Annotated in this window: 117 protein-coding genes, 2 tRNA genes and 1 pseudogene (1 of these 120 running past the window's edge); 100 read left to right on the top strand and 20 right to left on the bottom strand. The window is 35.7% G+C overall.

Annotated elements, in window-relative coordinates:
• The 7 genes from EDD71_RS05475 to EDD71_RS15245 all read left to right on the top strand — a co-directional run.
• A protein-coding gene (locus EDD71_RS05475) for a Stp1/IreP family PP2C-type Ser/Thr phosphatase (protein WP_166636355.1) crosses the window boundary here: on the top strand, positions 1–659 show its 3' portion. Its footprint begins 70 nt before the window's first position; only the last 659 of its 729 coding nucleotides appear in the window; its start codon lies off the left edge, out of view; the stop codon is at positions 657–659.
• Positions 646–2,394: a Stk1 family PASTA domain-containing Ser/Thr kinase gene (gene pknB / locus EDD71_RS05470; RefSeq protein ID WP_133627742.1), complete on the top strand. Its 1,749-nt coding sequence runs from the start codon at positions 646–648 to the stop codon at positions 2,392–2,394. Before EDD71_RS05475 ends, pknB begins: the two co-directional genes overlap by 14 nt.
• A gap of 36 nt (positions 2,395–2,430) precedes the next feature.
• Positions 2,431–3,315 carry a ribosome small subunit-dependent GTPase A gene (rsgA, locus tag EDD71_RS05465; RefSeq protein ID WP_133627741.1) on the top strand — a complete coding sequence of 295 codons (885 nt, stop codon included), beginning with the start codon at positions 2,431–2,433 and terminating at the stop codon, positions 3,313–3,315.
• Entirely contained in the window at positions 3,309–3,962 is a 654-nt protein-coding gene (gene rpe / locus EDD71_RS05460) for a ribulose-phosphate 3-epimerase (RefSeq protein WP_133627740.1), read from the top strand. Before rsgA ends, rpe begins: the two co-directional genes overlap by 7 nt.
• A complete protein-coding gene (locus EDD71_RS05455; protein WP_133627739.1) occupies positions 3,963–4,601 on the top strand; it encodes a thiamine diphosphokinase in 639 nt (212 codons plus the stop codon). It begins immediately after the preceding gene.
• A 72-nt stretch (positions 4,602–4,673) separates the two neighbouring features.
• Entirely contained in the window at positions 4,674–4,829 is a 156-nt protein-coding gene (locus EDD71_RS15250; protein ID WP_166636354.1) for a Sec-independent protein translocase family protein, read from the top strand.
• Between the two features lie 21 nt (positions 4,830–4,850).
• A complete protein-coding gene (locus tag EDD71_RS15245) occupies positions 4,851–5,027 on the top strand; it encodes a hypothetical protein (protein WP_166636353.1) in 177 nt (58 codons plus the stop codon).
• Between the two features lie 30 nt (positions 5,028–5,057).
• On the opposite strand, the gene rpmB is transcribed toward EDD71_RS15245, so the two are convergent.
• Entirely contained in the window at positions 5,058–5,249 is a 192-nt protein-coding gene (gene rpmB, locus EDD71_RS05450; protein WP_133627738.1) for a 50S ribosomal protein L28, read from the bottom strand.
• Between the two features lie 279 nt (positions 5,250–5,528).
• Between rpmB and EDD71_RS05445 the strand changes: the two genes are divergently transcribed.
• From EDD71_RS05445 to coaD, 6 genes are all read left to right on the top strand, one after another.
• Complete coding sequence (locus tag EDD71_RS05445; RefSeq protein WP_133627737.1) at positions 5,529–5,879, top strand: Asp23/Gls24 family envelope stress response protein; 351 nt, start codon at positions 5,529–5,531, stop codon at positions 5,877–5,879.
• Positions 5,880–5,897: 18 nt separating this feature from the next.
• Complete coding sequence (locus EDD71_RS05440) at positions 5,898–7,541, top strand: DAK2 domain-containing protein (protein ID WP_133627736.1); 1,644 nt, start codon at positions 5,898–5,900, stop codon at positions 7,539–7,541.
• A gap of 48 nt (positions 7,542–7,589) precedes the next feature.
• Positions 7,590–9,629: an ATP-dependent DNA helicase RecG gene (gene recG, locus EDD71_RS05435; RefSeq protein WP_133627735.1), complete on the top strand. Its 2,040-nt coding sequence runs from the start codon at positions 7,590–7,592 to the stop codon at positions 9,627–9,629.
• A gap of 120 nt (positions 9,630–9,749) precedes the next feature.
• Positions 9,750–9,965 (top strand): alpha/beta-type small acid-soluble spore protein, encoded by a 216-nt coding sequence (locus EDD71_RS05430; protein WP_133627734.1) that lies wholly within the window; start codon positions 9,750–9,752, stop codon positions 9,963–9,965.
• A gap of 177 nt (positions 9,966–10,142) precedes the next feature.
• Positions 10,143–10,706, top strand: coding sequence for a 16S rRNA (guanine(966)-N(2))-methyltransferase RsmD (gene rsmD / locus EDD71_RS05425; RefSeq protein WP_133627733.1), 564 nt, complete (start codon positions 10,143–10,145; stop codon positions 10,704–10,706).
• Positions 10,699–11,199 carry a pantetheine-phosphate adenylyltransferase gene (gene coaD, locus EDD71_RS05420; RefSeq protein WP_133627732.1) on the top strand — a complete coding sequence of 167 codons (501 nt, stop codon included), beginning with the start codon at positions 10,699–10,701 and terminating at the stop codon, positions 11,197–11,199. Before rsmD ends, coaD begins: the two co-directional genes overlap by 8 nt.
• Positions 11,200–11,213: 14 nt before the next feature.
• Here the strand turns inward: coaD and EDD71_RS05415 are convergent, their stop codons facing one another.
• Positions 11,214–12,362, bottom strand: a complete 1,149-nt coding sequence (locus EDD71_RS05415; RefSeq protein WP_133627731.1) for a hypothetical protein — start codon at positions 12,360–12,362, stop codon at positions 11,214–11,216.
• Positions 12,363–12,444: 82 nt separating this feature from the next.
• Here EDD71_RS05415 and EDD71_RS05410 point away from each other — a divergent pair, with 82 nt between their 5' ends.
• Positions 12,445–13,236, top strand: coding sequence for a patatin-like phospholipase family protein (locus EDD71_RS05410; protein WP_166636352.1), 792 nt, complete (start codon positions 12,445–12,447; stop codon positions 13,234–13,236).
• A gap of 1 nt (position 13,237) precedes the next feature.
• On the opposite strand, the gene EDD71_RS05405 is transcribed toward EDD71_RS05410, so the two are convergent.
• Positions 13,238–14,473 carry a nucleotidyltransferase gene (locus EDD71_RS05405; protein ID WP_133627729.1) on the bottom strand — a complete coding sequence of 412 codons (1,236 nt, stop codon included), beginning with the start codon at positions 14,471–14,473 and terminating at the stop codon, positions 13,238–13,240.
• Between the two features lie 180 nt (positions 14,474–14,653).
• On the opposite strand from EDD71_RS05405, the gene pta reads away from it, so the two are divergent.
• The 28 genes from pta to EDD71_RS05265 all read left to right on the top strand — a co-directional run bounded on the left by pta (position 14,654) and on the right by EDD71_RS05265 (position 38,653).
• Positions 14,654–15,658 (top strand): phosphate acetyltransferase, encoded by a 1,005-nt coding sequence (gene pta / locus EDD71_RS05400; RefSeq protein WP_133627728.1) that lies wholly within the window; start codon positions 14,654–14,656, stop codon positions 15,656–15,658.
• A 54-nt stretch (positions 15,659–15,712) separates the two neighbouring features.
• A complete protein-coding gene (locus EDD71_RS05395; protein ID WP_133627727.1) occupies positions 15,713–16,909 on the top strand; it encodes an acetate/propionate family kinase in 1,197 nt (398 codons plus the stop codon).
• Between the two features lie 116 nt (positions 16,910–17,025).
• Complete coding sequence (locus tag EDD71_RS05390) at positions 17,026–17,517, top strand: YceD family protein (protein ID WP_133627726.1); 492 nt, start codon at positions 17,026–17,028, stop codon at positions 17,515–17,517.
• A 12-nt stretch (positions 17,518–17,529) separates the two neighbouring features.
• Positions 17,530–17,706: a 50S ribosomal protein L32 gene (rpmF, locus tag EDD71_RS05385; protein ID WP_133627725.1), complete on the top strand. Its 177-nt coding sequence runs from the start codon at positions 17,530–17,532 to the stop codon at positions 17,704–17,706.
• 176 nt (positions 17,707–17,882) lie between these two features.
• Positions 17,883–18,461 (top strand): transcription factor FapR, encoded by a 579-nt coding sequence (gene fapR / locus EDD71_RS05380; RefSeq protein ID WP_133627724.1) that lies wholly within the window; start codon positions 17,883–17,885, stop codon positions 18,459–18,461.
• Positions 18,458–19,462 (top strand): phosphate acyltransferase PlsX, encoded by a 1,005-nt coding sequence (plsX, locus tag EDD71_RS05375; protein ID WP_133627723.1) that lies wholly within the window; start codon positions 18,458–18,460, stop codon positions 19,460–19,462. The genes fapR and plsX overlap by 4 nt, the downstream gene beginning before the upstream one ends.
• An 11-nt stretch (positions 19,463–19,473) precedes the next feature.
• Complete coding sequence (locus EDD71_RS05370) at positions 19,474–20,460, top strand: beta-ketoacyl-ACP synthase III (RefSeq protein WP_133627722.1); 987 nt, start codon at positions 19,474–19,476, stop codon at positions 20,458–20,460.
• 7 nt (positions 20,461–20,467) lie between these two features.
• The gene (gene fabK, locus EDD71_RS05365) at positions 20,468–21,403 is read left to right on the top strand and encodes an enoyl-[acyl-carrier-protein] reductase FabK (RefSeq protein WP_133627721.1); all 936 of its coding nucleotides are present in this window, start codon (positions 20,468–20,470) and stop codon (positions 21,401–21,403) included.
• Between the two features lie 5 nt (positions 21,404–21,408).
• Entirely contained in the window at positions 21,409–22,347 is a 939-nt protein-coding gene (fabD, locus tag EDD71_RS05360) for an ACP S-malonyltransferase (protein ID WP_133627720.1), read from the top strand.
• 12 nt (positions 22,348–22,359) lie between these two features.
• Positions 22,360–23,103 carry a 3-oxoacyl-[acyl-carrier-protein] reductase gene (fabG, locus tag EDD71_RS05355; RefSeq protein WP_133627719.1) on the top strand — a complete coding sequence of 248 codons (744 nt, stop codon included), beginning with the start codon at positions 22,360–22,362 and terminating at the stop codon, positions 23,101–23,103.
• Between the two features lie 38 nt (positions 23,104–23,141).
• Positions 23,142–23,375, top strand: a complete 234-nt coding sequence (gene acpP / locus EDD71_RS05350; protein ID WP_133627718.1) for an acyl carrier protein — start codon at positions 23,142–23,144, stop codon at positions 23,373–23,375.
• Positions 23,376–23,460: 85 nt separating this feature from the next.
• Positions 23,461–24,699, top strand: coding sequence for a beta-ketoacyl-ACP synthase II (gene fabF / locus EDD71_RS05345; protein WP_133627717.1), 1,239 nt, complete (start codon positions 23,461–23,463; stop codon positions 24,697–24,699).
• Positions 24,700–24,854: 155 nt separating this feature from the next.
• Positions 24,855–25,571 (top strand): ribonuclease III, encoded by a 717-nt coding sequence (gene rnc, locus EDD71_RS05340; RefSeq protein ID WP_133627716.1) that lies wholly within the window; start codon positions 24,855–24,857, stop codon positions 25,569–25,571.
• Positions 25,564–26,634, top strand: coding sequence for an elongator complex protein 3 (locus tag EDD71_RS05335; protein WP_133627715.1), 1,071 nt, complete (start codon positions 25,564–25,566; stop codon positions 26,632–26,634). The genes rnc and EDD71_RS05335 overlap by 8 nt, the downstream gene beginning before the upstream one ends.
• An 84-nt stretch (positions 26,635–26,718) precedes the next feature.
• Positions 26,719–26,979 (top strand): stage V sporulation protein S, encoded by a 261-nt coding sequence (locus EDD71_RS05330; protein ID WP_133627714.1) that lies wholly within the window; start codon positions 26,719–26,721, stop codon positions 26,977–26,979.
• Between the two features lie 174 nt (positions 26,980–27,153).
• Entirely contained in the window at positions 27,154–30,705 is a 3,552-nt protein-coding gene (gene smc, locus EDD71_RS05325; RefSeq protein WP_166636351.1) for a chromosome segregation protein SMC, read from the top strand.
• Entirely contained in the window at positions 30,705–31,610 is a 906-nt protein-coding gene (gene ftsY, locus EDD71_RS05320; protein WP_133627712.1) for a signal recognition particle-docking protein FtsY, read from the top strand. The genes smc and ftsY overlap by 1 nt, the downstream gene beginning before the upstream one ends.
• Before the next feature lie 81 nt (positions 31,611–31,691).
• Positions 31,692–32,027: a YlxM family DNA-binding protein gene (ylxM, locus tag EDD71_RS05315; RefSeq protein ID WP_133627711.1), complete on the top strand. Its 336-nt coding sequence runs from the start codon at positions 31,692–31,694 to the stop codon at positions 32,025–32,027.
• Positions 32,028–32,041: 14 nt separating this feature from the next.
• Positions 32,042–33,382: a signal recognition particle protein gene (ffh, locus tag EDD71_RS05310; protein ID WP_133627710.1), complete on the top strand. Its 1,341-nt coding sequence runs from the start codon at positions 32,042–32,044 to the stop codon at positions 33,380–33,382.
• Positions 33,383–33,414: 32 nt separating this feature from the next.
• Complete coding sequence (rpsP, locus tag EDD71_RS05305) at positions 33,415–33,660, top strand: 30S ribosomal protein S16 (RefSeq protein ID WP_133627709.1); 246 nt, start codon at positions 33,415–33,417, stop codon at positions 33,658–33,660.
• A 14-nt stretch (positions 33,661–33,674) separates the two neighbouring features.
• Positions 33,675–33,902, top strand: coding sequence for a KH domain-containing protein (locus tag EDD71_RS05300; protein ID WP_133627708.1), 228 nt, complete (start codon positions 33,675–33,677; stop codon positions 33,900–33,902).
• 66 nt (positions 33,903–33,968) lie between these two features.
• Positions 33,969–34,475, top strand: a complete 507-nt coding sequence (gene rimM / locus EDD71_RS05295; RefSeq protein ID WP_133627707.1) for a ribosome maturation factor RimM — start codon at positions 33,969–33,971, stop codon at positions 34,473–34,475.
• Complete coding sequence (trmD, locus tag EDD71_RS05290; protein WP_133627706.1) at positions 34,472–35,212, top strand: tRNA (guanosine(37)-N1)-methyltransferase TrmD; 741 nt, start codon at positions 34,472–34,474, stop codon at positions 35,210–35,212. Before rimM ends, trmD begins: the two co-directional genes overlap by 4 nt.
• A 94-nt stretch (positions 35,213–35,306) precedes the next feature.
• On the top strand, positions 35,307–35,654 hold the full coding sequence (gene rplS, locus EDD71_RS05285; protein WP_133627705.1) for a 50S ribosomal protein L19: 348 nt from the start codon (positions 35,307–35,309) through the stop codon (positions 35,652–35,654).
• Positions 35,655–35,852: 198 nt separating this feature from the next.
• Positions 35,853–36,719 (top strand): ribosome biogenesis GTPase YlqF, encoded by an 867-nt coding sequence (gene ylqF / locus EDD71_RS05280; protein ID WP_479724193.1) that lies wholly within the window; start codon positions 35,853–35,855, stop codon positions 36,717–36,719.
• A 10-nt stretch (positions 36,720–36,729) separates the two neighbouring features.
• Positions 36,730–37,497: a ribonuclease HII gene (locus EDD71_RS05275; protein ID WP_133627704.1), complete on the top strand. Its 768-nt coding sequence runs from the start codon at positions 36,730–36,732 to the stop codon at positions 37,495–37,497.
• A gap of 20 nt (positions 37,498–37,517) precedes the next feature.
• The gene (locus tag EDD71_RS05270; RefSeq protein WP_133627703.1) at positions 37,518–37,880 is read left to right on the top strand and encodes a YraN family protein; all 363 of its coding nucleotides are present in this window, start codon (positions 37,518–37,520) and stop codon (positions 37,878–37,880) included.
• Between the two features lie 35 nt (positions 37,881–37,915).
• A complete protein-coding gene (locus tag EDD71_RS05265; RefSeq protein WP_133627702.1) occupies positions 37,916–38,653 on the top strand; it encodes an MBL fold metallo-hydrolase in 738 nt (245 codons plus the stop codon).
• Between the two features lie 36 nt (positions 38,654–38,689).
• Here EDD71_RS05265 and EDD71_RS05260 read toward each other — a convergent pair whose 3' ends face one another.
• Complete coding sequence (locus EDD71_RS05260) at positions 38,690–39,538, bottom strand: DegV family protein (RefSeq protein WP_133627701.1); 849 nt, start codon at positions 39,536–39,538, stop codon at positions 38,690–38,692.
• 297 nt (positions 39,539–39,835) lie between these two features.
• Positions 39,836–40,075: a YkoF family thiamine/hydroxymethylpyrimidine-binding protein gene (locus tag EDD71_RS05255; protein WP_133627700.1), complete on the bottom strand. Its 240-nt coding sequence runs from the start codon at positions 40,073–40,075 to the stop codon at positions 39,836–39,838.
• Between the two features lie 196 nt (positions 40,076–40,271).
• Here EDD71_RS05255 and dusA point away from each other — a divergent pair, with 196 nt between their 5' ends.
• Positions 40,272–41,321, top strand: coding sequence for a tRNA dihydrouridine(20/20a) synthase DusA (dusA, locus tag EDD71_RS05250; protein ID WP_133627699.1), 1,050 nt, complete (start codon positions 40,272–40,274; stop codon positions 41,319–41,321).
• A 120-nt stretch (positions 41,322–41,441) separates the two neighbouring features.
• Here the strand turns inward: dusA and EDD71_RS05245 are convergent, their stop codons facing one another.
• On the bottom strand, positions 41,442–42,977 hold the full coding sequence (locus EDD71_RS05245; protein ID WP_133627698.1) for a YifB family Mg chelatase-like AAA ATPase: 1,536 nt from the start codon (positions 42,975–42,977) through the stop codon (positions 41,442–41,444).
• 272 nt (positions 42,978–43,249) lie between these two features.
• On the bottom strand, positions 43,250–44,707 hold the full coding sequence (locus EDD71_RS05240; protein WP_133627697.1) for an aminoacyl-histidine dipeptidase: 1,458 nt from the start codon (positions 44,705–44,707) through the stop codon (positions 43,250–43,252).
• A gap of 296 nt (positions 44,708–45,003) precedes the next feature.
• Here EDD71_RS05240 and dprA point away from each other — a divergent pair, with 296 nt between their 5' ends.
• From dprA to pgsA, 36 genes are all read left to right on the top strand, one after another.
• The gene (gene dprA / locus EDD71_RS05235; RefSeq protein WP_133627696.1) at positions 45,004–46,059 is read left to right on the top strand and encodes a DNA-processing protein DprA; all 1,056 of its coding nucleotides are present in this window, start codon (positions 45,004–45,006) and stop codon (positions 46,057–46,059) included.
• Positions 46,060–46,133: 74 nt separating this feature from the next.
• On the top strand, positions 46,134–48,206 hold the full coding sequence (gene topA, locus EDD71_RS05230) for a type I DNA topoisomerase (RefSeq protein WP_133627695.1): 2,073 nt from the start codon (positions 46,134–46,136) through the stop codon (positions 48,204–48,206).
• A gap of 413 nt (positions 48,207–48,619) precedes the next feature.
• Positions 48,620–49,399, top strand: a complete 780-nt coding sequence (codY, locus tag EDD71_RS05225; RefSeq protein WP_133627694.1) for a GTP-sensing pleiotropic transcriptional regulator CodY — start codon at positions 48,620–48,622, stop codon at positions 49,397–49,399.
• A gap of 225 nt (positions 49,400–49,624) precedes the next feature.
• A complete protein-coding gene (rpsB, locus tag EDD71_RS05220; RefSeq protein WP_133627693.1) occupies positions 49,625–50,323 on the top strand; it encodes a 30S ribosomal protein S2 in 699 nt (232 codons plus the stop codon).
• Between the two features lie 65 nt (positions 50,324–50,388).
• Complete coding sequence (gene tsf / locus EDD71_RS05215) at positions 50,389–51,306, top strand: translation elongation factor Ts (protein WP_133627692.1); 918 nt, start codon at positions 50,389–50,391, stop codon at positions 51,304–51,306.
• An 87-nt stretch (positions 51,307–51,393) separates the two neighbouring features.
• Positions 51,394–52,107, top strand: coding sequence for a UMP kinase (pyrH, locus tag EDD71_RS05210; RefSeq protein WP_133627691.1), 714 nt, complete (start codon positions 51,394–51,396; stop codon positions 52,105–52,107).
• 12 nt (positions 52,108–52,119) lie between these two features.
• Positions 52,120–52,677: a ribosome recycling factor gene (gene frr / locus EDD71_RS05205; RefSeq protein WP_133627690.1), complete on the top strand. Its 558-nt coding sequence runs from the start codon at positions 52,120–52,122 to the stop codon at positions 52,675–52,677.
• A 1-nt stretch (position 52,678) separates the two neighbouring features.
• Positions 52,679–52,861 carry a hypothetical protein gene (locus tag EDD71_RS05200; protein ID WP_133627689.1) on the top strand — a complete coding sequence of 61 codons (183 nt, stop codon included), beginning with the start codon at positions 52,679–52,681 and terminating at the stop codon, positions 52,859–52,861.
• A gap of 43 nt (positions 52,862–52,904) precedes the next feature.
• The gene (locus EDD71_RS05195; RefSeq protein WP_133627688.1) at positions 52,905–53,666 is read left to right on the top strand and encodes an isoprenyl transferase; all 762 of its coding nucleotides are present in this window, start codon (positions 52,905–52,907) and stop codon (positions 53,664–53,666) included.
• A 16-nt stretch (positions 53,667–53,682) separates the two neighbouring features.
• Entirely contained in the window at positions 53,683–54,474 is a 792-nt protein-coding gene (locus EDD71_RS05190) for a phosphatidate cytidylyltransferase (protein WP_133627687.1), read from the top strand.
• 7 nt (positions 54,475–54,481) lie between these two features.
• Complete coding sequence (locus EDD71_RS05185; protein WP_166636350.1) at positions 54,482–55,462, top strand: AI-2E family transporter; 981 nt, start codon at positions 54,482–54,484, stop codon at positions 55,460–55,462.
• 2 nt (positions 55,463–55,464) lie between these two features.
• A complete protein-coding gene (locus EDD71_RS05180; protein WP_133627685.1) occupies positions 55,465–56,613 on the top strand; it encodes a 1-deoxy-D-xylulose-5-phosphate reductoisomerase in 1,149 nt (382 codons plus the stop codon).
• 4 nt (positions 56,614–56,617) lie between these two features.
• On the top strand, positions 56,618–57,634 hold the full coding sequence (gene rseP / locus EDD71_RS05175) for an RIP metalloprotease RseP (protein WP_133627684.1): 1,017 nt from the start codon (positions 56,618–56,620) through the stop codon (positions 57,632–57,634).
• Between the two features lie 16 nt (positions 57,635–57,650).
• Positions 57,651–58,697, top strand: coding sequence for a flavodoxin-dependent (E)-4-hydroxy-3-methylbut-2-enyl-diphosphate synthase (ispG, locus tag EDD71_RS05170; RefSeq protein ID WP_133627683.1), 1,047 nt, complete (start codon positions 57,651–57,653; stop codon positions 58,695–58,697).
• 25 nt (positions 58,698–58,722) lie between these two features.
• Positions 58,723–59,358, top strand: coding sequence for a glycosyltransferase family 2 protein (locus EDD71_RS05165; RefSeq protein WP_133627682.1), 636 nt, complete (start codon positions 58,723–58,725; stop codon positions 59,356–59,358).
• A 13-nt stretch (positions 59,359–59,371) separates the two neighbouring features.
• Complete coding sequence (locus EDD71_RS05160; protein WP_133627681.1) at positions 59,372–63,682, top strand: PolC-type DNA polymerase III; 4,311 nt, start codon at positions 59,372–59,374, stop codon at positions 63,680–63,682.
• A 156-nt stretch (positions 63,683–63,838) separates the two neighbouring features.
• A complete protein-coding gene (locus EDD71_RS05155; RefSeq protein WP_133627680.1) occupies positions 63,839–64,297 on the top strand; it encodes a ribosome maturation factor RimP in 459 nt (152 codons plus the stop codon).
• 12 nt (positions 64,298–64,309) lie between these two features.
• Entirely contained in the window at positions 64,310–65,368 is a 1,059-nt protein-coding gene (nusA, locus tag EDD71_RS05150; protein ID WP_133627679.1) for a transcription termination factor NusA, read from the top strand.
• 15 nt (positions 65,369–65,383) lie between these two features.
• Entirely contained in the window at positions 65,384–65,653 is a 270-nt protein-coding gene (rnpM, locus tag EDD71_RS05145; protein ID WP_133627678.1) for an RNase P modulator RnpM, read from the top strand.
• Positions 65,643–65,972: a L7Ae/L30e/S12e/Gadd45 family ribosomal protein gene (locus EDD71_RS05140; protein ID WP_133627677.1), complete on the top strand. Its 330-nt coding sequence runs from the start codon at positions 65,643–65,645 to the stop codon at positions 65,970–65,972. The genes rnpM and EDD71_RS05140 overlap by 11 nt, the downstream gene beginning before the upstream one ends.
• Positions 65,959–68,088, top strand: a complete 2,130-nt coding sequence (infB, locus tag EDD71_RS05135) for a translation initiation factor IF-2 (RefSeq protein WP_133627676.1) — start codon at positions 65,959–65,961, stop codon at positions 68,086–68,088. The genes EDD71_RS05140 and infB overlap by 14 nt, the downstream gene beginning before the upstream one ends.
• 13 nt (positions 68,089–68,101) lie before the next feature.
• On the top strand, positions 68,102–68,452 hold the full coding sequence (gene rbfA / locus EDD71_RS05130) for a 30S ribosome-binding factor RbfA (RefSeq protein WP_133627675.1): 351 nt from the start codon (positions 68,102–68,104) through the stop codon (positions 68,450–68,452).
• A complete protein-coding gene (locus EDD71_RS05125; RefSeq protein ID WP_133627674.1) occupies positions 68,449–69,417 on the top strand; it encodes a DHH family phosphoesterase in 969 nt (322 codons plus the stop codon). The genes rbfA and EDD71_RS05125 overlap by 4 nt, the downstream gene beginning before the upstream one ends.
• Positions 69,417–70,289 carry a tRNA pseudouridine(55) synthase TruB gene (gene truB, locus EDD71_RS05120; RefSeq protein WP_133627673.1) on the top strand — a complete coding sequence of 291 codons (873 nt, stop codon included), beginning with the start codon at positions 69,417–69,419 and terminating at the stop codon, positions 70,287–70,289. The genes EDD71_RS05125 and truB overlap by 1 nt, the downstream gene beginning before the upstream one ends.
• Positions 70,290–70,300: 11 nt before the next feature.
• Positions 70,301–71,242 carry a bifunctional riboflavin kinase/FAD synthetase gene (locus EDD71_RS05115; RefSeq protein WP_133627672.1) on the top strand — a complete coding sequence of 314 codons (942 nt, stop codon included), beginning with the start codon at positions 70,301–70,303 and terminating at the stop codon, positions 71,240–71,242.
• A 94-nt stretch (positions 71,243–71,336) separates the two neighbouring features.
• On the top strand, positions 71,337–71,612 hold the full coding sequence (rpsO, locus tag EDD71_RS05110; RefSeq protein WP_133627671.1) for a 30S ribosomal protein S15: 276 nt from the start codon (positions 71,337–71,339) through the stop codon (positions 71,610–71,612).
• 178 nt (positions 71,613–71,790) lie between these two features.
• Entirely contained in the window at positions 71,791–73,896 is a 2,106-nt protein-coding gene (locus EDD71_RS05105; protein ID WP_133627670.1) for a polyribonucleotide nucleotidyltransferase, read from the top strand.
• An 87-nt stretch (positions 73,897–73,983) separates the two neighbouring features.
• Positions 73,984–74,685, top strand: coding sequence for a polysaccharide deacetylase family protein (locus EDD71_RS05100; RefSeq protein WP_133627669.1), 702 nt, complete (start codon positions 73,984–73,986; stop codon positions 74,683–74,685).
• Between the two features lie 76 nt (positions 74,686–74,761).
• On the top strand, positions 74,762–76,021 hold the full coding sequence (locus EDD71_RS05095; RefSeq protein ID WP_133627668.1) for a M16 family metallopeptidase: 1,260 nt from the start codon (positions 74,762–74,764) through the stop codon (positions 76,019–76,021).
• Between the two features lie 2 nt (positions 76,022–76,023).
• The gene (gene dut / locus EDD71_RS05090) at positions 76,024–76,464 is read left to right on the top strand and encodes a dUTP diphosphatase (RefSeq protein WP_133627667.1); all 441 of its coding nucleotides are present in this window, start codon (positions 76,024–76,026) and stop codon (positions 76,462–76,464) included.
• A 57-nt stretch (positions 76,465–76,521) separates the two neighbouring features.
• Positions 76,522–76,776, top strand: coding sequence for a YlmC/YmxH family sporulation protein (locus EDD71_RS05085; protein ID WP_133627666.1), 255 nt, complete (start codon positions 76,522–76,524; stop codon positions 76,774–76,776).
• 82 nt (positions 76,777–76,858) lie between these two features.
• A complete protein-coding gene (gene dapG / locus EDD71_RS05080) occupies positions 76,859–78,043 on the top strand; it encodes an aspartate kinase (protein WP_133627665.1) in 1,185 nt (394 codons plus the stop codon).
• Positions 78,044–78,213: 170 nt separating this feature from the next.
• Positions 78,214–78,945 carry a ClpP family protease gene (locus EDD71_RS05075; protein ID WP_133627664.1) on the top strand — a complete coding sequence of 244 codons (732 nt, stop codon included), beginning with the start codon at positions 78,214–78,216 and terminating at the stop codon, positions 78,943–78,945.
• A 97-nt stretch (positions 78,946–79,042) separates the two neighbouring features.
• Positions 79,043–81,301 carry an FtsK/SpoIIIE family DNA translocase gene (locus EDD71_RS05070; RefSeq protein WP_133627663.1) on the top strand — a complete coding sequence of 753 codons (2,259 nt, stop codon included), beginning with the start codon at positions 79,043–79,045 and terminating at the stop codon, positions 81,299–81,301.
• Positions 81,302–81,514: 213 nt separating this feature from the next.
• A complete protein-coding gene (rimO, locus tag EDD71_RS05065; RefSeq protein ID WP_133627662.1) occupies positions 81,515–82,858 on the top strand; it encodes a 30S ribosomal protein S12 methylthiotransferase RimO in 1,344 nt (447 codons plus the stop codon).
• On the top strand, positions 82,842–83,360 hold the full coding sequence (pgsA, locus tag EDD71_RS05060; RefSeq protein WP_133627661.1) for a CDP-diacylglycerol--glycerol-3-phosphate 3-phosphatidyltransferase: 519 nt from the start codon (positions 82,842–82,844) through the stop codon (positions 83,358–83,360). Before rimO ends, pgsA begins: the two co-directional genes overlap by 17 nt.
• Positions 83,361–83,492: 132 nt before the next feature.
• Here the strand turns inward: pgsA and EDD71_RS05055 are convergent.
• Positions 83,493–84,193 (bottom strand): annotated as a pseudogene (locus tag EDD71_RS05055) (IS30 family transposase); the annotation flags it as partial.
• Between the two features lie 202 nt (positions 84,194–84,395).
• Between EDD71_RS05055 and recA the strand changes: the two are divergent.
• From recA to EDD71_RS04985, 15 genes are all read left to right on the top strand, one after another.
• Positions 84,396–85,421 carry a recombinase RecA gene (gene recA, locus EDD71_RS05050; protein WP_133627660.1) on the top strand — a complete coding sequence of 342 codons (1,026 nt, stop codon included), beginning with the start codon at positions 84,396–84,398 and terminating at the stop codon, positions 85,419–85,421.
• 48 nt (positions 85,422–85,469) lie between these two features.
• Positions 85,470–86,099, top strand: a complete 630-nt coding sequence (locus EDD71_RS05045; RefSeq protein WP_207669284.1) for a regulatory protein RecX — start codon at positions 85,470–85,472, stop codon at positions 86,097–86,099.
• On the top strand, positions 86,096–87,088 hold the full coding sequence (locus EDD71_RS05040) for a metallophosphoesterase (RefSeq protein WP_243116407.1): 993 nt from the start codon (positions 86,096–86,098) through the stop codon (positions 87,086–87,088). The genes EDD71_RS05045 and EDD71_RS05040 overlap by 4 nt, the downstream gene beginning before the upstream one ends.
• Positions 87,085–88,551 carry an AAA family ATPase gene (locus tag EDD71_RS05035; protein WP_133627658.1) on the top strand — a complete coding sequence of 489 codons (1,467 nt, stop codon included), beginning with the start codon at positions 87,085–87,087 and terminating at the stop codon, positions 88,549–88,551. Before EDD71_RS05040 ends, EDD71_RS05035 begins: the two co-directional genes overlap by 4 nt.
• Entirely contained in the window at positions 88,538–88,777 is a 240-nt protein-coding gene (locus EDD71_RS05030) for a hypothetical protein (protein ID WP_133627657.1), read from the top strand. The genes EDD71_RS05035 and EDD71_RS05030 overlap by 14 nt, the downstream gene beginning before the upstream one ends.
• Before the next feature lie 13 nt (positions 88,778–88,790).
• Positions 88,791–89,450 (top strand): ATPase, encoded by a 660-nt coding sequence (locus EDD71_RS05025; protein ID WP_243116406.1) that lies wholly within the window; start codon positions 88,791–88,793, stop codon positions 89,448–89,450.
• Between the two features lie 230 nt (positions 89,451–89,680).
• On the top strand, positions 89,681–91,222 hold the full coding sequence (rny, locus tag EDD71_RS05020) for a ribonuclease Y (protein ID WP_133627758.1): 1,542 nt from the start codon (positions 89,681–89,683) through the stop codon (positions 91,220–91,222).
• A 148-nt stretch (positions 91,223–91,370) separates the two neighbouring features.
• A complete protein-coding gene (locus tag EDD71_RS05015; protein WP_133627656.1) occupies positions 91,371–91,631 on the top strand; it encodes a stage V sporulation protein S in 261 nt (86 codons plus the stop codon).
• 175 nt (positions 91,632–91,806) lie between these two features.
• Positions 91,807–92,649, top strand: coding sequence for a PHP domain-containing protein (locus EDD71_RS05010; protein ID WP_133627655.1), 843 nt, complete (start codon positions 91,807–91,809; stop codon positions 92,647–92,649).
• Between the two features lie 4 nt (positions 92,650–92,653).
• Entirely contained in the window at positions 92,654–93,022 is a 369-nt protein-coding gene (locus EDD71_RS05005) for a PadR family transcriptional regulator (RefSeq protein WP_133627654.1), read from the top strand.
• Positions 93,023–93,038: 16 nt separating this feature from the next.
• On the top strand, positions 93,039–94,223 hold the full coding sequence (locus tag EDD71_RS05000) for a pyridoxal phosphate-dependent aminotransferase (protein ID WP_133627653.1): 1,185 nt from the start codon (positions 93,039–93,041) through the stop codon (positions 94,221–94,223).
• Between the two features lie 129 nt (positions 94,224–94,352).
• A complete protein-coding gene (gene purB / locus EDD71_RS04995; RefSeq protein WP_133627652.1) occupies positions 94,353–95,783 on the top strand; it encodes an adenylosuccinate lyase in 1,431 nt (476 codons plus the stop codon).
• 315 nt (positions 95,784–96,098) lie between these two features.
• Positions 96,099–96,893: a pyrroline-5-carboxylate reductase gene (gene proC, locus EDD71_RS04990; protein ID WP_133627651.1), complete on the top strand. Its 795-nt coding sequence runs from the start codon at positions 96,099–96,101 to the stop codon at positions 96,891–96,893.
• 18 nt (positions 96,894–96,911) lie between these two features.
• Positions 96,912–97,055, top strand: coding sequence for a hypothetical protein (locus EDD71_RS15240; RefSeq protein ID WP_166636349.1), 144 nt, complete (start codon positions 96,912–96,914; stop codon positions 97,053–97,055).
• A gap of 233 nt (positions 97,056–97,288) precedes the next feature.
• Complete coding sequence (locus EDD71_RS04985; protein ID WP_133627650.1) at positions 97,289–98,257, top strand: tyrosine recombinase XerC; 969 nt, start codon at positions 97,289–97,291, stop codon at positions 98,255–98,257.
• Between the two features lie 64 nt (positions 98,258–98,321).
• Here EDD71_RS04985 and EDD71_RS04980 read toward each other — a convergent pair whose 3' ends face one another.
• On the bottom strand, positions 98,322–98,675 hold the full coding sequence (locus tag EDD71_RS04980; RefSeq protein ID WP_133627649.1) for a hypothetical protein: 354 nt from the start codon (positions 98,673–98,675) through the stop codon (positions 98,322–98,324).
• A gap of 64 nt (positions 98,676–98,739) precedes the next feature.
• The gene (yneA, locus tag EDD71_RS04975) at positions 98,740–99,012 is read right to left on the bottom strand and encodes a cell division suppressor protein YneA (RefSeq protein WP_133627648.1); all 273 of its coding nucleotides are present in this window, start codon (positions 99,010–99,012) and stop codon (positions 98,740–98,742) included.
• 147 nt (positions 99,013–99,159) lie between these two features.
• On the opposite strand from yneA, the gene lexA reads away from it, so the two are divergent.
• Positions 99,160–99,774 carry a transcriptional repressor LexA gene (gene lexA, locus EDD71_RS04970; protein WP_133627647.1) on the top strand — a complete coding sequence of 205 codons (615 nt, stop codon included), beginning with the start codon at positions 99,160–99,162 and terminating at the stop codon, positions 99,772–99,774.
• A 26-nt stretch (positions 99,775–99,800) separates the two neighbouring features.
• On the opposite strand, the gene EDD71_RS04965 is transcribed toward lexA, so the two are convergent.
• From EDD71_RS04965 to EDD71_RS04935, 7 genes are all read right to left on the bottom strand, one after another.
• Positions 99,801–101,090, bottom strand: coding sequence for a methionine gamma-lyase family protein (locus EDD71_RS04965; protein ID WP_133627646.1), 1,290 nt, complete (start codon positions 101,088–101,090; stop codon positions 99,801–99,803).
• Between the two features lie 95 nt (positions 101,091–101,185).
• On the bottom strand, positions 101,186–101,440 hold the full coding sequence (gene hfq / locus EDD71_RS04960; RefSeq protein WP_133627645.1) for an RNA chaperone Hfq: 255 nt from the start codon (positions 101,438–101,440) through the stop codon (positions 101,186–101,188).
• A 39-nt stretch (positions 101,441–101,479) separates the two neighbouring features.
• Positions 101,480–102,424 (bottom strand): tRNA (adenosine(37)-N6)-dimethylallyltransferase MiaA, encoded by a 945-nt coding sequence (gene miaA, locus EDD71_RS04955; protein ID WP_133627644.1) that lies wholly within the window; start codon positions 102,422–102,424, stop codon positions 101,480–101,482.
• 11 nt (positions 102,425–102,435) lie between these two features.
• Positions 102,436–104,316, bottom strand: a complete 1,881-nt coding sequence (mutL, locus tag EDD71_RS04950; RefSeq protein WP_133627643.1) for a DNA mismatch repair endonuclease MutL — start codon at positions 104,314–104,316, stop codon at positions 102,436–102,438.
• Positions 104,317–104,327: 11 nt separating this feature from the next.
• Entirely contained in the window at positions 104,328–106,922 is a 2,595-nt protein-coding gene (mutS, locus tag EDD71_RS04945) for a DNA mismatch repair protein MutS (protein WP_479724192.1), read from the bottom strand.
• 228 nt (positions 106,923–107,150) lie between these two features.
• Positions 107,151–108,491, bottom strand: coding sequence for a tRNA (N6-isopentenyl adenosine(37)-C2)-methylthiotransferase MiaB (gene miaB / locus EDD71_RS04940; protein ID WP_133627641.1), 1,341 nt, complete (start codon positions 108,489–108,491; stop codon positions 107,151–107,153).
• Positions 108,492–108,677: 186 nt separating this feature from the next.
• On the bottom strand, positions 108,678–109,334 hold the full coding sequence (locus tag EDD71_RS04935) for a PrsW family intramembrane metalloprotease (RefSeq protein ID WP_243116409.1): 657 nt from the start codon (positions 109,332–109,334) through the stop codon (positions 108,678–108,680).
• 199 nt (positions 109,335–109,533) lie between these two features.
• Here EDD71_RS04935 and EDD71_RS04930 point away from each other — a divergent pair, with 199 nt between their 5' ends.
• The 3 genes from EDD71_RS04930 (at position 109,534) to EDD71_RS04925 (ending at position 112,225) form a co-directional block, all read left to right on the top strand.
• Entirely contained in the window at positions 109,534–110,718 is a 1,185-nt protein-coding gene (locus tag EDD71_RS04930; RefSeq protein ID WP_133627640.1) for an aminotransferase-like domain-containing protein, read from the top strand.
• Between the two features lie 86 nt (positions 110,719–110,804).
• Complete coding sequence (locus EDD71_RS15235) at positions 110,805–110,966, top strand: hypothetical protein (protein WP_166636348.1); 162 nt, start codon at positions 110,805–110,807, stop codon at positions 110,964–110,966.
• Positions 110,967–111,025: 59 nt separating this feature from the next.
• Positions 111,026–112,225 (top strand): pyridoxal phosphate-dependent aminotransferase, encoded by a 1,200-nt coding sequence (locus EDD71_RS04925; RefSeq protein ID WP_133627639.1) that lies wholly within the window; start codon positions 111,026–111,028, stop codon positions 112,223–112,225.
• 19 nt (positions 112,226–112,244) lie between these two features.
• On the opposite strand, the gene EDD71_RS04920 is transcribed toward EDD71_RS04925, so the two are convergent.
• Both EDD71_RS04920 and EDD71_RS04915 read right to left on the bottom strand, forming a co-directional pair.
• On the bottom strand, positions 112,245–112,955 hold the full coding sequence (locus EDD71_RS04920; RefSeq protein ID WP_166636347.1) for a GNAT family N-acetyltransferase: 711 nt from the start codon (positions 112,953–112,955) through the stop codon (positions 112,245–112,247).
• A 163-nt stretch (positions 112,956–113,118) separates the two neighbouring features.
• Complete coding sequence (locus EDD71_RS04915; protein ID WP_133627637.1) at positions 113,119–113,637, bottom strand: MerR family transcriptional regulator; 519 nt, start codon at positions 113,635–113,637, stop codon at positions 113,119–113,121.
• A gap of 234 nt (positions 113,638–113,871) precedes the next feature.
• Between EDD71_RS04915 and EDD71_RS04910 the strand changes: the two genes are divergently transcribed.
• A tRNA-Ile gene (locus tag EDD71_RS04910) sits at positions 113,872–113,948 on the top strand.
• A gap of 58 nt (positions 113,949–114,006) precedes the next feature.
• A tRNA-Phe gene (locus tag EDD71_RS04905) sits at positions 114,007–114,082 on the top strand.
• Positions 114,083–114,105: 23 nt separating this feature from the next.
• On the opposite strand, the gene EDD71_RS04900 is transcribed toward EDD71_RS04905, so the two are convergent.
• Positions 114,106–115,158 carry a CotS family spore coat protein gene (locus tag EDD71_RS04900; RefSeq protein WP_133627636.1) on the bottom strand — a complete coding sequence of 351 codons (1,053 nt, stop codon included), beginning with the start codon at positions 115,156–115,158 and terminating at the stop codon, positions 114,106–114,108.
• Positions 115,159–115,343: the final 185 nt, after the last annotated feature.

Below are 115,343 nucleotides of genomic sequence, written 5' to 3'. Positions count from 1 at the left end.
AAGGCAGCAAATATACGCTTCTTATAGTAGCTGATGGGATGGGAGGACATAATGCAGGAGAAACTGCAAGCAGGATAGCAGCTACGACTTTAAGGGAGTTTATAATTGAAAACATTAATAGTTATCATGAAAAGGACGAACTTATAAGAGATGGTATTCTTGAAGCAAATCGTAAAGTGTTTGAGGAATCATTGAAGGATGAAAAATATAAGGGAATGGGCACTACCGTAACCTGCTGCCTTATCTTACAAAATAAACTTTATCTGGGACACGTGGGAGACAGCAGGGCTTACATAATAAATGTAAGAGAGATAAGAAAAATAAGCGAAGACCATTCCTATGTTCAGGAGCTTATCAATAAAGGAAGTATAACTGAAGCAGAAGCCCAAATGCATCCTCAGAGGAATTTGATAACACGTGCAATTGGGATTGATAAATATGTCGTTGTCGATACTAAGATTGAAAATTTGGAGGATAAGGACTGTGTACTTTTATGTAGTGATGGATTGACGTCCTACGTAAGCAGCGAAGAAATGTGGAAGATGATATTGGATAAAAGGGAAGATGCTGTGGATGATTTGATCAACCTGGCTAATGAAAGGGGAGGAAGTGATAACATATCCATTATCATAGCCAGAAAGGGTGATGAAGATGAATAACCTTGCAGGCAAAATACTTGGAAACAGATACCTTCTGCTTGAGAAAATCGGAGATGGAGGTATGGCCCTGGTTTATAAAGCTAAATGTCAGCTTTTAAATAGATATGTTGCTGTTAAAATATTGAGGCCGGAGTTTACAACGGATGAAGAATTTATAAAGAAGTTTAAGAGGGAGTCAATGGCTGCAGCAAGCTTATCTCATCCAAATATTGTGGGGATTTATGATGTTGGAGAAGAGGATGGAATATACTACATAGTTATGGAATATGTTCATGGCAAAACCCTTAAAGAATATATTAGAGATAAAGGTAGGCTTGATTATAAGGAAACGCTTGAAATTTCTTATAAAATAGCTCTGGCACTTGAACATGCACATAAAAATGGTGTTGTCCATAGAGATATAAAACCACATAACATACTTATAACCGAGGATAAGCTTGTCAAAGTAACTGACTTCGGTATAGCCAGGGCATCGACATCCTCCACAATGACCAATACTGGCAAGATAATGGGATCCGTTCATTACTTTTCACCGGAGCAGGCCAGAGGGGGATTTAGCGATCACAGGACTGATTTATATTCTCTGGGAGTTGTAATGTACGAAATGCTGACAGGCAAACTTCCCTATGAGGCAGATAGCCCGATATCCATAGCTATAAAACATATACAGGATACGCTTGTTGAGCCATCACGGATGAATAGTGATATTCCTGATGCTGTAAATGATATAGTCGTTAAAGCCATGGAAAAGGATATGACAAAAAGATATCAGAGTGCGAGGGATATTATAAACGATATCCTTGCCGCACAGAGGAATCCAAATCAGACCCTGACAACCGCTGCAAATGATGATGATGGATACACTAAAATAATACCTGTAGAGGATATAGGAAGGGTACTGGAGAATAAGGATAGAAAATCGTACAAAAGAAAGAGAATTTGGAAGTTTTTAATACTTCTTGTTTCACTTTTTATTCTTGGGACACTCCTTTATTTTGCATATAAGACTTATTTTGTAGTAAATGAAACTCAGGTGCCTAAAATAGTCGGATTGAAGCAGGAGGAGGCACAAAAAATTCTTCGAGATTATAAACTTGCCATGCAGGTTATCGATAGCCAGCCAAGTGAGATGGAAGAAGGGCGTGTATTAAGGGTAATTCCTGATGAAGGTTCAAGTATAAAGGAAAATGAAACTGTAAAGGTTATACTAAGTTCAGGTCCTAAGAAAGTTACTGTGCCAAATCTTGTAAAGTCAGATATCATTGAGGCTGAATACAGACTTCAATCGGCAGGGCTTAAATTAGGTTCCGTTGAAAGAAGGAAGAGCAATGATGTTGCGAAGGGACTAATTATAGACCAGGAGCCTAAACCGGATACCCAAGTTATTGAAGGAAGCGAGGTCAATATAATCGTGAGCGATGGACCTGAAATAAAATACGTTAGGGTTCCACTGCTGATTGGAAAGACGCTTGAACAGGCAAAAAAGGAGCTTGAAAACAGCAATCTGGTGCTTGGCAATATTGAATACGGGCAGGATACAAAGTATATCGACGGAGTGATCATAGACCAAAGTATAATGGCAAATAAAGAAGTTTCGGAAGGTACGAGGGTAGATGTCAAGGTAAATTCCAACAAGGTGCAGCAGAATGAAGAAAACAATAAGGAAAACAATAATGAAAGTAATAAGGAAAACATTGAGGACCAACTACCAAACCAGTCCCCAAATAAACCTTGATATAATTCAAACAAGCAGTAATGTATGGAGGGCAATATGGCAAAGGGTATACTGTTGAAGGGAATTGCGGGCTTTTATTATGTGGAACTTGAGGATGGCAAACTCATTGAATGCAAGGCAAGAGGTAAATTCAGGAAGGATAAGTTAAGCCCTATAGTTGGCGACAGGGTGGAAGTGGAGCTTATAGATGAATCCCATGGGGTTATAACTGGAATCTCAGAAAGAAAAAATCAACTTATAAGGCCACAGGTTGCCAATGTGGATCAGTCAATTATCGTATTTGCTTTAAAAAACCCAGACATCAGCTTCATATTGCTGGATAAGCTTCTTATACTATCTGAGCATAACGATTTGACATCTATTATCTGTCTGAACAAAAGCGACCTCGATGGGGATAATACCTTTGAAGAGGTGAAAAACATTTACGAGAATATAGGATACAAGGTTATAAAGACAAACGGAAAAACAGGGGAGGGTATAGACAGTTTAAAAAATGTGATTAAGAACAAGGTATCGGTGTTTGCCGGCCCTTCAGGAGTTGGTAAATCAACTCTGTTTAACAGCTTACAGGATAAAGTGAAAATGGAAACAGGGGAGATAAGTTCAAAAATAAACAGAGGAAAGCATACTACCAGGCATGCGGAGCTGATTGAGGTAGAAAAGAATACTTATCTGGTTGATACTCCGGGATTTTCTTCTATAGATTTGAGTTTTATGGAACCAGAATACCTTCAGTATTCTTTTAGAGAGTTTAAGGATTATATAGGTAGATGTAAGTTTTCATCATGTTTGCACATAAAGGAGTACGGATGTTCTGTAAAGGAAGCCGTGGAAGAGGGGAAAATACAACAGAAAAGGTATGATAATTATAGAGATATACTATTAGAGCTTATGGAAAACAGGAGGATGAAAAAATGGTAAAAATAGCACCATCTATTTTATCTGCAGATTTTGGAAATCTTTATGAAGATATTGCCAAGGTTGAAAAGGCTGGTGCCGACTATCTACATATAGACGTAATGGATGGACATTTCGTACCCAACATAACGATAGGTCCCCTTGTAGTAGAAGCGCTGAGATCAAAATCATCTCTGGTATTTGATATTCATCTTATGATAGAAAATCCGGACATATATATTCCTGCCTTTGCAAATGCCGGGGCTGATATCATAACTGTGCATGCAGAGGCGTGCATACATCTTCACAGGACCATACAGAATATAAAAAGCCATGGGGTAAAGGCTGCAGTTGCCTTAAATCCTGCTACTTCCCTTGATATATTGGAATATGTATTGAATGATGTTGATATGGTACTTTTAATGACGGTAAATCCAGGATTTGGGGGACAGAAGTTTATAGATGGTTCTTTAAATAAAATACAAAAGCTTAGAGATATTGTCAATTCAAGAGGTATTGATGTTGAAATTGAAGTTGACGGGGGAATTAATTTGAATAACGTTAAAGAGGTTGTGGATGCCGGTGCTAATGTTATAGTAGCTGGTTCAGCTATCTTTGGAAGCACAGATGTGGAAAAAACTATAAGAAACTTTAAGGAATTGGTGATATAATTGAAATCCGTCATAATAGCTCATGGAAAACTTGGCAAGGAAGACATAGTGGAAAAGGAATGCTCCACCGCAGACATAATTATATGTGCCGATGGAGGAGCTGAGTATGTATATAAAAGGAATATTATTCCTGATTATCTGGTCGGTGATTTCGACTCGATTGACAAAGGCATTTTGGAACATTTCGAAAGTCGTAAAGTAAATATTATTCGATTTCCAAAGGAAAAGGACTATACCGATACGGAGATTTGCGTTTTAAAGGCGATTGAATTTGGCAGCACTGAAATTTGCATACTTGCAGGGGTAGGGAGCAGAATAGACCACAGCCTTGGGAACATATTTTTGCTTTCAAGCCTGTATGACAGGGGAATAAGAGGATATATTGCATCGAGTGATTCATATATATATCTGTGCAGGGATGAAATAACCATAGAGGGGAATAGAGGGGATATTATATCGATTATACCGCTTAAGGGAGATGCTCAAGGTATATATACTTCGGGCTTAAAGTACAGCCTTAACAATGGCACCATTAGCTTTGGAAGGGCCTATGGGGTTTCCAATGAGATGACTGGGAGCGTCTGCAGCATAAAAATTACATCGGGTGAAGTACTTGTTATTAAAACTCATGATATATAAAAAAGGAACCTCCAGAGTACATATTTATATTTAAGAGCATATAATATAATGTGTAACTTTGGGGGGATTTTTATGCCTAAAAAAAGACGAAGCAGCAGAAACATTTATTCTTTTATAATGATATTGCTTGGAATAATACTTATAATTTTTTGGATGCCTCTATGGATTTGGTTGGTTATACTTGGAATAGTCCTTATCATTTTTGGAATCAATTTATATTACAGGTAGTATTCTAAGGAGTGGTACAGATTGGGCCATGGTAGAAGAAAACATCCACTTATAAAACATATTAGAAGATACTTTCCTGTGGCGGTGGCTTTTTTAGGGCTAGGAATACTTCTTGCAGTTATTCTGCCCGTCTGGATATGGGTTTTAACTGCATCCATTGTAATTATCGTAATAGGATTTAATAATTTATATAAATAAAAAAATGTGCCTTATTAGCACATTTTTTTATTAAAGAGCGCGCTGTACTTTTCCTGAACGTAAACATCTTGTGCAAACATAAATACGCTTTGTAGTTCCATCAACTAAAGCCTTAACTCTTTTTAAGTTTGGTGCCCATGTTCTGTTTGATTTACGATGTGAGTGGCTGTATTGAATTCCAAATACTAAACCTTTATTGCATATTTCGCATCTTCTTGACATATTGTAACACCTCCTTATATTGCAGTAAAACAAAAAAACCGCTCTCAAACACATTATATTCTAGCAGAATTATAATATATTTGCAATAAAATTGTTGAGGCGGTATAAAGAAAAGAACTTTAACCAAATATTATTATATATGCTCTTTGTTAGTTTGTAAAGTGATTTTACTTTACACCTAAATTAATATAAATGTCTTGAAGAAAATTTATCTTTAATATAAAATTAAAGCAAAGAATAAAATCCCTCTGTGTATCAAAATATTTGGGAGGTTTAAAAATGGCTGTTAGAACAAACAACGAATATGGTTTTGTTGAATACTCAGATGAAGTGCTGGCTAACATAGCTGGAACCGCAACAATGGAATGCTATGGAGTAGTTGGAATGGCATCAAAGAGAGCAACAGATGGTCTATGGGAACTTTTGAGAAGGGAAAATTTGAGCAAAGGTGTAAAAATTACGTCCAGTGGAGATGAAATATCTGTTGATTTGTATATAATTGTTGAGTATGGAACGAAAATATCCGTAATTGCAAACAATATAATTCAGAAGGTTAAATATACTCTTGAAGGGTTAACAGGACTAAAAGTAAATAAAATTACAGTATATGTGCAGGATATCAGAGTATAATGCAGGGAGGTACATACATTGAAATATACTACGGTTGATGGACAACTTTTAAAAGAAATGCTGTTGAGCGGAGCCTATGAACTTGAAAACAATAAGGAAGCAGTAAACGCCCTAAATGTATTTCCTGTACCTGACGGAGATACCGGGACTAATATGTCAGCGACAATGATGTCAGCTGTAGCTGAAATTCAAAATACCAGGGAAATTACAGTGCAGTCTATTGCTGATGCTGCTGCAATGGGTTCGCTTATGGGGGCAAGGGGGAATTCAGGTGTTATACTTTCTCAGCTTTTAAGAGGGATCTCGAAACACTTAAAGAACAAAAAGGATATAAACACCAAGGATTTTGCCCTGGCAATTAAGGAAGGTGTTAACACCGCCTATAGAGCTGTGATGAAGCCTACGGAAGGAACAATACTTACTGTCGCCAGAGAGTCAGCGGATAAGGCAGTAGAAATTTCAAAAACGGTGGATGATTTTTTAACCTTTATGGAAAAAATATGTAAGCATGCTGAATTAACTTTGAACAGGACGCCTGAGATGCTTCCGGTTTTAAAACAGGCTGGGGTTGTCGATGCAGGAGGAAGGGGACTTGTACTTATATACCTCGGAATGCTTAAAAGGCTTCAGGGCAATGCAGCAATGCCGGAAGCTAATAAAAATCTGGAAGCTAAAGAGCATTATGGAGCGCATCTTCAGCTGAACCCTGAAGAAGATATAAAGTTCGGATATTGTACAGAATTTATTATAAAAACTAAAAATGCAGACCCTGATGAGTTTAAAAACAAGATAATGCATTATGGAGATTCAATGGTTGTAGTTGGTACTGAAAGCCTTATTAAGGTGCACATTCATACAAATGAACCCGGTACAGTACTTAATGAGGCTATGAAATTAGGTGAGCTTTCTAAAATCAAAATCGACAATATGAGGGAACAGCACAGACACATACTGGAAGATAGTGATCATGAGGTCAAGGAAGAGATAGAATCCCATCAGGAAGAAAAGGAATATGGAATCGTTACAGTTGCCATGGGCGATGGTATAATGGGAATATTCAAGGATTTAGGCGTTGACTCTGTTATTGAAGGCGGCCAGACAATGAATCCAAGTACACAGGATATATTGGATGCAATAAATTCCATTAATGCAAAAAACATTTTTGTACTGCCAAATAATAAAAACATAATAATGGCAGCGGAGCAGGCGAGGGATATTAGCAGCAAAAATGTAATAGTTATTCCAACAAGAAGCATCCCTCAGGGAATAACAGCTGTTATAACCTTTAATCCTGATATAACGCCCTCTGAAAATGAATTGGAAATGAATGCGGCTATTGCAGGTGTAAAAACGGGACAGGTAACCTATGCAGTTAGAAATACTACTTTTAACGATGTTGATATAAAAGAAGGAAACATACTTGGTATACTGGATGGCAAGCTTATAAAGGCCGGAGAAAACATACAGAATGTTACACTTGAGCTTATAGATAGTATGATAACTGAGGAAAGTGAGCTTATTAGCCTTTTCTACGGTAAAGATATAAGTAAGGAAGAAGCCGAGAAAGTACAAAGTTTTATAGAAGAAAAATATCCAAACTGTGACATAAGCTTAAATTACGGTGGACAGCCGCTATATTACTATATTATATCAGTTGAATAAGATGGGCTTGCGTATGCAAGCTCATTTTGCATTGAGGAGGTGATTTATATGGAAATACAGTATATCAAAGGTGTAGGACCCAAGCTTTCAAAGTATTTAAATCTACTCGGCATATATACTGTTAAAGATGCAATATATTATTTCCCAAGGGATTATGAGGACAGAAACAACATAAAACCAGTATACGACATGGTTGATGGTGAAATGGTCTCGATTATCGCCGAGGTTTCCCTCATATATCCATCGAAAAAGACTTCAACGGGAAAGTATTTAAACAGAATTATTTTCAAAAATAGTTCAGGTTACATCGTGGGAGTTTGGTTTAATCAACCATACATAAAAAACACTTTCAAAGTGGGAGAAAGGGTGCTTCTTTATGGTAAAGTTTCAAAAAGGATGGGAGAGGTTCAACTAATTGAGCCTCAGTATGAAAAAAATCCCGGAGAAGCAGTAGGAGGTATAAATCCAATTTATCCTATTAATAAATATGTTTCCCAAAAGGTTATTAGAAAAATAATTTATCAATCACTTTTAAACGTAGAAAAGGAAGTCAGCGAATTCCTTCCCGAGAATCTGAGAAAAATATATAACATACCAGACATAGTTACGGCACTCAAAAATGTACATTTTCCGGCGGACAAATTTGTTTTAAAACTCAGCATTGACAGGATTAAATTTGAAGAACTATTAGTGCTCCAACTGGGATTGATAATGGCTAAAAACCAACTTTCAGTTAAGGAGAATGCTTATCCCATTCCTGTATGCAAAGAAATGAAGGAATTTAAGGATGCCCTGCCTTTTAACTTGACAGGTGCTCAATCCAAGTGTATTAGGGAGATATTGACAGATATGAAAAAAACAAAGCCTATGAACAGGCTTGTTCAGGGAGACGTTGGATCGGGAAAAACCATAGTTGCAATCATAGCTATGTTTAATTGTGCGATGAATGGATTTCAGTCGGCTATGATGGCGCCAACTGAAATACTTGCAGAGCAGCACTATCATTCAATTACGGGACTCCTTAATAGATGGGGAATAACGGCTGCGCTGCTTACGGGAAGTATGACTAAAAGGGAAAAGGATGAGGTTTTAAAAAGAATAGCATCCGGTGAAATTGACATTGTAGTGGGCACCCATGCACTTATACAGGAAAATGTGGAATTTAAGAAACTAGCGCTGGTAATTACTGATGAACAGCACAGGTTTGGAGTAAGGCAGAGGGCGGAGCTTATTAGCAAGGGTCATAATCCTCATGTTCTTGTTATGACTGCAACTCCAATACCGAGAACTCTTGCGCTTTTCATGTATGGGGACATGGATATTTCAATAATAAACGAGCTTCCTCCCGGGAGGCAGAAGGTGGATACCTATTTTATAAGGCCTGCGATGAAGAATAGGGCATACGATTTTGTTAAAACAGAAATAGAAAAGGGAAGACAGGCATATGTGGTCTGTTCACTTGTGGAGGAGTCTGAAAAGCTCGAAGCTGAATCGGCCGTTGAAACTGCAGAATTTTTAAGTAAAAACTATTTTAAAGATTACAACGTAGGATTGTTGCATGGAAAAATGAATCCAAAAGAAAAGGATGAAGTGATGAATAAGTTTAAAAATGGAGAAATACATGTGCTCGTATCAACCACTGTAGTTGAGGTGGGTGTGAATGTACCAAATGCTACGGTAATGGTGATCGAAAACGCTGACAGGTTTGGGCTAGCCCAGCTTCATCAACTTAGAGGGAGGGTTGGCAGAGGACAGTATAAATCCTACTGTATTTTGATCGCAGAGGCAAAAACCAATGAAGCTGTCCAGAGAATGGACATTATGACAAAAACAAACGATGGATTTGTTATAGCTGAAAAGGATATGGAACTTAGAGGAACTGGAGAGTTTTTTGGTACAAAACAGCATGGCCTTCCGGAACTAAAAATGGCAGATCTAGTAAGAGACATTGAAATAGTTAAGAAAACTAGGGATATAGCAAGGGAACTGGTGGAAACTGGGAAAATATTCGAAAGTGAATATGAACTGCTGAGAAGAGAAGTTAATAATAAATTTGGGGATAGTTTTGATTATACCATGTTTAATTAGGTTGATTCTGTTAGTTTAAAAATTAAAAAATCCATTAGGCACCATAGTAGAAATTACCTGAATATAAGCGATGTAAGTGGTTAAATTAATAATACAGAAACAAAACAGGAGGTGCTTAAAATGGCAAACAACAATACAGGAAGGAACAGAGTATTAATACCAGAAGCTCAGAAGGGGCTCGATCAGTTTAAATACGAGGTTGCAAGCGAATTAGGACTTGCAAATTATGCAACTATTGATAAAGGAAACCTTACTTCAAGGGAAAATGGCTATGTAGGCGGAATAATGGTTAAGAGAATGGTAGAAGCCTACGAAAGAGGCCTCGCTGGAAGATAATCAATATAAAAAGAAAAGGGGTGATTAACTTCATCCCTTTTCTTTTTTATTTAAACTGTGGTATTATTGATGCCAAATATGTTAAAATATAAAATTGTCGGTTAACAATAAAATGTGATATACTTAATCCTTGGATTGCTTTGCCATAAATAATAGTTTTTTATGGAGGATTAAATAATGAGGATCATAACTGGAATTGCAAAAGGAAGAAGAATACTTGCTCCCGAAGGGATTGAAACACGTCCAACATCAGACAGGGTTAAAGAGGCATTGTTTAATATCATTCAGTATAAAATTGACGGTTCAATTATACTTGATTTGTTTGCAGGAACAGGTAATTTGGGACTTGAGGCTGTGAGCCGTGGAGCTCAGAGATGTGTATTCATAGAACATAATAGAAACACCTATAAAATACTTCTTAGAAACATAGAATATCTTGGTTTTAACGGTAAAAGCGAGGCATATAATCAGGATGCTTTTACAGCTTTAAAAATACTGGCAAGAAGGGAAGAAAAATACGATATCATTTTTCTTGATCCCCCATATGGCAAAGGTTATATTGAAAAGGCGATTGAATTGATCAGCCATTTTGATCTTCTAAGTGACGAGGGCATTATAGCAAGCGAGCATGATAAAACCGATGAACTTCCAGAAAAAATAGGACTTCTGAAAGTATATCGAAGTGAGAGGTACGGTAGAACTAAAATAACGTTCTGGAATAAGGAGGAATATAATGGATAAGGTGGCAGTATATCCAGGCAGTTTCGATCCAATTACTAATGGGCACCTGGATATCATAGAAAGATCAGCAAAGATATTTGATAGAGTGATAGTGGGGGTTCTTGAAAACCCTGAAAAGAAAAACCCTCTATTCTCCATAGAAGAGAGGGTAGGGTTAATAACGAAGGTTACTTCACATTTGAAAAATGTGGAGGTAGAAAGCTTCAGAGGTTTATTGATTCACTATATGCATTCTAAAGGTGCAAAGGTTATTATAAAGGGACTCAGGGCTGTATCGGATTTTGAATATGAGTTTCAAATGGCCCTGATGAACAGCAAGCTGGATGATAACATAGAAACGCTTTTTATGATGACCAACAGCAAGTATTCATATCTGAGTTCAAGCGCTGTAAAACAGGTTGCAATGTATGGCGGATGCATTAGGGAGCTTGTACCTGAGGAGATTATTCCTGACATAATAGCTAAGTTTAAAAGAAATCATCTAAAAAAATAAAGTACGCAGGTGCTTTATTTTTTTAGATGGATGTTATCTATAAATGTACCCATTATGTTTAAAAGCAGCAGCACTATAAGAAGAAGCTCAACGATCAAAACAGGCTGGAATGCAATAGAATTTAGCATTTTATCTCCAGAATTTACGCTTAATAGATTGGTCCTCAAAATCAGATAGCACACGATTGATGAAAGTATACCATGGTTTATTTTGCTTAAAAAATATTTCCTAAGACTGATTTTAGTTTTATATATCAGGCTTGCAGCCTGCCCGATAATTGAAAAGCCGCTAAATGCAATGATAAAGCTTGAAAGTATAAGCTTCATTTCAAAACTAACAGAAAGGTCTGAGATAATCATACAGCCATTTGAAATTTCGATGGAGGTTTCTAAAAGAGAAGATATAATATCTGATGTCTCTGACGGAAGCATTAAAAATACTGTTAAAAATGTATGTATTGTTTTGAAAAACTCTATCTGGTTAAGCAGAGCAATAATAACAGAAAACAAAACTATATATCCTCCAATGAAGCCGCATGTTATAAGGGTATTCAATATTCCCTTTGAAAGCATGTTTCCAAGGGATATAGTGCCGCAGGAATTATTTACTTTTTCATCTTTTATGTTTATATCTCCCGGGAAAAAGAATCTTAAAACGATTCCATTAAGAACGGCACCAAGTATATGAGATATAAACAATATGTATCCTCCAATCGTGCTTTTCAGCATACCTGATCCTACAGCCCCGATTATAAATAATGGACCAGATGTGCTGCTGAAGGTCAATATTTTAAGGCCTTCCTTGGAGGTTATTTTTTTATTTTCTACGAGCTGGGATGTTATCCTTGCTCCAGCAGGGTATCCTGAAAAAATGCTCATAATAAATACATAGGCACCATATCCTGATGTATTAAATAAAAACTTTGCAACAGGTGAAAAAAGCCTTGCTATATTATCAGGGACTCTTAAAGATATAAGCATATCGTTGATTATAAAAAAAGGTATGAGCGAAGGTATTACAACAAAGAGCCATAAATTCATGCCCTCCTTCGCAGCACTAAATGATGCCCCCGGATATGCGATCATCATTGCAACAACTGTTAAAAGAAGAGTTACAAGAAGATATTTTTTATTTTTATAAAACGGAAGGAGCAAAAAACTCATAATTATTACTGTAGAAAATATATATTTCATAAGAACCTCAAAGAAGTACTTTGTACATTTTATGATAATTGGGGGGTGTCTTATGAAAAGGAATTATAAAATAGGTTTGGCCCTTGGATCCGGTTCGGCAAGAGGACTGGCTCATATAGGGGTAATAGAAGCACTAAAAAGCCACGGAATTGAATTTGATATTCTATCGGGAAGCAGCATAGGTGCGTTAATTGGAGCCTTATACTGCTGTGGGATTGATTTTAAATATGTTAAGGCTCTGTGTAAAGAGCTTCCTCAAAAGGTATATCTGGATGTATCTATACCAAGAATTGGATTTGTTAAGGGAGAAAAGATACAGGAATTTATAAAACTAATAACCAGAAATTGTGACTTTAAAGATTTAAAAATCCCCCTTATGGTTACTGCAACGGATTTAAAGAACAAATGTTTAAAAATCATTACCGAGGGAAAAGTGCATGAAGCCGTAAGGGCCAGCATTTCAGTTCCTGGCGTGTTCGTTCCTTATATAAAGGACGATATGATATTCGTAGATGGTGGCGTTCTCGAAAGGGTTCCTGCCAGAGCTCTTAAGGATGCGGGTACTGAATTTGTAATAGGTGTTGATGTTGGATTTAACCTGACAACAAGCAGCTGTAAAAGTATTTTCCATGTTTTATATGAGTCCATTGATTTAATGGAAAGAGAACTTTTTGCCTTAAAAAAACAGGATTGCGATTATTTAATAAGGGTTGATCTGAATGATATGGATCCTACAAGGTTTGACAACGTTGAGATCTGTGTGAAGAGGGGAATAGAGGCAGCCGAGAAGGCGTTACCAGAAATATTGCCTCATTTAGAAAAGATAAATAAAACCCGCTTCTAAATTATATGGAAGCGGGTTTTATAACAGGAGGAACCTTAAGATCCTGTCTGGCCTTTCTGAATGCATTGTTTTTATAAGCAAGTACGTATATATCTGTTGCAAGCATATCGTATACAAGTATGTCAGTGTCCTTCTTTGAAGGGTTGATAATTAAGGGCATCTTACACCTGGATTTGATTAATTTAATCAAATCCTTTCCTTTCTCATTGAAGCCTAAAATTCTTATATAATCCGGTGACATTTTAATTTGATTTTGTATATCTTTAGTCATGTTGAGCAGTGCATAAATGAGTATCCTCTGTAAACGTGTTGTAGTGTAGCGCTTATTTTTTAACATTGATATAAGCTCTTCGATGTTTGATGCCTCTTCGGCAGCAAACTTTATTTTATTTTCAAGGCCTTCTCCAACATCAATCAAACTTTTTATAAAATCCCTGCTGCTTTCCCGTAGTTTATATAAAATCATTTGCGAAAAATCGTTGAGACAAACTGGTCCACGCCCACAGGAAATCTCATTCTGAATTATTTTATATGTGAAGTCAGGCATCGATTCCTTTACAGCATTGAGGTCATGAAAGTTTTTTCTTATGGCTGTGGCGCTGGATATATATCCTGTAAGATGTATATCGTTGTACTTACTTTTAACTCTTTTTATTGTATATGGTTTTATTGTGCTTGAAAGCTTATGTAACGCTTTAAGATACTCAATGGCAAGTATATTGTTTGAACTTTGAAGTATAGTGTTCAAATGGTTTTTCCCAAGGCTTAGAATGTTTTTATCTGAAATATAGTCTGTCAGGGCGTGAAGCCTTGCGGCAGGATATGATAGTCCATGTTTTAAATAATACTTCAGTAAGCCCTGGTATGAAGGGGGTTCTTCAGCAAGTATTTTGCCAATTATATTCAACTCATAAATGCTTCCCAGTTCGCTTCCAAAGCATATGGAATCTACTATTTCCAGGCTGTTTAGAATTGATATCGCACCGAATGCAAATCCTTCGGCGCTGCTTACGGAATATATAGTCGGAAGTTCTATCACAAGGTCTATTCCGGCTTCAAGAGCCATTTTGGTTCTTGCCCATTTGTTTATAAAAGCTGGTTCACCCCTCTGTACGAAGTTGCCGCTCATCACAGCTATAACATAATCATTCTGTGTTATTTTTTTAGTCTTATTTAAATGAAATATATGGCCGTTATGAAGAGGGTTATATTCGACAACTATACCAGTAACGTTCATAATACTACCTCCTAGACTATTAATTCTACATTTTAAAAATCAAAATGTAAATAATTTCATACATTTGTCTGAAAAATAAATAAATTATTAATTTATAAACATTATATGTAATAGGAGGAATTTATAATTTTATATAGAAGATATAACTTTAGGAAATTTGTAGAAGAAAGGAGTTTTATAATGAGATTAATGGAACAAATCTGGGAAAAAGCCAGATCAAACAAAAAAGTTATTGTTCTTCCAGAAGGAAGTGAACCAAGAACTGTTAAAGCAGCAGAAATTATTAAAAAAGAAGGCCTGGCAGAGGTTATCTTGATTGGTGATGAAAATAGGATTAAAGAAGTTGCTGTAAGCGAAGGGGTAAATGTAGATGGCATAAGGATAATCAATCCAAGAACATATGAAAAAACCGCTGACTACGCTGAAAAATTTTATGAACTAAGAAAAAATAAGGGAGTAACGCTTGAACAGGCAAAAGAAATAGTGCTTGATGAAATTTATTTTGGTACTATGATGGTTAAAATGGGAGACGCAGATGGAATGGTGTCCGGTGCAATTCACTCAACAGGAGATCTTTTAAGGCCTGCACTTCAGATAATAAAGACAGCACCTGGTATGTCAATAGTTTCGAGTACTTTTATAATGGAAGTTCCAAACAGCACATATGGAGAAAAGGGATTATTTTTATTTGCTGACTGTGCAGTAAATCCAAATCCAAATGCACAGGAGCTTGCAGCAATAGCAGTTGCGACAGCAAGGACTGCAAAGGCACTTGCTGGAATTGAACCAAGGGTTGCAATGCTTTCATTCTCAACCAAAGGCAGTGCAAAGCATGAAAATGTTGCAAAGGTTGTTGAAGCAACAAGATTGGCAAAGGAGATGGCCCCTGATATAATGATAGATGGCGAACTTCAACTTGATGCAGCTATAGTTCCAAAGGTTGCTGAGTTAAAGGCACCCGGAAGCAACGTTGCAGGAAAGGCAAACGTACTTGTTTTCCCAGACCTTCAGGCAGGAAACATAGGATATAAGCTTGTACAAAGGCTTGCTGGTGCTGAGGCTATAGGGCCAATATGCCAGGGTTTTGCAGCACCGGTAAATGACCTTTCAAGGGGATGCAGCTCAGAGGATATAGTAAACGTAGTTGCTATAACAGCGGTTCAGGCACAGGGACTTGATATATAATTTCAAGCAATTTTAGTGAACATTAAATTCCTGTATGGAAAGGAGTATGTACATATGAAAATATTGGTTATAAATTGTGGTAGTTCCTCATTGAAGTACCAATTGATCGATATGAGCGATGAATCAGTAATGGCCAAGGGGCTTGTTGAAAGAATTGGAATTGAAGGCTCTGTTTTAACCCACAGACCTGAAGGGATGGATAAGGTTGTGATTGAAAGCCCTATGAATGATCACAAGGATGCTATTAAGCTTGTACTCGATGCATTGGTTGATGAAAAGCATGGAGTTATAAAGGATATGTCAGAAATCTCTGCCGTTGGACACAGGGTAGTACACGGGGGAGAAAAGTACTCAGAATCAGTTTTAATCAATGATGACGTTATGAAAACCCTCGAAGAATGTACTCACCTTGCACCACTTCATAACCCCCCAAACCTAATAGGTATAAATGCATGTAAGGCCTTAATGCCTGATACTCCAATGGTGGCTGTATTCGACACAGCATTTCATCAAACGATGCCGAAGCATGCATACATGTATGCCCTTCCGTATGAATTATATGAGAAATATGGAATAAGAAGATATGGTTTTCATGGAACATCCCATAGATATGTTTCACTGATAGCTTCTGAAATGCTTGGTAAAGATATAAGCGAATGCAGGATAATAACATGCCATTTAGGTAATGGTGCAAGCCTTGCTGCGGTAAACAAGGGAAAATCGGTTGATACAAGTATGGGATTTACTCCTCTTGAGGGGCTTGTAATGGGAACAAGATGTGGGGATATAGATCCTGCAATTGTAACATTCCTTCAAAAGGAAGAGGGAATGGATTCAGAGGAAGTTAACAACATAATGAATAAGAAGTCTGGTGTGCTTGGTTTATCTGGAGTAAGTAGTGATTTTAGGGATATCGAAGGAGCTGCTGAAAATGGAAACGAAAGGGCAAAGCTGGCTCTTGATGCATTCCATTACAGAGTAAGAAAATACATTGGAGCATATGCTGCAGCAATGGGTGGAGTAGATGCAGTTGTATTTACTGCAGGCCTTGGAGAAAACTCACCTAAAACAAGGCTTGAAGTATGTAAGGGTCTTGAATTCCTTGGAATTGAAATTGATGAAGCTAAGAACAATGTTAGAGGCAAAAAGGTTGATGTTTCAACTGAAAATGCCAGGGTTAAAGTGTTTGTTATACCTACAAACGAAGAACTTATGATTGCAAGGGATACAATGGAAATAGTTTCGAGATAATATATAATGGGAATAATATTCTATGGTAGTCTGCCATAGAATATTATTCTAGTTTTTCTTGACTTTTATATGCCAAATTTATATAATTAATTTTGGCATTTATTTGAGGTGAGCTTATGAAGCTTAATATTTCAGATTTATTAAAACACAGAAAAAATGTTCTCCCCTTTGAGATGTCCCTGGAAAGTGATATGGTGGAAAGGGATGATTTCAAATTAAAACTGCGTGAGCCCCTGCTTGTAAAGGGCGAGGCTGAGTATGATGGTGAGGTTATTAAAGTTAGAGGGAGAATACATGCACTGATTGAAGCTCAATGCTCAAGATGTTTAACCAGTTTGATTAAGTCTTTGGACATTGATTTCGATGAGAAATTTTCGAAATCACCCGATGATGACGTCTATCCTATTTATGAGGATTTCATCAACTTAGAGGAAATGGTTGTTGATAATCTTATATTATCAGTTCCTCTAAAGTTCCTTTGTAGCGAGGAATGCAAAGGGTTATGTCCGAAATGCGGTAAGAATTTGAACTTTGAGTCCTGCAATTGTGAAAAGGATGATATCGATCCAAGATTTGCAGCACTTAAAGACCTTTTTAAAGGTGATTGAGGAGGTGTAACAATGGGAAATCCAGCCAGAAGACATTCAAGGGCAAGAAGGGATAAGAGAAGAGCACAGACCTGGAGACTTGAAATGCCAGGAATGGTTGAATGCCCACAGTGCCATGAGATGAAGCTTGCTCATAGAGTTTGTGGAAACTGTGGATATTACAAAAACAGAGCAGTAGTTGAAAAATAATTTAAGTAAGAAAGTCTCATGCAGACTTTCTTTTTATTTTATGCAAATATATTAGCATTTATAAAAATAAAAGCCATAAATAAAAATATAGATAAAAAATGTTGATTTATTCAAAAATGTCCTATATACTTAATATTAGTAGTAGGTCATAAAATTAGATATAAGGAGTGGGACCTATGAATTCTAAGTTGAAGAAAAGCGAGAGGCAGGCAAAGCTACAGGAATTGCTTAAGGAAGACCCGTTTATAACAGACGAAGAACTTGCAGAAAGGTTTAATATATCCATTCAAACAATAAGGCTCGATAGAATGGAACTGGGTATTCCTGAACTCAGAGAGAGAATAAAAAGCGTTGCAGAAAACAAATTTACAAAGGTTAGAGCCATAGCAGGAAAAGAGTTTGTCGGTGAGCTCATCGATATCGTTCCAGGAAAAAATGCCATTTCTATACTGGATACGAATAAAAGCATGGTTTTTGAGAAAACAAAGGTTGTTAAAGGACAGTATATATATTCCATGGCAGAAACTCTCGCTCTTGCTATAGTCGATGCAAAGGCTGCGCTGACAGGTGTAGCTAATATAAAGTATAAAAGGCCTGTTTTTTCAGGCGAAAGGCTTGTGGCGAAGGGAGAAGTTATAAGAACCAGAGGTAATAAGTTTTTTGTATGGGTTTTTATATACATAAATCAGCAGGAAGTCTTCAGAGGCAAGTTTATTCTTGTTGCTATAGATGAGTCGAAGGAGGAAACAAAATGAGAATTGTTATAGATGCCATGGGAGGGGATCATGCTCCTGAGGAAATTGTAAAGGGAGCTATTCAGGCCAGAAATGAATTTGATATTGATATCACACTTGTTGGAGATAGAGAACGGATATTGAAGGTTTTAACAGCTGAAAAAGCTGATGAATCAAAATTTCAAATAATACATACAACCGAAATTATATCAAACAATGAATCTCCGACTCTTGCAATAAGGAGAAAGAAGGATTCATCAATGGTTGTAGGTATGAGGCTTCTTAAGGAAGGAAAGGGAGACGCATTTATATCCGCCGGAAGTACTGGAGCTATACTTGCAGGAGGACTGTTTATTGTGGGCAGGATTAAGGGTATCGACAGACCAGCCCTTGCCCCTGTGCTTCCAGGAAAAAATGGACCCTTTATGTTGATGGATGCAGGCGCAAATGCCGAATGTAAAACACAAAATATACTGCAGTTTGGAATAATGGGAAACATTTATTCAAAAAAAGTTCTGAGTAAAGCTAATCCAAAGGTAGGGCTTGTAAATATTGGCTCTGAGGAAGAAAAGGGTACTGAGTTTACGAAAGAGTGCTTTAAAATGCTCAAAGAGTCCAGGTTAAATTTTGTGGGTAATGTAGAAGGCAGAGAAATACCCGATGGAAATATAGATGTGGTTGTATGTGATGGCTTTACAGGAAATGTAATACTGAAGGTGTTTGAAGGTGTTGCACAGACGATATTTGATATATTGAAAGAAGAGATAATGTCTTCCGCGAGAACTAAGATTGGCGGATTGCTATTAAAACCTGTATTTAGAAAATTCAAAAAGAAGTTTGATTATACAGAGCATGGAGGTGCAATACTTCTTGGAGTAGACGGCACTGTCATAAAGGCGCATGGCAGCTCAAACGCCAAGGCAATTAAAAATGCTATAAAACAGGCGGTGCTGTGCGTGAGAGGAGGTGTTGTTGAAAGTATCAAGGAGGAGATAGAGGGATATAATGAAATCAATGGTTAGGAGAGATAGCAATGACATATAATGCTGGAATAACGGGTATGGGAATTAGTATGCCTGAAAATATTTTAACTAATTTCGACCTTGAGAAGATGGTAGAAACCAGTGATGAATGGATAAGGACAAGAACAGGTATAAGGGAAAGAAGGATAGCAGGGCCTGAAACTGCCAGTTCAGATCTTGCAACTGATGCTGCGGTAAAGGCGCTGAAAATGGCGGGAGTTTCAGCTGAGGAGATAGATTTGATTATAGTGGCTACTGTAACTCCTGATATGATGTTTCCTTCAACTGCTGCCATTGTACAAAATAATATTGGTGCAGTTAATGCTGCGGCCTTTGATCTTGAGGCTGCGTGCACAGGTTTTATATATGCTTTAACAGTAGCGAAGCAGTTTATTAAGTCAGGTTCATACAGGAACGTCCTTGTAATAGGTTGTGATTTGTTATCTAAAATTACTGACTTTACCGATAGAAATACTTGCATACTCTTTGGGGATGGCGCAGGAGCTGCAGTTATTTCAAGAACAGATGAAGAAGGTATTATAGAGGAATATATTAAATCTGATGGAGCCGGAGGGAAATATCTATATCTGCCCTCAAGTGGTTCAAGAATACCTCCTTCCATAGAAAGTATACAAAAAAAGCTTAATTACATTTATATGGATGGGCCCGAGGTATTCAAGTTTGCTGTTAAAGCCATGCCAGAGGCAATTATAGGCTTGCTCGATAAAAGCGGCCATAAAATAGATGATATTGATTATCTTGTACCGCACCAGGCTAATATAAGAATTATAGAATCGGCTGCCAGGAGACTTGGAATATCTATGGACAAGGTAGGAATAACTATCGATAAATATGGGAATATGTCCTCAGCTTCAATACCTGTAACTCTTTTTGAAGAATATGAAAGAAAGAAAATTAAAAAGGGTGATAAAATTGTACTTGTTGGCTTTGGAGCTGGATTGACATATGGAGCAGCGCTAATAAACTGGTTAATTTAGGAGGTGCATTATGGATTCCAGAATATGCCAGATGCTAAATATTAAATACCCTATTTTTCAGGGGGGGATGGCATGGGTTGCAACATACCATCTTGCAGCAGCAGTATCTAATGCGGGTGGGCTTGGAATAATTGCTGCCGGAACAGCCAATGGCGAATATGTAAGAGAGCAGATAAAAAATGTAAGGAAATTAACTGATAAACCCTTTGGTGTTAACGTGATGCTGTTATCACCCTATGTAGATGAGGTTATGAATGTAATCATTGAAGAGAGGGTTCCGGTTATCACTACAGGTGCCGGCAATCCGGGAAAATACATTAAGTTCTTAAAAGAAGTAGGAACGAAGGTATTTCCAGTTGTTCCTTCAGTAGCACTGGCGAGAAGAATGGAAAAAGAGGGTGTAGATGGTATTATCGCCGAAGGGACAGAATCGGGAGGTCACATTGGTGAACTTACTACTATGGCTCTTGTTCCCCAGGTTGTTGATGCTGTTAACCTTCCGGTAATAGCCGCTGGAGGTATAGCTGATGGAAGAGGTATGCTTGCTGCTTTTGCTCTGGGGGCAGAAGGAGTTCAAATTGGAACAAGATTTATTTGTTCAGACGAATGTGCAATACATGAAAACTATAAGATGGCAGTGATAAATGCCAAAGACAGAGATGCCGTTGTAACCGGTAGAACAACTGGCCATCCTGTACGTTCCTTAAAAAATAAGCTTACTAGAGAATTTGAAAGGCTTGAGGGCGAGGGAGCTTCGAAGGAAGAAATAGAAAAGATTGGAGTTGGAGCACTGAGAAGAGCTGTAATAGAGGGAGATGTAAATTACGGTTCGGTTATGGCAGGCCAGATTGCAGGCATGATTAAAGATATAAAACCTTGCAAAAAAATCATTGAAGATATAATAGATGAATACAATACTACTTTAAGCAGGTTAAGAGGATGATGATCATGGAAAAGACAGCATTTTTGTTTGCCGGACAGGGTGCACAGTATGCAGGAATGGGAAAGGAACTATATGATAACTATGAATGTGCAAGGAAAATATTCGATGGAGCCAATGATATACTTAATATAAATATAAAAGATCTATGCTTTTATGGACCAGATGATGAGTTAAGTAAGACAGAGAATACTCAGCCTGCTATTGTAACAACTTCAATGGCAATTTTAGAAGTATTAAAGGAACATAATATCAGGGCCCAATATGCAGCAGGTCTCAGCCTGGGTGAGTACTCAGCTTTAATATATGGAGGAGTTTTCAACTTTGAAGATGGGCTTCAGCTTATTAGAAAAAGAGGAGAAATTATGGAGAGGGCAGTACCTTCAGGCAAAGGAGCAATGGCTGCCATAATAGGTATTGAAAGGGAAAAAATTGAGTCATGCTGCAGGGAGATGAGTAAATATGGAGTTATTGAGGTTGCCAATTATAATTGTCCTGGCCAGATAGTCATATCGGGTGAAAAGGATCTGGTAGAAAAAACAGCAGCATCTCTTAAAGAAATGGGAGCATTGAAAACAATAATGCTAAATGTTAGTGGTCCTTTTCATTCAAGCCTGTTAAAGGAAGCAGGGGAAAGGCTTGAAGAGGAAATAAAAAAAGTACAGATTAATGCGCCGGAAGTTAAGATAGTATCAAATTATGATAATGAATTTTATAATGATAGTCCTAAAGATACTGTATATAAGTTAAAAAATCAAATTTCATCATCTGTAAGATGGGAGGATAATGTAAGGAAGCTTATTGATGATGGAGTTAATACCTTTATAGAAGTAGGCCCGGGGAAAACCCTGTCTTCCTTTGTTAAAAAAATTGATAGAAGTAAAAAAATATATAACGTTGAGGATATAAAGTCTCTAAACAAATTGATTCAGGAAATCAAAATGTAAAGGAGGATTTAAATGAAATTTGAAGGCAAAGTAGCCCTGGTAACGGGTGCTTCCTCGGGTATCGGAAGGGCAGTTGCTTTAAATCTTGCAGAGGAAGGTGCATCTGTTATTGTAAACTACTCTGGAAATGAATCTGGAGCTTTAGATGTTGTCAGGGAGATTAAGGACAACGGGGGCAGTGCTGAAGCCTTTAGATGTGATGTTTCAGATTCCAACCAGGTAGATAGCATGGTGAAATATGTAATAGAAAAATATGGAAGGATAGATATACTTGTAAATAATGCAGGCATCACAAGGGATGCACTTATACTGAGAATGGAATTAGAGGACTTTGAAAGGGTAATTGATATCAATTTAAAAGGAACTTTTAATACGATAAAATCGGTTTCAAAATACATGATAAAGCAAAAAAGCGGAAAAATAATAAATATTGCTTCAATAATAGGTCTTACAGGAAATGTTGGCCAGGCTAATTATGCTGCTTCAAAGGCTGGAGTAATAGCTCTAACAAAATCTGCAGCAAAGGAATTTGCATCAAGAAATATAAATGTAAATGCTATAGCACCTGGATATATTGAAACCAGGATGACAGAAGTTTTAAGCGACAGGATTAAGGATGAAATAATATCAAAGATACCATTAAAAAGGCAGGGTATGCCGGAAGATGTTGCAAAAGCAGTGATATTTTTAGCTTCTGAAGATTCAAAATATATAACAGGACAGGTAATAAATGTTGACGGAGGAATGGTTATGTAATATTATATACTTGAGTTGATTGAAGGGAGGTGAACGGTATGGTGTTCGAAAAGGTTAAGGAAAGGATTTCAGATATACTTGGTGTTGATCCTGATGACATTACTATGGAATCTTCATTTATTGATGATCTCGGTGCTGATTCCCTTGATATCGTTGAGTTAATAATGGCCCTTGAAGAGGAATTTGATATTGAAATACCGGATGAAGAGGCGGAAAAGATCCAAACAGTAGGAGACGTAGTTGACTATATAAAGGATCATGCTGATATGTAATTTCAGTCCCGAAGTGATTCGGGGCTTTTAAATATGAATCCGTCAAACATTGTTCCCTGTCCCTCAAAATGGGAGGGTTGATCATATGAAAAGAAGAGTAGTAATAACTGGACTTGGAATTATATCCCCGGTTGGGAATAGTATAAATGAATTCTGGAATAATCTCATTAATGGAGTAAGTGGAATAGGCTATATAACAAGATTTAATACCGATGAGTTTCAGGTTAAAATTGCAGCTGAAGTTAAAAACTTCAACGCTGAGGATTATATAGATAAAAAGGAAGCCAGGCGAATGGACAGGAACACCCAATATGCCCTGTCAGCAGCAATTCAGGCTTCAAGTGATTCAGGACTGGATTGGGGTAAAATAAATAGGGACAGGGCTGGTGTTATATTAGGCTGTGGTGTTGGTGGACTGGAAACCTTTGAGGATCAGATGACTGTATATAAGGATAAAGGATCAAAAAGAGTAAGTCCCTTCTTTATCCCCATGATGATAGCGAATATGGCGGCTGGGCAGGTGGCTATGAAATTTGGAGCAAGAGGAATTAACGAAACAGTTGTAACAGCCTGTGCGTCAGGAACAAATGCCATAGGCGAAGCTTATAAGGCTATTCAAAGGGGTGACGCTGATGTGATGTTTACAGGCGGAACTGAAGCTGCCATAACTCCACTTGCTCTGGCGGGCTTTAGCTCTATGAAGGCCCTATCAACAAACAACGATAACCCTCAGGAAGCATCTCGCCCCTTTGATAAGAACAGGGATGGTTTTGTTATGGGGGAAGGGGCTGGAATATTGATACTTGAAGAGCTTGAACATGCTCTTTCAAGGAGAGCAAAGATTTATGCTGAGATCGTAGGCTATGGTGCAAGCTGTGATGCTTATCATATGACTTCGCCAGATCCGGAAGGAGAAGGTGCAGCCCTTGCAATTGCGGCAGCCCTTAAAGATGCTGATATTACCCCTGATGATGTTGATTATATTAATGCTCATGGTACATCAACAGAATACAATGATAAATTCGAAACCCTGGCTATAAAAAAAGTTTTCAAAGAAGCAGCATATAAAACTCTCATAAGTTCAACAAAATCTATGACCGGACATCTTCTGGGGGCTGCAGGAGGAATTGAGGGGGCAATATTGGCACTGTCAATAAAAAATGCAATTGTGCCACCAACAATAAATTATAATGAAAAGGATGAAGACTGCGATTTGAATTATGTACCAAATAAAGCGATTTCCTGTGATATAACATATGGAATTTCTAATTCCTTTGGATTTGGCGGACATAATGCAGTCGTGGTAATGAAAAAATATATTTAGGTAAATCTATTGGCATGCAGTTTAGTAACTGCATGCCAATATTTCAAATAGAGTATTCATTAAAGAAATAAGAGAGCATTTAAAAGATCAAGGTCGCTTTATTAAATTGATTGAAATAGGTTCTTTTATTTCTTTAATGTGTCGGGAGGAGTATCATGAATATTGAAAGAAAGAATCAGTTATTGAAATTTCAAGAAAGGCTCGGAATAAATTTCGAAAACCTTTATATTTTAAATACGGCGCTAACTCACAGCTCATATGCCCATCAATATAACCTTAAATACAATGACCATAATGAGAGGCTGGAATTTTTGGGAGATTCAGTTCTTAGCGTTATAGTGAGTGAGTATTTATACAGGAAGTATAAGAACAAACAGGAGGGAAAGCTCTCAAGGATAAGGGCCGGTGTCGTATGTGAGGGTTCTCTTGCAGAAGTGGCGCGAAAACTCGAAATTAATAAATATATATTAATTGGCAAGGGAGAGGAACTGTCAGGAGGAAGGGATAAAGATTCTCTACTTGCGGATGCCTGTGAAGCAATTATTGCTGCAATTTATCTTGATAAGGGCCTTGAAGCTGCTCGAAATTTTGTGTTGAAGTATCTAACTGATAAGATAGATGTTATAGTAAAGGATCATAACTACAACGATTATAAATCCAAACTTCAGGAGTACGTTCAAAGAAATCTTCTATCAACAATAGAATATAAAGTGGTAAGTGAATCTGGACCTGCCCATGACAGGACTTTTCATATAGATGTTTATCTAGATAACAAATGTTTTGGCAAAGGTACAGGAAAGAGTAAAAAGGAAGCAGAACAGAGAGCTGCAAGGGAAGCCCTTAATAAGCTGGGGGTAGAAGAAGGTGAATAAAAGATACTGTATAATACCTGTTTTTGTTTCCCATAAAGGATGTCCTCATGATTGCATCTTCTGTAATCAGAGGAAAATAGCTCAGGAGGAGAGAGATATAAGTGCATATGATGTAAAAAGCAAAATTGACTCTTACCTCAGTACTATGGACAGGGATAAAACATATGTAGAACTATCCTTTTTTGGAGGCAGCTTTACTGGAATACCTATAGACTATCAAAATGAACTTCTTGAGGCTGCAAAGGGAGCACTGGATGATGGTAAAATAGATGATATAAGACTATCAACTAGGCCGGATTATATAAATGGGTTTATTTTGGATAACCTAAAAAGGTATGGAGTTGGTGTTATAGAACTGGGCGTACAGTCCATGAGTAATGAAGTTTTATACATTGCGGAAAGGGGGCATTCCCCGGAAGATGTTATTGAAGCCTCAAAACTCATTAAGGAATATGGGTTTAAGCTGGGGCTGCAAATGATGACAGGACTGCCGGGAGATACCCTTGAAAAGGATTTATATACTGCCCGGGAAATTATAAAATTGAAGCCTGATTTTGTAAGAATTTACCCTGCACTTGTTATTAAAGACACTTATATGGAATATATGTATCGAAGTGGCACATACAAACCTTTAGAGTTAGATGAAGCCATCGCAATATCCAAGGCTCTATATAAAGAATTTACAAATGCAAATATACCAATAATTAGAATGGGACTTCAGGCCACAGAGAAGATTGCAGCGGGAAGGGATGTTGTAGCAGGTCCTTTTCATCCATCCTTCAGGGAACTGGTGGAATCTTCACTGTTAAACGACATGATGGAATATGTGATAGAGAAATATTATGCCCAATCGGATAAAATCGTAATAGACATTAACCCATTGGATATATCAAAATTATACGCTGGGAGAAAAAGGTTTTTTAACAAAAAAATAAGCAAATATACGACAAAGAATATAAAAATACGACAAAATTCAATTGTTACAAACATGCAATTATCCTTTAATGATGGTAAAATAGGAAGAAATATGTCAATATATCAATTTTTAAAAATTAAGGAATAAAGAAGGAATTTCCATCAATATATAGAATATTAATATCTGAAGTCGTTATCATATTTATCTATGGAAATGGAGGATGAATTATTGATGGAAATACTGAAGGTATCTGCACAATCTCAACCTAAAGCAGTGGCAGGAGCTCTTGCTGCCCTTTTAAGAGAGAAGGCAGCTGCGGAGGTTCAGGCTATTGGAGCCGGAGCTGTAAATCAAGCGATTAAGGCAATAGCAATAACAAGAGGTTTTGTTGCACCTAATGGAATTGATTTGGTAGTTATTCCAGCCTTTTCAGAAGTACAGATAGACGGAGAAGAAAGAACGGCTATAAAATTTATAGTAGAACCCAGATAGTTAAAGGGCCTGCAAAGCAGGCTCTTATATTTTTTAGCTCAATTGGAAAAGTTGACATTGCTATAAATAAAACTTAAAATGAAATGGTGTAAAAGTTTAAGGGTAATTATCTCTTGGATAGGCCCTTTTTTAGTATCTTTCAAAGGTTTACAGCCTGTAGGAGGAGGGGTTGTATTGTATCTTAAAAAACTTGAGATTAAAGGATTTAAGTCCTTTGCTGATAAAGTTGAGCTGGATTTTACAAAGGGCATAACCGCTATAGTCGGGCCCAATGGAAGCGGAAAGAGTAATATATCAGATAGTATAAGGTGGGTACTTGGAGAACAGAGTGCTAAAACCCTGAGAGGGGCAAAGATGGAAGATGTTATATTTGCAGGAACTGAAAGCAGAAAGGCCTTGGGGTGTGCCGAAGTTGCTCTTACTATAGATAACAGCTGTAATACAATTCCTCTGGATTATTCGGAAATAACTATAGCAAGGAGATTATATAGATCGGGAGAAAGCGAATATCTTTTAAATGGAACTCCCTGCAGATTGAAGGATATCGTTGAAATATTTATGGATACAGGTATAGGAAAGGATGGATATTCCCTTATTGGACAGGGGAGAATTGACGAGATTTTAAGTACAAGATCTGAGGATAGAAGGAACCTGTTTGAAGAAGCAGCAGGTATAGTTAAATATAAAACGAGAAAGCAGGAAGCTGAAAGGAAGCTTGAAAATACAAGACAAAATCTTATAAGGATTTCTGACATTATAAGGGAGCTTGAAGGTCAAATTGAGCCCCTGTATAATCAGTCTCAGGTTGCTAAAAAATATCTTGCTCTCAGAGAGGAACTTAAGGAGCTGGAAATAAGCGTTATACTGAACAATTATGAAGAAGCCAGCAAAAAGCTTACTAAATTTTCTTCAAATATTGAAGAGCTAGTTGAAGGGCAGGCTTCATATGAAAAGAAAAGAGATGAGCTTATATTATCTATTCAAAATATAAAGAAAGAGCTTGGGGATTTAGAAAAGGAATATGAAGAGTCCAACAATTTCAGAGTGGAGATAGAGAAAAGCCATGAAAACAAACAGGGTAATTTGAAGTTATTAAATGAAAGGCATGAAAACTTTTTTAAAGAGAAGGAAAGAATAAAAAATGAAATAAACAATGAGAGGGAAAGGCTGAAGAGAGCACAGGAGTTAATAGACAGAGCAGAGGAAGAAAGGGCTTCAATAGAAAGGGAAGTAGAATCAATAGAGCGCGTTATTGAAGAAATAAATAAGGAATATACAGATGCTAATGAAAAGTGTATACAGCATGAAAGACTTATTGAGGATAGGAAATCAGAAGCTATTCAAATTCTTAAGGAGATTTCCGAAACTACCAATAAAATAAATTCATCAACAATTATTATGAATAATCTGGAAAGCAGAAAAATCCAGCTGGAAAGGGAGCTTAAATCTAAAAATGAAAAACTTATTATGTTAAATATAGAAATAGATAAAACAACAAGCATAAAGAAGCACTATGATGAAAAGCTTCTGCTGGAAAAAAACAAACTTCAAAATGAACTTCAAAGGCTTAAAAGTCTTGAAGAAGAACTAAAAAAATTAAACCATTCAAAGGGAAAAATATTTGAGGAATTGAAAACCTTAGAGGCAAGATATAAAACCCTTGTAGACATGGAAAAGGATATGGAGGGTTTTAATAGGGCGGTAAAAGCAATAATATCCAAATTCAAAGATAGTAAGAAGGTTTTTGGAACTATAAGTGATTTGGTTAAGGTGCCCAGAGGGTATGAAGTTGCTATAGAAATAGCCCTCGGAGCATCCGTACAAAATATTGTTGTGGATAATGAACATACGGCAGGTGACATGATAAACTATCTTAAAAATAACCATCTTGGAAGGGCAACGTTTCTTCCCCTCACCACAATCAAGGGAAGAGAGGCTTCTTTGAAGGAAAATATATACGGCATAAAGGGGTTCTTAGGAATAGCTTCAGATATTATTTCATATGACAATATGTTTAAAAATGCTGTGACAAACCTCCTTGGAAGAGTTCTTATATGTGATGACCTTGAAAGTGCGAAGCACCTTGCAAGGGTAACCGATTATAACTTTAGGATCGTAACCCTTGACGGAGATGTTATTAATTCAGGAGGATCCTTTACAGGAGGAAGTAGCAACATTAAAAACTCGGGAGTTATTTCAAGAAAGAATGAAATAAGCGAGCTGACGGAGCTAATAAATAAAGGAAAAGACGAAATAATTAAAGTTGACCATAGGATTAATGATAATACTTATCAAATAAATGTTTCAAAGGATAATATTGAAGCTATTAAAGCAGAAATACAGAATTTGAATATAAAGATTAACGATGAAGAAAACAAAATGAGGTTGTACATTAGAGAAAAGGAGTCCTGTGAGGAAAGTATTAAAGATATCCAAATAGAAATGGAACAAATAGATAAAGAATTCATTAAAAATCAGGACTTTCTTAAAGAGAATAAATTAAACCTTGAAAGATTGGATAAGAGGCAGAAAATAGTTGAAGAGGAGATATCACAACTTCAGATAGAATACAGGAATGCTCAGGCCTACAAAGATCATATTTCATCAAAGTTGACGGAAAAGAAGATAGTGTTCGCAGAAAAAAGTAAAGCGTATGAAGCTATCATAAAAAATGTTGATGTGCAGAAGAAAGAAGTATGGAGCATTAATAATAAAATATTAAATTTGAAAGGGCAGATCGATGAACTCAATAATAAAATATTAAACGTCGAAGAAGAAATAAAAATTAATTTGTCTGATATACAGAGAACTGCAGAAAGTATAGTAGAAATCAAAGATAGGGTGTTAAACCTTGAAATAGGCAAAAAAGAATTAACAGGTATAATTTACCTAAAAGAAAAGGAACTTGAAGCAATTCAGGAAACTCTAAGGGACATTACAACGTCCATTCACAGGCTTGAGCTGTCTAAATCGAAAACTGAATCTGAAATGGATGTTCTGGCGAACAAACTTTGGGATGAATATGAGCTTTCAATACCTCAGGCAGAAAAATACAGGAAGGATATTAAAAATCCGGCCGAAGCAGCTAGAAGAGTTAATGAGTTAAAAAACAATATTAAGTCACTTGGTGATGTTAATGTTAACTCGATTGAAGAATATAAAAGGGTGACTGAAAGGTGTGAGTTTTTAAAGTTACAGGAAAAGGATCTTCATGAAGCTGAAACGGCACTTATGGATATAATCGATGAAATGACAAGGAAAATGAAGTATCAGTTTGAAGAGAAATTTAAAATTATAAGGCAGAACTTTAGCGAAACCTTCAAAGAGCTTTTTGGAGGCGGCTATGCAGATTTGAGGCTTGAGGATGATGATGTTTTAAATTCAGGAATTGATATCATAGTTCAACCACCTGGTAAAAAACTTCAGAGTTTATCGCTGCTCTCAGGTGGAGAAAGAGGACTTGCGGCTATAGCGCTAATTTTTGCCATACTAAAGATGAAACCTACTCCATTTTGTGTGCTTGACGAAATAGAAGCTGCCCTTGATGATGCTAATGTGAACAGGTTTGCTGAATTTTTGAAAAACTATTCATCAAATACCCAGTTTATAATTATAACCCATAGAAAGGGATCCATGGCTGCCGCCGATGCTCTTTATGGTGTAACCATGGAAGAAAAAGGGGTTTCCAAGACAATATCGCTGAAATTAAAAGGAGGTAACAATTAATGGGATGGTTCGATAAACTTAAGGAAGGATTGACTAAGACGAGAAACAACATCACCGAAAAGGTTGAGCAGCTTCTTTCATTGACAAAAACAATAGATGATGAGCTTTATGAGGAACTCGAGGAAATACTCATTATGGCGGACGTTGGTGTAAACACAACCAATAAAATAATTGATCTATTGAGGAAAAGAATTAAGGAGAAAAAGGTTTCTGATGCGGGACAGGTTAAGGAACATCTAAAGGATATACTATCAGAAATAATGGGAGGTAATGCTCAAAACGTCCTTCCTGAAAGTACGCCTGCGGTTTATATGATAGTAGGTGTAAATGGAGTCGGAAAAACAACTTCCATTGGAAAAATGGCTAACTATTTAAAGGGTAAAGGATACAGGATTATGCTGGCCGCAGGAGATACCTTCAGGGCAGCAGCTATCGATCAGCTTGAGGTATGGGGAAATAGAGCAGGTGTAGATGTAATCAAGCATAAAGAGGGGGCCGATCCCGCAGCAGTTATTTACGACGCCATTCAATCAGCTAAAGCAAGACATGTCGATGTTTTAATATGCGACACTGCAGGAAGGCTTCATAATAAAAAGAATCTTATGGAAGAGCTGAGAAAGATTAATAGAGTTGTTGAAAGAGAATACCCAGAAGCTTATAAGCAAACATTTCTTGTTTTGGATGCTACCACTGGACAAAATGCCCTGATTCAGGCCAAGCAATTTATAGGTGTTGCAAGTGTTAATGGCATTATATTAACTAAACTGGATGGTACAGCTAAAGGTGGAGTTGTTGTTGCAATAAACGATGAGCTGAGCATTCCTGTAAAAATGATAGGCGTTGGAGAGGGAATGGAAGACCTTCAGGAGTTTGATCCAAAGGCATTTGTTGATGCGTTATTTTAATAAAACAAATATTCAGTTGTTAAGTAAAAATACTTGACAGCACATATCCTTTTTGCTATTATCTATTAAGGATGTGTTAATATGTTTGATAAATGGAGTAAAACGGCACTGCTTCTTGATTTTTACGGTAATCTTTTAACTGATAAACAAAGGCTTATAATGTCTTATCATTATGAAGAGGATATGTCCCTAAGTGAGATATCTGAGGAGCTCAATATCTCAAGGCAGGCTGTCCACGACATTGTAAGACGAAGTGAAAAAATACTTGCAGAATATGAGGAAAAACTTGGACTGGTGCAGAGGTTCCTCCTTCAAAAGGAAAAGCTCGAAAGGATAAAAAAAATTCTGTCCAGGGAAGCTGCGAATGAGGATATAAAAATGGTTCTTAGATTAATAGACGATCTTATTGAAATGTAATGGGAGGTTTATATATGGCTTTTGAAGGTTTAACTTCAAAGCTTCAAGAAACCTTTAGAAAATTAAAGGGAAAAGGCAAATTGTCTGAAAAAGATGTTAAGGATGCAATGAGGGAAGTTAAGCTTGCCTTGCTTGAAGCTGATGTTAACTATAAAGTAGTAAAGGATTTTATTAACTCTGTAAGTGCCAGGGCTGTAGGTCAGGAGGTTATGGAGAGTCTGACTCCTGGTCAGCATGTCATAAAGATAGTAAACGAGGAACTTATAGCTCTGCTTGGAAAGAGCGAGAGCAAGCTAATCGTTTCAAAGGTACCTCCTACAATTATAATGTTCGTTGGGCTTCAAGGTGCCGGTAAAACTACTATGGCAGGAAAGCTTGCTCTTCATCTTAAAAAACACAATAAAAGGCCTCTCCTTGTAGCATGCGATATCTACAGACCGGCAGCCATTAAACAGCTTCAGGTATTGGGAGCACAGATTGACGTCCCTGTTTTTTCGCTGGGTGATAAAACAAATCCCGTGGACATTGCCAGGGCCGGCATAGAAAATGGCAAAAGAAATGGAAATGATTATGTAATAATAGATACAGCCGGAAGGCTTCATATAGATGAGGAGCTTATGAATGAGCTTAAAAACATTAAAGAGGCTGTAAATCCCAATGAAATACTTCTTGTTGTCGATGCTATGACTGGTCAGGATGCTGTAAACGTTGCAGAACATTTTAACGGTAACCTTGATATTACTGGAGTTATCTTAACAAAGCTTGATGGAGATACAAGGGGCGGTGCTGCCATATCCGTAAATGCTGTTACCGGCAAACCCATTAAGTTCGTTGGTACAGGAGAGAAGCTATCAGATTTAGAGATTTTTTATCCTGATAGAATGGCTTCAAGAATACTTGGGATGGGAGATATTTTAAGCCTTATAGAGAAAGCTCAAGAGAGTATAGACGAAAAGAAGGCCCTTGATTTGCAGCGAAAAATAATGCAGCAGGAATACACACTTGATGACTTTCTTGAACAGATGCAGCAGATGAAAAAGATGGGGCCTTTGAAGGATCTTCTTAAAATGATTCCTGGATTTGATGCAAGTAAACTCGGGGACTTGGATATTGATGAGAAGGAAATGGCTCATACGGAAGCTATTATAAAGTCCATGACAAAGCAGGAAAGGCAGAACCCATCAATTATCAATGCAAGCAGAAAAAAGCGAATTGCCAGGGGATCCGGAACAAGCATACAGGAGGTTAATAAGCTTCTTTCCGGATTTGAACAGGCAAGAAAGATGATGAAGCAATTTGCAGGAATGCAAAAAGGTATGAAAAAAGGAAAATTCAAATTTCCTTTCTTTAAATAGATTACAAAAGAGCAGTGTAAGGAGGTGAAAACATGGCAGTAAAGATAAGATTAAGAAGAATGGGAGCTAAGAAGAATCCTTTCTACAGAATAGTAGTGGCTGATTCAAGAGCACCTAGAGATGGAAAATTCATCGAAGAAATAGGATACTACAACCCAACTACTGAACCAGTTGATGTAAAGATAGATGCTGAAAAGGCAAAGAAGTGGATATCAAATGGTGCGCAGCCTTCAGATACTGTAAGAAGCCTCTTAAAGAAGGCAGGTATCATTGAATAAGGAGGTACATTAGCGTGCGTGACCTTATTGAAGTCATTGCAAAGGCACTGGTGGATAATCCTGATGCAGTTCAGGTAAAGGAGATTGCAGGAGAACAATCGATAATAATTGAGTTAAAGGTTGCTCCTGAGGATATGGGTAAGGTTATTGGAAAGCAGGGGCGTATAGCCAAGGCTATTAGAACCGTTGTTAAAGCAGCAGCTACCAAGCAGAATAAAAGGGTGGTTGTTGAGATAATATAATAATATTAGTGTTATTATAAAAGAGTTAGGTTTTCTAACTCTTTTTAAACGATTAAGGTGATGTGTATGCTTCAATATTTAAAGGTAGGGCAGATAATCAATACCCATGGAATCAGGGGAGAGGTAAAGGTTTACCCACTAACCGATGATATTAAAAGGTTTAAAAAGCTAAAATATGTCTTTATAAGAAATGGAGAGGAATATAAAAAGGTTGACATTGAAGGTGCCAAATTTTTCAAAAACTTCGTCATTTTAAAGCTATCTGGAATAGAAAGTATGAGCGATGCTGAAAAATATAAAAACATATATATTTATGTAGATAGGGAAAATGCCGTTAAGCTTCCCGATGACAGCTATTTCATTGCTGACCTTATCGGGTTAAAAGTAGAGACAACAGAGGGAGAGGAGCTTGGTAGCATAACCTCTGTTTTTTCTACAGGAAGCAATGATGTGTATGAAATAAAAAGTCAACATGGTAAAACAATTCTAATACCTGCCATAAAGGATGTTGTTAAATTGGTTGATATAGACAATGGCAGGATGATAATTAACTTACTAGAGGGATTGATATGAAATTTGATATTTTAACCCTGTTTCCTGAAATGTTTGATGTTTTTAACCACAGTATAATTAAACGCGCCAGGGAAAAAGGAATTGTGGAATTGAACGTTCATGATATAAGAGACTATACTACTAACAAACATAAAAAGGTTGATGACTATCCCTATGGAGGCGGTGCTGGAATGGTTATGCAGGCTGAACCCATATATAATGCTGTTGAAAGCATTAAAGAAATATATGGGTATAAGCCTTATACCATACTCATGTCGCCAAAGGGCAAAAAGTACAATCAGGACTTATGCAGAGAACTAAGCAACATAAAACATATTATGTTAATTTGCGGACATTATGAAGGTATCGACGAGAGAATAATGCCTCTTGTGGATTTAGAAATATCCATAGGAGATTATGTACTGACTGGAGGAGAAATAGCTGCAATGGCAATTGTAGATTCTGTCTCCAGAATGGTACCAGGGGTTCTTTCTACTCAGGAAAGTTTCGAGAATGAATCCTTTTACGAAGGTCTCCTTGAATATCCACAATATACAAGGCCAGAGGTATTCAGGGGCATGAAGGTACCTGATGTTCTTCTTTCAGGAAACCACAGTAAAATACTGGAGTGGAGAAGGTATCAATCCCTTAAAATAACCTATGAAAGGCGCAGAGATTTAATTGAGAAAGCTGATTTAAGTCCTGATGATATTAAGATGCTTGAACGAATCAAAAAGGAATGTTCAGATAATAGTTGATTAAAATATAAATTCATGCTATAATTACAATGTTATTACGGGCGTTCCGCTACATTTTTATGCATGAACGTCTAGGAAGAAGGGGAGAAAGAACATGGATATCATAAGAGCAATTGAGAATGAACAGTTAAAAAAGGACCTGCCTTCATTTAACGTTGGTGATACTGTAAGGGTTCACGTAAAGGTTAAGGAAGGTACTAGGGAAAGGATTCAGGTATTTGAAGGTCTTGTGATTAAAAGACAAAATGGTGGAGTGAGAGAAACCTTCACTGTAAGGAGGATTTCCTATGGTGTTGGTGTTGAAAGGACATTTCCTGTACACTCACCAAGAATAGAAAAGATTGAAGTTATAAGAAAGGGTAAGGTAAGAAGAGCAAAGCTCTACTACCTAAGAAAGAAAGTAGGAAAGGCTGCTTCAAGAGTAAAGGAAATAATAGACTGATTAAAAGGGACTGCTATTCAGTCCCTTTTAATTTTCTTTAACTTACTCCATTGAACATGGGGGAACAACCCGCCCTTTTCAATAAATTTGATACAAAGACTCTAAATGGATAAAATAATATTAGTCAAAACAGTTATGACATCGAATAAAGGAGGGAAGATCCCGGCAGCGAAAACTATTCTGCATAAAAATAGATTTATGCTTAACCGGGTGAGGAATATGAGTATACAGTGGTATCCAGGGCATATGGTAAAAACTAAGAGGCAGATAATTGACAGTTTGAAGCTGATAGATGTGGTAATAGAGCTTTTTGACGCCAGAATTCCTGATAGCAGCAAAAATCCTGACATAGATGAGTTAATAGGAAATAAGCAGAGAGTGGTGCTTCTAAATAAATGCGAAATGGCGGACGAAAATATAACTAAAGAATGGATTAAACGTTATAAAGATATGGGAATTAGCGCTCTTGATGTTGATTCTATAACAGGAAGGAATATAAACAGGGTGTATACGCTAGTTAAAGAAAGCGTAAAAGAACATTTTGAAAAGAGGGTTGAAAAAGGAATCGTTGGAAGGCCAGTCAGAGCACTTGTACTGGGCATACCAAATGTTGGAAAATCAACCTTTATAAATAAAATATCCTCAAAATCAAGCGCAAAAACAGGAGATAAACCGGGTGTAACCAGAAGTAAACAGTGGATAAAAGTTAATAAAGATTTTGAGCTTTTAGATACTCCGGGTATTCTCTGGCCCAAATTTGACGATGAAAAAGTAGCTCTTCACTTAGCCTTTATAAGGGCCATAAAGGATGAGATACTGGACCCTGAGGAGCTTGCTGTGAAACTTATTGAGGAGCTTGTAAGTTTAAAGCCAGAAGCATTAAAAGACAGATATAAGATTGATTTAAATACCGATGCCTTTGAAGTATTGAAAAATATTGGAAGAAAGAGGGGATGCATAGTATCAGGCGGCGAAGTTAATACAGTAAGGGCTGCAAACCTTCTATTGGATGATTTTAGAAGCGGCAGACTTGGCAGGTTAAGCCTTGAGAAGCCGCAAATATAAGGGGGATTATATGAAACAGTACAGTATACGGGAGATTGAGCATATACTCAGCAATTCTACTTATCAGGAATTCATAGGGCTTAAGGAAGAGCTTATAAAGGATGAGAGAAGAGGCGTACATAATCTTGTTTTAAAATTTGAAAACAAATTTAAAATGATCAACAAAAGGCTTGAGGAATATCGCAGGAGAAAAATGTATGAGGATAGGCTTTTAAAAGAAGGAGTAACTTACATTGCCGGCGTTGATGAGGTTGGAAGAGGACCTCTGGCAGGGCCGGTTTATGCAGCTGCTGTTATATTAAATCCTGAAGTGGATATAATTGAAATAAAGGATTCTAAAAAGCTGTCTATGAATCAGAGAAGCGAAATTTCAAAAAAAATAAGGGAAAGCTGTCTTGCATATTCAGTTGCATATGCTTCAGTAGAGGAGATTGACAGGTTTAATATATTAAATGCTACGAAATTGGCGATGATTAGAGCTATAGAGGGGCTTAGGATAAGGCCAGAACATATTTTAATTGATGCCTTGAGACTGGAGGGGTTAGACATTCCACAAACATCCATTATAAAGGGAGATGACATTTCAATATCCATTGGTGCAGCTTCCATAATAGCAAAGGTTGAAAGGGATAATTTTATGAATGAAATTTCACAGAAATACCCAAATTACTATTTTGAAAAGAACAAAGGTTATGGTACTCCTGAACATATTGACGCAATTCGTAGACACGGAATATCGGATGTTCACAGAAAAACATTTGTTAAGAATATTGTATAAATGTATAAGGGGATTTTATTATGCCGTATAATAAAAAAATTGGCAGTATCGGAGAGGATATTGCGAGAAAATATTTAATACGCAATGGATATAAAATACTTGATAAAAATTATAGAACAAAATTTGGGGAAATAGATATAATAGCCAAAGATGGCAGGTATATAGTTTTTATAGAAGTAAAGTCAAGGAAAGGCTCTAAGTTCGGATATCCAAGGGAAGCAGTTGATAGTTTTAAACAGAACAGGCTTAAAAACCTTGCGACTTTATATATTGCTAATAAGAATCTCTGGGATTCTATGATCAGGTTTGATGTGGTCGAAGTATTGCTCGGTGAAACGGACAGAGAAAAATCGGTAGCAATTATAAAAAATGCATTTGATTGAGATATTTTTCAATCTATACGAGGAGGGGAAAGTTAATGAAGGTTACGGTAATTGGAAATTGGGGAGGTTTTCCCGAAGCAGGGGGAGCAACATCAGGTTATTTGTTTCAGGATAAAGGCTATAACCTGCTGATTGACTGTGGAAGCGCTGTTTTATCTGGGATTCAACAGCATATAAAAATTGAGCAGTTAAATTCTGTGGTGATATCCCACTATCATTTTGATCATATTGCAGATATAGGTCCCCTTCAATACGCAGTACAAATTAAAACTATATTAAATGAAATGAACCATTCTCTTAATATATATGGACATCACCATGATGTTAACAGCTTTAGAATGCTTACCATGGTTCCCTATACATATGGAGTTTCATATGACGAACACGACAGGTTGAATTTAGGACCCTTTACAATATCCTTTTGCAGAACGATTCATCCAGTATCCTGTTTTGCAATGAGAATTGAAAGTGGAAATAAAAGTGTGGTATATACAGGCGACACAAGTTACTTTGAAGGATTGTCTACCTTTTCAAAGAACGTAGATTTATTGATATGCGAATGTAATTTTTATGCTAATCAGGATGGTTCAAAGGCGGGACATATGAACAGCATCGATGCGGGCAGGGTTGCTAGAGATGGAAATGTTAAGAAACTTCTGCTTACGCACCTTCCTCACCAGGGAAATCCTCTAAATCTCGTCAGGGAAGCAGGAAGTGTATACGATGGACCGATAGAGCTGGCGCTTCCTGGATGGACATGGGTGTCGGAATAAAAGGTAGTAAACTTGCGTTTACTACCTTTTATAGCATTATTTTTCAATATAAATTATTCCAACGGTATTGGGGCCGCAGTGGCTGAAAATAACACAGCCTGCCTTTGTTATAATTATTTCTCTGGCATTTATGTTCTTTGCAATCTCCTTTTTCAAGTATTCAGCATCATTCTCTCCCATGGCGTGGGTTATTATTATCCTGTCTGGATCGATATTATCCTTTGCTGCCAGGACGTTATTTAGCATAGTATTTAACGCATGCTCCCTTTTACCCCTTGCTTTTTGTCCTAGAATCATCCTGCCATCTACAACCTTTACAATAGGTTTTATTTTAAATATTCCACTCATGAAATTTTGAAGAGCGCTGCATCTACCACCCTTATACAGGTAGTCCAGGGTATCAATTACAAAGGCAGTTCTAACTTTAGGAACCTTCTCTCTAACTCTTTCGGCAACTTCTTTAACGCCTAGGCCCTCTGCTGCATAGTCTGCAGCCTTTAAAACCAGAAGCCCTATACCTGTTGATAGATTCATTGAATCTACTATTTCGATTCTTCCCTCAGGAAATTCCGTTGCAGCTATCCGAGCATTTTGAATCGTTGACGATAACGCTGATGAAATGCCTATGTATATTATATCCTGTCCAGCATCGATGTATGGTTTAAAGGCATTGTAAAAATCAGCAGGCGATGCAGAGGCGGTTTTAGGTAGCTTACCAGTTTCTTCAACCTTTTTATAGAGCATCTCAGGGGTCATATCAATTCCATCTCGATATGTCCCATCATCAAAATTAACATAAAGAGGTAATACCGAAACATCATATTTACTTATGATTTCCGGGGTGAGATCATTTGTGCTGTCAGTAAATATTTTCACTTTGCCCATAATAATGCCCCCCAAACAATTAAACTGAAAAGTCTATAAGTGTATATAATAATATATAAAATTTCTCAATTATATTATAAGCATATTGTAATAGGAATAACAGCCCACAATTGTAAATAAAGTGTGTAAATTATCAGCAGATGAGCAATGGAATTTTTTCATGGCAGGTTTAACTGACTACTTGATCATTTAAAAAATGAGGTAAAGATTTGAATATTTTACCTCACATCTTTTAAAATGATTATATAAAACTTAAATATGAGCAAAAAATGCATAGCGTGGGCACTTATAAACATATTATTCACTGGCATTTGAAATGGTAACAACCATGTTTATCTCTCCTCCTATTCTCTCAGCTTCGCTAAACATGGTTTGAAGGCTGTTAAACACATCGTCAGTAGAGCCGGTTATTTCTGTGTGCGTTGAGCCAACCCTGTAATTAATATTGTGATTGTTTAAGCTGTCTATAGAATTATTAATGACTCCTGATGCACTGTTTGTTTTCAATGGGTATACGGCAACTTCTGCTTTTATCATGTCTGTTCACCTCCTTGTGATGTCCCTGCAAATATGAAAATAACTTTATACAAAATGAACAATATATCATATATATCTTTTACATGTTTTTGAGGAATAATACTTTACAGATAAATTGTAATCAAATAAATTGTTTTTAAAATACAAAAATAATTTATTTAGAAAAGTATCTAGAAAATGTACGGAGGAAGGTATAATGGAAAAAAGTGCTTTAAAGGATCAGTGTCCAAAGGTGAGCATTGCACCAATGGTTGATAGGACTGACAGACACTTTAGATATTTTTGCCGCCTAATTACAAGAAGATCGCTTTTGTATACGGAAATGATTACTACTAGTGCCATAATAAATGGAGACAGGCATAAAATTCTAGACTTCGATCAATTTGAAAAGCCTGTGGCCCTTCAAATTGCAGGATGTGATCCAAGGGAAGTATATGAAGCTGTGAAAATAGCCGAGGATTGGGATTATGATGAAATAAACCTTAATGCAGGATGTCCATCCGATAGAGTTTCTGGAAATGAAATGGGTGCAGTATTGATGGCATATCCTGAGAAGGTAGCTGAGATGATTGCTGCTATGAAAAGAGCAACAAAAAAACCAGTAACAATAAAACACAGAATCGGCATAGAAGGGAAAAATGTGCTTCCGGACTATTTTGAGAGAACTCTTTTGGATAAATACGAAGATATGATGAGTTTTGTAAAAACAGTTGAACAGGCAGGCGCAGAACGTTTTATAATACACGCCAGAATTGCTGTTTTGGAAGGTCTGAGCCCAAAGGAAAACAGGGAAGTTCCACCTCTGCGATATAAAGATGTATATAAGTTAAAAAGGGAGTTACCCCATTTAAACATCGTAATAAACGGAGGAATAAAAACTATTGGCGATATTGAAGGGCATTTAAGGTATGTAGACGGAGTAATGATTGGACGTGCAGCATATGATAATCCTTTTATGCTGGCGGAGGTAGATAAATTCTTCAATGATGGGAAAGTAAATAATATAACAAGGAGGCAGGTCATTGAAGGTTTAATTCCATACATCGAGAAAATAGAAAAGGAAGGAGTAAAAGGATACGCTGCTTTAGTGCATACCCTTGGTCTTTTTTTCAATAAAAAGGGCAGTAAAACATGGAAACAGCTTATAACACCTCCATGGCCTGAAGGATATAGTGGAAAGGATATACTTTTTAAGGCACTTGATTCTTTACCTCAGGATGTTCTCGATGAGGCTGTGTTAGCTTGAAAAATTAAATTAACCTGCTGTAATAGTTTTTACTTTTTCATTCACCATTCAGAATAAGGATATTGGTTTCGTTTAAATAAAATCCAATGCCCTACAATCTAGCCATTAGGGCATTGGATTTTATCCCCAGTATTTTCTGTCCAGGACTCTGTATTGTATTGCTTCAGCTATATGATTCTCTCTGATAATTTCTGAATTGTCCATATCAGCAATTGTCCTGGAAATTTTAAGAATCTTACTGTAGGCCCTTGTGCTTAATGCCATGTTTTTAAATGCGCTTTCTAAAAGTTCCATTCCCCCGGCGTCAACTTTGCAGTACTTTTTAAGGTGTCTTGCTTTCATCTGTGCGTTGCAGTAGATTCCATCATTCTTGAAACGCTCCCGCTGGAGGTTTCGTATTTTTACTACCCTTTCCTTAATTTGCTGCGATGTTTCCTCTACCTTATCACTGTTTATTTCGTTGAACTGTACAGGTTCAATGGATATATGAATATCTATTCTGTCAAGCAGAGGTCCCGATATTTTATTCAGATAATTTTTAATTTGAATTTCAGAGCATCTACAGTCCTTAAGTTGGTAACCATAAAATCCACATGGGCATGGATTCATAGAAGAAACAAGCATGAATCTAGCAGGAAATGTAAATTTACCCTTTACTCTTGAAATACTTACCATGCCATCCTCCATTGGCTGCCTTAAAGCTTCCAGAGTATCCCTTCTATATTCAGGCAGTTCATCAAGAAAGAGAACCCCGTTGTGGGAAAGGGAAACTTCTCCGGGCGATGGGTTGCTGCCTCCACCTATGAAGGACGCTGTTGAAACGCTGTGGTGGGGGCTCCTGAAGGGAGGGTTAAACATCATTTGCCCTTTGTTTCTTAACATTCCTGCTACACTATATATTTTTGTAACTTCTATGGCTTCATCATAAGTCAATTCAGGGAGTATAGTTGGGATTCTTTGGGCAATCATGGTTTTTCCTCCTCCAGGAGGGCCTATCATAAGAAGGTTATGGCCTCCTGAAGCGGCCACTTCTACAGCTCTCTTAGCCAATCGCTGTCCCTTAACTTCGCTGAAATCAACATCAAAATGAGCTTTTGTGAAGTTTTTAATGTTTGTTTCAAGTTTTCCAAGTTCTATCTCGCCGTTAAGGAAATCAACCAGCTCGGTTAAAGTGGCAGGAGTATATATATTGACATCTTCGACAAAACCTATTTCATATTTATTTTCTCCAGGAATAAAAAGGTTTTTAAAGCCTCTTTTTTTAGCCTCAAGTACCATCGGCAATATTCCCTTAACTCCTCTTAGCTCACCATTTAAAGAGAGCTCTCCTATAAAAATGCACTGAGAAATATTTAAATGTGAATTGACAGAGATAACCCCACAGCTCAGCAGTATACCTGTTGCTATGGCCAGGTCAAGGTGTGTGCCTTCCTTTTTGATATCAGCAGGAGCAAAATTGACTGTTATTCTGTTTACAGGGAATTCATATTTTGAATTTTTAATTGCAGATCTTACCCTTTCTTTTGACTCTTTAACAACGGCGTCAGGAAGGCCCACCATATTAAATGCAGGAAGACCGCTTTGAATATCCACTTCTATATTTACAGTAAAGCCGTTTATACCTATTAATGAAATGGAATTTACTTTACTAATCATTGTATACCTCCTCTCAGTTCAGTTTAGATTATTGCCATAAATAAAAAGTATAATCATTTAAACCGAATATTATAAAAATATACATGAAGTGATGTTATATAATGGATCTACAATATGTGATAATATCATAATTGATATAATAAAAATATCTTCAGCGATCAACAAACTAAAGCTATTTTTCAATGAAACAATCGTCTAATAAATTAAAATAATAAAGGAACTTTCTATAAAGATAGTTCCTTTATTATCAAAATAGAAAATTATATTCTTTTTTATTTGATTTCCTTTAAAACAGACAGCAAAAATTCCCAGGTTCTCTGAACAGAGGATATGCTCATGTGTTCATTGGGGGTATGAACGTCATATAAATTTGGACCGAAGGATATCATGTCAAGGTTTTCCTTTTTCTCTTTCAGAAGTCCGCACTCCAGGCCTGCGTGTACGGCAGCTATTTTGGCTTCTTTTCCGTACTTATCCTTATATACTTTCTGAAACAGGGCCCTGATCTTTGAATTAGGATCGTACTGCCATTCAGGATATTCAGAATCTGCTTCAAATTTGGAACCTGTTACCCTGGCCACCATTTTGCATTGATTCAGTATATTATATTTAAGAGTTCTCACAGAGCTTCTTATTGCACTTTGGAAATATACATGTGTATCAGTTGTCGTAACAACCCCCAGATTAGTGGAGCTTTCAACCAAACCTTCTATGTCCTTGCTCATACTCTGAACGCCGTTTGGTATTAACACAAGTGAAGCAATTATGTTTCTTGTTGTTTCCATTGAGAAGGCTTTCTCAATTCTATCTTCCAATTTTTTTAATTTCACAGATACATCAGGATCAGCTTTTCTAAGTTCATTTTTTAATATGCTGTTCCATTCAAGGACTTTATTTTCAAGCCTTGAAGCATCCTCAGGGTTTATTATAACTATGGCATCTGCCTCCCTTGGAATGGCATTCATCTTGGAACCGCCGCTGATATTCCCTATAAGAAATTCTATCTCTGAATAAATATCGTCAAGTATTCTTCCAATAAGCTTGTTCGAGTTTCCTCTTTCCTTGTTTATATCCATTCCGGAATGGCCACCTTTGAGACCTCTTATACTTATCATATATGGCACTTTTGATGCATTCACATCAGTAAAATTAATCGGAAGCTTTTGGGTAACTCTTACGCCTCCTGCACAGCTAACTAGAAATACACCTTCTTCTTCGGAGTCGATGTTTATTAATATAGAACCTTTTATATTATCGGGGGATAAAGCAGCTGCTCCTCCCATGCCAGTTTCTTCTTCAGTAGTTATTATAACCTCAATTGGAGGATGAGGTATATCCTTTGAATCGAGAAGTGCCAGAGCGTAGGCAACAGCAATGCCATTATCGGCACCAAGAGTTGTTCCGGTTGCATATATCATGTCATCTACAATTCTTAATTTTATTGGATCTTTTTCAAAGTTATGTACTGTTCCATTGTTCTTCTCATTTACCATATCCATATGTCCCTGTAGTATAACGATTGGGGCATTTTCAAAGCCATTTGTTCCAGGCTTTCTTATTATTACGTTCAGGGCTTTATCTTGAATATACTCAAATCCTCGGCTTTTTGCGAAATTAACCAGATAGTCGCTTATAGCTTTCTCATTGCCTGAACCTCTGGGTATCTGTGATATTTCTTCAAAAAACTTAAATACTGATTTGGGCTCAAGTCCTTCTAAAATACCGCTCATGATAATCCTTCCTCTCATATAATTTAAAAATGATAATGATGGTTTTTGCATAACCTATAAAATATATTCTATATTATACTAATACAAGAAATATTATTCAATTTATACATAACGAAGTTGTTTTTAGAAAACAGGCTGATCATGAAAAGTATTTTATAGTTGAATAGAATGTTTAGTTTTTGACTAGAATTCTACATAATGATAAAACATAAAAATATAAAATAAAGAATTGAAAGGTTAAAAGTTTGTTCAAAAAGAACTGATATCATATAAAGTTGCTGTATGGAGGAATTGAAATGGAAAATTTGATATTTAAGCTCTGGTTTTGTGATCTTCCGATCAAAAATTCATTGAAGATCGATATATTGAATAATGGCTTCAAGCCTGAGGAGTTTTGGAATTTAAGTTTAAAGGATTACATACAGGCAGGCATAGACATAACAAATTGCCAGCTCATTGACAAGTCAAAAAATATTAATAAATATTCGGAAATTAGTGAATATATAAAAAAAGAAGAAGTAGAATTTGTACTATATAGTGATGTGGAATATCCCAAAAGGCTCAGGCATATTTATAATCCTCCAGTGGGATTGTTTTTTAAAGGAAATCTGATTGATGTTGAAAATTCTATCGCAATAGTAGGTTCAAGAAAGGCATCAGAGTATGGGAAGACGGCTGCGTATAAACTGTCTTACGAACTTGGCAAAAGAGGCATTACTGTAATAAGCGGCCTGGCCAGAGGAATTGATGGATGTGCTCATTTCGGCTGTTTGGATGCTGGAGGATATACCATTGGTGTTATGGGAAGCGGTTTTAAATATATTTATCCTGCAGAAAACAGAAAGCTTTTCATGGATATTGCAAAGCATGGATGCGTGATTACAGAATACTACCCAGATATAAGGCCCTTTGCACATAATTTTCCTGAAAGAAATAGAATTATAAGCGGCATTTCAAAATATGTCCTTGTGGTAGAGGCCGGCGAGAAAAGCGGCTCATTAATCACAGCAACTCTAGCCCTTGAGCAGGGAAAGGATGTTTTTGCAGTGCCGGGAAATATATTTAGTCCCAACAGTTTAGGTACAAATAATTTGATAAAGGATGGAGCTAAGCTTATATCAAGAGTAGAGGATATACTTGAGGAGTTCTCTATTGATGAATACATAATAACAACAAGCAAAAATAACGTTGAATCGAAAATAATTGATCTGCTTAAAAATGGAGCCATGACCATATGGGATTTGTCCTCTCAATCAGGCATGGCGATTGACGAACTGCTTTCAAATTTAAGCAGACTGGAATGTGGAGGTATTATTAAAAGGGCGTACGGTAATTATTATATACTATGCTAAGCTTGATTTTCTTTTTAGGTTTGTTATAATACATTTATTGCGTGATATGTAAATTTTACCGGAGGTGTTACAGGATGAGTCAGTCCCTAGTGATAGTTGAATCACCGGCAAAAGCTAAGACCATAAGCAAGTTTTTGGGTAAGAATTATAAAGTTAAAGCGTCAATGGGACACATCAGGGACCTGCCAAAGAGCCAGATTGGAGTTGATGTAGATAACAATTATCAACCTAAATATATAACGATCAGGGGTAAAGGTAAGCTAATAGATGAACTAAAAAAAGAAGCTAAAAAATCTGATAATATATACCTCGCCACAGACCCAGACAGGGAAGGAGAAGCAATTTCATGGCATTTATCTAACATACTTAATATTGATGTAGATAGGGAATGCAGAATAGAATTTCATGAAATCACCAAAAACGCTATAAAAGATGCCATTAAGAATCCCAGAAAAATAAATAAGTCCCTCGTAGAGGCACAGCAGGCAAGAAGAATATTGGATAGACTTGTGGGATACAAAATAAGTCCAATATTGTGGAAAAAAGTTAAATGGGGCTTGAGTGCTGGGAGAGTGCAGTCAGTAGCTGTTAGGCTAATCTGTGACAGAGAAAGGGAAATAAGGGAATTCGTCCCAAAGGAATATTGGTCATTAACTGCCAGATTTAAAACAGGCCATAAAATACTGGAATCAAAGTTTTATGGTAGGGACAAGGAAAAGATAAATTTAGAAAGCAAGGAACAGGTTGATGCAATAATTGAGGAGTTATCTGGAGGTACGTTTATTGTAATTGATATTAAAAGGCAGGAAAAAAAGAAAAATCCGCTTCCTCCTTTTATAACGAGCACACTTCAGCAGGATGCATATAAGAAGCTCAACTTTTCTACCAAAAAAACTATGTCCATTGCCCAGCAGTTATATGAAGGCATTGATTTAAAGAAGGAAGGAACTGTTGGTTTAATTACATATATGAGGACTGACTCAGTAAGAGTATCTGAGGAGGCACAAAATGCTGCTCTAAGTTTAATAAAGGATAAATTTGGGGAGGAATATTTGCCTAGACAGAAGAGGTCATACAAATCAAAAAAAAATATACAGGATGCTCATGAGGCCATAAGGCCAACATCAGTGTTTAGAGAGCCTGATGAAATAAAGGATTCCCTTACAAATGATCAGTATAAACTTTATAAACTTATATGGTCTAGATTTATAGCTAGCCAGATGGCTGAAGCGCTGTATGATACTGTTTCGATAGATATAAAATGTGGTGAATATATATTCAAATCAAGTGGGAGTACTATAAAATTTTCGGGTTTTATGGCAGTATATGATATAGATGATGAAGAGGAAAATAAACTTCCGGACCTTAATGTAGGGGAAGTATTGAATTTAAAAGAGCTTGAACCTAAACAGCATTTCACCCAACCTCCCGCCAGGTATACAGAAGCAACCCTGGTTAAAGCATTGGAGGAAAATGGGATAGGACGTCCAAGTACATATGCGCCAATAATTAGCACTATTATTGAAAGAGGATATATAGTAAGGGAAAAGAAAACACTTGCGCCTACTGAACTTGGAGAGGTAGTTACGGAGCTTTTAAAAGAATACTTTAAGGATATAGTGGATGTAGAGTTTACTGCTGAAATGGAAGAAAAACTTGATGAGATAGAAGAAAATAAGGAGGATTGGGTAAAGGTAGTAGATAATTTTTACAAGCCATTGGAGAAGCTAATTAAAGCGGCTGAAGAAAAAATTGATAAAATAACAATTGAAGAGCAGGTAGAAACAACGGATGTATTGTGTGAAAAATGCGGCAGAAACATGGTAATTAAAAAGGGACGATTCGGAAAGTTCCTTGCGTGCCCTGGATATCCAGAATGCAAAAATGCAAAGCCACTTGTGGAGGAACTAGATGTGCCATGTCCTAAATGCGGTGGAAAGATAGTGTTAAGAAAAACCAAAAAGGGAAGGACCTTCTATGGATGTTCAAACTACCCTGAGTGTAATTTTGTTAGCTGGGATAAGCCAACCGGTGAAAAGTGCCCTGAGTGCGGCGATATACTAGTCGAAAGAAGTATAAAGGGAGGTAAGGAGTATAAGTGTGTAAATGATGAGTGTGGATATAAGAAAAAAGAAAATAAGCATTGAATTTGCATTACTATGGCCTTTATATGCCTTAAGTGTTAAGAATTTATTAATTATGTTAAAATTGCCGAAAAAATATCAAAGATCTATTGCTTTATTCAAAAGTATGTGTTATTGTAATTTTGTTTAGCTGAAAGAAACAATTCTAAATTTTATTTGCAATTATACAAAACCGATAGGTTAGTATAATTATATTACCTTCTGGCTTATTAAAACTCCATACCTGCTGCAGCTTGCTGTTTATTTAAGCATGGGCTTTGAATGTTCTGGCTGCCTTATATCATAAGGTTAGGTTATTTAAGAAAGTTATGTAATAAAAAAATAGTTGCCAGCTAAAAATAACTATATATGATATGAAAATTTTGTCACTGCTCTATTACACAAAAATTAATATATTATTGAAAGGAGAATATTCAATGCAGACTTTATTAGAAAAAACAAGAATGTTAAATAGAATACTTCAAAAATCAGCTACAGAACCTGTAATGTTTTCTGATATATGTAAAACTCTGAGCAAAGTTATGGAATGCAATGTTTACATTGTCAGCAGAAAGGGCAAAATACTTGGATGCAGTCTTTTAGATGATTTTGAATGTGAAATTGTAAAAGACGAGGTAGTTGGAGAGCAAAAATTTCCTGAGGAGTATAATAATAAACTTCTCAGCGTAAATGAAACAAGATCAAACCTGAGAGCAAATGGGGATTGCGTTTTTGAACAATCCACCGAATGCCTTCACAAGGATAAAATTACAACTATTGTACCTATAATTGGCAATAGAGAAAGGCTTGGTACTCTTTTAATTGCCAGATTCGGAAGAGAATTTACAGATGAAGATTTAGTTCTTGCAGAGTACAGCGCTGCAATAGTTGGTATGGAAATAATTAAATCCAAGCAAGATGAAATCGAAGAGGAAGCAAGGAAAAAGGCTGTGGTTCAACTTGCTATTGGAACGCTTTCATATTCAGAGCTGGAAGCAGTGGAACATATATTTAATGAGCTGGAAGGTAATGAAGGACTCCTTGTTGCAAGCAAGATTGCAGACAAAGTTGGAATTACGAGATCAGTTATTGTAAATGCCCTCAGAAAGTTTGAAAGTGCAGGGGTTATAGAATCCAGATCCCTTGGAATGAAAGGAACTCATATCAAAATATTAAATGACAAGCTGCTTGAAGAACTAAAAAAACTCAAAGGCTAAAAGCTTTTGAGCTTTTTTAGTATATATGTTAATATTTTTGATAAAAATATAAATACGTTTTTGAATTAAAAGTTTTACTTTTATTATAATTTCACAGTTGCCATTGAAATATTTCTATGATATACTACTTAAGGTGAAAATACACACGCTGCACAATTTCTAAAAAGGTGCCGAAGGGTCTTTTAGAAAAATGAATGTGGCGGAGGAATAACCAGGAGGTGCACTATGTCAGTAATTTCAATGAAACAATTACTAGAAGCTGGAGTACATTTTGGACATCAAACAAGAAGATGGAATCCCAAAATGGCTCAGTACATTTTTACAGAAAGAAACGGAATCTACATTATTGACCTTCAGAAGACAGTAAAGAAGATTGAAGAGGCTTATGAATTCGTTAAGAGTGCTGCTTCAGAAGGTAAGGAAATTTTGTTTGTTGGAACTAAAAAGCAGGCTCAGGACTCTGTAAAAGAAGAGGCTATCAGGTGCGGAATGCACTATGTAAACGAGAGATGGCTTGGTGGTATGCTTACCAACTTTAAGACTATAAGAACTAGAATAAACAGGCTGGCTGAGCTTGAAAAAATGGAACAGGATGGAACATTCGATATCCTTCCTAAGAAAGAAGTTATAAAGTTAAGACATGAGAAGGAAAAGCTCGAAAAGAACCTTGGAGGAATCAAGAATTTGGTTAGGATTCCAGATGTTCTTTTTGTAGTGGATCCAAGAAAAGAAAAGAATGCTATAGCTGAAGCTAAGATTCTTGGTATACCGGTAGTTGCAATTGTAGATACTAACTGTGACCCGGACGAAGTTGATTATGTAATACCAGGAAATGACGATGCTATAAGAGCAGTGAAGCTCATTGCTTCAAAAATAGCTGATGCTGTAATTGAAGGAAAACAAGGAGAACAAATGGCTGAGTAATATAACGAGGTAAGGGTAAAGGGGATGCTTAACCCTTACCTTTAATATCATAAGGAGGAATTACAATGGCTATTACTGCAAAAATGGTACAAGAATTAAGAGAAAGAACTGGAGCCGGAATGATGGACTGCAAGAAAGCGCTAACTCAGGCTGATGGTGACATGGAAAAGGCTATTGAAATATTAAGGGAGAAGGGTCTTGCTGCAGCTGCTAAAAAGGCTGGAAGAATTGCAGCGGAAGGACTCGTTGAAACTTACATATCAGAGGATGGAAAGGTTGGAGCTGTTGTTGAATTAAACTGTGAGACCGACTTTGTTGCAAAGAATGAAGAATTTGTTAAACTGGCTAAAAATCTTGCAAAGCAGGCAGCTTTATCTTCTGCATCTGCTGTTGATGAACTTCTAAATGAAAAGTACATAGCAGACAATGATATAACGGTTAAGGATGCAGTAACCGGGCTAATTGCTAAGCTTGGAGAGAACATGACTTTTAGAAGATTTGAAAGATTTAATGGTGAAAATGGCATAATTGCTGACTATATACACGGCGGTGGTAGAATAGCTGTTATGGTTAAGCTTACAGCTGATAAAGCAGAGGGACTTAATGAAGTGGCAAAGGAAATATCACTTCAAATTGCAGCTGCAAATCCTCAATATATTACAAAGGAAGAAGTTCCACAGGATGTAATCGAAAAGGAAAGAGAAATATACAGACAGCAGGCCCTTAACGAAGGAAAACCAGAAAAGGTTATAGAAAAGATGGTAGAAGGAAGAATCCAAAAGTTCTATAAGGAAGTATGTCTTGTTGAACAGCTCTGGATAAGGGATCAGGATTTGACAATAAGGAAGTATCTGGATAACAAATCAAAGGAACTTGGAACTGAGATAAAGGTTGAAAAGTTTGTAAGGTTTGAAAAGGGTGAAGGTATCGAAAAGAAGGAAGAAAACTTTGCTGAAGAAGTAATGAAGCAAACCAGAGGATGATTTAAAGAGAGCACACCTGTGTTCTCTTTTTTTGAAAATGCAGGAAAGCCCATTTTGCGTTTAATTATTTTCTTGGAGGTTATCAATATGGGAAATCCTAAATATAAAAGGATTATGCTTAAGTTAAGCGGAGAAGCGCTGGCAGGTACTAATGGTTTTGGTATAGATTTTGATGTAGTAAACAGAATATCACAGGAGATTAAAGAAGTCGTAGACTTGGGTGTTCAGGTTGCTGCTGTTGTCGGCGGTGGTAATATCTGGAGGGGTAGAGATGGAAGAAGTATGGATAGAACCACATCGGATTATATGGGAATGCTGGCAACTTGCATAAATGCTCTTACTCTCCAGGATTCCCTTGAGAGAATGGGAGTAATTACACGTGTTCAGACTGCAATAGAGATGAGAGAAATAGCTGAGCCTTTTATTAGAAGGAAAGCAGTAAGACATCTTGAAAAGGGTAGAGTTGTAATATTTGCAGCTGGTTCGGGAAATCCCTACTTCTCAACTGATACTGCAGCAGCTTTGAGAGCGGCGGAAATAGAAGCTGAGGTTATTCTGCTGGCAAAAAAAGTTGATGGAGTATACGACAGCGATCCCAGAATCAATAAGGACGCTAAAAAATTCGATAAGCTCTCCTTCTATGAAGTCCTTGAGAAGGATTTAAAAGTTATGGACTCTACGGCTACGTCACTTTGTAAAGACAATGACATACCAATAATTGTATTTGCACTTGACGAACCTGGCAATATTAAGAGAGCTTTATGCGGAGAAAATATAGGTACTTTGGTTGGAAATTTATAAGGAGGGATAATTATGATTAAAGAAGTTACGACTGCCTGTGAAAACAAGATGAAAAAAAGTGTTGAGGCGTTTAAAAGAGAACTTCAAAGCCTTAAAGCAGGAAGAGCAAATCCATCAATGCTTGACAAAATAATGGTGGATTATTATGGTACCCCAACACATGTGTCACAGCTGGCAACGATTTCTGCACCTGAACCAAGACTTTTAGTTATACAGCCATGGGATAGAAACGCTATTAAGGATATTGAAAAGGCCATTTTAAAATCAGATTTAGGTTTAAATCCAACAAACGATGGTCAGGTTATTAGGCTTATGATACCAGAACTAACAGAGGAAACAAGAAAAAACCTCGTTAAGGTTGTAAAGAAACTTGGTGAAGAAGCCAAGATAGCAATAAGGAATGTGAGAAAAGATGGAAATGATAAGCTTAAGACACTTAAAAAGGAAGGAAATTATTCAGAAGATGAAATAAAGAGAACTGAAGATGAGATACAGAAGCTAACCGATATATATGTTAAAGAAGTGGATAAATTAGTAGAGGCTAAAGAAAAGGAGATAATGTCGGTATAATATGAATCCTGAAAAATATATAGGTTTTAAGATGAATGAAATAAAACCTTTGTTGGATAATAGTAGTATAGACTTTAGAATTATCGAAGTTTTCGATACTAAAAAAACAAAAATAGGGAACGATTTAAGAATAATCAATATCGTAAAAAAAGAAATATATGAAATATATGTTGCCTATTTTTAAGCCCCTCCTTTGAGGGGATTTTTAAATAAGGGAGGACGGATATATGTTTTTTAAAAAGAATAGGCCTTCCGTAGAAGAAAATATACTAAGTAAAATTGATAAAAATAAATTGCCAGCACATATAGCTATAATAATGGATGGCAATGGTAGATGGGCGAAGAAGAAAAACATGCCAAGGACTATGGGACACCGTGCAGGAGTGGAAACGATAAGGGAGATAGTTAAGGCCTGTTCAAAACTGGGAATCAAGTATTTAACCCTTTATGCTTTTTCAACTGAAAATTGGAAAAGGCCCAGTGACGAAGTAAGTGTGCTTATGAACCTGCTTGTGGAGTATCTCAGGGGTGAAGTGAATGAACTTCATAAAAACAATGTAGTTGTAAGGGCAATAGGGGATATTGGGGGACTACCGCAAATTTGCCAGGATGAACTTAAAAGGGCATATGAAAAGACCAAAAACAACAGTGGTTTAAAATTAAATCTGGCATTAAATTATGGTGGACGTGATGAGATTAAAAAGGCAGTTAAAGCGATAGTCTCAGATGTCAGTGAGGGAAAAGTTGCTATTGGCGATATTGATGAAAAACTTATATCTTCTTATCTCTATACTTCGGATATGCCCGACCCTGATCTCATAATCAGGCCAAGCGGTGAATATAGGATAAGCAACTTTCTGTTATGGCAAATAGCTTATGCTGAATTATGGTTTTCTGATGTATACTGGCCGGATTTTAAACCAGATAATCTGTACCAGGCTATTGTGGACTTTCAAAATAGAGATAGGAGATTTGGTGGTATTAAATAACTGAGGAGAGATAGTTATGATAAATAAAAGAGTAATAAGTGCGGCTATCGCGTTACCTATTCTCCTTTTTTTTGTACTGCGGGGGGGCATTGCATTTACCATTGGAGTTCTAGCAATTACTGCAATTGCTTTATATGAATATATATGCGTTTATAAGAATACCAATCATAAAGTGATTTTTTTTCCAATATTAATCGGGTATTTCCTTAATGCTTATTCAGTAATTATCAGCAACAAGAACGTCATAATACCTGCAATTTTACTTGTTGTTATTACGAGTATGGCAACGCCTATATTTGCTAAAAAATATAATGTTGTGTCTTCAGCTCTTACAATCACAGGATATATTTATATTGTTGTTTTTTTCAGTATGTTAATCTACATAATTCAAGCACCCAATGGTTCTACATTGATATGGCTTGTATTTATAATAGCATTTGGTACAGATACCTTTGCATATTATTCCGGAAGGTTCTTCGGAAGAACTAAGCTATGCCCCGAGGTAAGCCCTAAAAAAACCGTAGAAGGCTCTATTGGAGGCATTCTAGGCAGTATATTGGGAGTCAGTTTGTGGGGATATATAAATCCACATATAAATTTTCATTGGTATCAGCTTATAATGATGGGTACAGTGGGAAGCATAATATCTCAAATCGGAGATTTATCAGCATCCCTTATAAAACGTTATGCTGGAGTCAAAGATTATGGAAATATCATGCCGGGGCATGGGGGAATACTTGACAGGTTTGATAGCATACTTTTTACAGCACCTGTAGTATATTATTATATAGTACTGTTTCTGGGATGATAGTATGATGAAAACTGGTAAGGCAATACTTAAGATAATATTCATAGTAGTTGTTGTTATGATATTACTTAAGCTTTGCCTTATTTTTTTATGGCCATTCATGTGTGCAGCGCTTTTTGTAGTATTATTAGAACCTGTTGTTAAATTTATGAAGAAAATGGGATTTAAAAGACGGGGAAGCGTTATTTTAAGTTTCACCGCGATAATGCTGGCCGCATTATTTATACTTTTTTATTTAATCAGTTATATTTATTACCATTTAATATTCTTTTTCGACAGGCTTCCAGGCATATTTAAAACCTTTGTGGAGAACATTCAATTTCTAAGGGAAAGAAACATAAATTACGATCAAATAATAAGCACGGCGCAAAATATATTAATAACTTACAGGAATAATATATTTAATACACTTGTTAGTACTATTGAGGGTTTTGTATATGGAATTATAATATTGTTTACAACAGTTTTTATAAGCGTAGATTTGGAGAAAATCGATCATATAATGATAAGGATTCTGCCCTATGAAATCTATTTGATTATAATAAATGTAATTAAAAGAATAAGCGATGTGATCAACGTTGAGATTAAACTGGTATTTGCCACAACTTTTCAAACTATAATTGGTCTTTATGTTCTTGGTATCGGCGACCCATTAACTATAGGGTTATTTTGTGGTATACTAGATATACTGCCAGTAGTTGGTCCTGGAATAATTTTTATACCCTGGATAGCCTATGAATTATTAGCTAATAAGATATTTGCTGCAATAGGGTTGCTATTTCTTTATATTCTTTTGGAAATAAACAGGGAGATTATGCAGGTTAAACTAATGGGGAGAAACTTAAAAATACACCCCCTAGCTGCTATATTCTCTTTATATATAGGGTTTATTATATATGGAGTCTGGGGAGTAATATTAGGACCTGTAATATTATTGCTTTTACAGGAACTCATACTTTATTATTACGAAGGGAGAAGGGTGCTTTAACAATGAAAGGATTGTGTATATTAGGTTCTACCGGGTCAATTGGTACGCAGGCACTGGATATTATAAGAAGGGATAGGAACAGTTATGATGTTATAGCTTTATCGGCTAATTCAAATGCTAAATTGTTGTATGAACAGGCCGTGGAGTTTCAGCCTGATTATGTAGTGATTATGGATGATGAAGGTTTTAAATTTCTAAAGGAAAAACTATTCATACATGGAATTAAAGTGTTAAAGGGTATGGAAGGCCTTGAATTTATCTGTACTCTACATAATGTAGATATGGTGTTAACATCACTTGTAGGAATGGTTGGATTAAAACCGACGATTGCTGCCATACGGGCAGGTAAAACTATAGCCCTTGCTAACAAAGAGACTCTTGTTGTGGGAGGGGATATAATAACAAAAGAGCTTGAAAAGTCAAAGTCTAAATTACTTCCAGTTGATAGTGAACACAGTGCATTATTCCAATGCTTAAAAGGAGAGGACAGGAAGTCTATACATAGGCTCATCTTAACAGCGTCTGGAGGGCCATTCAGAGGGAAAAGAAAAGCGGATTTAATATATGTAACTCCTGAGATGGCATTAAAGCATCCAAGATGGAATATGGGCAAAAAGATATCAATAGACTCTGCCACGCTTATGAACAAAGCTCTTGAGGTAATTGAAGCACACTGGCTGTTTGATATTGATTATGATAGCATAGATGTTGTGGTTCATCCCCAAAGCATAATACATTCCATGGTAGAGTATGTTGACGGATCAATTATTGCACAGTTGGGCAATACTGATATGAGACACCCTATTCAATATGCATTTGAATATCCAAACAGGAACCCTTCCGTTGTTGGATATCTCGATCTTATAAAGAATAACGTCTTAACCTTTGAACAACCAGATTATGAGACCTTTGAATGTTTAGAGCTTGGATACAAGGCGGGGAAAACGGGAGGAAGCATGCCAACGGTTTTAAATGCTGCAAATGAAGAGGCAGTAGAATTATTCCTGAAAAGAAAAATAAAATTTTTAGAAATAGCAGAAATTATAAAGGAATCTATGAATCACTTTAAAGTGGAGTATAATGTTACTCTTGAAAGAATATTTGAAATTGAAATGTCAACAAGGGATTTCGTAAATCAATTAATAAAATAGGACGGTGGTTATATTGGTTACACTTTTAGCCTCTCTTTTTGTATTTGGACTGCTGATAGCAAGTCATGAATTAGGCCATTTTATTGTTGCAAAACTATCGGGAGTTAAGGTTTTAGAGTTCTCCCTTGGTATGGGACCTAAGTTTGTTGGATTCCGCAGAAATGAAACCGATTATTCAATAAGGATTCTGCCAATAGGTGGTTATGTTAAGATGCTTGGAGAGGAGGGAGAATCAAGCGATCCAAGGGCATTCTGCAATCAAAGCCCGTGGAAAAGGATGCCAATTATTGTTGCTGGAGCCTTTATGAACTTTCTTATAGCAATAATTCTTTTTTCCATTTCCTTTACAAATACAGGTTTTGAAAAACCGGTTGTAAGTGAAGTTCAGCCAAATTCTCCGGCGTATAATGCAGGTATTAAGGAAAACGATAAAATTCTGAAGGTTGATGATAAAAAAATAAGTACTTGGCCAGAATTTGTAATGTATGTTCAGGAAAATGGAAACAGACCTTTGAATATATGGGTAGATAGAAATGGAAATATTACGAGTTTTAAAGTTAATCCCATGTTGGATAAGGAGTCGGGAAAGTATAAAATAGGCATTTATGGCACTTTGGTTGAGAGTGGCAATTTTTTGGAATCCTTAAAGCAGAGCTTAATTGAAACGACTTCATCAATAAAACTAATGTGGGAGTGGCTTGGAAGGGCCTTTACAGGTAAGGCATCGTTAAAGGACGTTGGAGGTCCGGTAGCAATAGTTCAGATGTCAGGGCAGGCAGCAAGGCTTGGAATCTCCACGCTTTTGTACTTTGCAGGTTTTTTAAGCATTAATCTGGGCGTTATCAATCTACTTCCTTTCCCTGCACTGGATGGTGGATGGGTTATAATACTTTTAATTGAGGGAATAACTGGAAGGAAGATAGATGAAAACAAGATTGGTTTTGTAAACATGATAGGTTTTACACTGTTAATGATACTGGCAGCTGTTGTTATAGTAAAAGATTTCATGACTATTATGTAGATAAGGGATGATAAAAATGAGAAAACAAACGAAGAAAATAAAGGTAGGAGATATATATATTGGAGGGGATTCTCCAATCTCCGTTCAATCAATGACAAATACAGATACAAGGGATGTAAAATCCACCATAAGGCAAATACATGAACTTGAAAAGGCGGGATGCGAAATAATAAGGGTTGCAGTACCGGATATGGAGGCTGCTGAAGCTTTAAAAGAAATAAAAAGAAATATTGGCATTCCACTGGTAGCAGATATTCACTTTGATTATCGCCTTGCTCTAGAGGCCATTAAAAATGGGGTTGACGCATTAAGAATCAATCCCGGAAACATAGGAAGCGAAGAAAGAATATCCGAAGTTGTAAAGGCTGCAGATTTTAAGGGCATACCGATAAGGATTGGTGTAAATGCTGGTTCCCTGGAGAGGGACCTACTTAAAAAGTATGGTAAACCAACACCTGAAGCCCTTGTAGAAAGTGCTCTGAGGCATGTAGATATTCTGGAAAAACATAGATTTACCAATATCGTAATATCTGTTAAATCATCTAATGTAATAGAAAACATAGAAAGCTACAGACTGCTTTCTCAAAAAACATCCTACCCTCTTCATATAGGAGTAACGGAGGCTGGTACTATATTTTCTGGTACAATTAAATCTTCAATTGGTATTGGTTCATTGATTTGTGAAGGTATTGGAGATACAATAAGAGTTTCTTTAACCGATAGTCCCCTTGAAGAAGTAAGGGTAGGACGTGAGATATTAAAAGCATGTGGAGTTAGAAAGTTTGGAATAGAATTCATTTCATGCCCTACTTGTGGGAGAACAAATATAGATTTAATAAAGATCGCAAAGCAGGCAGAGGAGGTCCTCGGAAACATAAACAAGCATATTAAGGTTGCAATAATGGGGTGTGCTGTTAATGGACCTGGAGAAGCCAGAGAGGCGGATATAGGAATAGCTGGAGGAAAAGGCGAAGGTTTAATATTTAAAAAAGGTGAAATAATAAAGAAAGTACCTGAAGATAAGCTTCTTGAAGAATTGATTAATGAAATAGAAAAAATGTAAAAATGCACTGGATAAGGTGGTTTGTATGGGTATTGAATGTATCATTCCAGCTTACAATGAAGAAAAAACGATAGGAAATGTTATAAAGGCTGTAAAAGAATCAAACATGATCGATAATATTGTAGTTGTCAGCGATGGTTCAAATGATGGTACTGCAGCTGCGGCTCGAAGTTTAGGAGTTTGTGTTATAGAGTATTCTGAAAATAGGGGAAAGGGCGCAGCCATAAAAATAGGAGTTGAAAATACGAGATCCGATATACTTCTTTTACTTGATGCGGATCTTATTGGACTAACCAGGAAACATGTTGTTGATTTATTAATGCCGGTTTTAAAAGAAGAAGCTGATATGACGGTTGGTGTTTTTTCAAATGGAAGGTTTTCTACGGATCTTGCTCAGCGTATTGCTCCCAACCTATCAGGACAGAGGGCCGTTAGAAGGAACATCATAGATTCTATAAACAACCTTGATATTATGAGATATGGTGTAGAAGTTGCCTTAACTCAGTTTGCGAACAAAAAAGGCTATCGAGTAAAAACGGTTGAATTGAAGGATATGACACATATTATGAAAGAGGAAAAACTAGGGTTTAGAAAGGGCTTCAAATTGAGGATGAAAATGTACTGGGATATAATTAAATGTTTAAAACCCTATGAACATTAGGAGGCAAATTTTAATGCTAAAGACGCTTCAAGAGATTCTAAAAAAAGATAATACATGCAACTTTGCAAATAATCTAAACGATATTTATATAGATAAGATTTATGTTAATAAACAAAAAAATGTATGGGATGTAAATCTGGTTACAAGTTCAGAAATAAATGATGAATGTCTGAGCTTTATAAAAGAAGAACTTGCAAGCATGTTTTATGTGTCAGGACAGCTTAATATTTCTGTACAGAAGAACCGTATTGCTTCATATACGGAAGAGGACTTAAGAAAAGGTGAAATATTTAAAAGTATTATACAAAAGGCAGTTAAAGGAAGTCCTTCTATAAGCTGTTTACTTCAATCCTCTAAATATGAAATTGAAAACAATAAAATTAATATATACATAGAAAATGATTTCTTGCTGTCGCTTATAAAGAAAAAAAACGTTGACAGGCTTCTTCAAAACTATTTAAAAAATATATGCAATCTCGATATCAGAGTTGTATTTGAAAGAAAAGAGCTGGAAATTGATAAATATATGTCAATAAAGGAAGAAGAAGATAAAAAAATTTTATCCTATGTTCTTTCAGAGGCTTCTAACATTGATGCTGCTTCCAAAAGTGTAAATAGTAATCAAAGACAAAGCGATAATTCATACAGCGAGAAAAAAGCTGTGGCATCAAGCCTTTTATACGGAAGGAGAATAAACGGTGAGAAAGTCAACATAGGAACTTTAAATGAAGAATCAGGCGTAGTAGTTATAGTAGGAGAAGTATTTAAAGTAGACATAAAGGAAACTAAAAATGGAAAATATATCTTTTCCTTCTATATTACTGACTATACAAGCTCTATAACTGTAAAGTTTTTCCCAAAACCTGAAACGATAGAAGAAATCAAAAGTAGGATTAAAGAAGGTTCATATTTAAGGGTACAGGGAGAGGTAACGAATGACAAATTTGCTAAGGAGCTCGTCATTATTGCCACTGCTATAGAAGAAGTCGAACCTGTTAAGAGGATGGATACCTCTGAAGAAAAAAGGGTTGAGCTGCATTTACATACCCAGATGAGCACCACAGACGGAGTATCTTCAGCATCTGCTCTTATCAAGAGGGCTAAAGAATGGGGACATAGTGCAATTGCAATTACTGACCACGGTGTTGTACAAGCTTTTCCAGAAGCAATGGAGGCTGCAAAGAAAACTGGAATTAAGGTCATTTATGGAGTTGAGGCATATTTGGTAGATGACGGAGAACCTATTGTTATCAAGCCCAACGATCAGGGGATTGATGAGGAGTTTGTCGTATTCGATATAGAAACAACCGGTTTTAACCCTGCCATTGAAGAAATAACCGAAATTGGGGCTGTAAAAATAAAAAATTATCAAATAGTTGATAGATTTTCAACGCTTGTTAATCCAGAAAAGAACATACCTGAAAATATAGTTGAACTTACGGGTATAACGAATGAAATGGTTAAGGATATGCCAACAATACGTGATGTTCTACCGAAGTTTCTGGATTTCATCAAGGGCTGCCCGGTGGTAGCTCATAATGCAAAATTTGATACAGGATTTATAAGGGAGAAAACAAAAAAGCTTGGCCTTAATTTTTCAAATCCTATAATTGACACCCTCCCCCTTTCCAGATGGCTGTTAAAGGATTTAAAGAGGCATAAATTAAATATAATTGCTGAGCACCTTGGAATAAAGCTTGAGAATCATCACAGGGCGGTTGATGATGCGGAAGCAACAGCTCTTGTTTTTATAAAGTTTCTTGATATGTTGAAAGAGAAAGGTGCTGAAAAGTTAATAGACATAAACAATTTATATATTGGAAACTTTGATGTTAAAAAGGCCGATACTTACCATACTATTATTTTGGCGAAAAACTATGAAGGGTTATACAACCTGTATAAGCTAATTTCCATGTCGCATCTTGATTATTATCACAAGAGGCCTAGAATGCCAAAGAGTTTGATTGAGCAGTATCGGGAAGGCCTTATAATCGGTTCAGCCTGTGAAGCAGGACAGGTTTTCAGAGGAGTTCTTAATAATCTTTCTGATTCTGAAATGATGGAGATAATTAAATTTTATGATTATCTTGAAATTCAGCCTAGAGGAAATAATGCCTTTATGGTTGATAATGGAACAGTGGAAAATGAAGGAAGGCTTCTGGATTTAAACAGGAGAATTGTAAAGCTTGGCGAGAAATATAATAAACCCGTTGTAGCAACAGGGGACGTGCATTTTTTAGATCCTCAGGACGAATACTTTAGAAGAATTCTTATGGCAAGTAAAGGGTTTAGCGATGCTGATAATCAGGCACCCTTATATTTTAAAACCACTGATGAGATGCTGGAGGAGTTCAGCTATCTTGGGAAGGAAAAGGCTTATGAGGTAGTAATTAAGAATACAAATTTAATCGCAGATCAGATTGAAATTATAAAGCCTATACCAGATGAAACCTTTCCACCTAAAATCGATGGCGCTGAAGAGGAAGTTAGAAACATGACGCTGAATAAAGCACATGAGATATATGGTGAAAAGCTTCCAGAAATTGTTGAGAAAAGGCTTGAGAAGGAGTTAAATTCCATTATAAACAATGGTTATGCGGTTCTTTACCTAATAGCACATAAGCTTGTTGCAAAATCAATGCAAGACGGTTATCTGGTCGGATCAAGAGGTTCAGTTGGTTCATCCTTTGTAGCTACAATGTGTGGAATAACGGAGGTTAATCCTCTTCCTCCCCACTATGTATGCCCTAACTGTAAGCACTCTGAATTCTTCACCGATGGTTCAATAGGGTCCGGTGCTGATCTTCCAGAGAAGAAATGCCCTGTGTGTGGTTCAGACTATAAAAAGGATGGGCATGATATACCATTTGAAGTATTCCTTGGCTTTGAAGGAGATAAAGAGCCTGATATAGACCTTAACTTTTCAGGGGACTATCAGCCTGTAGCTCATAAATATACTGAGGAGCTATTTGGAGCAGGGCATGTCTTCAGAGCAGGAACCATAGGTACTGTTGCTGAAAAAACAGCCTATGGTATGGTAAAAAACTATCTGGATGAGAGAAATATAGTGGCAACACAGGCAGAAATAGAGCGCCTTGTTAAAGGGTGTACAGGTGTAAAGAGGACTACTGGACAGCATCCGGGTGGAATTATGGTTGTTCCGAGGGATAAAGAAATATATGAATTCACCCCCATTCAAAGGCCGGCGGATGATGTAAACTCAGACATAATAACAACACACTTCGATTATCATTCAATAAGTGGTAGGCTGCTGAAACTTGATATACTGGGACATGATGACCCAACTGTTATAAGAATGCTCCAGGATCTTACAGGTATCGATCCTACAAAAATACCATTAGGCGATGAAAAGGTTTTAAAGCTTTTTACATCGACAGAGCCACTTGGAGTTAAGCCAGAAGATATTAATTGTGAAGTTGGAACTTTGGGTCTACCTGAATTTGGAACAAAATTTGTAAGGCAGATGCTTTTGGATACACAGCCTAAGACCTTTGCAGAGCTAGTTAGAATTTCAGGTCTATCCCACGGAACTGACGTATGGTTAAACAATGCCCAGGATTTAATAAAAAATGGCCTGGCTACCCTTAAAGAAGTTATTTCTACACGTGATGACATAATGCTTTATCTCATTCAAAAAGGTTTAAAACCAAAGACAGCCTTTACTATCATGGAGAGGGTTAGAAAGGGTAAAGGCTTAAGGGATGAAGATATCGAGGACATGAAGAAAAACAATGTACCGCAGTGGTATATTGATTCCTGCAATAAGATAAAATACATGTTTCCGAAGGGTCATGCTGTTGCGTATGTTATGATGGCAGTAAGGATAGCCTATTTTAAAGTGTATTATCCAGAAGCATATTATACAACATACTTTACTGTTAGGGCCGATGATTTTGATGCAGATCTTATAACAAAAGGGGAAAAGGCCATAAGGGCAAAGATAAAGGAAATTGAAAATATGGGCAATAATGCAACCCAGAAGGACAAAGGTCTGCTGACCATCCTTGAGATAGCGCTTGAAATGTATATGAGAGGGTTAAAATTCAGGCCTGTTGATTTATATGAATCTGAAGCAGTAAAATTTAAAATAACAGACAGCGGTATACTTCCTCCATTTAAGGCACTTCAGGGAGTAGGAGAAAGCGCTGCAAAGAGCATAGTTGCTGCAAGGGAAGAAGGTGTATTCCTATCTAAGGAGGATCTAAGGCTAAGAAGTAAAGTATCGAAAACCGTTATAGAAATTTTGGAAAATCATGGATGTTTAAAGGGTTTGCCTGAAACTAACCAACTTTCCTTGTTTTAACTTGTAAATATATGAAAACAGTGTTATAATCAAAAATAAGGCACAGATATACTTGACACATAAGAGTGGGGAAACCCACTCTTTGCTTTATGCTTGCGCATAACTCCCTGATTACTACAAACAATAGAAAAAAGAGTAAATTCAGGAGGTATGGTTATGGATAAACTAAAGATTGAAAGAACGGTTGAAGATATTGCACTGCCTGTTACAGAACAATTGGGATATGAACTTGTTGATGTGGAATTTGTAAAGGAAGAGGGAGAATGGTACCTTAGAGTTTATATTGATAAGGAAAACGGAGTCAATTTGGATGATTGCGCAAACGTAAGCAGAATATTAAGTGATAGGCTGGATGAAATAGATCCTATAGATTATAGTTATTATCTTGAGGTTTCATCTCCAGGACTTGATAGGCCCATTAAAAAGGAAAAGGACTTTGAAAGATTTTCTGGCAGAGATATAAAAATAAAGTTGTTTAGTCCTCTAAACGGTAAAAAAGTATACACAGGAAAGCTAAAGGGCCTGGAAGGAGATATGGTTGTATTCGAGAAGGCTGGAGAAGAAATGAGAATCAATAAAAATTTAGCATCATCTATAAGATTAAACGAATATTAAGGAGGTTTTAGAATGAATACTGCCGAACTCATTGAAGCTTTGAATCAAATTGTAAAGGAAAAAGGAATAGATAAAGAACGTATATTTAAGGCCCTTGAATCCGCACTGGTAACTGCCTATAAAAAAAATTACGGAACGTCACAAAACGTTAAGGTTACTGTAAATAGAGAAACAGGTGATATTCATGTTTATGCCCAAAAAGAAGTTGTTGAGGATGTGTATGATAACCTGCTTGAAATAAGCCTTGAGGATGCTAAATCCATTAATATAAGGTATAATATAGGCGATATAGTAGATATAGAGGTAACTCCAAAGGATTTTGGAAGAGTAGCTGCACAGACTGCAAAGCAGAGAGTTGTACAGGAAATAAGGGAAGCAGAGAGGGAAATAATATATGAAAATTTCATAGAAAAAGAAAATGATTTGATAACCGGGATTGTGCAAAAAAAGGAAAAGCAAAATGTGCTTGTTGATATAGGGCCCACTGAAACTCTTTTAGCACCATCCGAGCAAATGCCCAATGAAGAGTATAATCATGGCGACAGATTGAAACTTTATGTAGTTGAAGTAAAGAAAACATCAAAGGGACCTAATATTGTTGTTTCCAGAACCCATCCCGGTCTTGTAAAGAGGCTGTTTGAATTAGAAGTTCCGGAAATTTATGATGGAATTGTTGAAATTAAAAGTATTTCAAGGGAAGCGGGTTCAAGAACGAAGATAGCAGTACATTCCAAGGATAAAAACGTTGATGCTACCGGTGCATGTGTAGGCCCTAAAGGTATAAGAGTACAGAATGTAGTCAATGAACTTAAAGGAGAAAAAATAGATATTGTTAAATGGAGTAAGGATCCTGGTGAGTTTATAGCTAATGCATTAAGCCCTGCCAAAGTAATAAGTGTTGAAGTGGATGAAGAGCAGAGAAGTGCAAAGGTAATTGTTCCGGACTATCAGCTCTCGCTCGCAATTGGAAAAGAGGGTCAAAACGCAAGGCTTGCAGCAAAGTTAACTGGATGGAAAATAGACATAAAGAGCGAGTCTCAAGCGGCAGAGCTAAAAGAAAAGGATCAATAAGGGGTGGAAAAAGCTATGAAAGTAAAAAAAATTCCACAAAGAATGTGCATAGGATGTCAAACGATGAAGGCCAAAAAGGAATTGATTAGAGTTGTTAAAAGCCCTGAAGGCGAAATAAAGATTGATTTAACGGGTAAAGCCTCAGGAAGGGGTGCATATATCTGCAGGGATATAGAGTGTTTGGAAAAGGCTATTAAAGCGAAAAGGTTTGAGCGTGCATTTGAAACTAAAATTTCAGAGGACATATATGAAAAGTTAAGGGAGGAGCTTTCAAATGGGCAATAACCTTTATTCTTTTATCGGTCTTATGAAAAAGTCCGGAAGGCTTTCCTCTGGTGATGATGCAGTAGAATATGATATTAAAAAGGGAAAAAGCAGACTTATTATTATAGCTGAAGATGCATCGGAAAATACTAAAAAAAGATTTGTTGATTCGGCAAGATATCGAGGTATACCCTTTGTATATTTTGGTACAAAGGAACATCTTGGAAGCCATATCGGAAAATCAAGCACGGCAGTTTTATCAGTAAACGATGATGGTTTTGCAAATGCTTTTGTAAAAAAAATGAACGATAATGGGGGTGCAGATATTGTCAAAAGTTAGAATATATGAACTTGCTAAAAGGCTTAATATGTCCAGTAAAGAGGTTATTGAGCTTATAAATAAGGAGTTTGGGATAGAAGTTAAAAATCATATGAGTGTTATAGAAGGAGATGATGCAAACATAATTCTTGAGTTTGTAGAAGAAATTCAGAAAAAAGATGATGATGCATCATCTATGGATAATGCGAAGAGTTCTAGCAAAACATCGGATGAGGAAAAGAATAAGGATGAGGACTTTGATGAGCTTGAGCTTCTAGATGATGACTTTAAAAGAAATGAGAAGATAAGGAAAAGACCAAAATCAGAGAAACCAAAGAATCGCTTTATAAGGGAAGGGAAAAAAAGCGAAGAATGTTTAGAGGAAATAAAACTTGTACAAATACCAGATACCATAAAGGTTGGGGATTTTGCTGAAAGAATTAAAAAGCCTGCTTCAGAAATAATAAAGAAGCTTATTCTGTCAGGCGTAATGGCTTCCATAAATCATGAAATAACCTTTGAAGTTGCTGAAAAAATTGCTGAGCAATATGGCATCCTGCTTGAAAAAGAAGAGAAGAAGGATAAAAAAGAGGTCTTAATAAATGATTTTGAAGATAAAGAGGAGGATTTAAAACCAAGGCCTCCAGTTGTAACTGTCATGGGACATGTTGACCATGGTAAAACATCGCTTCTTGATTGCATAAGACACTCAAGGGTAACAGAGTCAGAAGCTGGTGGAATTACACAGCATATAGGTGCCTATACTGTAGATATTGACGATAATAAGATCGTTTTCCTTGATACTCCAGGACATGAGGCTTTTACAGCTATGAGATCAAGGGGAGCGCAGGCTACTGACATCGCAGTGCTTGTTGTTGCTGCAGACGATGGTGTTATGCCTCAAACTATTGAGGCAATTAATCACGCAAAAGCGGCCAAAGTGCCAATAATTGTTGCGATAAATAAGATTGATAAAAATGGTGCAAATCCCGATAGAGTAAAGCAGGAATTAACCGAGTATGGACTTATCCCCGAGGATTGGGGTGGAGATACAATTTGCGTTCCAGTTTCAGCAAAAACTAAAGAAGGTATTGATAATCTGTTGGAAATGATACTTCTGGTTGCTGAAATGCAGGAGCTAAAGGCTAATCCTGATAGACCTGCAAAGGGAATTATCATTGAAGCTAAGCTTGATAAAGGAAGAGGACCTGTTGCAACTGTACTTGTGCAAAAAGGTACTCTTCATATTGGAGATGCTATCGTTGCCGGAACTGCATATGGTAAGGTAAGGGCAATGATAGATGACAAGGGCAGGAAGGTTAAATCCGCATCACCCTCTATTCCAGTGGAGGTATTAGGACTTTCAGAGGTGCCCAATGCTGGAGACATTTTATATTGTGTAGAGGATGATAAAAAAGCAAGACAAATAGCCGAGATAAATCAAGAGAAGCAGAGGGTTGAATATTTTGAGTCAACTTCAAAGGTATCGCTTGAGGATCTATACAGTCAGATACGAGAAGGAAAGGTTAAGGAACTTAATATAATTGTAAAAGCAGATGTTCAAGGTTCAGTTGAAGCTTTAAAACAATCACTTGAGAAGATATCTAATGAGGAAATAAGGGTAAGGGTTATACATGGTGGAGTTGGCGCTATAACTGAAACCGACGTATCACTAGCTTCGGCTTCAAACGCCATAATTATAGGTTTCAATGTGAGGCCCGATTCTATGGCAAGGCAGGCTGCTGAGAGGGAAAAAGTGGATATAAAGACATACAGAATAATATACGAAGCAATCGATGACGTTACCGCCGCTATGAAGGGTATGCTTGAGCCGGAGTACAGTGAGGTTATAACAGCAAAGCTTGTAGTCAGGGCAACTTTTAAGGTCTCAAGTGTTGGTACCATAGCTGGCTGCTATGTCGAAGAAGGTAAGATAAACAGAAACAATGATGTAAGAGTAATTAGAAACGGTATAGTAATATATGAGGGAAAGATAAGCTCATTAAAGAGGTTTAAGGATGATGTAAGGGAAGTAGCCGCAGGATATGAATGCGGAATAACCATTGAAAGATTCAATGACATAAAAGAAGGAGACATAATTGAAGGCTATACAATGGAAAAAGTAGAAAGAAAATAAAGAGGTGCTTTATATGAGCTTTAACAGGATTTCCAGGCTTTCAGAAGAAATAAAAAAGATAATAAGCAGCATAATTCAAAATGATTTAAAGGATCCGCGCATACCTATGCTTACCTCCGTCACTTCTGTGGAAGTTACAAATGATTTAAGATATGCTAAGGTATATGTTAGCGTATTTGGAGATGAAGAACAAAAGAAAGCCTGCCTTGACGGGTTAAAAAGTGCAGCAGGTTATATTAGAAAAGAGGTAGGAAGTAGAATAAAGGCAAGGTATACACCTGAGCTTATATTTGAAATTGATAAATCTATTGAACATAGTCTTCACATTTCCAGACTCCTCAATGACTTGGGTAAAAAAGAATGATTTATTTAAGAATTGGCGAAATAATTAAGAGCAAAGATAAATTTGCTATTACTGCCCATCTATCCCCAGATGGGGATAGCATTGGGTCTATGCTTGGATTATATAATGCCCTTAAAGAATCTGGAAAAAGTGTTGACATGTTCATTGATGATAATCTTCCCTATAAATATTCCTTCCTACCAGGGTTTAATGACATAAAAGGTATAGAAAACGTTGAAGGAAGGTATAGCTGCCTTTTTGTTCTGGACTCAGGAGATGCTGACAGAACAGGAAGGTGTAAAGAATTGATTAAGGTTTCGGATACAGTTGTCAATATAGATCATCATATAACCAATAATTTATTTGGAGATCTTAATATCGTAGATACTAATTCGTCCAGTGTTGGAGAAATGATATATCAGTTATTAAAGCTGAACGGTTTCGAAATATCGAAAAATGTTGCAATGTGCCTTTATACATCTATTTTAACTGACACAGGAGGATTTAAGTATTCAAATACAACTTCCATGACTTTTTCTATTGCAGGTGACTTGATAAATACAGGAATAAACTTTACCGACATATACAGCAAAGTATATGATGTAAAGACCCTGCCACAGGTAAGGCTGATGTCAAAGGTAACTTCGACGCTTGAAATGGCGTTAGATAATAAGTTAGCCCTAATGAGCCTTAATAAAGAAATGCTGGAAGAATGTAATGCAAGTGAGGAAGATGCAGGCGAGTTTGTAAATATAGCAAGGGACATTGATAGTGTTGAAGTTGCCGTATTTATTAAAGAATTAAGCAATGGCTTATGCAGGGTAAGTTTGAGATCAAAGGAATACATTGATGTTAGAAAAATTGCAGAGAAATTCGGCGGAGGAGGGCACATAAGGGCAGCAGGATGTACAATTAAAGGCAGCATGACGGATGTGAAAAATCATATAATAAGCGAAGTACAAAAGGCTATGGAAGGGATGCAATAATGAACGGCATATTGAATGTACTCAAGCCTCCTGGAATGACTTCTTATGATGTTGTTTCATATATCAGAAAAGTAACAGGAATAAAAAAGGTTGGACACACTGGAACGCTGGATCCAGGGGCTGCCGGTGTTCTCCCCATTTGTATTGGAAAGGCAACCAAAATTGTAGATTATATATTGAACGATAAAAAGAGCTATATATGTGAGTTAACCCTCGGTAATGTAACGGATACCTATGACAAATATGGCACCTTTTTATATGAAGAAGATAAGAAGGTTAAGGATTTAACAATTGACGAGTTTAATGGGGTATTGAAAAAATTTAAAGGTGAAATTTATCAAAAACCCCCGGCATATTCAGCAGTAAAAATAAATGGAAAGAGAAGCTACGAGCTTGCAAGGCGAGGAGTGGAGGTTGACATCCCTGCACGAAGGGTTATAATCTATGCTATAGAAGTTTTGAAATTTGATCCACCTGTTATAATGATGAGGATTACATGTTCAAAGGGTACATATATAAGAAGCATATGTAATGATATAGGGTATGAACTCGGATGCGGTGGATATATGAGCTTTCTTTTAAGAGAGGCTACGGGTAATTTTAATTTAAAAAACAGCTGTATTTTGGATAATATAAATAAAGATAGTTTAAAAAACTACCTATTTAATCCTGACTTTGCTCTTAATATGAGATCTATTTATGTTGATGATAAGGTTTCTCATAGATTGATAAATGGAAATGCAGTTAGGATCAAAAGTAATGAGAATTGTAGCAGGGATGAATCATTAAAAGTATATTCACAAGATAAGGAGTTCATTGGTATTGGTAAAGTAAAAGGTAACTTGTTAAAAATAGATAAACTAATGTTGTAAAGGTGTTTGCAATGAAAATAGTTGAAGATAAGTTTGAAAACATAATCGTACATGATGAATTAAGTATTGCTTTAGGAACATTTGATGGTGTCCATAGGGGGCATCAAAAAATAATTGAAAGAGCAGTTTATGAAGGAAAGAAAAAAGGTATTAAAAGCGCAGTTTTTACATTTAATAAGCATCCTCTTATGGTTTTAAGGCCTGGTACAGAAGTAAAGATATTGACAGACAATAATACCAAAGCAAATATCATTGAAGGGCTTGGAGTCGATTACTTATTTTTTACAGACTTTAATGAAGACTTTGCAGGTACCGATGCAGAAGAATTCCTTTTTCTTCTTAAGAGAAAATTAAGAGCAAGGGTGCTTGTTTGTGGTTATAACTATACATTTGGAAAATATGGTAAAGGTGATGTCAAACTCCTTGAAAAGTATCAAGAAAAGCTTGGATATGAACTTAATGTAATTGATAAGGTGTCATTTGAAGAACGAAATATATCAAGCAGCATTATAAGAGAGAAAATCGAATCTGGTGAATTATCTGAAGCCAATATTCTATTAGGACATAATTATTTTTATATTGGCAGAGTAATAGAAGGAAATAAGCTGGGACGAAAGCTAGGTTTTCCTACTGCAAATGTACCGATATCTAACAATTTATGTATTAAAAATGGCGTATATATCACATGGACATACGTTGATGGAATAGCTTATTCCTCAATATCAAATGTAGGTAATAAACCCACTGTCGGTAAAAATGAAAGGTTGATTGAAGTTCACATCTTTAACTTTGAAGGCAACCTTTATAATAAAAAGATAAAGATTGAATTTGTTGAATTCTTAAGGGAAGAGAGGAAGTTCGAATCAATTGATGAACTAAAGGACAGGGTATTAATGGATATAAATACTGCAAGGGAATATTTTAATAAAAACAATGTTTACAAGCAACGTTAGCTTTGATATAATAACCCTTGTAACCTATGCTGGGTTCTGCGGTTCTCCGTCGCAAAAGCTGGCATGAGGCGTTTATAAATTCAGGAGGTGCAATATGGATAAGGCAAGAAAGCAAGAAATAATAACTAAGTATCAGAGACACGAAGGTGATACAGGATCACCAGAAGTTCAAATCGCTCTTTTAACAGAAAGAATTAATCATTTAACCGATCATTTAAAGGTTCATAAGAAGGACCATCACTCAAGAAGAGGACTTCTTAAAATGGTTGGTCAAAGAAGAGGGTTACTTAACTATCTTCTAAAAACAGACATCGAAAGATATCGTGCTATAATAGATGAACTTGGAATAAGAACAATCGAGAGAGATTAGAAATAATGGGGCGGCTGTCCGCTCCATTATTTTTTGTACATATCATTGAAAGCATAACGCTCGTTTATATAGTCACTTTAATGGTAATTATGGTATAATAAAGAATAAGGCCTGTTTTAAAATCTGAAAAAATATGGCATACTATTAAGGTAGTTATTTAATGAGAGGAGGTTAATTAATGCAAGAAATACTGAGCACTACTTTTGCTGGAAGGATAATGAAAGCTGATACAGGTAAATATGCAATGTTATCAAATGGAGCAGTTATGATTAGCTACGGAGATACTGCTGTACTGGTAACAGCTAATGCAGCAAAGGAACCTAAAGAAGGGGTTGATTTTTTCCCTTTAAGCGTTGATTATGAAGAAAGGCTGTATGCAGTAGGTAAAATACCCGGTGGTTTTATCAAGAGAGAGGGTAAGCCAACTGAAAAAGCAATTCTTTCAGCAAGGTCTATTGATAGGCCTATAAGGCCCTTATTTCCAAAGGGATATAGAAATGATGTCCAAGTTATTTGTACAGTGTTATCGGTTGAACCTGATAATCCACCAGAAGTACTTGCAATTAATGGTGCTTCTTTAGCTCTATGTATTTCCGATATCCCCTTTGAAGGCCCTGTGGCGGCTGTTTTAGTTGGAAGAATAGAAGATAAATTCGTTTTGAATCCAACTGCTGAGCAAAGGGAAAAGAGCGATCTTCATCTGCTTGTATGTGCTACCAGGGAAAGGGTAATGATGATAGAAGCAGGCGCTGATGAAGTACCTGAAGATGTAATGATAGACGCTATAATGTATGGATTTGAAGCTTGCCAGGATTTAATTAAATTTCAGGAAGAGGTTACAGCCAAAGTAGGAAAGGAAAAAGTTATACCACAAATCTATAAGGTTTCTGAAGAGATTGAAAATGCTGTAAGGGAGTATGCAACTGACAAACTCTGGGAGGCAATGCAATATACAGACAGGCAGGAAAGACAGGAACACACAGATTTAGTTGAACAGGAAGTTCTTGAACACTTTGCGGAAATATTCCCAGAAAGTGAAAAGGATATTGCAGATGTAATGTATAGAATACAAAAAGAACATGTGAGAAAGATGATACTTGAAGATAAAAGAAGGCCGGATGGAAGAGGTTTTGAAGAGATAAGACCATTAAGTTCCGAGGTTTCAATACTTCCAAGGACACATGGATCGGGACTTTTCCAAAGAGGGCAAACGCAAGTATTGACTGTAGCTACATTGGGTGCTCTTGGAGACGTGCAGATACTTGATGGCCTTGGGGACGAAGATGCTAAAAGATATATGCATCATTATAATTTCCCTCCGTATAGCACTGGTGAAGTTAAATTTTTAAGGGGACCAGGAAGAAGAGAAATAGGCCATGGTGCGCTTGCTGAAAGGGCACTGGAACCAGTAATTCCAAGTGAAGATGAATTCCCATATACTATAAGGCTTGTATCTGAAGTTTTAAGTTCAAATGGTTCAACTTCTCAGGCGAGCGTTTGTGCAAGTACACTTGCACTTATGGATGCTGGAGTTCCAATAAAAAGACCAGTTGCTGGTATAGCTATGGGGCTTGTGACAAGTGAAGATATGTCACAGGTTGAGGTTTTAACTGATATACAGGGCCTTGAGGACTTCTTTGGAGATATGGACTTTAAAGTTGCAGGTACGGAGAAAGGTATTACAGCAATTCAAGTTGATACAAAGCTTAAAGGGCTGCCTGAGGAAGCAATTAAAAGGGCTATTTATCAAGCAAGAAAGGCTAGAATGGAAATACTTGACAATATGTTAAAAACAATCCCTGAACCAAGAAAAGAGCTTTCGAAGTATGCTCCAAGAATAATAACCATGACTATTGATCCTGACAAAATAAGAGAAGTAATCGGACCTGGCGGTAAGACTATCAACAAGATAATTGCCGATACAGGAGTCAAAATAGATATAGAAGATGATGGAAGGTTATTCATATGTGCAACTGATATGGAAAGCGGGAAAAAGGCTCAAAGGATAATTGAAGGCATAACCAAGGAAATACAGCCTGGCGATATATATCTTGGAAAGGTTAATAGAATAACATCCTTTGGAGCATTTGTTGAGGTGCTTCCTGGAAAAGAAGGTCTTGTTCATATATCAAAGCTTGCGCATGAAAGAGTTAACAAAGTTGAGGACGTATTAAACGTAGGAGACGAAGTACTTGTAAAAGTAATAGATATCGACAGTCAGGGAAGAATCAACTTGTCAAGAAAGGATCTCATTAAAAAAGAATTAGAAGAAAACAAAGAATAAAAGGGCTTATGCATAAGCCTTTTTGTGTTATTTTAGCCTCCTGATGTGAATAATAATATATAAAGAAATGTTAGGAGGCTTGAGTATTTGAATAATTTAAATTCCAAATTGTTTATAGTTTCCATAATAATAATTATGTTAATATTATCTTTAATATTTTTTAATGCAGATGAAATAGCTTATATTCAAAAATCACTTCCTATAACAAGTGTCAAAACTGATAAAAAAGTTGTTGCCATTGCATGCAATGTGTATGAGGGAAGTGATCAAATTAAAAGAATGGTAAAAGTATTAAATAAGAAAAATATAAAAATAAGCTTTTTTTTGGGAGGAATATGGGTTAAAAACAATGCTGACTGTGTCAAATTGTTAAAAAATATGGGGCAGGATATACAGAACCACGGGTATAATCATAAACTCCCGTCTAGAATCAGCAGAGAAAGAAATATCAGAGAGATAAAGGATGCCGAGGATATAATATATAAAATTTCAGGAGTTAGGACATATCTGTTCGAACCACCTTCTGGAGATTATGATGAAAATACCATTAGCATCGTTAACTCGTTGAACTATAAGATGATAACCTGGAGTATAGATACGATAGATTGGAGAAAGGATGCAACCGGTGAGCTTATACTGGAGAGAATAAGAAAAAAGCTGCATCCAGGAGGAATAATACTCATACATCCAAAGCAGGTTACAGCAGATAATTTTGAAAGGATTATTAATTATATTGAAAGTCAGGGATATGAAATCAAGTCAGTTCCTGAGCTTTTAAAGGAAAATTAAAGTCTGCTAAAGGTTGCTTGAGGCAAAAATATTATTTATAATTAAAGTGCTAAATTATGAAGTACGGGAGGAAATTATGCACAAAAGATATACATTAAAGAATGGTATCAAAGTTGTTACAGAGTATATTCCATATGTAAATTCCATCAGTATAGGTGTATGGATAGGCAGTGGTTCAAGGTATGAAAACGAGCACAACAATGGAGTATCACATTTTATAGAACATATGCTTTTTAAGGGAACTTATAATAGAAGTGCAAAACAGCTGGCAAGCGAAATAGAGGAATTAGGAGGACAAATAAATGCCTTTACAGGGAAGGAAGCAACATGTTTTTATGTAAAGCTTTTAGATCAGCATTATGAGACAGGAATAGATGTATTGAGTGATATGCTGATTAACCCGCGCCTTTCAGAGGAGGATATTGAGAAGGAAAAAAGCGTAATTCAAGAAGAGATATATATGTATGAGGATTCGCCTGAAGAACTAGTTGCGGATTTGCTGTCATATGCGACATGGAAAAACGATACACTGGCATATCCTATACTTGGTACTGAGCAAACTATAAAAAATATGAACAAAGACATCATAATGGATTACATCCTAAAAACCTATAATCCCCATAATATTGTAATTTCAGTTGCAGGCAATTTTGATGAAGATAAATTGATCTATAAGCTTGAAGACTTCTTTGGAAATTTAACCAGAAAAAGTAATTTCAACCCAATGATTTCATCACCTGTTCCCAATAAAGAAATCCTGGTTAAAAACAAGGATATTGAGCAAGTTCATATATGTCTTACATTAAAGGGGATAGAGCTTGGAAACGATAGACTCTATACGCTTCTGGCAGTAAATAATTATTTTGGTGGAGGAACCAGTTCACAACTTTTTCAGAAGCTTAGGGAAGAAAAGGGTTATGTTTATACAATCTACTCATATCCTTCTTCATATAAAAATGCTGGTATCTATAATATTTATTTTGCCCTCAATGAAAATTATATTGAAAATGCTATGGAACTTGTACACAACGAAATACAGAATATACTCCTCAAAAAAATAGACGATGACAAGATTAAAAAGGCAAAGGAACAGTTAAAAGGCAGCTATATTCTTGGACTTGAAAGCGTATCAAGTAGAATGTTCAGTATGGGAAAGTCAGAGATCATGCTAAAAAAGATAAGCGAGCCAAAGGAAATTTTAGATAAAATAGACAGCATAACAAAAGAAGATGTATACGAGACAATAGATTACGTATTCAGTGAAGGAATTATATCTGCAGCTGCCGTTGGAAGAAATGTAAATCAGGAAGATTTTAAGAAAATAGTCTGGAGGTAATTATGAAGTTATACATTAAAAGAATAGAATCTGCCAGAGATTTGCCTTTACCCAACTACATGACTAAAGGCGCTGCAGGAATGGATTTATTTGCAAATGTGAAAGATGATGTCATAATTAAACCTGGTGAAATTAAACTTATTCCAACAGGAATTGCAATATCGCTGCCAGAGGGCTATGAAGCGCAGATAAGGCCAAGGAGTGGTCTGGCACTTAAACATGGTATTTCTTTTGTGAATACACCAGGTACAATAGATAGTGATTATAGGGGAGAAATAAATTTGATTATGATAAATTTTGGAAAGGAAAATTTTACGATTCATCGTGGAGACAGAATTGCACAGATGGTAATAAATAAGATTGAAATCCCTCAAATAGTCGAAGTAGAGAATCTGGAAAGTACAACAAGAGGAGAAGGCGGTTTTGGTTCAACTGGTATATAAACCGCCCTTTTTTAATATATATAATAATATGTTAAAGACAAAAGGAGGGAAAAAACTATGGGTAAAAGGCTTTCAGAGGTAGCATCGCTTGAAATAATAAATATATACAATGGAGACAAGTATGGGTATTTTGGAGATTGCGAAATTGTTTTCAATAAGAAAACTGGAAAGATAGATAAGATACTTGTAAGCCAGGGGAAGTCTTCTATTTTTTCATTTAAGGAAGGTGATTTTCTGGAAATACCGTGGGACAAGAGAGACAAGAGGCTTAAGGGAGGAACTAAAACGTTACTTTTTGACTTTACAGTATAAGTTTTCTTCACAACCTCCTTATATAGGTGTATATTATATTATTAGTTAGCATGTGCAATTTAATATAAGGAGGCAGTTTTATATGAGGATAATCATACAAAAATTCGGAGGTACGTCTGTTGCAACTCAGCAGAGAAGAGAATTAGTTTCGAATAAAATAGAAAGTGCAATTGAAAAAGGGTATTCTCCCGTTGTAGTTGTATCTGCAATAGGTAGAAAAGGTGATCCCTATGCTACTGATACGCTTCTTTCACTTATTAATAATAACGAAACCCATCTTGAAAAAAGAGAAATGGATTTATTAATGAGTTGTGGAGAGATTATATCAGCTGTTGTCATGGCAGAAACCCTGCAAAGGCGTGGAATCAAATCCAGTGTATTAACTGGCGGCCAGGCGGGGATTATAACGGATGATAACTTTAATGATGCGACAATATTAAGAGTTGATACTAAAAGAATAATTGATTTGTTAAATAAAGGCATTGTTCCTATAGTTACAGGTTTTCAAGGAATGACTTCTGAAGGCGATATTACAACCCTGGGAAGGGGAGGCAGTGATGTAACAGGTGCTGTTCTAGGAGAAGCCTTAAGGGCGGAAGCGATTGAAATTTACACGGATGTTGATGGAATAATGACCGCTGATCCGAGAATAGTCCCGGAAGCAAAAGTTATAGAAAAAATAAGTTATAATGAAGTATTTCAACTTGCTGACCAGGGGGCAAAGGTTATACATCCAAAGGCTGTTGAATATGCAATGCGTGGAAACGTGCCGTTATGGATAAAAAATACTATGTCAGATGCTCAAGGAACTATGATTACATCAGCAAAGCACAATGAAGGAAGAATTGTAACGGGAATAACTCATATGTCAAACAGAAGCCAGATAAGCGTTAAATGTAAAGACACTGGCAATGAAAAGGATTTATTTGAAATACTTGCCGGGTGCGGCATAAGCATTGATCTTATAAATGTATTTCCCGAATATAGAGTATTTACTATAGATGGCAAGGATTCTTTGAGGGTAAATAACATATTGAAGGATTTAGGACTGGAATACAGTATCATAAATAACTGCAGCAAGATAGCGTTAATTGGAAATGGCATGAGAGGCGTTCCAGGTGTCATGGCTAAAATACTAAAGACACTTGTTCAAAACAATATTAAAGTACTTCAAACGGCAGATTCCCATACAACAATTTGGTGCCTTGTCAGTGAAGAAGATACCATAAAGGCAATTAATGCACTCCACAAAGAATTCTCTCTTTAATCAATTGTATTAGAAAGAAAAACTTTGATGTATCAAGGTTTTTCTTTTTTTTTATTAAACTGAGGTTTTAAATAATCCGTTACAGAATCAATTTATCTTTATTCCCCATAATATTATAAATTAATGGATAAAATATTAAGGAAAGTATACCACTAAAATGAGGTGATTTAATGTCAGGAAAAAAGGAACTGGATGAGAAAAAATTTGAGTTTAAAACCGAGGAAACTCCATCAGAAACAATTAAAAATAAAGAGCTTCAAAACTTAAAGGAAATAGGCGCTTCGGAAATTCCAAGACCTGTTTCAGATATTTATACTCTTCCGATTATTGGCCAGATAGAAGGCCATGGAGTATTGCCGCCTCAAACTAAATCTACAAAATATGAACATGTTATTCCACAGTTGGTGGCAATTGAAGAAAATCCAAATATAAAAGGCCTTCTTGTTATACTTAATACTGTTGGGGGAGATGTAGAAGCTGGGCTAGCTATTGCAGAAATGATAAACAGTCTCTCTAAGCCAACGGTTTCACTGGTTGTAGGAGGAGGACACAGTATCGGCGTTCCTCTTGCAGTATCATCGCAGTTCTCATTTATATCTCCCACTGCAACAATGATAATTCATCCAATTAGAATGAATGGACTTGTGATAGGAGTTCCACAAACATTTGAATACTTCAGAAAAATGCAGGAGCGAATTATAAGCTTTATTGTCAGAAATTCAAAAATAGGTCATGAAAAGGTTAGGGAGCTTATGCTTCAAACCGATGAACTAGTAAATGATATGGGCACTATACTTATTGGCCAACAGGCTGTAGATGTGGGTCTTATAGATAGCATCGGTGGTATAAGCGATGCTATATCCAAATTAAGGGATATGATCAATAAGAGGCAAGTGCAGTAATTGCATTTGCTTTTTATTTTAAATATAATAACAATGATTAACAACGTTTGAAGGGAAATTTCAGGCGGTATAGAATAATATATTGGGTGGTGATATAATGGCAAGACGAAATAAAAAGTTACGCAGTAAAGGTAATAGTAAAAGCAGCTATAAAAATGAAATTTATGGGATCGTTTTAGTAGCCTTATCCTTCCTTATTGGTTTAAGTATATATATTAAGCCCTCTGGAATCGCTGGCATGTTCTTTAGAGAGTTTTTTTTAGGCCTATTGGGGATTGGGGCATATTTATTTCCCATTTTTGTTTTTATAATAGGAAGTGCACTTGTTATAAATAAAGGAGTCATAAAAATAAGTCAGAGGTTTATGTCTATTGTAGGAATTATATACGACTTGATGCTTTTAATAAACAATACTTTTTCATATTCAAACATAAACCGTGGATTGATAGATAGGCTTGAGGAATCATTCAAACTGGGGCTTAATTCAAGAGGAGGGGGAATAATTAGTGAGCTTGTAAACATACCTCTTCTATATATTTTCGGCAGGATTGGATCGTATATAGTATTGGTTTGTGCTGGATTAATACTTGTTGTACTAGCATTAGAGGTTTCAATTGGTGAAATTGCTAATTTGGTCCTTGGTAGATTAAAAGATTTAAAAATAAATAAAAAACAAAGAAAAATATTAATCGATGATAGCAATCCTGTTATAAACAATTCTGTAGAAGCTGCCGCTGAAGAGGACAGAAAGATGTATGAAGAGAACATCGAAAAGATAGATAGAAAGATAAAGGTTCTAGATTATTTAAAGCTTGAACAATCGAATAAAGATAACGATAAGGATAAGTATAAACAATATAATAGAAAGAAAGAAACGGAAAGTGATGATATTGAGGATGAAATAATTAAAAACAGAAATGAGTCGAGAAATGTCGAATATGTTTATCCAGATATTAACTTATTGAATGAAAATAAAAATATATCCAATTCTCAGGATAAAAAGGATTTATTAAATAACGCAAGAATACTTGAAGACACGCTTCAAAGCTTTAGTGTGGATGCAAAGGTTGTACAGGTCAGCAGAGGGCCATCTGTAACAAGATATGAACTTCATCCAAGCCCAGGAGTAAAGGTAAGCAGAATAGTAAATCTTGCAGACGACATTGCTCTAAATCTTGCAGCACCTTCCGTAAGAATAGAGGCGCCCATACCTGGAAAGGCAGCCGTCGGCATAGAGGTACCGAATAAAGAGGTGGTGCCCGTAACTTTAAGGGAAGTTATAGAATCCAATGAGTTTATGGAATTCAATTCAAAACTTGCATTTGCCCTTGGAAAGGATATAGGTGGAAGATGTATAGTTACTGATTTGTCTAAGATGCCTCATCTTCTTATTGCAGGGGCTACAGGCTCTGGAAAAAGCGTATGTATAAATACCCTCATAATAAGCTTAATATATAAAGCCTCTCCTGCAGAAGTCAGGCTTCTTATGATAGATCCAAAAGTTGTTGAACTTTCTGTTTATAACGGCATTCCTCACCTTCTTATACCTGTTGTTACTGATCCTAAGAAGGCTGCGTCAGCTCTTTACTGGGCTGTAAATGAGATGACACAAAGATATAAGCTGTTTGCAGATAACAATGTGAGAAATATAGAAAGTTACAATAGCCTGATGGAATCCAAGGATCCTGAAAAGAGGCTTCCTCAGATTGTGATCATTATAGATGAGCTTGCAGACCTTATGATGGTTGCACCAAACGATGTTGAAGATGCAGTATGCAGGCTCGCGCAAATGGCAAGGGCGGCAGGAATGCATCTTGTTATTGCAACCCAGAGACCATCTGTAGACGTTATAACAGGTGTAATTAAGGCTAATATACCTTCTAGAATTTCCTTTGCTGTTTCCAGCCAGATAGATTCAAGAACTATACTTGATATGTCAGGGGCCGAAAAGCTGCTTGGTAAAGGTGATATGCTGTTTATGCCCATTGGTGAAAGTAAGCCCATCAGGATACAGGGAGCGTTTATATCTGAAAAAGAAGTGGAGAAAGTTGTAGAATTTCTAAAGCAGTCCACAAGTACTACCTACGATAGCGAAATAATTGAGGAAATTGAAAATAAATCCGATTTATCTGAAATTGACAGAGAGACTGATGAATTACTGCCTGAAGCCATAAATATAGCCATTGATTACGGCCAGGTTTCCGCATCTATGCTTCAAAGAAGGCTTCGAATAGGATTTAATAGGGCGGCAAGGCTGATTGAAGAAATGGAACTTAGGGGCATTGTAGGACCTCAGGAGGGAAGCAAGCCAAGACAGGTAATAATGAAAAAGAGCGAGATTGATGATAGTTTATAGGGCAAAAGGTTTCTTTTGCTCTATTTTATATTGTCGTATTATATCAAATTTGTTATGATATGATATGTATGATTAAAGATATGTTTGTCATAAAATAAAAAGGTCTGTAAAATAAAGATATTTAGTGAAATATTATGTTATATGCAGATATCTAAAAATAATATTGAAATACAGTAGATAATTGCCCGGGAAATCGTGGTAGGAGGTATTGACATGGGATTAAATGTAGGAATGATTTCGCTTGGATGTGATAAAAATAGAGTGGATGCAGAAATAATGCTTTCCAAACTATCAAAGAAGGGGTACAGAATTGTAAACAATGAAAGGGATGCTGATATTATAATTGTAAATACATGTGGGTTCATCGAATCTGCAAAAATGGAATCTATTGAAACCATCCTGGAAATGTCACAGCATAAGGGTACGGGCAGATGCAAGTGTGTAATCGCAACTGGATGTATGGCAGAAAGATATAAGGAAGAACTCATTAAAGAGATACCGGAAATCGATGCTGTTGTAGGAACAGGAAGCTACAGAGAAATATGCGATATAATTGATAATGTTCTTTCTGGTAAAAAAGGCATTGTAAAAGCAGATGATATAAATTTTGATCTGGATTTTGAAGAAAGAATTATCAGTACACCTCAGCACTATGCGTATGTAAAGATAGCAGAGGGTTGTAATAATAATTGCAGCTACTGTATAATACCTAAGCTAAGAGGAAGTTTTAGAAGCAGGAAAATCGAAAGTATTGTACAGGAGGTAAAGATTCTTGCAGAAAAAGGTGTAAAGGAAATAATACTTGTTGCACAGGATACAACTATGTATGGCGTTGATATTTATAGGAAAAAGATGCTATCAGAGCTCGTTAAAAGGGTTGAAGAAGTTGAAGGAATTGAATGGATAAGGATAATGTATACTTATCCGGAAGAGATAACCGATGAACTGATTGAGATCATAAAGATGAGTAAAAAAGTCTGCCACTATTTTGATATACCTCTTCAGCATGTAAGTGATAAAATATTGAAGAAGATGAAAAGAAAGAGCAGAAAGGAAAAAATTATTAATCTAATTGAGAAGATCAGAAGGGAAATTCCAGATGCAGTTATTAGAACCTCCATTATCGTAGGTTTTCCAGGAGAAACTGAGGAAGATTTCAATGAATTAAAAAATTTCTTACAGGAGTATAAATTAGACAGAGTAGGTATATTCACCTATTCTGCAGAGGAGGATACCGAAGCTGCTGAAATGGAAGATCAGATCTCGGAAGAAATTAAACAGAAGAGAAGGGAAGTACTAATGAAGCTTCAAAGTACAATATCGTTAAATAAAAATAGGGATTTAACTAACAATGTATTAAATGTTATAATAGATGGTATGAACAACGAAGGGCAATATTATGGAAGAACATACGGAGATGCACCTGAAATTGATCAGGAGGTTTATATCAACAACAATATTAATGAACTTAAAAAAGGCGATATTGTTAGAGTAAAAATAACCAAGGCTTACACTTACGATTTAATAGGAGAGATACAAAATGAACCTTGCAAATAAGTTAACAATACTTAGAATTTTTTTAGTGCCAATATTTTTGTTTATAATAGCGATAAAAGTGAAATATGGTAACTATATTGCTACAGCGGTTTTTATTATAGCAGCCCTTACAGATACCCTTGATGGTTATATCGCTCGAAGCAAAAATCAAATAACCAGGTTTGGAAAATTTATGGACCCCCTTGCTGATAAGTTAATTGTAACTGCTGCCCTTATTTCGATGGTGGAAATGAAGAAACTTCCAACATGGGTAGTTATGATTATAGTAGCCCGAGAATTCGCTATAACGGGTCTAAGAGCAATAGCGGCTTCTGAAGGTGTTGTTATTGCAGCAAGCAAGTGGGGAAAATTAAAAACAGTAACTCAAATTATTGCAATAGTTGCAGCATTAATGGAGCTTCCCTATAATGATGTACTAATATCACTCGCTGTTATAATAACTATAATATCCGGTGTTGATTATATAATAAAAAACAAAAAGCTCTTGAATCCCCGGGAATAGAAATAACCTCATGGCCCCTGCCATGGGGTATTTTTATATATTATTTTATATAATAAAAGATAATATCATAAATGATAAAGTAAAATCATTAAATGTATAAACCAAGAAAAATATGGTATAATCTATAGGTACATTAACAGATTTACTATCTTTAGCATCTAATAAGAACATAAGTTCATAACGGGTTTTTCGTTCGGTTAATGTTAAGATAGCTGTATCGTCAGACCTTTTACCAATTACAGTATCGATTTCCCAGTGACCAAAGGTTTCACGGTTTTTATTTCCTGAGGGCGTAGCTCGATACTTTTACCTATAACACGCTTATTTTGACGTATACGTTTTTTCTTTGGCTTTAAATGTAGTTTCAAAGGTAAATCTATATTTCGAACAGATAGAAATCCTCTATCTATGTAATTATATAAGGTCTTAGTAGAAACAATATACGCATCCTTCCAGGCAGGATCTTTTTTACAGGCACCAACGACAGCATCTACAGACCATTTTTCTTGTAGAATTTTTGTTTCAGCATATTTTAGAAAAGCTTCCGCTTGGGCTATTTTGAGTTTAGCTCCGCAATTTGAGCGATGTTTTTCATACACAGCCTGACCTGTTTCAGGGAAATAGCTTGTATAGAAAGATAAATTGCTTTTAAGTTGTAAAGTAGTACCACGTTTAATTTCGCGGCAGATAGTACTTGGACTACGTCCTAATTTCCTAGCAATATAGCGAATACTTTTGCCTTCTTTTAGTAATGCAGAAATTTCTCCACGTTCATAACTATTTAGGTGTTTAAAAGAACGTACAGTTGTGTTAGAATTAATTGTATCAACCATAGTGAAAATCTCCTGTATGTTTGGATTAGACACCTATATCATACATGATTTTCACTATGGTTGTTATTTTTTTATTCTATCTGTTGCATTTAATTTTACAATGAACCAAATAAAAAAACATAAACATTCATATTGACCAAATATTTTATATATAATATAATACTATAAGAACAAATGTTCGGAAACGAGAAAGGATGATATTATGAATATTGAAAAACAAAAGGCACTTGAATTAGCGCTTGGCCAGATAGAAAAACAGTTTGGAAAAGGTTCAATAATGAAGCTTGGTGAAGATTCAAAATTGAATGTAGAGGCAATATCGAGCGGTTCTTTAGATTTGGATATAGCTCTCGGCATAGGTGGAGTACCTAGAGGAAGAATCGTCGAAATATTCGGACCTGAGTCTTCGGGTAAAACGACAGTTGCTCTTCACATTATAGCAGAGGCACAAAAAAATGGAGGTGCAGCAGCCTTTGTGGATGCTGAGCATGCCCTGGACCCTGTTTATGCGAAAAAGCTTGGCGTAGATATCGAAAACCTTGTTGTTTCGCAGCCGGATACCGGTGAACAGGCACTTGAAATAGCAGAAGCACTTGTAAGATCAGGTGCCATAGATGTTATCGTAATTGACTCAGTTGCTGCTCTGGTACCTAAGGCAGAAATTGAAGGAGAAATGGGAGATGCCCATGTTGGGCTTCAGGCACGATTAATGTCACAGGCCCTCAGAAAGCTTGCAGGAGCTATTAACAAATCAAAATGTGTAGCCATATTTATCAATCAGCTTCGTGAAAAGGTTGGCGTTATGTTTGGTAATCCTGAAACTACCCCTGGTGGAAGGGCGTTAAAATTCTATGCATCAGTAAGGCTTGATGTTAGAAAAGTGGACTCGATAAAGCAGGGAGAAGATGTTCTTGGAAGCAGAACAAGGGTAAAGGTTGTAAAAAATAAAGTTGCTCCTCCTTTCAAGGTTGCTGAATTTGATATAATGTATGGTGAGGGTATTTCTAAGGAAGGCAACATATTAGATGTCGCAGTTAATAACGATATAGTTCAAAAAAGTGGATCATGGTTTTCGTATAACGAACAGAAGTTAGGTCAAGGAAGAGAAAATGCCAAAAACTTTTTAAGGGAAAATCCCCACATAGCCCTTGAAATTGAAAACAAGATAAGGGCAAAGTATAATCTGCCTTTAGCAGCAGTAAAAAAAGAAGAAGCACAGGCTGAGTAATTATAAGCATCCCTAAAGGAAGGGATGCTTTATTTTGAGGTGATTATTTTGATTATAACTTCCATTGTAAAGCAAAAGAGAAATGATGAAAGGTACAATATTTACATCGATAATAACTTTACCTTTTCAGCGGATATTGAAGATATAATTAAATATGATATAAAAGAAGGGGTGAAGCTGGATCAAAATAGTCTAGACTTTCTTATTGAAAACTGTGAAGGTACTAAGGCCTATAACTATTGCTTGAAATTGTTAGGTAGAAGAGACTATACAGAAACTGAACTGAGAAGAAAGTTGGAGCAAAAGTATTATTCTAACAAAACCATTGAAAAGGTATTAGAAAAGTTAAAAATATATGATATCATAAATGATGACCGATATATTAAAAAATATATAAATAACAGTCAAAGGTTTAAGAAGCATGGAAAAAAGAAAATATTATTTAATTTAGGAAATAAAGGAATACCAGGGGAAATGTTGCAAATGATCAATATAGATGAAAATACTGAGTATGAAAATGCATATAATCTTGCTTTAAAAAAACTTAATTTGGTAAAGGAAAAGCCTGATAGAATAGAGAGAATATGCAGGTATCTGATTTCAAAGGGATATGAGTATGGTTTAGTTAAGCGAGTATTGAATGAAATACTATCAAATAGTGAGAGTGATGATATATGATAAAGCTATTATATTTTACAGATACACACATAAGAGGTAATAATCCAAAGTCAAGAAAAGATAACTTTACAGAGTCATTAAAAAGAAAGTTCGGAGAAATAGCAAAGGTATGCAGTGAAGAATCCATAGATTATGTTCTATTTGGGGGGGATTTATTTGACAGGCCAGATGTCTCACTCTCAATTGTGAAGGATTTTCTTGGTGTATTAAAAACAATGCCTTTACCTATATATGCTGTGCTCGGAAATCATGACGTTTATGGTCAAAACCCTGATACTGTAAACAGAACAATTATAGGCCTTTTAGATACTTTAGGCATAATTAAACTGATTTATAGGGGTGAGAAAATATATTTAAAAAAAGAGGGGATTACTCTTCAGTTAACTGGGTGCTCATATTATTATGATATAGATGTATCAGAGTCGCGGCAGGGATATATAACCGATAAAAGGGATTGTGATTATTCAATACATATGGCACATGGTTTTCTTATGGATAAACCATTTATTCAGGGCATACCCTATACACTGATTGATGATATTGTAAATAAAACACAGGCAGATATAACGCTTTGCGGGCATTATCATACAGGATTTGGGATTAAGAAAATGGATGGTAAATATTTTATAAATCCAGGGGCGATTGCCAGAATAAGCAACACTATTTCAGAGGTTGAAAGGATCCCCTCCTATCTTATTATTGAACTTGGAAATGAAATAAAGCTTACAATTAAGGAGCTTATCTGTGCAAGACCTGGAGATGAAGTGTTGGACAGGGATATTTTAAGGCGTGAAGAGTTCAGACAGCAAACCCTTAACCGCTTCATACAGCAGGTCAACTCATACGGAGATTTTGAAGAACTAAACCTACAAAGGATAATAAATGAAATAGCTTTAAGAGAAAATATACCGAAAGAGATAAAGGACGAGGCATTAAGAAGAATTTCAGAGTCACAGAGGATACTCTCCAGCAGGGAAGTGTTAAAATGAAATACATTAAAAGCATAGAACTAATCAATTTTCAATCGCACAAGAACTCATTTATAAGTTTTGAAAATGGGCTTAACGTAATCAGCGGACCTTCTGATAATGGAAAGTCTGCAATAATAAGGGCTCTAAAATGGGTATTATACAATGAACCCAAGGGAACAGATTTTATCAGGCAGGGAGAAAGCAGCTGCAAAGTGACGCTGATTTTAAGCGATAATACTACAATAGTCCGGGAGAGAACTAAAAGTAAAAACCTTTATAAAATTATTAATAGTGAAGGAAAAGAAAGTGTTTTTGAGGGCTTTGGGAATGAAATACCTGAAGAAATCTTAAAGGCCCATGGTATTCTAAGAATGTACATCGATGCATCCTCTGCCCAGAGTATAAACCTATCCGAGCAGCTTGAAGGACCATTTTTAATAAGCCAGCCTGGTTCAATAAAGGCGAAGGCAATTGGAAGGCTCGTAGGAGTTCATATTGTTGATGAAGCATTAAAAGAATTGAACAGGGATATATCTAATCTACAAAGCGATGAGAAACGAATATATAAAAACATAGATGAGCTAAATGATAAACTAAAGGAGTATGAATACCTTAAGGATAGAAAAAAGGAAATAGAGAGAAAAGAACGCATAATAATGGATTTAGTAAATAAAAATGAAAGAATTAAAAAGTTAAAGGATTTGAAAGATCAATATGAAACCCTTCGAAATGAAGAGAAAGAAACATTAATTATGCTGAAAAAGCTAAAAAGTATTGAAAAAGCTGAAAATGCAGTTTCTTTATTAGAATCACAGGTTAAAAGAATTGGCATGCTGTATGATTTAAACGCTAGATATGGAATGGTTATACAGGACATAGATTATCAGAAAACTATACTTCATAAAACAAGGTTTATTGATCAGGGAACTTTAAAGCTTTTAAATGGAATCAATATGATTTCTCATTATAATAAATTATTAGATTATCATAGAAAAATCACACAATATAACAGAGAACTAGAAAATATATATGGTGTATTAAACAAGCTTGCAACATTAGATAAGGCAAATATTATTACTAATGAGATAGAAATCTATACCAAAAAGTTTAACAACCTGGTTGAATTAAAAGATGAAATGACTGCTTTAAGTGATAGAATAACAAAGGGAGAAGTATATTTAAAAAAGTTTGAGCAGATGGAAAAAGCTATGAATAGTTTTTCAGAGTCTGTAAGTATGACCGAAAAATATAAAAAAATGTATGAGATGTATCAGAAATATATTGCTATTGTACATGATGAAAAAATTACAATTAAAAACATAAAAACGTGTAATGAATCGATTAAAGAGGATATCAATGAATATATGGCATTGCTAAAAAAAATAGGCAAATGTCCGGTATGCATGTCGCCCATAGAAGAACATACCATTGAGCAAATAATAAACGAATTTAAAGGGGATGAAGTATATGAAAAATTATGAAGCAAAGTTATCAGAGCTAAAGGATAGATTAGAAACTTCAAAGAATAAAAAAATAAAAGCTGAAACGAAACTTGAGCAGCTTCAAAATCAAAAAAACGACATTATTAAGGAATTAAAAAATATGGGAGTGTCACCTGAAAATCTTGATGATGAAATAAAAAAACTGGAAAGCGAAATAGAAAAACTCATTATGGAAGTAGACAACATGGTCCCAAAGGATATTTAATGGGGTGATGGTTTTGTACGATGAATATATTGATAAACTAAAACATCAGGTTCAGAGGGAAAAAGAAGAATACTATAAAGAAAAAGGCAAAATGGAAAATATTATTGAGCAGATAAAGGATAATGAAAAAAAACTTAATGAGATAAAGTTAAAAAGCGATAGACTCCTTCAGGTAAAGCTGCTTTTTCAAAATGTATCCCATTTTGCCAGGGAACAATCGAAAAGACAGATGGAACATCTGGTAACACAGTGTTTACAGTATATATTCGATCCATCCTTTGAATTCAGGATAGAAATTGTAGAAAAGGCAAACAGAATTGAAGGGGAGTTTTATGTGGTTTCCAAAGTCAATGGCCAGGAGATTGTAACAAGGCCTCAGGATTCCAGGGGGGGCGGGGTTGTAGACGTTATATCCCTCGCTATAAGAATTGCCATGATGCAAATATCAGAACCTAAAATTCAGGGCCCTTTGATTTTAGATGAACCTGCCAAGCATGTTAGTGAAGATTATATAATGAATGTTGCAGATTTTATTAAACAGGTTAGTTCCATCTTTAAAAGGCAAATTATTATGGTTACTCACAATAATCATCTTTTAGAAAGTGCAGATGTATGTTACCGAGTAGAGCTTAAAGATGGGGTCAGTATTGTAACTCCTCTTAACTTGACATAAAATTAAAACTATAATAAAATAAAGACAAATAATGGCTAATTTAAAATATTGTATTTTAATTTTCATTATTTTTTATGCTTATAATTCGCTGAGTATAATTAACAAAACATTTTCTATAATTAGCGAATTGTATGGATAACTATAAAAATATATATTTTTATAATTATCCAAAAGCATTAGTTTGTATAAAAAGTATAGGAAGAAATTTATGGGAAAAGGAGGTGTTTAGGATAAGCGCATTTATATGGCTAATTATTTGTGTTTTGGTTGCAATTGTAGCCTTTTTTATAGGTTATTTAGTTAGAAAAAATATAGCCGAAGGTAAAATTCAAAGTGCGGAGGAATTATCTAAAAAGATAGTTGCCGATGCTGAAAGAGAAGCTGAGGCAAAGAAAAAAGAAGCTATAATTGAAGCCAAAGAAGAGGTTCACAGACAGAGAGTTGAATTTGAAAGGGAAGTAAGAGAAAGAAGAAACGAGCTTCAGAGAATGGAGAGAAGACTTCTTCAGAGGGAAGAAATTCTTGATAAGAAGGTTGAAGCCCTTGAAGCAAGAGAGGAAAACTTAACAAAGAAGCAGCAGGATATACAAAATCTTCAGGATGAAATATCTGAACTTTACAAGAAGCAGGTTGAAGAGCTTGAAAGGTTAGCAGGTCTAACTCAAGAACAGGCAAAGGAAATGCTCTTAAATGACATTAGAAAAGAAATCAAACATGAAGCAGCTATAATGATTAAGGATATTGAATCAAAGGCTCGTGAAGAGGGCGAAAAGAGGGCTAAGGAAATTATTGCATGCTCAATTCAAAGGTGTGCAGCGGATCATGTTGCTGAAACAACTGTTTCAGTTGTCTCCCTTCCAAATGATGAAATGAAAGGCAGGATCATTGGCAGAGAAGGTAGAAATATAAGGACGCTGGAAACGCTCACAGGTATCGATCTTATAATAGATGATACTCCAGAAGCTGTTATCCTATCTGGATTTGATCCTATAAGAAGGGAGGTCGCAAGGTTAGCACTTGAGAAATTAATTGCAGATGGAAGAATACACCCTGCTCGAATTGAGGAAATGGTTGAAAAAGCTAAAAAAGAAGTTGAAAATGACATAAGGGAACAGGGTGAGCAGGCAACCTTTGAAACCGGAGTTAACGGCTTGCATTCAGAGCTTGTAAAACTTCTAGGAAGGCTAAAGTATAGAACAAGCTACGGGCAGAACGTTTTAAAGCATTCTATGGAAGTTGCGTACCTTGCAGGTTTAATGGCTGCAGAGCTTGGAGCGGATGTAGCCCTCGCTAAGAGAGCAGGTCTTCTACATGACATTGGCAAAGCAGTAGACCATGAAGTTGAAGGACCTCATGCGCTGCTTGGAGGGGAGCTTGCAAAAAGATACAATGAGTCTCCAGCAGTGGTTCATGCTATAGCTGCTCATCATGGTGATATAGAACCGCAATCTATTGAAGCTATACTGGTTCAGGCTGCAGATGCAATATCAGCTGCAAGACCTGGAGCTAGGAGAGAAACCCTTGAGGCTTATATTAAGAGGCTTCAAAAACTAGAAGAAATTGCTGATTCATTTGAAGGTGTTGAAAAGTCCTATGCTATTCAAGCAGGACGTGAAATAAGAATAATGGTAAAGCCAGAACAGATTTCAGATGCTGAAACTGTATTGATGGCTCGTGAGATAGTTAAGAAAATCGAAAATGAATTAGAATATCCTGGACAAATAAAGGTTAATGTAATAAGGGAAGTCAGAGCAATAGAATATGCTAAATAAAAAAACAGGACAATTAGCTTTAAAGTTAATTGTCCTGTTTTTTTATTAATCAATTTCTAAAAATTTATGAAATTTAAGAAGGAAATAGTTAATTTATGTAGAATTTTTATATAAAGGCTAAACTAAATGGTCTCAAGGAGGTTTTAAAATGGAAGTATTAAAAGTTTCAGCAAAGTCAAACCCAAATTCTGTTGCAGGTGCTTTAGCAGGGGTCATTAGAGAAAAAGGAACTGCAGAAATTCAAGCAATTGGTGCAGGTGCAATCAATCAGGCCGTTAAAGCTGTAGCAATTGCCAGAGGGTTTGTTGCACCAAGTGGTGTAGATTTGATATGTATTCCGGCTTTTACGGATATTAGCATTGAGGGTGAAGAACGAACAGCAATTAAGTTTATAGTGCAGCCTAGATAATAAATACCCGGGAGTCAATGATATGCTCCCGGGTATTATTTAAGTATATTTACATAATATTAATTATGTAAATATACTATCCACGATAATTGCAAGATCTTATTCATTATGAGGTAGACATATGAATAAAACAGTGCTATATTAAAATTAAAAAATGTAAAATCAGGGTGGAAAAATGGTTGAGTATGATTTACACATACATAGTACGGCATCGGATGGACTTTTAAATCCGGAGGAAATTTTTAAAATAGCATATATGAAACGGTTAAAGGGCATATCTATAACCGATCATGATACCGTTAGTTCATTAAGTCAGGGAAAACGTCTTGGCTTTGAATTTGGGATTGATTTCATACCTGGCATTGAACTTAGTACTGTTTACAAAAACAAAGAAGTTCACATACTTGGTTATTATATTGACTATACAGATGAGAATTTTAATGCCTTTCTGAATACACTGCAAAGATCCAGATATGATAGGGCAAGTAAAATGGTTAAAAAAATTTCGGATTTAGGTTATGAAATTTCCTTTGATGAAGTCCTTAAGACTGCAGGAGAAAATTATAATTCCATTGGAAGACCTCATATAGCACAGGTTCTTATCAATAAAGGTTATTTTAAAGATATTCCAGAAGTATTTGATAAATTAATTGGATCTGGAAAGCCTGCTTATGTTCAGAAATATAAAGTTAGTACATTTGGAGGGATTAAAAAAATACTGGATGCAGGTGGAATACCTGTACTTGCACATCCAATGCTAATAGAGGATTTAGATAAATATGGGATTGAAAAGATGATAAAAAAGTTAAAAGAACATGGTCTATTGGGGATTGAGGTTTTTCATACAAAACAATCCATAGAAGATTCATACTGGCTGTGCAGCATAGCTGAAAGATATGATTTAACTATTACAGGAGGCAGTGATTGCCATGGAAGGGACAGGAACATCAACTATCTGCTTGGAAGTAAAGGAGTTTCAACTGACAAAGTGGTTGAATTGAAGAATCTAAGAAGGTGATTAAATGACAGACGGCAGCAATAGAAACAGGCAATTTCCAAATAAGATGAATACGACGACCATCGTGAAAATGCTTATACTTCACTTTTTAAGTAAAAAGAGCTGTTATGGCAACGAACTGATAGATTTAATCGAAATCAATCTTAATTATAAATGGAAACCAAGTCCTGGAATGATTTACCCACTTTTAAGAAGTATGGAAGATGATCTTCTAATTGAAGGTTGGTGGGATGAACCTGACAAAAAAACAAAAAGGCACTATAGAATAACAGAAACTGGAATAAAGCATTACGATAAAATAAAGTCTTTATATAAGCCTCTGCTTGAGGAATCGTTGTCTATTATCGACAGCGTTTTAAAAACTATTTATTGAACTTGGAGGGAATATCATGGAATTATCAAATAAGGCTCAGAGAATATCCTCGTCCTTAACTCTTGCGATTAGTGCGAAGGCTAAGAAGCTAAAGGAGCAAGGCATTGATGTAATTAACTTTAGTGCAGGTGAACCTGATTTTACTACGCCTACAAATGTACAGAATGCTGCAGTAGAAGCTATAAGAAAGGGCCTAATTCGATATACTCCAGCATCGGGAATACTGGAGCTAAAGGAAGCGATTTCAAGAAAACTTAAAAGGGATAATAACCTTGACTATATGCCAACGCAAATAGTAATATCTAATGGTGCAAAACATTCAATTTATAATGCACTTATGGCAATATGTAATCCAGGGGATGAGGTAATTATTCCTGTTCCATACTGGGTAAGCTATCCTGAAATCGTAAAACTTGCAGATGCTGTTCCTGTTATGGTGAAAACCAAGGAGGAAAATAATTTTAAATACACAAAGGAAGATTTAGAAAGTGCAATTACCAATAAAACTAAAGCTATAATACTTAATAGTCCAAACAATCCAACAGGAGCTGTCTATAGTGAAAAGGAGCTTGGTGCAATTGCTGAAATAGCTATAGAACATGATCTTATTGTTATTTCGGATGAAATATATGAAAAGCTTATTTATGGCGATGCAAAGCATATAAGCATAGCATCGTTAAATCAAGAAATAAAGAAAAGGACTATAGTAATAAATGGAGTATCAAAGGCATATGCAATGACAGGATGGAGAATTGGATATGCTGCCTCGGAAGAAAATATTGCAAAGATCATTTCAAACATTCAGAGCCATGCTACTTCAAATCCGAATTCAATTGCTCAGTATGCCAGCGTTGAGGCGTTAGCAGGTCCACAGGATGATGTAGAAAAGATGAGAAGTGAATTTGAGAAGCGAAGGGACTACATGGTTGAAAAAATAAACAGCATTAATAACATATCGTGTAAAAAGCCCGATGGTGCATTTTATGTAATGATCAATATTTCGAAATTAAAGGGCGAGTCTATAAAGAATCATAAAATAAATACTTCTTTTGATCTATGCAGCGCGCTCCTGGAGGTAGCAAAAGTAGCAGCTATTCCCGGTGCAGCCTTTGGTGTTGATGATTATATTAGATTATCATATGCTACATCTATGGAAAACATTATAGAGGGTCTAGAAAGGATAGAAAATTTCTTAAAGTAAAGAATAAGTAGGAGGGGAAAATAAGTCCCTCTATTTTTATTATTATTTTTGTGATATAATCGGTATATAACGAAATTTAATTGTTTATAATGTATTAATATTCGTAAATTATAAAGAGGAGATGGTAAGATGCATGATTTATATGAAAGCCCGCTAACTAAAAGGTATGCCAGTAAGGAAATGTCCTATTTGTTTTCTGATGAGAATAAGTTTATTTTATGGAGAAAATTATGGTTAGCACTTGCTGAAGCGGAAAAGGAATTAGGACTTAATATAACCGATGAACAGATAAATGAATTAAGAGAACATGTCTATGATATAAACTATGACGTAGCTGCCGAAAGGGAGAAGATAACCCGTCATGATGTCATGTCACATGTATATGCATATGGGGTTCAGTGCCCAAAGGCTAAAGGGATAATACATCTGGGGGCTACCAGCTGCTATGTTGGTGATAATGCAGACTTAATCATTATGAGAGATGCCCTAATGCTCCTAAGCAAGAAAATCATACAAGTAATAAAAAATCTTAAAAAATTTGCATATACATATAAAGATATACCAACACTAGCATTTACTCACCTGCAGCCTGCCCAGCTAACCACTGTTGGAAAGCGTGGGTGTCTATGGATTCAGGATCTTTTGATGGATTTAGATTATTTAAACTATGTTAAAGATAGATTAAGGTTTTTAGGTGTAAAGGGTACCACAGGTACACAGGCAAGCTTTCTTAGTTTATTCGACGGCGATCACGATAAGGTAAAAATGCTCGATGCAATAATTTCAGAAAAGATGGGATTTAAAGAGAAGTGCTTTATTGTTACCGGCCAAACCTATCCAAGGAAGCAGGATATGATGGTACTCCACGTTTTAAGCAGCATTGCACAGAGTGCATATAAATTCAGCAATGATTTAAGGATATTGCAGAACATGAAGGAGATTGAGGAACCCTTTGAAAAGAATCAAATCGGATCGTCAGCAATGGCATATAAAAGAAATCCTATGAGATCTGAGAGGATTTCAGCCCTTGCAAGATATGTTATAATCGATTCGCTAAATCCAGCGATTACTGCAGCCACACAGTGGTTTGAAAGAACACTTGATGATTCAGCAAATAAAAGGATATCCATATCGGAAGCTTTTTTAGCAGTAGATGGTATACTCAACTTATATATAAACATAACTGAAAAAATGGTTGTATACCCTAAAATAATTGAAAAACATGTAAAGGAAGAGTTGCCTTTTATGGCTACAGAAAATATACTTATGGAGGCTGTAAAAAGAGGTGGAGACAGGCAAGAGCTGCACGAAAGAATAAGAGTTCATTCAATGGAAGCTGCAAAGGTAGTAAAGGAAAAAGGTTTACCCAATGATTTACTGGATAGAATATGCTCTGATCCTTGCTTTGGATTAAAAAAAGAAGATATAATCGAGGTTTTAAAACCTGAAAACTATACTGGAAGAGCTAAGGAACAGGTAGAAGAGTTCATTAGATATGAAGTAGAGCCTGTTCTAGAGGCTTATGGAGATGAAAACATAAACGTAGAAATAAATGTATAATCAACAATTAAAGGGAGCGTGAATGCTCTCTTTTTTATAATAGTTTAAGTTAAATATTTAACAATATCAAAAATTTGTGGAATTACAGCTGCATTGATGTCGAATTAAAAAATAAAAAATTTTACTTAATATAACACATTTTTTACTTTTATAATTGAAATTTCCTATCAAATGTCAATGTCGAAGTTTTTATATACAAATGAATAGGGCTTTAAAAATATTTCATGGTTATAAACAGAAGTTATCAACCGATGTTAATTAATTGTTTTTGTGATAAAATAAAAGTACCAAATCTTTGTTTAGAGGTGAGTATGTATGATAGGATTTATAGGTGCCGGAAACATGGCAACGGCTATTATAAAAGGAATGTTGGAAGATAAAATAAATAAAGAAAACATATTTGTTTATGATGTAAATGGCGAGAAGCTTCAATTCATGTCTAAACTGGGAGTTAATATCTGTAGTGGCTTAAAGGAGCTAGTTACCAACAGCAAATATATCTTCTTATCAGTTAAACCCAATGTTTATGACAGCGTATTAAATGAAATAAAGGACATTATCAGTGAAGAGAAGGTTATTGTTACAATGGCTGCAGGATATGAAATCGCAAGAGTAAAATCCATTATAGGCAATAAAAAAACAGTGAGAACGATGCCTAATACTCCGGCGCTTGTGGGACAAGGTTTTACAGCGGTCTGTTTTGATGAATTGATCGAGGAAGAGGAAAAAGAAAAAGTAATAAGCATGCTAAAAACATTTAGCCATGTTCAGGAAATAAAAGAACCATTTATAAATGCATATTCAGCCGTAAGTGGAAGCGGACCGGCATTCGTATTTATGCTTATCGAAGCCATGGCCGATGCTGCAGTCCTAATGGGGATACCGCGTGCGGAAGCGTACAGGGCTGTAGAGGCGACAGTCTTAGGAAGTGCAAGCCTTGCATTAAAAACGGGAAAACATCCTGGAGAGCTTAAGGACATGGTATGTTCCCCTGGAGGTACTACAATTGAAGGAGTAAGAACTCTGGAAGAGAAGAATTTTAGAGGGGCTGTTATTGAATGTCTAATCAATACCTACAAGAAAAATTTGGACATAACTAAAATACGATAGGAATAAAGAGGGATTCGTATGATCATAAGAATACTGATATTTCTGGCGGCTATAGCTTTTTATATTTCATTTGCGGCTGCCCTATTTCTAAATCTGGGAAATAATCGCTTCAGAAAAAGAAATGATAGAAAAATGAAAGATAAATTAAAAAATGCAAGATAGGTGACAATAGCGACAACTTATTTGAAATTTATTGCTTTAATTGATGCTTGATATACAAAACCATATAATCAATACAAATTGCTATTAATATATAAAGGTTTTAGGCTAGATTATATGAGTTATTATTGTAATTAGAATTAAAAATCGCATAAAATTAGTCATAATCGCCCTATCCAACATTTCGCTAAATTGATATTTAGCGAAATGTTGGATTATAATGTGTAGTAGGAGGGATGGATTTGGATTATATGGAAATATATGATGAGAATTTACCTTCTATCTTAAACGAATTTCTTGGATACCTATGTACTGTAAAGGGCAAATCCATAAATACTATTTCAGGCTATAAAGTGGATCTCAGGCTATTTCTTAAATATGTTAAGAGGCTTAAGTATAAAATGGATGATGATGTTGAAAAAATAGATATATCTGACATAGATGAAAATTTTATTAGAACCATAAGCCTCGGAGATCTCTACTCTTTTATAAACTACATAACTCTTAAAAGAGATAATGGAAGTTATACAAGGGCTCGTAAAACCGCTGCGATTAAGGCTTTTTTTAATTACCTGGAAACTAAAGCTAAGTTAATTAAGGACAACCCTGCCAGAGAGCTTGAAGCTCCTAAGATAAGCAAGAGGCACCCGGTATACTTAACCCTAGATCAAAGTAAAAAGCTTTTAAATGCTATTAATGGCAGAAATAAGGAACGTGATTATGCCATAATTACGTTATTTTTAAACTGTGGGTTGAGATTATCGGAACTTGTTGGAATAAATATTTCAAGAATAAAGGGAGACACTTTAACCGTAATTGGTAAAGGTAATAAAGAAAGGACAGTATATCTCAACTCAGCATGTATTAAAGCCATAAACCTCTATCTGCCTGTTAGAGCTGCGGGTAAGATTATTGATTCTGATGCGCTGTTTCTCAGTGAACGTGGATATAGAATAAATAAAAGAACCGTTGAGATGCTGGTTAAAAAATATATAATAAGTGCTGAACTTTACGATGATAAATATACTCCCCATAAATTAAGGCATACTGCAGCAACTCTTATGTATAAATACGGTAATGTGGACATCAGGGCCCTTCAAAATATACTTGGCCATGAAAGCGTATCCACGACACAGATTTATACCCATGTCGACGATGAAAGGCTAAGAGAAGCTGTAAAATCAAATCCGTTGGCAGATTTATAAATATACATAATATATATTATGTTAACTATCGTCTTTATAAAGAAAACTAACCATTTTTTCATGGTTAGTTTTCTTTATGCCTGCCATGCAGTATATCATTTATTTTCTTATCATATATTTTTTTAAGTTCAGGAATATCTTCTATAAATTCATACTCCACTACCCTTTCAGCCCTTGACCGACTCTCAAAGCTATGTATTTTTTGAAGTTCATATTCATCAAGCAAATATTCGTCTAACTCAGATGCGTCATCAATTATTCCATCGATCCTTATTTCACTATAATCAATGCCGTCGATTCCAAGGCATTTGCCACAGTTATCGCAAAATTTATCGGGAAACAGGTCACATCTGTCACATTCACAGCAGACGGTACAAAGTTTAGATGAATCAAGGACACAATATTTTATATCATCCATTGCCATATCATCCTTTTCAATCGTATTTTTTTAATATTATATCAAAAATCGATTCATAAATAAATTATTTTATGGGTATTTCAAGCTCCTGCCCTGGATATATTACTGGTGATTTAAGATTATTTATTTTTCTAATTTCATAAATAAGTTGTCTTACATCTCTATAACCCGAATTTTTTTCTGCCGCAATACTCCACAGTGTATCGCCTGGATAAACTACGACTTTGATGCTTTCTTTTTTATTGCTGATACCTTTCACGTGAATTGCAAAAGGCAATGCAAACATTATAGATAATATTATAAGAATTATAATTTTTGACATCAGTTTTCTTTTCATATGTATTCCCCCCCTCTACGAACATATGTTCTATTTAAAGTATATCGAACATTTGTTCTCATGTCAACGGTTTTACGAACATAAGTTTGCTTATGCTTTAAAGTTGTGCTATAATCAATAGAGATTAAGAATTAAGGGGTGTAATATATGCCAAATTCCGAAGTAAGCGATAAGCAGCAGGAAATATTAGACTTTATTAAAAGCGAAATATTTGCAAAAGGATACCCTCCTTCTGTTAGAGAAATATGTAATGCTGTAGGTTTAAAATCCACTTCAACAGTACACGGGCACTTAGAGAGACTTGAAAAAAAGGGACTTATTAGAAGAGATCCAACAAAACCAAGGGCAATTGAGCTTTTAGATGAAACATTAAATCAAAAGGAAATAATAAACGTGCCTATAGTAGGTAGAGTTGCAGCTGGTCAGCCTATATTGGCTGTTGAGAATATAGAGGACAGATTTCCTGTTCCCGCCGATTTTTTTCCTATGAAAAATAACATGTTTATGCTGGAAATTAAAGGCGAAAGCATGATTGGATGTGGAATACTTGACGGTGACTACATAATCGTTGAACAACAATCAACAGCCAATAATGGCGATATCGTGGTAGCATTAATCGACGACAGCGCTACTGTTAAGCGCTTCTATAAGGAAAATGGATATATAAGGCTACAGCCTGAAAATCCAGACATGGAGCCAATAATAGTAGATAACTGCACTATTTTGGGAAAAGCAGTAGGGCTCATTAGAAGAATAAAATAAAACCGGCCTAACAGGCCGGTTTTATTTTATTCTTTATTATTTAATACATTAGATAGCCCTATCAGAATTCCAATTTTAGCATGTTCGAAGGTCAATCCTCCCTGCAGATATGCAATGTAAGGAGGACGAATAGGTGCATCTGCACTCAGTTCAATTGATGACCCCTGAACAAAGGCGCCTGCTGCCATTATAACTTGATCGGTATATCCAGGCATATCCCAGGGCTCGCATTCAACAAATGAATCAACTGGAGAACCTTTTTGAATTCCCTTGCAGAAATTAATCAGATCCTTCGGGTTGTTAAATTTAATGGCCTGTATAATATCGCTCCTATTTTCGTAATACTTTGGCGATACCTCATAACCTGAAAGCTCCATTAGCCTTGAACAGAATATTGCTGATTTCAAGGCTTCAGCCGTAATATGGGGAGCCATAAATAACCCCTGAAACATAAGCCTTACAATTCCATATGTAGAGCCGCATTCCTTTCCGAGACCCGGAGCGGTTAATCTAAATGCAGCTTGTCTTACATATTTTTCTTTACCGACGACATATCCTCCAGTGGGTGCAATACCACCTCCTATATTCTTAATCAGTGACCCAGCAACAATGTCTGCTCCAACCTCAATTGGTTCTCTGGTATCTATGAATTCTCCATAACAATTATCAACAAAGCAAATTATGTCTTCCCTTATCTTCTTAATCTCCTTTATTGCATTTTCTATATCTGAAATAGAAAGGGATGGTCTCCAGCCATAGCCGGTGGAGCGTTGAATTTCTATCATCCTGATAGACGAGTCTTGTGATATCAGTTTTTGAACTGCATCAATATCGATTTTGCCGTCTTCATTTAAATCTATTTGTTTATAATCAACGCCATATTCCTTAAGGGAGCCAGTGTTTTCACCTTCAATTCCTATTACCTGAAGAAGCGTGTCATAGGGTTTTCCTGTTATTGAAAGTAGTGTATCTCCAGGCCTTAGATTGCCAAATAACGCAAGGGTTATTGCATGTGTGCCTGAAACGATCTGGGGCCTTACGAGAGCATCCTCAGCATTGAATATCCTTGCATACACCCTTTCAAGTGTATCCCTTCCGATATCACCATATCCATATCCAGTTGAATTAGTGAAATGCGCATCACTTAGCTTTTCTTCCTGCATAGCCTTTAAAACCTTTATCTGATTAAATTCTTTTATATTATCAATATTATTGAAGGTACTGGCTATGTCCTGTAAAGCTTTCTCAGATAATTCAAGTATTTCAGATCTGATATTAAAATTTTCAATTAGATATTTATTAGTAATATCCAACATTGATTGTTCCTCCTTGGTAAACATAATGTTTAATTTTAACATAATTGCCTGAGCTACATCAATATACACAAAAATAAATACCCTGATAAGGGTATTTATTCATCACTCTCGCCTATTTCATTGTTTTGAACTGTATAGAGTACAGGTTTTAGTGGTGTTATAGTAGACACTGCATGTTTATATATCATCACCTGTTTTCCATCGTTATCAAGAATAATGGTGAAATTATCAAACCCCTTTACAAATCCCTTTAATTGAAAGCCATTAATCAGATGTATAGTAACACTGATTCTGTTTTTTCTTGCTTGGTTTAAGAAAACATCTTGCAGGTTATTAGCACTTTTATTCATAGGATCCTCCTCCAGGTAAATAATATTAATATAGTAATTCTATATCCCTCTAAATTTTCCTTCAGCGTACTTAATTATATTTTGGATTATTTCTTCTTTTGTGTCAAGTTTATCTAGATCAATCCAATTAACTCTAGTATCCTTTCTAAACCACGTGAGTTGCCTTTTTGCATATCTTCTTGTCCCCTGCTTAATAATATCTTTAACCTCATCAAGGGTATACAAGCCATCCAAATAATCGTATACCTCTTTATAGCCTATGGCCTGCATAGAGGTTAAATCCCTTGTATATCCCATTCTTCTAAGCATTTTAACTTCATCTATAAGTCCTGCTTCAAACATTCTATCTACTCTTATATTGATTCTTTCATAAAGCCTGCTTCTATCCATTGTAAGGGCGAAATAGGCTATATTGTATTCTATTGGCTTTTGTCTGGACTCCCTTTGATACTGTGAAATGGTCTTTCCTGTGTTTTTATAAACTTCAAGAGCCCGGATTACCCTTTTTAAATCATTGGGATAAAGCCTGTTATAGGATTCTGGATCGATATCCTTTAGCATTTGATGGACATATTCCTTTCCCTTTTCCCTTGCAAGCGCTGTTAAGTGTTCTCTATATTCCTTATCAACACTGGTTTCAGTAAAATCCAGATTATAGGTTAGAGAATTAATATATAGCCCTGTTCCGCCAATGACTATAGGAATTTTTCCACGGTTTAAAATATCATTAATACACTCTCCAGCCATCCTTCTATACAGTGCAACGCTGAATTCTTCGTCCGGGAAAACAATATCTATCATATGGTGCTGAATTCCATCCATTTCTTCCTTTGTGGGTTTTGCTGTGCCGATATCCATATACTTATATATTTGCATTGAATCTGCAGAAACGACTTCTCCATTTATTTTCTTTGCCAATGCTATCCCAAGCTCTGTTTTTCCTGATGCGGTTGGACCGGCAATAATTATTATATTCTTCGACATATAGCATTCACCTACTGAATCCTTTTAAACTTTTTCTCAAGCTCAATATATGACATCTTTATTATTGTTGGACGTCCATGAGGACAATTGTATGGATTATCACAAAAACGCAGTTGCTCAATAAGTTCAACCATTTCCTTATAGCTCAGCTTATCATTGGCTTTTACTGCACTTTTGCAGGCCATAGTGTAGAGAATTTTATCAATGGCCGATAAAACATTCTTATCGTTCAAATTTATTTGCTCCAGTATCTCATAAAAGAGCACTTTAGGGTCAGGATTTCCGTAAATAATAGGTACGCACCTTAATGCCACTGAATTACCTCCGAAATCTTCAATTTCGTATCCGAGCCTTTTGAATTGCTCTATATTATCAAAAATAGCCTGTTTTTCACTTACCGAAAACTCTAGAACAATAGGAACAATCAAATTCTGTTTCTGCATTCCAAAACTTTTATAGTCCCTTAAATACTTTTCGTAATATATTCTTTCATGGGCGGCGTGCTGGTCAATGATGTACATATCGTCGGGGCCTTCTGCAATTATATAGGTAAAATGTATTTGGCCTACAACAGCAAGGGGACCAAACTTAGGAACCCTTTTAGTAGTAACTTCATTTTCAAAGTTGTTAGGTATTTTATAATTTCCAACGGATATAGACCTATCACCTTCAGGTTCATACTGTGTTTTATCCTTTTCATAGTAAATATCGTCATTTCTATTAAGGGGTATATCTTTTCGGGGCAATTCATAGCTATTAGTTAAATTTTCATTGGCTATCATTCCATCGTATTTTTTATCCGTTTCAATATCAGTTTTTATATCTAATTTTTGCTGAGAATAATTTACCTTTTGTATGTTTCTAATGAACTCCTTCCTATCATCCTCTATTTCTGGTACATGGGAAGCAGAAATAAGCGCATCCTTTACACAGTGATATATAGATTTAAAAATCAGCTGTTCATCCTGAAACTTTACTTCTGCCTTTGCAGGATGGACATTAACATCTACAAATTCAGGATTTACATATATGTGAAGAACAAAAAAAGGGAATTTATTAATTGTAAGCATTGATTTATATGCAGCCTCCACTGCTGCCGTTATGGTCTTATTTTTAATGTATCTGCCATTAATAAAGGTAGATTGATAATTTCTGCTACCCCTTGAAATATTGCTATTGCCTAAATAGCCTTTAACAGTTATAAAATCCCTTGAACAATTCAAATCAATCAGATTTTTCACTATTTGTTTGCCATAAACAGCAAGAATTACACCTTTCAAGTCCCCATCTCCCCTGGTTGCAAAAACTAACTTTCCGTTGGAAATATATTTAAAGGAGATGTTTGAATGGGACATTGCTAAGTTTTGCATTATATCGGTTATATACATACTCTCCTTAGATTCTGACTTTAAAAATTTAAGTCTTGCAGGAGTGTTGAAAAATACATCCCGTATCGTTACAACAGTTCCCTCTGGGCAACCGTATTCCCCTTCCTCAATAATCTTTCCCCCTTCAATGTAAATCCTGTATCCCGAAATAGAATCGTGAGTCTTTGATATCATCTCGACTTTTGACACTGCTGCAATGCTTGCCAAAGCTTCACCCCTAAAACCAAGGGTTACAAGTTTATTAAGCTCCTGTTCGCTGGATAGTTTGCTTGTTGCATGCCTCATAAAAGCAATTCCCATATCTTCTTTATTTATTCCCTTTCCATTATCTACAATTCTTATATAAGATATACCTCCGCCTTTAACTTCGACAGATATTTCGCTGGCTCCTGCGTCAATAGAATTTTCTACAAGTTCCTTTACTATGGATGCAGGCTTTTCGATAACTTCCCCAGCAGCTATTTTATTTATTGTATTTTCATCTAATAATTTTATTATTCCCATTTAACCAGCTCCTACATCTTTTTAGCTTTTTGGCTTAGGGTATAAAGAATGTTCATTGCTTCCATAGGAGTTATGTTCACTATGTCAATTTCCTTAAGTTCAACGATGATTTCATTTTCTTTATAATTGAACATGCTTATTTGCTCATCCTTCCTGCTTTTAGTTTCATCTATAGCTGTTGCAGCAATTTCGTCCTTTTTTATATTCTCCTTAATATTTTTATTTATATCGCTTTCCTCTAATTTCGACAATATTTCCTTTGCTTTAGATACAACTTCATCAGGAAGACCGGCAAGCTTTGCTACCTGAATGCCATAACTCTGATCAGCCCCACCTCGGATTATCTTTCTAAGGAATAAAATATCATCTCCATGTTCCTTTACTGAAATACAATAGTTCTTTACTCCTTTAATCTTACCTTCCAGCTCAGTTAACTCATGATAATGTGTTGCAAAAAGGGTTTTTGCCCCGATTCGTCTGCCTATATATTCTACCACAGACCAGGCTATACTGAGTCCATCGAAGGTACTTGTTCCCCTTCCGACTTCGTCTAATATTATAAGGCTGTTTCGAGTAGCATTTTGCAAAATGTTTGATACCTCGGACATTTCAACCATAAAGGTACTTTTTCCAGAGGATAAATCATCCGACGCTCCTATTCTCGTAAAAATTCTATCCACTATAGATATCTTGGCTGATCTTGCCGGAACAAAGCATCCTATCTGCGCCATCAATGTAATTAGCGCTACCTGCCTCATATATGTGGATTTTCCGGCCATATTAGGCCCCGTTATAATGGAAATTACATCATCCTTTAAATTTAAGAAAGTATCATTTGGTACAAATATTCCCTGTATTACTTTTTCTACTACGGGATGCCTTCCATCTTTGATATCGATCTCCCCGTCAGATGATATCTTAGGTTTTACGTAGTTATTTTCAAAGGAAACCTGAGAGAATGATAGAAGCACATCGATTATTGCAATGTATCTTGCCATTTTTTGAATTCTTGTAACTTCCTTTGAAACCTCAGCCCTGATGGAAACAAATTTTTCATACTCCAATTCTACAACCTTTTCCTCGGCTCCAAGAACCAGGTTTTCAATTTCTTTAAGCTCTGGAGTTATGAACCTTTCAGCATTTGCAAGGGTCTGCTTTCTGATATATCTTCCCTCTGGTATACTTGAAAGGTTACTCTTGGTAATCTCAATATAGTAACCAAAAACTTTATTATATCCTACCTTTAGAGACTTTATGCCTGTTTCTTCCCTTTCTTTTTGCTCCAGGTTTGCTATCCATTCCCTGCCGTTTATCATCGCTTCTCTCAACTTATCAATTTCAGGTTCATATCCTTCCTTTATTATTCCACCCTCTTTAAGCTGAAGTGGAGGATTATCTGCTATTGAACAATCTATCAGTTTATATACATCGTCGAGTGTATCAAAGTTTTCATAAATATTACTCAACAGTTTAGTTTTGCAGACTGATATTGCAGCTTTTATATCAGGCAGGAACCTTAATGATTCTTTTAGGGATATAAGATCCCTGGCATTTGCTGAACCACATGATATTTTACTTATCAACCTTTCTATATCATAAACATTTTTTAGATATTCCTTTAAATCTGAGGAAAGGTAAACATTATTCATTAATTCTTCAACGGAGTCGAGCCTCTTGTTTATCTCATCCTGGCTTATCAACGGTTCTTCAATCCATTTTCTGAGGAGTCGGCTTCCCATAGAAGTTTGAGTTTTATCGAGGGCCCAGAGAAGTGATCCCTTTCTCTGTTTACCAAAAATCGTCTGTGTAAGTTCCAGATTTTTTCTTGTAGAAGCATCCAGCACCATAAAATCATTTAACTCATATTTCTTTATATGAACAATATGCCCGAGGCTATTTTTTTGAGTTTCATATATATATTTGTATAAGCATCCGCAGCAATTCAGTTCATCTTCATTAAGACTGGATAGATCATCATTAAATCTTTCCAAAATTATATTGTTTTCTGGCGAATCGTGTTTTACAAAGCTTAACAATAGATTAAACCTTTCTTTAATAGTTTTTTCCAGCTTTTCTCTGTTTTGAATATTGTTATCAATTATAAGAAGCTCGGCAGGATTATATTTTGAAAGTTCATCAACAGCTCTTGATAAACTACCTTTTGAACTTGTAGTAAGAAATTCACCTGTCGAAATGTCACAAACGGATAACGAAAAACCATCCCGAGAGAAATAGAGACAACCAATATAATTGTTTTTCTTTTCATCAAGAAGGCTGCTTTCCATAACAGTTCCAGGGGTTACAATTCTTATGATTTCCCTCTTTACAATTCCCTTTGCAAGGGCAGGATCCTCAACCTGCTCGCATATAGCTACCTTATAACCTTTTTCTATAAGTTTTGATATATAGCTCTCTGATGAATGATATGGAACTCCACACATTGGAGCTCTTTTATCCAGACCGCAATCTCTACCTGTTAATACGAGTTCCAGTTCCCTTGAAGCTATTTCAGCATCTTCAAAGAACATTTCATAAAAATCCCCAAGCCTGAAAAATAAAATACAATCCTTGCACTGTTCCTTAATCTCTAGATATTGCTGCATCATTGGTGTTAAAGCCAAAGCACATTCCTCCTTAAAAACGAACCTGTTATATATAAAGAAAAATCCAAGGTTTTTCTATAGATTTATAAATACCCCGGACATTCTGCCCGGGGCAAAGGGGTGATTATTCAGTAATAATTATAAATCAAAAACAGCCTAAATTAAATAAATACCTGCACAAATGTAGTGTTTTAAAAAGGAAAATAAAATAGGGAGCAGTAAATTAACACCCTATTTTATAATATCAACCAATTCTCCCAATAAAGACCATGTTTGAGGTTCAGTAATCTTTACTCTTACAAGTCTTCCCTTTAGAGCAATGTCCCCACCGGTAAAATTAACAAGCTTTCCAGTTCTTGTTCTTCCGGTGAGCCTGCTTTCATCATTTTTACTTAAACCTTCAACAAGTACCTCGACTATTTTATCCTTATATTCTCTATTCTTTTTCTCACTTATAGCGTTTAATACTCCAACTAATCTGTTAAATCTTTCATGCTTTACGTCTTCTGGAACCTGCTTTTCATACTTTGCGGCAGGCGTTCCGGGCCTTATGGAATATATAAAGGTAAATGCTGAGTCATATTCCACTTCCTTTACAAGTTCCAATGTTTCTTGAAAGTCTTCTTCTGTTTCTCCTGGAAATCCCACAATAATATCAGTTGTTAATGCAACTTCTGGTATCTGAGATTTAATCTTTTTTACAAGCTCAAGGTACTTTTCTCTTGTATACTTTCTATTCATTCTCTTCAGTATATTAGTGCTTCCCGATTGAACTGGAAGATGTATGTGCTCACAAACTTTGCTGCACTCTTTAACAGCTAATATAACATCATCAGTTAAATCTTTAGGATGTGATGTCATAAAACGTATTCTTTCAATACCTTCAACTTCATTAACTAATCTTAGCAGCTTAGCAAATGTAATATTTTCAAGATCCTTTCCATATGAGTTTACATTCTGGCCGAGAAGAGTAATTTCCTTATAGCCTTGGGAAGCCAGCATTTTAACTTCATCAATTATTGCTTCAGGGGTCCTGCTTCTTTCTCTGCCCCTGGTATAGGGAACTATGCAGTAGGTGCAGAAATTGTTGCAGCCATGGGTTATAGTAACAAAGGCCTTTATATCGCTTTCACGGTTTATTGGAAGCCCTTCTACTATCTCCCCTTCCTTTTCCCACACTTCTATTATAGTTGAGTCATTCTGCAAAGCATTATTTAAAAGTTCTGGAAACCTGTGTATATTATGAGTTCCAAAAATTATATCTACAAAAGGATATTTCTTTTTTATTTCTTCAGGAATTCCCTTTTGCTGCATCATACAGCCTGATACAGCTATTATAAGATCGGGTTTATTCTTCTTCAATGCTTTAAGTTGCCCAAGATTTCCATAAACTTTAAGCTCAGCGTTTTCCCTCACAGCACATGTATTAAATACTATAACATCAGATTCTTCACGATTTGAAGCCTTTGCATATCCCATATTTTCAAGCATTCCGGAGAGTTTTTCAGAGTCCTCTTCATTCATCTGGCAGCCCCATGTTTCTATAAAATATTTTTTATTTTTAATATCCATAATTATCAACCTTTCTAAATAATATTCAAAAAAATAGCACCTTATATTATACAACAAAATAAAATAAAATTGTAGATTTTTAAATATTTTGACCACGCAGCGATGACTCATCAGCAATGTATTTTTTATAAAAAGCTCAACTACTCTACATAATATATATTATGTAGAGTAGTTGAGTAAAACATTTCATGCATCCTCTCTGGACTCCCTTACATATTCGTTTAGTCTCTTAAGGTTGATTCTCCACAGATACACTACAAAAAGTATAAAGATGGGAAAGACCCCATATTGTCTTAAAAATAAAATATAATCATAAGTACCGTGTAGAAGTATAGGTACGAGTAGCGATTTTACAGAACAACCAATGGAAACCACCCTTCTTTTTGAAAACTTTGCGATTGATAGATAATACCCCATGGTTATTGCAAATAACATATGGGCAGGTACAGCAAAGAGTGCCCTTGTTATACCTGTATAAAGGTAATTTATATCTCCATTTATAACATATAAAACGTTTTCTGCTGTTGCAAATCCAAGAGAGACAAAAACGCAATATATGATTCCATCTAGTTTTTCATCATAATGCTTGTTTGAATATGCATATCTTCTAACAACTGCATATTTGAAGGATTCCTCCGTAAAACCGGCAACAATATATGCATGATAAAATATGTTATAATACAATGAAGCAAGAAATTTTTCTACATAGTAAACTGGAAGCGCTATAAATATACCAAATATAAACAGAAAAAATAAAAGCAATGGGGGTTCTCTATCATACCTATCCTTCTGATAAATATACAATATCAAAGCCAGGGATGGAGCTATGGCAACGACAATCATGTTAATCACGTGTATCACCTCACAATATTTCCAGGTTATTATAATTCAGTTAATATTTTATTGTTATAATAATTCTGTTCTGATATAATTAATATAGGAATATTATGTATACAATCCCCTGTATACCTCAAGAAAGATTGCCTAATAGTTATTATTTTACCCTCTAGCTTTAAAAATATATATAGGAGGTGCTCATCCTATGGAATTTAGGTTAGCAGAAAGGATGAACAATCTTAAAGCATCAGAAATTAGAGAAATATTAAAATTGACTGAGAATCCTGAGATAATATCTTTCGCAGGAGGATTGCCTGCACCTGAATTGTTTCCAGTGGAAAAATTGAAAGAAATTACTATACAGATTTTAGAAAATGATGGTAAAGCAGCACTTCAATATTCGACAACTGAAGGTTATATACCCCTTAGAAAGATAATAGCAGAGGAAAGAATGAAACCGGCAGGAGTCAATGTGAGTTATGAAAATATCTTGATTATAAACGGTTCTCAGCAGGGACTCGACTTCTCGGGCAAGATATTTTTAGATAAAGACGATGTTGTCATATGCGAAAGCCCCAGTTATTTGGGTGCTATAAATGCGTTTAAGGCATATATGCCAAAATTTGTCGAAGTTCCTATGGATGACGACGGAATGATTATTGAAGAATTGGAAAAGGCCCTGGAAGCAAATCCTAAGGCAAAGCTCATCTATACAATTCCTGATTTTCAAAATCCCACTGGAAAAACCCTGAGTGTAGAAAGAAGAAAGAGATTGGTAGAACTTGCGGAAAAATATAATGTACCTATTATTGAAGACAATCCATATGGAGAGCTCCGATACGAAGGGGACAGACTTCCGGCAATAAAAAGTTTTGATACTAAAGGACTTGTTGTATATCTTGGTACTTTTTCTAAAACTTTTTGCCCTGGTTATAGGCTTGGATGGATTTGTGCATCTCCTGAATTGTTATCTAAATATATAATGGTTAAGCAAGGTGCTGATCTACAGGCAAGTTCCATATCTCAAAGAGAAGCTGCTTTATTTATGGAAAAATATAAGCTAGATGAGCATATAAATAAAATAAAGAAAATATATCGAAGAAGACGAGATCTAATGATTGAAACTATTAAAAAGGAATTCCCTGAAACAGTCAAGTATACGTATCCTTCCGGTGGATTGTTTACGTGGATTTCTCTTCCTGAAGGTTATGATTCTGCAGAGATACTCATAAAGGCTCTAAAGGAAAAAGTAGCATTTGTACCAGGTGGTTCTTTCTTCCCCAATGGCGGTCATCCAAATCATTTCAGACTAAACTATTCAAATATGCCCGAAGAAAAAATTGTTGAAGGAATTAGACGTTTAGGTAGAGTTTTAAGAAATCTTGATTAACATGTTTTTTTATGAATACAACAGGCTGTGAAAGCCTGTTGTATTTTATTTTTATTTAGTGACAATACTATATTTGAGGTGGTAATATGTATAACTCAAAATCTGAAAATGGTAAGGATAAAGCAGGTTCAATATCGTATATCCTTGGTGAGAGGAAATACTTTGGGCCAACAGTTAACAATATTTTTGACGGTAAATGGGGGTACTACAGCAATGTTTACAACAGCATTTTTGGAAAGTTAAAATAACATCTTTTTTGGTATTTTTGAATATTATATGAATGAGAACTTACCTGGGGGGTAATATAATGCCAAAATTATCATCAAGGGTGTTGAGAATGCAAGCTTCACCAATAAGAAAATTTGCTCCTTTAGCTGACGATGCTAAAAGTAAGGGTAAAAAAATTTATTACCTAAATATAGGACAACCTGACATCCATACTCCTGAAATATTCTATAAGGCGATAAGCGAGTTTAGAGATCACGTTCTAAAGTATTCCGAATCTCAGGGAATTCCCGAGCTTATCAGTAGCTTTATTAAATACTATAAAAAATGGGGAATTGAACTGAATAAGAATGAGATAATTATTACAAATGGAGGCAGCGAAGCTGTTCTTTTTGCCCTGATGGCAATTACAGATTATGGTGATAATGTATTAATACCAGAGCCGTTCTATACTAACTACAATGGTTTTTCCCAGGCAGCAGGAATTAATATAAAACCTTTCCTTACATATGCAAAACAGGGTTTTCATTTACCATCCGAAGAGGAGATAGAAAAACATGTCGACGATAGAACAAAGGCGATTCTTTTGTCTAACCCTGGAAATCCCACGGGAGTTGTATATAGTAAAGAAGAATTGAATCGCATTGCTAATATAGCAAAAAAGCATGATCTTTATGTAATTAGTGATGAGGTATACAGAGAGTTTGTGTATGATGGGCTTGAGTACACCAGTTTTATGCATTTAAAGGATATGAACAATAGAGTTATATTGGTTGACAGTATTTCAAAGAGATATAGTGCATGTGGTGCTAGAATCGGGCTTGTTGCAAGCAAGAATCATGAACTCATGGAAAATATATTAAAGCTTTGCCAGTCAAGACTCTGTGTCCCTATTATAGAACAGATAGGTGCTGCAAAACTGGTTGACACACCAGATGAATATTTCATAGAAATTAAGAAAGAATATCAAAGGCGCAGAGATGTAGTATACAGTGCTTTAAAAGAAATGCCTGGAGTTATATGTGAGAAACCAACCGGTGCCTTTTATATGATTGCTAAACTTCCAGTAAAAAGCGCTGAGGATTTTGTAGAATGGCTTTTAACTGATTACTCCATGGATAATGAAACAGTTATGTTGGCACCTGCTGAGGGCTTCTATGCCACGCAGGGGCTTGGAAAGGATGAAGTTAGAATATCCTATTGCTTGAATACTGAAGATTTGAAAAAAGCTATGAATATAATTAAGAATGGTTTACTAGAATATAGAAAATTAAAAGAATAAAAAGGCAGTTTCTGCCTTTTTATTCTTTTAATTCGATTTTCGCCTGATTAAATATTTCTTTAAAACCAATTTTTTTATATAAATTTACCGCACTATGGTTCATATTGTCGACGGTTAAATATAATTCTTCAATTTCATACTTTTTACATTCTTCTATTATACCTAATAGAAAATAATAACCATATCCTTTTCTCCTGAATTCGGGAATAACTCCAAAATTTACAAGATGATACAAATTATCGATTATTAGAATTTGTCCATAGCCCGCCGGAACACTGTTAATTTCAAGCACAAAACACATATTTCTCAAAAACCTAGGATTTTTTTGCTCCTCAATAACCTCATCTATAGTCAGATTCTGTCTCCCATTTTTACCGCCAAACACTTTATTTTGCAGTTCTAACCTAAGGTAAATTTCATCCTTCCTTGATATATCGAGTTTTCTAACCCTTATGTCATCTGGAAAAGAATAAATATTATTAAGCTTGCCAATATCGCACTGCATGTTTTTTATATTGCTTATAATATTAAATTTGAAGTACTTTCTATATGTATCTATTTTTATACCATTTTTATAAGTAAATTTAAATATATAACCTTCAAGATTGAAATTTTTCTTTAGTATATGCATTAAGCTGAAAAAATAGATTTGATTAGTTACAGGCAGATAGTATATTTCTCTTATTGATGTATTTATAAATACTATTCCACATATTATTTTATTCTTCAATATAAAGAAGCATCTATCTCTAAAAAGATAGTATATAAGGTTATTTGGTATGATGCTGTAAAAATTATGTTCTATCTCTTTGAAACGATTTTTAAATTTAATTATTCTCACTAAATCCCTGATTGAAGCCCTTTGAATTTTTGTCATAGATTGCACCTTTCTATTATTTTTTTCTCTTTAAAATTCTTGAAAAGAAACCAGCATTTCTTTCCTTTTCATACCTTAGTTTTTCCTTCAACTCCATAATTTCGTAGGTTTTTTGTTTAATTTCCATCCTCAATTTCATATTTTCACTTAACAGAGCGTCCTTATCCTTGCCAACAATACTTTTGTTAAGTTCAGTTAAAATACTATTTATAACATTCAGCTTTTCATCAAGTTTGTTTAAAGCATCGCTTTTTACAGGATTTAAAATGCAGGATTCCTTAGTTGTGGCGAGTTCAAGAAATGCCCCCTGTTCCTCACCTTCCATTATCTTCTTTATTTGTCCATTAGTATAGCCCTCCTGCTGAAGATTTTTTATCTGAATTAATTTGTCAAGCTCTTTCTGGCTAAAAAATCTTCTACCATTTGCATCCCTGGGTATGTCAAGCTTAAATTCCTTTTCATAATATCTAATTACTGACGGTTTATACCCCGTTATATCACATACTTCCTTAAAAGTATATTTGATTTCACCCATGATATCACCTCCTATATATTATTCTTTTTACAATATAAATTTCCTTCTCATTGGGGTCCTAAACTATTAGAAAAATTCTGATTAAAGGCTACAATATTTTATATTATTTTTTTTGTAAAGTATAAATAAGTCGGATTTTACCGTTTTTTTAAAGTTTGGAAAAGGAATAGATAGATATTGACGAATATATGGAAAGATGTTATATTATTAATGTAGTTGTAAAAACTTTTTTAAGGGCCTTTAGCTCAGTTGGTTAGAGCAACCGGCTCATAACCGGTTGGTCCGGGGTTCGAGTCCCTGAAGGCCCACCACTATAACAGACTTTATAAGTTAGGAATAAAGATGATTCTGATTTTAACATCTATATTTGCCCAGATAGCTCAGTCGGTAGAGCAGGGGACTGAAAATCCCCGTGTCGCTGGTTCGATTCCGGCTCTGGGCACCAAAAAGAGCAGCATTGCTGCTCTTTTACATATTGATTTTATAATAATCAATAAAACAATTTATAAAGTGTTGTTGCCTGTCAATATATCTTACCAGTTTTCTTAATTTTTTGAGGTACTTATCTTCACTCCATTTTTTCTTTTTAATGTATCTTTTTCTGCCGAGCTTCCAGTATTTATGGGGAAAAATAATAAATGCCAGCAGTATTTCATAATCCTCAATACTAAGTGGATTTACGCTGCAATATACATCTATAAGTTTCCTTGCTATTTCAAAATTCCAGCAATATATTTTCTTGTACAATATTCTTCTTATGAATTTTGCAAGGTCATAGACATGTATATCATAAATTGTGCTGTCAAGATCAATGAGGTATACGTTATTATTTGGGTCAAATAAAATATTTTGATAATAAAAACTATCATGGCAAATGCATTTTTCATTTTTTGCCCTGGATGAAACAATCATATAATTGGATTTTTTAAGAAGATCTATTGCAGTGTCCATTGATGATTTAAACTTTTCAATGTAGCTATAATAATCAATATCAAAGGATGTCTGTACCTTTTTTCTTTCAATAAGGTGTTTAAATAAATCCAGGTCCTTTTTACAGGTTTGAAGCATAACAGGCCAATTTTTTATATTGCTTTCTACTCTAACCCCTTCTGGGCTAAATCCCTTAGATTTTATATGGAATTCCGCCAACATTTTAACAGCTGTCTTCAGTTCTTCAAAGTTTTCTACATCGCATTCTCTTCCATCAATCCACTCCATAAGATAATAGGTGTTTTTTTGAGTTTTAAAATATTCTCTACCTTCTTCAGTTTTAATATATTCCGCAACATTATAAAAACCATTGCTTTTCAAGTATTCAACCAGATACATACCTTTTTTTGCTTTTTTATCTCCATTTTTAGTTTTCTTTAAACAATAATACCTATTACCACATTTTACTTTGTAAACGCTTCTAATTTTTTCAACTTTTTCAGGTATGATTGAATAATGGCTTAATACCTCAAGGATTCTTCTACGTTCCTTTGGGTTAATGAGATCGCTTATACTTACAATTCTATCCATGATACAACCTCAAGAATTACTTTATAATATTATATTAAACATATTCTTTTATATTACTTTATGATTTTACACATTGTTTTTAGATATTTATTGGTTCATTGTAAAATTAAATGCAACAGATAGAATAAAAAAATAACAACCATAGTGAAAATCATGTATGATATAGGTGTCTAATCCAAACATAC

The sequence above is a fragment of the Fonticella tunisiensis genome, assembly GCF_004364155.1.
GTDB lineage: Bacteria > Bacillota > Clostridia > Clostridiales > Caloramatoraceae > Fonticella > Fonticella tunisiensis.
Note: the sequence above shows the minus strand (reverse complement) of the source record. Positions and strands in the feature narration are given on the sequence as shown.

Bases quoted from the DNA above. Each gene is read 5' to 3' on its own strand.
- pknB (WP_133627742.1), top strand. From the start codon at position 646: ATGAAGATGAATAACCTTGCAGGCAAAATACTTGGAAACAGATACCTT.
- rsgA (WP_133627741.1), top strand. From the start codon at position 2,431: ATGGCAAAGGGTATACTGTTGAAGGGAATTGCGGGCTTTTATTATGTG.
- rpe (WP_133627740.1), top strand. From the start codon at position 3,309: ATGGTAAAAATAGCACCATCTATTTTATCTGCAGATTTTGGAAATCTT.
- EDD71_RS15250 (WP_166636354.1), top strand. From the start codon at position 4,674: ATGCCTAAAAAAAGACGAAGCAGCAGAAACATTTATTCTTTTATAATG.
- rpmB (WP_133627738.1), bottom strand. From the start codon at position 5,249: ATGTCAAGAAGATGCGAAATATGCAATAAAGGTTTAGTATTTGGAATT.
- EDD71_RS05445 (WP_133627737.1), top strand. From the start codon at position 5,529: ATGGCTGTTAGAACAAACAACGAATATGGTTTTGTTGAATACTCAGAT.
- recG (WP_133627735.1), top strand. From the start codon at position 7,590: ATGGAAATACAGTATATCAAAGGTGTAGGACCCAAGCTTTCAAAGTAT.
- EDD71_RS05430 (WP_133627734.1), top strand. From the start codon at position 9,750: ATGGCAAACAACAATACAGGAAGGAACAGAGTATTAATACCAGAAGCT.
- rsmD (WP_133627733.1), top strand. From the start codon at position 10,143: ATGAGGATCATAACTGGAATTGCAAAAGGAAGAAGAATACTTGCTCCC.
- coaD (WP_133627732.1), top strand. From the start codon at position 10,699: ATGGATAAGGTGGCAGTATATCCAGGCAGTTTCGATCCAATTACTAAT.
- EDD71_RS05415 (WP_133627731.1), bottom strand. From the start codon at position 12,362: ATGAGTTTTTTGCTCCTTCCGTTTTATAAAAATAAAAAATATCTTCTT.
- EDD71_RS05410 (WP_166636352.1), top strand. From the start codon at position 12,445: ATGAAAAGGAATTATAAAATAGGTTTGGCCCTTGGATCCGGTTCGGCA.
- EDD71_RS05405 (WP_133627729.1), bottom strand. From the start codon at position 14,473: ATGAACGTTACTGGTATAGTTGTCGAATATAACCCTCTTCATAACGGC.
- pta (WP_133627728.1), top strand. From the start codon at position 14,654: ATGAGATTAATGGAACAAATCTGGGAAAAAGCCAGATCAAACAAAAAA.
- EDD71_RS05395 (WP_133627727.1), top strand. From the start codon at position 15,713: ATGAAAATATTGGTTATAAATTGTGGTAGTTCCTCATTGAAGTACCAA.
- EDD71_RS05390 (WP_133627726.1), top strand. From the start codon at position 17,026: ATGAAGCTTAATATTTCAGATTTATTAAAACACAGAAAAAATGTTCTC.
- rpmF (WP_133627725.1), top strand. From the start codon at position 17,530: ATGGGAAATCCAGCCAGAAGACATTCAAGGGCAAGAAGGGATAAGAGA.
- fapR (WP_133627724.1), top strand. From the start codon at position 17,883: ATGAATTCTAAGTTGAAGAAAAGCGAGAGGCAGGCAAAGCTACAGGAA.
- plsX (WP_133627723.1), top strand. From the start codon at position 18,458: ATGAGAATTGTTATAGATGCCATGGGAGGGGATCATGCTCCTGAGGAA.
- EDD71_RS05370 (WP_133627722.1), top strand. From the start codon at position 19,474: ATGACATATAATGCTGGAATAACGGGTATGGGAATTAGTATGCCTGAA.
- fabD (WP_133627720.1), top strand. From the start codon at position 21,409: ATGGAAAAGACAGCATTTTTGTTTGCCGGACAGGGTGCACAGTATGCA.
- fabG (WP_133627719.1), top strand. From the start codon at position 22,360: ATGAAATTTGAAGGCAAAGTAGCCCTGGTAACGGGTGCTTCCTCGGGT.
- acpP (WP_133627718.1), top strand. From the start codon at position 23,142: ATGGTGTTCGAAAAGGTTAAGGAAAGGATTTCAGATATACTTGGTGTT.
- fabF (WP_133627717.1), top strand. From the start codon at position 23,461: ATGAAAAGAAGAGTAGTAATAACTGGACTTGGAATTATATCCCCGGTT.
- rnc (WP_133627716.1), top strand. From the start codon at position 24,855: ATGAATATTGAAAGAAAGAATCAGTTATTGAAATTTCAAGAAAGGCTC.
- EDD71_RS05330 (WP_133627714.1), top strand. From the start codon at position 26,719: ATGGAAATACTGAAGGTATCTGCACAATCTCAACCTAAAGCAGTGGCA.
- ftsY (WP_133627712.1), top strand. From the start codon at position 30,705: ATGGGATGGTTCGATAAACTTAAGGAAGGATTGACTAAGACGAGAAAC.
- ylxM (WP_133627711.1), top strand. From the start codon at position 31,692: ATGTTTGATAAATGGAGTAAAACGGCACTGCTTCTTGATTTTTACGGT.
- ffh (WP_133627710.1), top strand. From the start codon at position 32,042: ATGGCTTTTGAAGGTTTAACTTCAAAGCTTCAAGAAACCTTTAGAAAA.
- rpsP (WP_133627709.1), top strand. From the start codon at position 33,415: ATGGCAGTAAAGATAAGATTAAGAAGAATGGGAGCTAAGAAGAATCCT.
- rimM (WP_133627707.1), top strand. From the start codon at position 33,969: ATGCTTCAATATTTAAAGGTAGGGCAGATAATCAATACCCATGGAATC.
- trmD (WP_133627706.1), top strand. From the start codon at position 34,472: ATGAAATTTGATATTTTAACCCTGTTTCCTGAAATGTTTGATGTTTTT.
- rplS (WP_133627705.1), top strand. From the start codon at position 35,307: ATGGATATCATAAGAGCAATTGAGAATGAACAGTTAAAAAAGGACCTG.
- ylqF (WP_479724193.1), top strand. From the start codon at position 35,853: ATGCTTAACCGGGTGAGGAATATGAGTATACAGTGGTATCCAGGGCAT.
- EDD71_RS05275 (WP_133627704.1), top strand. From the start codon at position 36,730: ATGAAACAGTACAGTATACGGGAGATTGAGCATATACTCAGCAATTCT.
- EDD71_RS05270 (WP_133627703.1), top strand. From the start codon at position 37,518: ATGCCGTATAATAAAAAAATTGGCAGTATCGGAGAGGATATTGCGAGA.
- EDD71_RS05265 (WP_133627702.1), top strand. From the start codon at position 37,916: ATGAAGGTTACGGTAATTGGAAATTGGGGAGGTTTTCCCGAAGCAGGG.
- EDD71_RS05260 (WP_133627701.1), bottom strand. From the start codon at position 39,538: ATGGGCAAAGTGAAAATATTTACTGACAGCACAAATGATCTCACCCCG.
- EDD71_RS05255 (WP_133627700.1), bottom strand. From the start codon at position 40,075: ATGATAAAAGCAGAAGTTGCCGTATACCCATTGAAAACAAACAGTGCA.
- dusA (WP_133627699.1), top strand. From the start codon at position 40,272: ATGGAAAAAAGTGCTTTAAAGGATCAGTGTCCAAAGGTGAGCATTGCA.
- EDD71_RS05245 (WP_133627698.1), bottom strand. From the start codon at position 42,977: ATGATTAGTAAAGTAAATTCCATTTCATTAATAGGTATAAACGGCTTT.
- EDD71_RS05240 (WP_133627697.1), bottom strand. From the start codon at position 44,707: ATGAGCGGTATTTTAGAAGGACTTGAGCCCAAATCAGTATTTAAGTTT.
- dprA (WP_133627696.1), top strand. From the start codon at position 45,004: ATGGAAAATTTGATATTTAAGCTCTGGTTTTGTGATCTTCCGATCAAA.
- topA (WP_133627695.1), top strand. From the start codon at position 46,134: ATGAGTCAGTCCCTAGTGATAGTTGAATCACCGGCAAAAGCTAAGACC.
- codY (WP_133627694.1), top strand. From the start codon at position 48,620: ATGCAGACTTTATTAGAAAAAACAAGAATGTTAAATAGAATACTTCAA.
- rpsB (WP_133627693.1), top strand. From the start codon at position 49,625: ATGTCAGTAATTTCAATGAAACAATTACTAGAAGCTGGAGTACATTTT.
- tsf (WP_133627692.1), top strand. From the start codon at position 50,389: ATGGCTATTACTGCAAAAATGGTACAAGAATTAAGAGAAAGAACTGGA.
- pyrH (WP_133627691.1), top strand. From the start codon at position 51,394: ATGGGAAATCCTAAATATAAAAGGATTATGCTTAAGTTAAGCGGAGAA.
- frr (WP_133627690.1), top strand. From the start codon at position 52,120: ATGATTAAAGAAGTTACGACTGCCTGTGAAAACAAGATGAAAAAAAGT.
- EDD71_RS05200 (WP_133627689.1), top strand. From the start codon at position 52,679: ATGAATCCTGAAAAATATATAGGTTTTAAGATGAATGAAATAAAACCT.
- EDD71_RS05195 (WP_133627688.1), top strand. From the start codon at position 52,905: ATGTTTTTTAAAAAGAATAGGCCTTCCGTAGAAGAAAATATACTAAGT.
- EDD71_RS05190 (WP_133627687.1), top strand. From the start codon at position 53,683: ATGATAAATAAAAGAGTAATAAGTGCGGCTATCGCGTTACCTATTCTC.
- EDD71_RS05185 (WP_166636350.1), top strand. From the start codon at position 54,482: ATGAAAACTGGTAAGGCAATACTTAAGATAATATTCATAGTAGTTGTT.
- EDD71_RS05180 (WP_133627685.1), top strand. From the start codon at position 55,465: ATGAAAGGATTGTGTATATTAGGTTCTACCGGGTCAATTGGTACGCAG.
- ispG (WP_133627683.1), top strand. From the start codon at position 57,651: ATGAGAAAACAAACGAAGAAAATAAAGGTAGGAGATATATATATTGGA.
- EDD71_RS05165 (WP_133627682.1), top strand. From the start codon at position 58,723: ATGGGTATTGAATGTATCATTCCAGCTTACAATGAAGAAAAAACGATA.
- EDD71_RS05160 (WP_133627681.1), top strand. From the start codon at position 59,372: ATGCTAAAGACGCTTCAAGAGATTCTAAAAAAAGATAATACATGCAAC.
- EDD71_RS05155 (WP_133627680.1), top strand. From the start codon at position 63,839: ATGGATAAACTAAAGATTGAAAGAACGGTTGAAGATATTGCACTGCCT.
- nusA (WP_133627679.1), top strand. From the start codon at position 64,310: ATGAATACTGCCGAACTCATTGAAGCTTTGAATCAAATTGTAAAGGAA.
- rnpM (WP_133627678.1), top strand. From the start codon at position 65,384: ATGAAAGTAAAAAAAATTCCACAAAGAATGTGCATAGGATGTCAAACG.
- EDD71_RS05140 (WP_133627677.1), top strand. From the start codon at position 65,643: ATGGGCAATAACCTTTATTCTTTTATCGGTCTTATGAAAAAGTCCGGA.
- rbfA (WP_133627675.1), top strand. From the start codon at position 68,102: ATGAGCTTTAACAGGATTTCCAGGCTTTCAGAAGAAATAAAAAAGATA.
- EDD71_RS05125 (WP_133627674.1), top strand. From the start codon at position 68,449: ATGATTTATTTAAGAATTGGCGAAATAATTAAGAGCAAAGATAAATTT.
- truB (WP_133627673.1), top strand. From the start codon at position 69,417: ATGAACGGCATATTGAATGTACTCAAGCCTCCTGGAATGACTTCTTAT.
- EDD71_RS05115 (WP_133627672.1), top strand. From the start codon at position 70,301: ATGAAAATAGTTGAAGATAAGTTTGAAAACATAATCGTACATGATGAA.
- rpsO (WP_133627671.1), top strand. From the start codon at position 71,337: ATGGATAAGGCAAGAAAGCAAGAAATAATAACTAAGTATCAGAGACAC.
- EDD71_RS05105 (WP_133627670.1), top strand. From the start codon at position 71,791: ATGCAAGAAATACTGAGCACTACTTTTGCTGGAAGGATAATGAAAGCT.
- EDD71_RS05095 (WP_133627668.1), top strand. From the start codon at position 74,762: ATGCACAAAAGATATACATTAAAGAATGGTATCAAAGTTGTTACAGAG.
- dut (WP_133627667.1), top strand. From the start codon at position 76,024: ATGAAGTTATACATTAAAAGAATAGAATCTGCCAGAGATTTGCCTTTA.
- EDD71_RS05085 (WP_133627666.1), top strand. From the start codon at position 76,522: ATGGGTAAAAGGCTTTCAGAGGTAGCATCGCTTGAAATAATAAATATA.
- dapG (WP_133627665.1), top strand. From the start codon at position 76,859: ATGAGGATAATCATACAAAAATTCGGAGGTACGTCTGTTGCAACTCAG.
- EDD71_RS05075 (WP_133627664.1), top strand. From the start codon at position 78,214: ATGTCAGGAAAAAAGGAACTGGATGAGAAAAAATTTGAGTTTAAAACC.
- EDD71_RS05070 (WP_133627663.1), top strand. From the start codon at position 79,043: ATGGCAAGACGAAATAAAAAGTTACGCAGTAAAGGTAATAGTAAAAGC.
- rimO (WP_133627662.1), top strand. From the start codon at position 81,515: ATGGGATTAAATGTAGGAATGATTTCGCTTGGATGTGATAAAAATAGA.
- pgsA (WP_133627661.1), top strand. From the start codon at position 82,842: ATGAACCTTGCAAATAAGTTAACAATACTTAGAATTTTTTTAGTGCCA.
- recA (WP_133627660.1), top strand. From the start codon at position 84,396: ATGAATATTGAAAAACAAAAGGCACTTGAATTAGCGCTTGGCCAGATA.
- EDD71_RS05040 (WP_243116407.1), top strand. From the start codon at position 86,096: ATGATAAAGCTATTATATTTTACAGATACACACATAAGAGGTAATAAT.
- EDD71_RS05035 (WP_133627658.1), top strand. From the start codon at position 87,085: ATGAAATACATTAAAAGCATAGAACTAATCAATTTTCAATCGCACAAG.
- EDD71_RS05030 (WP_133627657.1), top strand. From the start codon at position 88,538: ATGAAAAATTATGAAGCAAAGTTATCAGAGCTAAAGGATAGATTAGAA.
- EDD71_RS05015 (WP_133627656.1), top strand. From the start codon at position 91,371: ATGGAAGTATTAAAAGTTTCAGCAAAGTCAAACCCAAATTCTGTTGCA.
- EDD71_RS05010 (WP_133627655.1), top strand. From the start codon at position 91,807: ATGGTTGAGTATGATTTACACATACATAGTACGGCATCGGATGGACTT.
- EDD71_RS05005 (WP_133627654.1), top strand. From the start codon at position 92,654: ATGACAGACGGCAGCAATAGAAACAGGCAATTTCCAAATAAGATGAAT.
- EDD71_RS05000 (WP_133627653.1), top strand. From the start codon at position 93,039: ATGGAATTATCAAATAAGGCTCAGAGAATATCCTCGTCCTTAACTCTT.
- purB (WP_133627652.1), top strand. From the start codon at position 94,353: ATGCATGATTTATATGAAAGCCCGCTAACTAAAAGGTATGCCAGTAAG.
- proC (WP_133627651.1), top strand. From the start codon at position 96,099: ATGATAGGATTTATAGGTGCCGGAAACATGGCAACGGCTATTATAAAA.
- EDD71_RS15240 (WP_166636349.1), top strand. From the start codon at position 96,912: ATGATCATAAGAATACTGATATTTCTGGCGGCTATAGCTTTTTATATT.
- EDD71_RS04985 (WP_133627650.1), top strand. From the start codon at position 97,289: ATGGATTTGGATTATATGGAAATATATGATGAGAATTTACCTTCTATC.
- EDD71_RS04980 (WP_133627649.1), bottom strand. From the start codon at position 98,675: ATGGATGATATAAAATATTGTGTCCTTGATTCATCTAAACTTTGTACC.
- yneA (WP_133627648.1), bottom strand. From the start codon at position 99,012: ATGAAAAGAAAACTGATGTCAAAAATTATAATTCTTATAATATTATCT.
- lexA (WP_133627647.1), top strand. From the start codon at position 99,160: ATGCCAAATTCCGAAGTAAGCGATAAGCAGCAGGAAATATTAGACTTT.
- EDD71_RS04965 (WP_133627646.1), bottom strand. From the start codon at position 101,090: ATGTTGGATATTACTAATAAATATCTAATTGAAAATTTTAATATCAGA.
- hfq (WP_133627645.1), bottom strand. From the start codon at position 101,440: ATGAATAAAAGTGCTAATAACCTGCAAGATGTTTTCTTAAACCAAGCA.
- miaA (WP_133627644.1), bottom strand. From the start codon at position 102,424: ATGTCGAAGAATATAATAATTATTGCCGGTCCAACCGCATCAGGAAAA.
- mutL (WP_133627643.1), bottom strand. From the start codon at position 104,316: ATGGGAATAATAAAATTATTAGATGAAAATACAATAAATAAAATAGCT.
- mutS (WP_479724192.1), bottom strand. From the start codon at position 106,922: ATGATGCAGCAATATCTAGAGATTAAGGAACAGTGCAAGGATTGTATT.
- miaB (WP_133627641.1), bottom strand. From the start codon at position 108,491: ATGGATATTAAAAATAAAAAATATTTTATAGAAACATGGGGCTGCCAG.
- EDD71_RS04935 (WP_243116409.1), bottom strand. From the start codon at position 109,334: ATGATTGTCGTTGCCATAGCTCCATCCCTGGCTTTGATATTGTATATT.
- EDD71_RS04930 (WP_133627640.1), top strand. From the start codon at position 109,534: ATGGAATTTAGGTTAGCAGAAAGGATGAACAATCTTAAAGCATCAGAA.
- EDD71_RS15235 (WP_166636348.1), top strand. From the start codon at position 110,805: ATGTATAACTCAAAATCTGAAAATGGTAAGGATAAAGCAGGTTCAATA.
- EDD71_RS04925 (WP_133627639.1), top strand. From the start codon at position 111,026: ATGCCAAAATTATCATCAAGGGTGTTGAGAATGCAAGCTTCACCAATA.
- EDD71_RS04915 (WP_133627637.1), bottom strand. From the start codon at position 113,637: ATGGGTGAAATCAAATATACTTTTAAGGAAGTATGTGATATAACGGGG.
- EDD71_RS04900 (WP_133627636.1), bottom strand. From the start codon at position 115,158: ATGGATAGAATTGTAAGTATAAGCGATCTCATTAACCCAAAGGAACGT.